The sequence below is a fragment of the Burkholderia sp. Ap-955 genome (assembly GCF_011753045.1).
GTDB lineage: Bacteria > Pseudomonadota > Gammaproteobacteria > Burkholderiales > Burkholderiaceae > Burkholderia > Burkholderia lata_D.
This window is the reverse complement of record NZ_VWWH01000001.1, coordinates 1-115343: the sequence shown is the minus strand read 5'-3', so window position 1 is coordinate 115343 and position 115343 is coordinate 1. Positions and strand designations below refer to the sequence as shown.

Genomic DNA, 115343 nt, shown 5'->3' with positions numbered 1-115343 from the left:
TTCTGCAATTGCACGCTCACCGACGGCTGCGACATGTTCAGTTTTTCGGCCGCGCGCGTGACGTTGTGCTCGGCGAGCAGCACGTCCAGCGTGACGAGCAGATTGAGATCGAGTCGTCTGAGATTATTCATGGATATACCTGGAATATCAGGAATTCATTTCAAATATACCGTTGGCGGCGGCATCCTGCTGTCATTCAATCAACGGAGTACCGAACATGAATGTGCTGATCGTCTATGCCCATCCCGAACCGCGTTCGCTGAACGGCGCATTGCGCGACTTTTCCGTTGCGCATCTCGAAGCGGCCGGCCACTCGGTGCAGGTGACCGATCTGTATGCGATGAACTGGAAAGCGGCATTCGACGCGGACGACGTGACCGATCGTGTGCCCGATGCGCGGTTCGATCCGTCGCTCGACTCGAAGCGCGCGTTCGCGGCGGGCACACAAAGCGAAGACATCGCACGCGAGCAGGAGAAGCTGAAGTGGGCCGACGCGGTGATCCTGCAGTTTCCGCTGTGGTGGTTCTCGATGCCGGCGATCATGAAGGGCTGGTTCGAGCGCGTGTATGCCTACGGTTTTGCGTATGGTGTCGGCGAGCATTCCGATACGCACTGGGGCAATCGCTATGGTGAAGGTTCGTTTGCCGGCAAGCGCGCGATGGTCATCGTTACGGCAGGCGGGTGGGAGTCGCATTACAGCCCGCGCGGCATCAACGGGCCGATCGACGATGTGCTGTTCCCGATCCAGCACGGCGTGTTGTACTACCCGGGCTTCGACGTGCTGCCGCCGTTCGTGATCTACCGGACGGGGAAGATGAACGAAGCGCGCTTCGACGAAACGCGCGCGGCGCTCGGCAAGCGCCTGGACGAACTGTGGACGACGCAGCCGATTCCGTTCCGCCGGCAGAACGCGGGCGATTACGAGATTCCGGCGTTGACGCTGAAGGACGAAATCGTGCCGGGGAAGGTGGGATTTGCGGCGCATCTGGCGCACGAGGGCTGATCGCGCGTGATCATGAGCGGGCGACGTACCGTTCGATGCGCAGGCGACCGGGCGGCTCGAAGTAAGTGCCGAAACGCACGAGCCCGGCATTCTTCAGGTGGCAGGTCATCTCGAAGCTGACGAGGATGCCGGGATCGCGGTTATCGACGATTCCGACGTCGATCGAGCGGATGCGCGGCTCATACTTCAGCAGCGTCGCTTCCATTTGCTGCTTGAGCAAGTGCGCCGACGCGGGCAGAGCTTTGTAGATGTTCGTCAGGTCGGGTAGGCCATAGTCGGGCAGGTGTTTCAGCGCGCCTGCCCGCGTGTTGAGAATGCGGCGCACGTTCTGCTGAACGCTCAGGCATTCGAGTGTGCGGTCGTCGTAAGCGCCGATCGATTCGCCGCCGATCTGGCCGAGCAGCATGTCATAGAGGGACGGGCCGGCGGTCATCGATGGCTCCGTTGGCCTGTGCCTTCATTGACGGCCGACGGTACGTCGATGAAATCGATTGTCATCGTGCCGTCGGGAGCTGCCGACAGCAGGACTTCACTCGGCGTGACACCTTCGGCCATCCGGGCAAGCAGTTCGTGCGAGACAACCGGCAGCACGCGTTGATTGAGGAACGCGTCGACGCTGCGTGCGCCGGATTCCCGCGACACGCAGCGTTGCGCGATCGATTCGATCAGGTCGTCGGCATACGTCAGTGTCACGGCATGTTGCCGATGGAGGCGCCGGGCAATCTTGTCCAGCTTGATGCGCACGATCGACGCGAGCGCGGCGGCGTCGAGCGGCCGGTAGACGAGTGTCTGGAAGCGTGCGAGCAGCGCCGGCTGGAAGTGCGCGACCAGTTGCGAGTGAATGGCCTCTCGCAGGCCTGCCTGCGTAATCGACGCGCCGTCGGCTGTCGCGTCGTCGATTTCCGCACTGCCGAGATTGGACGTCATCACGATCACGCAGTTGCGGAAATCGATCTCGCGCCCTTCGCCGTCGCGCATCGTGCCGCGGTCGAACACCTGATAGAAGATGTCGAGCACATCGCGATGCGCCTTCTCGACTTCGTCCAGCAGGACGACGCAGTACGGGCGCTGGCGTACCGCTTCGGTCAGCACGCCGCCGCGTCCATAGCCGACGTAACCGGGCGGCGAACCTTTGAGCTGCGACACCGTGTGCGCTTCCTGATACTCGGACAGGTTGATCGTCGTCAGTGCGGCTTCGCCGCCGAACAGCAGGTCGGCGAGCGCCAGCGCGGTTTCAGTCTTGCCGACGCCGGACGGCCCTGCCAGCAGGAACACGCCGAGTGGCGCGTGTTCGCTCTTCAGGCCCGCCTTGGCCGTGCGCAGGCTCTCGGCCAGTGCTGCGATCGCGTCGTCTTGTGCTACGACGCGGGCAGCGAGCGTCGCTTCCAGCGCGAGCAGGCTTCGCAGTTCGTCCTCGACGAGATTGCCGACCGGTATGCCCGTCCATTCGGCGACGACCCGCGCGATGGATTGTGCGTCGACGTCGGGCGAGATCATCGGCGCTTTACCCTGAACGCTCGATAACGCATCGATCGTGTTGGAGACGGCGACCGGATCGGGCGCCCGCTCGGACGCGCTGCGCAGCGTGCGCAAGATCCCGACGAGCTTGCGTTCCCGCGTGTACTGGCCGAGCAGCGCATCGGCGGTGTCGCGCAGGGTGTTGTGATCGATGTCGATGGCGGCGCGCCGTCCCGCGATGTCGGTAATCCCGGCGCGGGTGTCCGCATCGAGCGCGTCGCGCTCCAGTTCGAGCGCCGCCAGCGTTGCGCGAGCCTGTTGCAGTTCCGTCGGCGGGACGTCGAGCGCCATCCGCACGCGTGCCGCTGCCGTGTCGATCAGGTCGACCGCCTTGTCCGGGAGCAGCCGGGCCGGGATGTAGCGGCGCGACAGTCGCACGGCCGCGACGATCGCTTCGTCGCGAATGTGGACGTCGTGATGCTTCGCGTATCGGCTCGCGAGCCCGCGCAGCATCACGCAGGCCGTATCGTCGTCCGGTTCGTCGACCTTGATCACCTGGAAACGTCGTTCGAGCGCGGCATCGCGTTCGAAGTATTCCTTGTATTCGGCCCACGTGGTGGCCGCGATCGTGCGCAATTCGCCGCGCGCGAGCGCCGGCTTCAGCAGGTTGGCCGCGTCGGCGCCGCCCGCGGCGTTGCCTGCGCCGATCAACGTGTGCGCTTCGTCGATGAACAGCAGGATCGGCGTGGCCGAAGCCCGCACTTCGTCGATGACGTTCTTCAGCCGTTGTTCGAATTCGCCTTTCACGCCCGCACCGGCTTGCAGCAAGCCGAGATCGAGCGTCAGGATGCACGTATCCCGGATCGTTTCCGGCACGCTGCCTTCGACCACGCGCAATGCGAGCCCTTCGACCAGCGCGGTCTTGCCTACCCCCGGCTCGCCGACGAGGATCGGATTGTTCTTGCGGCGCCGTGCGAGCACGTCGATCATCTGCCTGATCTCCCGGTCGCGGCCGAAGACAGGATCGATCTCGCCACGACGCGCTTTTTCGGTCAGGTCGAGTGCGAAGCGAGCGAGTGCGTCAGGTTCGATCGTGCGCGCAGGTGTGTGTTGCGGGGAGGTGGCCGACGGCGTCGTGCCGTCGGCGGGCAGATCACCGGCCGAGTCGGTTTCGCGCGCGGGTATGGGGCCGTCGCCGGCGTTTTCGCACGATCGTCGTCCAAGCCGCGGCAGCACACGCCGGATTTGCGCGCTGGAGACCGACAGCAGTGGCCACGCACGCTGCGTTCGCAGCACGTGCGGCGCATCGACGATGGCCTGCAACAGATGTCCGGAGCGAATGGTGCCGTCGCGATCGTCGGCCATCGCATGCACCCACGCATCCTCGATCACCGTGGCGAGCTGTCGCGACAGCGCCGGCATGCCGCGCAATGTGCGTGGCATGCGGTCGATCACCTCGATCATTGCCTCCCAGACGGCATCGATGTCGAGATCGTAGTGACGCAGCAGCGCGGGAATGTCGCCGTCGTCTGCCTCGATCAGCTTCAGTACCCAGTGTTCGACCGCGATTTCGTCCGCGAGCCGGGTCTGGCAAAGACTCGCGGCGGCTTCGAGCGCACGAGTGCAGTGGGGATTGAGGCGGCGAATGAGATGGGAAGCGTCCCGGAGCGGCGGCGTCATGTGGGTAGCGGGTCAGGAAGGGTGGAGGGCGGGTGCCGGGAGCGGCGGAATTCCCGCCGCGCGAGCGACGGAATCCGCCAGCCGTTCAGTCCATCAGGAACGTTCGTTCCAGGTGTCCTTGTGGATGATGTTGCCGTCCTTGTAGGACCACGTGATCGTCTCGTAGCGCAGTTCGACGTCTTCGAGATGGTTGTGCTTCTCGTAATCGGGGTTCTTGATGTCGAGCATCTTCGGCTTCACCGCGACGATCTTCACGTTGTCGAGTTTCGTGTTGAAGTATTCCTTCTCCTTGCCTGCGTCGTCGATCCGGTACCACTTGATCTCGACCGACTTCAGCGTCTGGCCACTCGTCACAGCCTTGTACAGATAGGGCGTCGATGCGTCCGTCTCCTTCGTCAGCGTGATCGGCTTGTGCACGCGCGTGCCGGTCAGCTTGCCCGTATTGCCGTCGGTTGGAATGTGCACGCCATGGTCGAACGCGACCAGTTCGACGCTGCCCTCGCGATCCTGGACGGTCACCGAACCCTTGATGTCCGCACCGCCGTCGTCCTTGAGCCACATATAGGCCGGAATTGCCATTTGTTCACTCCTTCTTCTTCGTACTACGAATCGCCGGAACCGGATTCCGGCGTTGACAAACCCGAGGCGACTGCCTCGGGAACCCAAACGCGTGTTATTTCGCGGCACCGGTCGGGACGGCAGGCACCGGCGTATCGGGAACGAGCGTGATCTCGACCCGACGATTCCTTGCGCGTCCTTCCGGCGTGGCGTTATCCGCGACCGGCCGTGTATCACCGTAGCCCTGGATCGCGAACTGTGTCGGCGGGATGCCGGATGCGTCGACGAGCCAGTCGCGCACGGCCGACGCTCGCTCGATCGACAGCTTCAGGTTGCGATCGGGCCGGCCCTGATCGTCGGCATAGCCGGCGACGAGTACGCGCTTGCCGGGATGGGCTTTGATCAGGTCGAGCGCATCGACCATCGCGCGCGTGGTGCCCGTCTTGAGCCGCGCTTTGCCGCTGTCGAACAGGGACATGCTGTCCAGCGTGACGACAGTGGGCGGCGGCGGGGGCGGTTCGTAGGAGGCGATCGCCTCATTGAGAACCGGCAGCAGTGGTGCGCCGTGATAGGTGCCGAACGACAGCCGAAGCGGAACGCCGACACGCGCATACCGGTCGAGCTGATCGCGGTCCGATGCAAGGGACCGGAGGGCGTCGCGCTTCGCGGCATCCTGCGTGGCGGGGATACGGTTGTAGCGGTCGAGGTGCTCGCCGATGCGGGTCATCAACATATCGTTGTTCTTCGCGGCTGCGCAGATGGCGGCGATTGCCGCGCAGGCAACGATCGCAATGATGTGTGCGAGGGCGGTGATGCGCGGCGATCGCCACGATCGGCGCGGCGTCGCGTCGATCAGCGGCTGCGGCAATGGCCACGGCAGCGGCGACGCAGATAGTGCGGCCGGGGCGATACCCGTCAGGCCGCGGACTTCACGTTCCCACGGTTTGCCGGGTCCAGTCGCCGGGCCATGGTCGATCCAGCCGGCGCCGAACAACGGCCACGGTGAAGCAGGCTGGCGGCGGTCCGTCAGCGTGTCGAACACGATCCGGCGGGTCCACCCGATAATCGACGCGAGCCCGGCGGCGCGTGCCGCGGCCTGCGGACTTCCGTCGGCATGGAGGGCATCCGTTTCGGCTGCATCGATTGCTGTGTCGAAGCGGTGCATTTTCGTGATCGGCGAGCCAGCCGACAGGCCATACCACGGGGAGACCGATTCGCCGGTCGCCGGTACCGCGGCAAGCTTTGTGCCCGAGAGTCGTTGATAGATCGCAACGTAGCCTGGCAACGACACGCCAAGCATGCGCGACGTATCGGCGACGGCCTGCCGGATCACGCGCAGCGTCTGCGACAGCGTGTCGTCGTTCGCGTGGAGGGAGGGGGCGACCGACAGCACGACACAATCGGGGGCGTGGCCGTCGCGCCACTGACGGACCGCGACGGCGAGACGGGGAAGATCCTGGGGCCGGTCGGCTCGCAACCAGATTGCGCCGTCACCGACGTGGACGAAACGCGATTGAGCCATATCGCGATCGAACAGGGCGGACAAACCGTCGCCAACGACGAGCGTGAGCGGCATCTTGGTACGCAATGCGACCGGCAGGTCGGCGGTCGCAGCGCCGAGTTGCGCGATCACGTGCACATTTCGTTCGCGGGTGCGAGCCATGCTGCGCGAATGCAGCCAGACGACCAGCATGGCGAACACGATGACCGTCGCGATCAGTCCGCACATGACGCCGTGGTCGACGGGGAGAACCCATCCGATGATGGCCAGCGCCAGTGAGGCCGAAACCGTCACGACCGTGCGCAACGGATAGCCGAGGCCGTCCAGGGCTGCGCGTGCGGCGTCGGAATCGGCTGGCGTCGTTGCCGGCGGAAGAGCGGTATCCGACTTCACGGTCGTTTCGCTTTCTGAACGAGTTGTGCGAGTTCCGCATCGAGGATGCGGTCCCATGCGAACCACACGAGTAGCGCGATGACGCATGCCGTACCCGCGATCGCCCATGGCGAAAGACGCCTGAACCGGTCGAGCAGGCGCGTGTTCGTGCGATCGGTGACGAATCCCGGCATGGCGGTCGGGCGCAACTGATCGATCCGTGCCACTAGCGCCGCGATCAATGCCTGGCGCTTCGCTTCGCCGGCGTGGGTGTCCGCAGACGAACCCGAGCGGGCGGCGTAGCAGCCGCGGAATCTCAGGCCGAGAACGGCCGCGTAGCATTCGAGCAGATCGACGTTCGGTGCGGGTTCCCGCATCCGGTATTCGATCCGTTCGTAAATGCGCGTGCCCGCGTCGTGAATGCCGAATCGGTCGACCTGCAGCGGCTTCTGCTCCCAGCTTGCCTTGTCGGAGGCCGACAGATATCGCAGTGCGGCTTCGTCGACCAGTCCGCACTGCGCGATGACGGCGTCGTCCCGTATGTCGGCGGCGACCCCTTGCGCGTCGAGCGCGGTCGCGAATTGCGCGACGAGCCTCATGCACTGCTGGCGCAGGCTTTCAAGGTTGTCGATCTGGCCGCCATTCGACAGATGGGTGACCAGTAGCGCCGTATCGCGCAGCAATGCACGCATCGACGGTTGAGGCGAGTGACCGGACGACGGCTCCCGCGCGAGCAGCGCGGATTCGTGACGCGTGGAGACGATGGCATTCATCAGCGCAGCACCGCATAGAGTTCGATCGACGCGTCGGGAATCGACGCGGGCAGATAGATCTGGCACGCGCGAGCGGCGAGCATTCTTGCATGCGCGGCGTCATGCGCGTCGAGCGCGAAATAGTGGTTGTCCAACCGGACGGGAATGGCGCCAGGCACTCGCTGTACCGCCTTGAGCGGAATGCCAGCCACGGCGGAATTGACGATGTGTTCGACGTCGTCCGGCGCGCCGATCTTGCACAGGCGCTGAAACTGTTCGATGAGTTCGAACGCCGGCAGCGCGGCGTTGACGGACAGATACCAATCAGCCGCGCCCTCGACGATGCGCTCGTCGAGGAACTGTCCGACCCAGGTGGTCGGTGTCGTATGCGAAAGCCCGATCGAGACGACACGCGAAGGGATGATCGTGTCGAGCAGGCCGCGAATCAGCGATTCGAGCGTCGCGAAAACATCATGAGCACCCGTGTGGTCGTAGGGCGGAATGTCGGTCAGTGCGACGCGCGTCGAGAACGTGGTCAACGAACCGGCCAACTGGGCGAGCACCTGGTACAGGCGATCGGTCGGTTGCCCAGGATGCGACGCGAGGAAGCGCAGTTGCGGCCAAGCCTGATGGAGGCAGTGCAGGAGCCAGAACAGCTGGACGTCGGCCACGCCATATTCGGCCACCTGCTCGATGCGCTCGCTGCGCCGTGCGCCGAGCAGGGCGCTCTTGGCTGCGAGGATATCGGCGAGACGCCGGATGCGTTCGATATGCAGCGTGTGGCCGGACAACGTCAGGCACGGTGGAACGAAGTCGCGATCGACCTGGAAGCGGCCGCTCGTCGTGCGATTCAGGCGCGCGATCGCGCACACGGTGTCGTCCGCATGCGATTCGAAGCCGAACAACAGCCGCACGGCGTGGCGCTCGGCGGCGATTTCGGCTTCTCCTGCGCCACTCAGATCCGTCACCTTGACGAACTCGCGATACGCGCGACGCGGGCGGGCCAGCGCCGTTTCGTCGAAGCGGCAGTTGTTGCCGTTCGCATCGGGTAACGCGAGCGCGGCGAGCACGTCGATCGTCTGGGCATCGGCAGGAATTTCGCCGACGAGATCGCGCGCGGGCGGCAACGCATCGGCGACGGTCGAGTCGATCGGCGTGCCGTCGGGGAAACGCAATTGCAGCCGCGTGAGCTTCAGGCGACCGGTGGACAGCGCCTCCTCGTCGACGTCGACGCCCAGTGTTCCCCATGGCGCAACGGCGATTGCTGATGCCAGTTGTTGCATAGCGAACCCGTTCCAGCGTTCCTGCTGCTGGAAATGCTGCTGCGTAAGAATCAGCCCTTCGTGCCAGAGCGGTTTGTCGATCCGCATGGTGTGGTCGTAATGATCCAGGAATTATGAGGCGCCGATTCTATACATCGTTTTCCGATTTCGTATACCCCGGGTAATTGGAATTTGTTGAAAATCGTGTCGATTAATTTGGGATAAGTGGGGTGTGTATTTTGAGATTGTTGGGGTTGATTTTGATTTTCGGTGTGTGGGCTACGTGGCGTGGATTTTTATCAAGATTTTTCTTCCTCGGCGTTGTCTTGTTTTTTTATGAAAATCAATTGCTTGAGTGAGGGTTTGCAATTTTATTAGATAGCGGAGGATGGCGGTGTGTAGGTGACGCGGATCGCGTCGCGGGGTCGCGCAAAAAAATAGGACGAATCTCATTATAAAAAATCATCTCGTCGTTAATTTTCGATTTTTTGAATTCCGGGTTTACTCGTCGATAAAGGACGTGATATTTTCTGCCGCCTGAGTCGGATATCGGGCCGCGAATATTCGACTCGGTCGTTCGTCGGTGCACGTTGCGGGGTTCGGCATGGGCGGTGCGGACGACGGAGCACCCGTGAGTCGTGGGTGCGTGTCGCGGAGTCTTCAAGCTTCCTGAGATAAGGAGAACGAATTGGATAGCTTTCAACGAGAGATCCCGAAGAGCCGGGTGTCGATCACCCTCGATCTGCATACGGGCGGGGCGCAGAAGAAGGTCGAGCTCCCCCTGAAGCTGCTGGTTGCCGGCGACTTCAGTGCCGGTCGTGAGCAGGCGCCGCTCGCCGAGCGCAAGAAGGTGAACATCGACAAGAACAACTTCGATGCTGTCCTGGCCGACTATGCGCCGGATCTGAAGATCGCCGCGGACAACACGCTGGCCGGCGACGGTTCGGAACTGCCCGTCAACTTGTCGTTCCGGTCGATCAAGGACTTCGAGCCCGAGCAGGTCGCTCGCCAGATTCCCGAACTCCAGGCGCTCCTCGCGATGCGCAATCTGCTGCGCGACCTCAAATCCAACCTGCTCGACAACGGCACGTTCCGTCGCGAGTTCGAGAAGGTGCTGAAGGACGATCGCTTGTCCGCAAAGCTGCGCGGTGAACTCGCACAGATCGCGACCGCCGCGACGCAGCCCGAAGGGCATGCGTGAACGCCGCTGGGCAAAACGCGCGTTCAGCGCATTCCGCAACATCGTAGCGATTCGATCGCAGACAGGACCCGAGATGAAATCCACTGAAACCCAGCAGACCGGCGCGACTGAAACTGTCGTGCTGGATGCCCCGCACGGGGATATCGACAGCGTCTATGCATCGCTGTGCAGCAAGATCAACTTGAAGCCGATCAGTGAAGCGCGACCGCTCGAGGCGTTCCGCGACAACGACATGCTGTCCGAGGCGTCGGCCGACGAGCGGATCGCGCGCGGGATGGGCGCGTTCCTCGAACTCGTCGCGAAGGCGAGCCAGCCGGTGGATCGCCTCGACAAATCGCTGCTCGACTTCCACATCGGCCAGATCGACCGGCAGATCGGCCGTCAGCTCGACGCGGTGATGCATACGGATGAATTCCAGGCGCTCGAAGCGCGCTGGCGTGGCCTGAAGATGCTCGTGAGCCGCACCGATTTCCGTAAGAACGCGCGCATCGAAGTGCTGGACGTGTCGAAGGATGCGCTGCAGCGCGACTTCGAGGATACGCCGGAACTGATCCAGAGCGGCTTGTACCGCTTGACGTACATCGAGGAATACGACACGCCGGGCGGCCAGCCGATCAGCGCAATGATCAGCGACTTCGAGTTCGCGAATTCGCCGATGGACGTCGCACTGCTGCGCAACATCTCGAAGGTGGCGGCCGCCGCGCACATGCCGTTCATCGGCTCGGTCGGGCCGGCGTTCTTCGGCAAGCAGTCGATGGAGGAAGTCGCGGCGATCCAGGACATCGGCAACTACTTCGATCGCGCCGAATACATCAAGTGGAAGAGCTTCCGCGATACCGACGATGCGCGTTACGTGGGTCTGACGATGCCGCGCGTGCTCGGCCGTCTGCCGTACGGCAAGGACACGGCGCCGGTGCGGGCGTTCAATTACGAGGAGGCCGTCAAGGGCCCCGATCACGACAAGTACCTTTGGATGAATGCGTCGTTCGCGTTCGGGGCGAACATGGTGCGCAGCTTCGTGAACAACGGCTGGTGCGTGCAGATCCGCGGGCCGCAGGCGGGCGGCAAGGTCGAGGATCTGCCGGTCCACCTGTACGACCTCGGCACCGGCTACCAGCCGAAGATCCCGACCGAAGTGCTGATCCCGGAAACCCGTGAATTCGAGTTCGCGAATCTCGGTTTCATCCCGCTGTCGTTCTACAAAAACCACGACTTTGCGTGTTTCTTCTCCGCGAACTCGGCGCAGAAGCCTGCGCTGTACGAGACCAAGGAAGCGACCGCGAACAGCCGCATCAACGCCCGGCTGCCGTATATCTTCCTGCTGTCGCGCATCGCGCACTACCTGAAACTGATTCAGCGCGAAAACATCGGCACAACCAAGGATCGCCGTCTGCTCGAACTCGAGTTGAACAGCTGGATCAAGGGGCTCGTGACCGAGATGAAGGATCCGGGCGACGAGTTGCAGGCGTCGCATCCGCTGCGCGAGGCGAAGGTCACGGTCGAGGATATCGAGGATAACCCGGGCTTCTTCCGGATCAAGTTGTTCATCATCCCGCACTTCCAGGTCGAAGGGATGGATATCGGGCTGTCGCTCGTGTCGCAGATGCCGAAGGCCAAGAACTGATCCGACGTTTGTCTGCGAGCCGCCGGGGTGTGGAGGGGTACCCCGGCGGTGCCGTGTGTTTGCACAACCGAGAGAGTCGATGTCGATGATTTTGCCTACGCAGGCTTATGAATTGAAGCTGTCGCCGCATCCGGCGCCGGTGTCCGTGCTCCGCTTCACGGGGCGGGACGCCGTGAGCGAGTTGTATCGCTACGACATCGAATTTACGAGCCCGGTGGCTGGTATTCCGATGGAGCTGGTGGTCGGCCGCCCGGCAAAATTCATCGCCGCGCCAGTCGATCCGAACATGGACTATCTACGCAGAATGTTTGGCGAGGGCGCAGAGCAATTCAGCAAGATGCCGTGGGCCTATACGATCCACGGCGTCATCACGGAGTTCGACGAACTCGACACCTCAGCCGATCAGACACACTATCGGGTCCGTCTGGAGCCCAAGCTCGCCGATCTGAACCGAGGCGTGACGAGCCGACTGTTCCAGAAGCAGTCGATCGAAGAGATCCTGACCGACACGCTGCGCCATTACGGCTACCGGGTCGGGGTCGATTTCCAGTTCCAGTTGCGCGGTCAGTACAAGCGCCGTGAGTACGTGACGCAGTATCACGAAACGACGTTTTCGTTCATTCAGCGGATCTGCGCCGAAGAAGGACTCTGGTTTCGCTGGGAGCAGCAGAAGGATTATGCGGTGCTCGTGTTTGGCGACGATCTGGACGCCTATGCACGCAAGCAGCGCACCGTGTCATACCGGCGTGATTCGGGGCTCGAGAGTTCGGGCATGGACGCGATCAAGACGCTCGAGAAGCGGACCCGGCGCGTGCCGGAAGCCGTCCGCCTGCACGATTACAACCACCGTGAGGCGGGTGTGTTGCTGCTGGTCGAGGAAGATGCCGCGCGCGACGACAAGACGACGAGCGGCATCGATTACCAGTGGGGCGAGCACTACGAGACACCCGAAGAGGGCAAGAGCGTCGCCCGTCGGCGCCACGAGGGATACCTGGCGAATCAGATCACCTTCAGGGGTACCGGCAATCCGTTCTGGCTCGAAGCGGGCGAAGTCATGCGGCTGGCACCGCATCCGGCGGACGCGAAGCACGGGATCTTCGTGACGGCGGTGGAGTCGCAAGGCGGGCGCGACCAGTCGTACTGGGTAACCTTCGAGGGGATTCCGTCAGACCGCGTATGGCGCACGCCGGTCGCCTCGATCGACCAACCAGTCATCGACGGCATCCTGCCGGCCCGGATTACGTCACCTGGAGATTACAAATACGCGTACCTGACCGAGCAGGGTTGGTACGTGATCAAGCTCCCGTTCGATCTCGACGAATGGAGCCCGGGCGGCACCAGCCGGCCGGTGCGGTTCGCGAAACCGTATAGCGGCGACAACTACGGGCATCACTTCCCGCTGATCGACGGGGTGGAAGTGGCGGTCGTCTTCACGCAGGGTCATCCCGACCGCCCCGTGATCATCGGGGCCATGCACGACAGCCTGCATCCAGATCTTGTCACCAGCCAGAACCATACCCGGAATCTGATTCGCACCGCAGCTCAAAACGAGCTGCGAATGGAGGACAAGGAAGGTGTCGAACACGTCCATCTGACGACGCCGTTCCAGGTGAGTGAGCTGAACCTCGGCCACATGGTCGACGGTGATCGCAAGGATCGCGGGCGGGGTGCCGAGTTGCGTACCGACGGGCCGGCGGCGATTCGAGGATCGAAGGGGGTGTTGGTGACTGCGGAAGGGCAGCCTGGCGCCGCAGGCCAGCAGCTCGCTATGCAAGATGCCGCCACGACGCTCGAGCAGGCCGAACAAATCCTGAATGCGCTTAACGACTCGGCAACCGCGGCGAAAGCCCTCCAGGCCGACATCGATCAGCAGCGCGTACTGATCCAGCAAAAGCTCCAGCGGCTGCAGAAGCCCGTCCTTGTCGCAACGGCCCCCGACGGCGTCGGGCTCACCAGCGGACAGCAAATGCAACTTGCTGCACGCAAGCAAATGTTTGTGACCGCAGGCGATGGACTTGACATCGGCGTGATGAAGCGAATCGCGGTGGCGGCAGGCGAGGCAATCTCACTTTTTGCGGCGAAGCTCGGGATTCGAATCTTTGCAGCGAAGGGCAAGGTCCAGCTTCAGGCGCAGTCCGACGCAATGGAGCTGATGTCGATGCAGGACATGACGGTCAGTTCGTCGGATGGCGAAGTAATCATCACCGGCCGCAAAGGTGTGACGCTCGGCGATGGATCAGGTGCCTACATCAAGCTGTCGGGCGGCAAGATCATTATCGGCAGTCCGGCTGGAGAGGTCGAGGTTAAGGGCAATCTGACAATCCACGCCCCCGACGGAGGTAATTTAAAATTCCCGACGTGGGCTGCGGTGCCTGTCAACGACGTGCGGAGTGCAACGAACTTCGGATTTTCTGAGTAACGGACAACCATGGCAAATCCACCCGCACCGAAGAAGCCGCAATCCCCCGCGCCGGCACCCGCCAAGCTGAAGCCATTGCCGTTCGCCTTTCCGTTCCTGCGGAAGGGAAGGGGAAAGAATGAGGCTTCCGCACAATTCACGGATGAGCACGAAATCTACCGCCTGCTTGCCGAGCGTGAGCCGTCAGGGACGTATCTCGTCAGTCGCAAGGGGATGTGGCATGGCGGCATTCATGTCACGGAGGCGGGCGCTGGACAATCTCTGGATCTTGACGCGGGCTTGCGTTGCATCGCCGACGGCGTGCTGATCGCATTTCGCGCCAACAAAACCTATCCGATCAGCGAAGTCGGAGAGGCGGGAAGCGAATCACTGGTTCAGGCACCGTACAGTACGGGCTTTGCTCTGGTGCAGCACACGATGGAGTTCCCGCGGGGCGCGAAGCTGACGTTCTATAGCCTGTACATGCACTTGATGTCGCTGGAGGACTACGCCAATTTCCCGAAGCGGAGCAAGCCGGCGTATTGGTTGCGACAGTGGCGGGTTACTCAGTATGCGCAGGACAAACCGTCGCCGGGCCGCAACGGTCAGGTCCCGGATTCCTCACAGCAAGGGTTGCGGGTCCGCAAAAGCCACCCGCGCGGCGAAATCCTTGGCATCCTGCCGCAGGGCGCGAGCGTTAGCATCGGCAAGCGGGAGAAGAACTGGGGGCAAGTGACGGATCTGCATGGCGCGTCATTGTTTGCGCCAGAGGCTGGCGGCTATGCTGAGCCGAGCAGTGTTGTCGGCGGCTGGGTTTTTCTGGGCAAGGAAAACGGCGGCCCGCTCGTCGAGGAGGTCTTCCCGGATTCAATGTTCGACCGGGTGATCGTCATGACCGAACAAGCAGGTCAGTCGGGAGACTCGCGAGGAATCAGAGGTGGGATCCCGATCAAAGCGGGTGACCCGATCGGGCACCTCGGTCGCTACGATTCGCTGAACGAATGCACGTCCGGCACGAGGATGGCGCACATCGAGGTGTTCTGTGACGACAGTATTCAGTCGTTCCTCGAGCAAGGTCGAGCGTGGGTCAATCAACACGGCCCGCACAAGGAAGACTGGTCGGCATTGGGCCTGCCCTCCGAACCGACGATTCTTCGGATTGCACCGGGCACGGTGTTATATCAACGTCAGGACAAGAAATTTGTCCCCGGCGCTGACCCGCAGTCGAGGAAAACGGACACCGTTCAGGTGTACTCACTCGCCGAGCTGGCGCGTGATCAGAAACGGCGCGTTGCCGAGCCGCACCCGAATCCCAAACCCAATCCGGATTACCCGGTGAGCTGGTGGCACGTTGAAGGCGTGAATGCGCAAGGTCAATCGATCGACGGCTGGGTGTGCGACTTCAACCACCCGAGCGGCCGGGTGACGCGGGAGTTCGCGCAGAAGTGGATCGACTTCGAGTGCGTGGCCGATACGCATGATCCGGCACATACGATTTTCGCGACGACTCAGAAGTGGGTCGATTATGCCAGCGGAGCGAATGTTGCCGACCATGCTTCGCGTTCGAATCTCAGCCCGTTGATGAGCAAGGTGTACGACGCCCTGTTCACGAAGGGCGATGGCAAGCAGGCGGCTGACGAGCTATGCACGCTGTCGCAGACCGAGCGTGGTGGGTATCCGTGGCTGACGCAAGCGGCGTCGCGGCTGATCGTCAAGCACGAAAGCGAATGGGCCAACCCGTCGAAGTGGAAACAGTTGATTGCCGAACTGGAGAAGAAGACAGGTCCCAAGCCGCATCACGAGGAAGAGCAGAAGCGAATCGATAAGCTCGCGTGGTGGGATGAAGTGACGGCAGGAGTGGCCGGCTTTCCCGAGGCAGATGTTAACCACATCAACCCAATTGGATTCGTTGCAAACTTCGCACTTGAATGTGACTGTAAAGCTCGCTTTGAAAAAGTATCGAAGATAGTTCTGTTCAACGAGGGTGGATTTGTCAACGATCCAGACGATTCTGGAGGCCCCACCAACAAGGGTATTGCATGGGCCACGTGGCAAGCATATGCAAAGGAAGATGTCGGCGTGGAGCCAACATTGGATAATCTAAAATCTTTGACGGATGATCAGGCAAAAACAATATACCTGAAGAGGTACTGGGAGCCCCGTGGTTTCTGCGGAATAAAAAATGAAAAGACCGCCCTAAACATATACGATTGGACAATAACGTCTGGGAAGGCGATCAGGAAGATTCAGGAATTGCTAACCTCGGATTACTGTGTGGAAATTTCGCACAACAACCAAATGTCGACGGATTTTGTCAACAAAATAAACTCAATCGATGATCAAGAGGACGTCGCTCAAAGGATCGGAGCGATACGGAAGCAATATTACACATCGCTCGCATACGATAAAATGGGGAGGCCAAATAAGAATTATAAGTTTTTGGATGGATGGACAAAGAGAGTCGACCGATGTCTGAACTACAATGGATCAGCGCCGTGAATAAAATGGAAAATATATTTTTCGGCTGCATGTTCGCCGCAATTTCAATGAGTGGATGCGCATCGCCCGCCGACCAGTTATCTGGGGAGTGGGACTGGGATAACGCGCCGAGTACGATGACGTTCTCGATAGATCTAAAACAACAGGGCGGAAAGCTTAAAGGTCAGTATTGTGCCGTGGCACAGAATGGCAAAAAAACCGACTGCGACGATGAAAGTAATCCTAATATTTATGGAATCGTAGATGGCGTCGGAAAATCAGCGGTCGTCAACTTCTCTTCGTTCTTTGGCGCTAAAAATGGGAAGGCAACTCTGAAGATAATTGATGGGCACCTAGTTTGGCACATCATTAAATCCCCATTTGGAGGGGAATTCTACGCCCCTAAAGACGCGGTCCTGACGCCTCATTAATTCACGAAAATGGCATCAAATGAAAAATCTCGTATATGAAGGCGACGCAACAAGTCACGGCGGCAAGATTCTGACCGGCTCCGATCGCATCAAGGTAAAGGGGCGTCGGGCGGCCCGCGGTGGCGACAAGGTTTCATGCCCGATTCACGGCGACAACGAAATCGTCGAAGGCAGCGGCAGAATGAAGGATGGTCCGACGCCGCTGTCGCGCGACGGCGATCACACGCGATGTGGGGCTGAACTCATTGCCTCGTCCAGCGGAGCCCGGGGTCGGTAAGCGATGCCTGTTGATTTCAAGCGCGTGCCGCCGCGGGTCGATGTCCCACCTCCGCCTCAAGTCTCGATCATCGTCTGGACGGTTCTGCTCGTGCTCGTCATGGCCGTGGGGGCGGGACTGGCTATCATGCTCTGGCCGACCGGCCGTCCGACGAACACGCTGTGGTTTTGGTTTTGCGTCGCTGGTTATCCCTTCCTGGCTTGGGCTTTCCTGGTGTTCACGTGGCTGGGGTATGGCTACGTCCGGCGCAATCAGGCGATTGCGACGAACCGCGTCAGCGTTGAGGCGGAAAACGCGCGCCATGCGTTAGCGAGCAGACCATTGGCGATACTGGGCCATGCGTGGTGTTTTTCTATGGACGATTCGGAGAACTCACTCAGCGGCATTTTGAACGGCACCGAACTTTCGACACGGCCGAGCGGTGCAGTCGCGGATAGTGAAGTTCATGCACGTTGGCTCGACATCCCCGATCAGCCATTTCACCCCGGCAACGAACTAGCGGAGCATGCTCGCCATCACGCGGTATGTTCATGGTTGACTGCAGGCTTGATCGACGCTGTCCTGCCGCAACTCAGCGCTCTTCCGCAGCGAGCGAAGCTCCAGGTCGAACTCCATCATCAATCCAGGCTGAAATCCGAGGCGGTCGAAGCCCGCATACGGGAATTGATTGCCGAACGGGTACCGGCTTTAAAGGTTGACCTCAAGGCGGGCGAGCATGCGTCCTCGCTCTTTAGAACGGACGCGTGGCTTGATAAGTCGGACGCCAATACGGCTCACTTGCTCATTGCCGTTGAACTTCGTGACGCCATTAGTGCCGTCCTGTCAGGTGGTGTTGCAGAGGCGGGCGTAGCCCTGCTCGTGGGGCAACCACGACTTGCTTCACAGGTAAATTCCACCGGACTGTGGTTGCATCGTCCTGCCAAAGACTCGTTCGACGCCGCCGCCCGGACGCTCGGGCTGGCTGCCCGTTGGGGGCGTGCTTCGCGCGACCGTTTGCGCACAGTGTGGGCACACGGTCTGACCGACGAAAGTGTGGGTGTGATTCGGCAAGTCGCATTACTTTCGGAAGCGACGCGTTGGAATGTACTCGAAACGTTAGTGGGCGATTGTTCGGGCGCGGGACCGTGGCTGGCCGTCGCCCTTGCCGCAGAAAGTGCTTGTGCAACGGGTGAGACGCAAATGGTGCTGTGTGGTGAAGGTAAGGATCTGATCGCTCTCGTGTGCAGAAAACAGACATGAACGACAACAAGAACGACAACAAGACACGACCGGCAGGTCTCTTCATTGGCATTGCTGCCGTCGTCGTGTTCCTCGCGCTCGGTATCGCGGTATGGGTGGAGGGTCCTCGTTACGGGTGGTCTCGCGATACCCGGATCATCGTCGAGCTTTCGCTGTGTGTGGCCATGCTCGTGGTGATCCTGCTGGTCAAGTACTTGGAGGGAGTGTTGCTCTGGATTGCATCGTTGAGAGCTTCTCGTTGGCTTGCCCGATACGACGCCGGCCGGCACGCAGCGTCTGTAGGCCGCGGCGATCAAGACACACTACCGGAACAAGCCGACCGCGCTGCTGCGCTCCGCAATGCTCTGCAGGATCGCCACGGTTGGCGCTGGCGATACCGCGAACGTTGGGTGCTGATCGCCGGCGACGAACCGCTCGTGAAACGCCTGGCGCCGGGCCTGGTCGACGCCGGCTTTGCGATCACCGGCGATACGGTCCTGCTGTACGCGAAGCAAACGAGCAGTACCCTCGATGCCGACTGGCTCGACCAGATTCGCCGCTTGCGCCGCCGGCGCCATGTCGACGCGGTAGTCGCGGTAACGCGTAACCGCAGTTCGTCCAATGCGCCATTCGACACCGACAATCTGTCGCAACGGCTCGCGCGCCACGCGCGCGCGCTGCGCTGGGCCGCGCCCGTCTATCTGCTCAATGTGACGGATTTCGGCAGCGACGCGTCGAGTGCCGACGAGGCGATCGGCTTCACCTGGTCCAACGCGCGTCTCAGCACGGAAGAAATTGACGCGTCGTTGCAGAACCTCACCGACAACCTGGCCGATGCCGGTGTCGCGCGCCTGACGAGGGATACCGGCGACCGCTATCCCGCAGAGCTGTCCAAGCACATATCGAATCTTCGCAACGCACTGGCGGGCCTGGGACTGCAAACCTCGCAGTCGCGTACTTGGCGGCACGCGGTCCACGGTCTCCTGTTTGCGCCGCTGTTCACGGAACGGGAGCTGGCACCTCCAGTTCCCGTCGACGCGAACGATGACGAGCAACCGGTCGATCCGTCACACCGCACGATCTGGCAAATCGTCGCCGAGCACAGCCGCAAGATTCACGGTCGCCGCGTTGGCTTCTCGCTGTCGACGGTGGCCGCTTGGCTGACAGCCGGTCTGATCGGCTGCTGGATCGTCGGCACGATGCTGTCCGGATTTGCCAATCGCGCGACTTTCCGGAACGTCGCAGACACGGTCATGGAGCTCTCCTCCGTGCGGGACGGCGCGCAGGCCCTGCAAGCCCTGAACGGCCTCGGCCGCCAGATCGATACGCTCGAAGTCCGTCAGCGCGACGGCGCTCCCTGGAGCGCCCGTTTTGGCCTGAACCGCAACCACGCGCTGCTCGATGCCCTTTGGCCTTACTACGCCGATGCCGCCAGCCGCATCCTCGTCAGCCCGATCCGCCAGAAGCTCGAAGCGAGGCTGCATCAGCTGGCGTCGCTGTCCGACGCGGAAATCGCCAGCGGCGGCGATGCTCAGGTACAGGCCGCGTACGACACGCTCAAGACCTACATGATGCTCGCCAAACCGGAGCGCGCTGTGGCCACGTTCCTGATACCGCAACTCGTCGCAACTTCTGCCCCCGAACGCCCGACCCATTCGCAACTGTCGAAAGGCGGTTGGGAAGACCTGCGTCAGCAAGCGATCGCATTCTTCGCCAATCATGTTGGCCGTGGCGCCGCATCCAGTCAAGCTGCGCTGGCGATTGTCCCAGATAGCAACCTGATCGCGTCGACCCGCCAGACGATCGTCGGTGTCCGAGGCATCCAGAACTCAGGAGACGCGATCTACCAGCAGATCATCGACGAAGCGACACCGAAATACCCGTCGCTCTCACTCGCGACGCTGCTCGGCGACGCGGCGTCGCAATCCTCCGCCGGCAGCGCAACGAGCCGTGGCCTGTTCGGCACGACCGCGACCGTACCCGGTGTATTCACACGTGCTGCGTGGGAAGAGCGGATCTCGAAGGCCATCGACGAAGCCGGCGAGCAACGCGATGTGGCAAGCGACTGGGTGCTTTCCGACACCAAGGTTGCCAACGCGTCACCCTCGACATTGAAAGCCGAACTGCGCCAGCGCTATTTCGACGACTACGCGCGGGCATGGGCACTCTTCCTCAACAGCCTGCGCTGGCAATCTGCACCGACGCTGTCGGCCACTGCCGACCAGTTGACGCTGCTCGGCGATCCGCAACGCTCGCCGCTCGTCGCGTTGATGAATGCGATCGTGTATCAGGCTGGAACGGGAGCCAGCGCACAGTCGCTGTCCGATACGCTGATCAGCAAGGCACAGCAACTGGTCGGCGCGGACGAAAAGGATCCGTCGAAGCAGGCCAAGCCTCAGCTGGCGCCACTTGCCACCGCATTCGGCCCGATCCTGCGTTTGACCGGTAGCGATCTCGCTTCCGGAGCGCCATCCGGCGGCAAGGGGAACACACCGCCGGCAGCCACCGGCGACCTGAGCCTGGCACGCTATCTGGAGCGGATCACGGCGATGCGCCTGAAGACATCGCAGATCGTCTCCAGTCCGGACCCGGACGCGATCGCACGTCTGGCCGCGCAATCCGTGCTGCAGGGCAAGACGTCCGATATCGCCGACAGCCGCGATTACGCGAGCCGTGTCGCCGCGAGCCTCGGTGAGCAGTGGTCCGGATTCGGCGCACTGTTCCGCGCACCGTTCGACCAGTCCTGGCAAGTCATCGTGCAGCCGGCCGCTTCCAGTCTGAACGAAATCTGGCGTACCGCGATCCTCGCCGACTGGAACAAGACATTCGGCGGCCGCTATCCGTTCGCGGATTCCGACAACGACGCATCGCTGCCCGAGATGGCGCGCTTCATGCGTCCGGATAGCGGCGTGATCGCGCAGTTCGTGACGTCGCAGCTGGCCGGTGTCGTCGAACGGCAGGGCGACCGATGGGTCGCTTCGCAAGGTACCGATTCCGGGGCATTGACGATCGATCCGGCGTTCCTCAACGGGTTGAACAAGCTCACGCGCACGTCGACGGTCCTGTTCCCGTCCGGCGATGCACGCGTGCGTTACGAACTGCGGGCCGAGCCGACGCCGGGCGTCACCGATATGAGATTCGTACTGTCCGGCCGCGAACTGCATTACTTCAACCAGAAGCAGGAGTGGACACCGTTCGAATGGCCGGGACAATCGCTCGAGAACCTGTCGCATATCGAATGGCAGACGGAGCAGGGCGGGTTGCGCACCGCACTCGATTCGCAGGGGCGCTTCGGTCTCGTTCGGTTGCTGGAGCGCGCGAAGGTCGTACAGCAGGACAACGCGCGCTATTTGCTGACCTGGACGCCAGACACGAGTCAGGGTATCCCGCTCAAGGTGCAATTGCGCAGCGAAGCCGGCGGCGGTCCGCTCGACGTTCTCCAGTTGCGGAACTTCGTGTTGCCAGCACGTATTTTCGTGACGGGATCGGCAAATGCCGGGGTTCGGGTATCGACAAGCGGCCCGCCGCCGCTGCCGATGTCGGCGATCGAGGCCGCGAAGCATGCGGCCGTGCCATTGCCACCGGGGCTGCCGGGCGGAGGCGCCTTGCCGGACGCCGTCATGCAGGCGACGACGGAGCAGGCATCCGGTCAGCGTACCACGCTCGAACTTGATCAGGCGAAAACGCGAACCGCTGAACCTGGGTCGGCGAAACAGACGGCCGCGCCGAAGGCTGCGATTTCGCCATTGGCGACCACGTCGGGACTTGCCGATTCCCCCTCCAGTCCGTTCGGACACGCCCTCCGCCTGCTGGGCGACGCATTCGTTTTTTGAGATCTGCCATGACGCTTGCCAATTTTGTGAAGACACTCGTCGGCGGCTCCCGTATCGATTCGCTTCAGCGGGCACGCACGGATACCTGGGCCACATGGGTTGCACCGATACCGGGCGAGCATGCATACGGACGCGATCCCGGCTACGAAGACGCATTCTTCGAACTGAAGGACGAAGCCGGCAAGCTGTCGGGAATCGATGACGGGTTGATTGTCCGCGCATGCGAACACCTGCTCAAGGAGACCGGCAAGGATTTGCGGCTCGCCGGCTACTACGCGTTCGCACGCCTGCGGCAGGACGGCCCGGCCGGGTTCGCCGACGGACTTGAGCTGGCCGCTGCACTCGTCGACCGGTTTGGCGAAGCGGCTTTGCCCGTCCGTCACGAAGCCAAGAAGGCCGCGCTTGAAATGCTGGCGACTGCGCGTGTGATCGAGACGCTGGATAGTCGTGGCGACTTTGTGCCCGCTGATCTCGAACGCACGTTGGCCGCGCTCGACGTGCTCGTGACGCATACGGCCGCGTGGCCCGATGCGGCTCGTCCAAATTTGCAGCCGCTCGTTTCCCGGTTCGAGAAACAGGAGGCGCCGGCGCGCAGCGTCGATTCCGGCAAGGCGATGCCGGCAGCGGCTGCGCCGGGAAAAACGTCGGCGGGGTCGATTGCGTCCACACGCGATTTGCTCGATCAGGCCCGCGCGATGTCGGCGTGGCTCCGCGATCAGGAAAACGGCTACTTGTCGTCGGTACGCCTCGTGCGAAGCGTTCGGTGGGATACCTTGCACGACGTTCCGCCAGCCGATACGGCGTCGCACACGCGTCTGGCGCCGCCACGCGCCGAGTTGCGGCAGCAGATGAAGCGTCTCGTGCTGCAGAAGCACTGGCACGAGTTGCTGGAGCGCGTCGAGGGGGCATTCATGGAGGGCGTGAATCACCTGTGGTTCGATCTCCAGTACTTCCAGCATGTGGCGCTCGATCACGTCGGTACGCCATACAACGCATGGCGGGAGTTGCTGCGTGCCGACTTCGCGCTGTTTCTCGAACGATTGCCGGGTATCGAACGGCTGACGTTCAACGACGGTACGCCATTTGCCGACGACACGACACGCGAATGGATTGCTCGCCATGCGGTCGTACGCGACCTGGAAGCAGGCGAGACGATTGCGCCACTGCCGGTCTCGGCGGATAGCGAGAGCGATTCAACCGGCGACTGGCCGGAGATCGAAGTCCAGGCTCGCGAACTGGCTACCCGTGAGGGCATTGAGACGGCTTTCGCATGGCTTGAAGCGCTGCCCGGCATGAAAACCGATCGACATCGCTACTTGCAGCGGCTCGTGATGGCCCGGTTGGCCGATCATGCCGGCCGTCACGATGCGGCGCTCGCACTGCTCGCCGAACTCGACGGAGCGTCCCGCTCGTTGCCGCTGATGCGCTGGGAGCCGGCGCTGACGTTCGAGGTCAAGCATCAACTGGTCAAGGCATTGAAAGCGATGAGCAGCCGCAAGGATGCCGACAAGCCGGCACTCGCCCGCCGTATCGGCGAACTGCATGCGGAACTCACGGTACTCGATCCCGCGCGCGCACTGACCCTTTCGTAACGGATTCCCATGGACAACAACGATCCCATCCTGCGCTACTACGAAGCGGAAATGTGTTACCTGCGCGAGTCCGGCAAGGAATTCGCGAAGGCACACCCCGACCGGGCACGTCTGCTCAATCTGGACCGCGTCGGCGATCGCGATCCGTATGTCGAACGTCTTTTCGAGGGCTTTGCTTTCCTGACGGGTCGCCTCAGGCAGAAACTCGACGACGAATTGCCTGAACTGACCGAAGGGCTCGTCAGCCTGTTGTGGCCGCACTACCTGCGGATGATTCCGTCGTTGTCGATCGTCGAGCTGACACCGTTCGCGGAGAGACTGCAGAAGACCGAAGTCGTGCCGGCCGGCGTACCCGTGCGGTCCGCACCAATCAACGTGCCGTCGTCGGGCGGGGCAGAGGGCGTGACGCCGCGCACGGTGCAATGCCTGTACCGGACGACGCAGGCCGTTGCGCTGCAGCCGGTGTCGATCACGCATGCCGGACCGGCCGTGCGCCACGACGGTCGCTCGGTGATTCGTCTCGGTTTCTTGCTGCACGGTTCCGCGCTGCGCAGCGAAACGGACCTGTCGCGGCTTCGGTTGCATTTGAACGCGGATCTGCCGACCGCATTCGCGATGCATCTTGCGCTGACGCGTCAGGTCGATGCGATCGACTGGCGCGTTCCGGAAGTCCGTGACGGCGAACCCGTGCCGCTCACCGGCGTGACAATCGAACCGGCGGGGTTTTCGACGGAAGAACGACTGTGGCCCAAGGCCGATGCGGCGTTCTCGGGATATCAACTGCTGCTCGAATACTTCACGTTTCGCGAGAAATTCCTGTTCGTCGATCTGTGCGGGCTGGACCTCTCGGCGCTTCCCGAAAAATCGACCCGCTTCGAGCTGGAGATTCTCCTGAAGAACGCGTATCCGTCGGATCAGCGTTTCAACGCGGAGAACGTCCGGTTGTTCTGTTCGCCGGTCATCAACCTGTTCGAACTGGATGCCGAGCCGATCGAAATCGACCATCACGAAACCGAATATCGCGTGGTGCCGGCCGGCCATCAGGGCGAGCATGTCGAGACGTATTCGGTCGACGCGATCGCGACGTTCGATCACGATACAGCCGAGCGGTACGAATACGTGCCGTTCGCGACGTTCCGGCACCGCGGCGGCATGCTGCGGCACGAGGCGCCGGAGCGCTATTTCCACACGCGCGTGCGTTCGGGTGTGTCGGGGCTGCACGAAATGTGGGTGATTCTCGGCGGCCACGCGTGGGAAACGATGGACACGCTGCCTGAGGAAAGCCTGTCGCTGCGTGTGACGGGCACGAACGGGTTGCTGCCGCGCAAGGGGTTGCGCGAAGCGAGTCTAGACGAGTTGGCGGCCAGCACGCCGAACGTTGCAAGCGTGCGCAATCTCGTGTCGCCGACATTGCCGCTGTATCCGCCAACAGAAGACCGCTTCCAGTGGCGCGTGCTGTCGCATCTCGCGCCGAACTTCCTGTCGATGATGAACGCGGAGGTGTTGCGCGGCGCTTTGGCGCTGTACGACTGGACGAACGAAGAGCTGAACCGGCGGCGGCTCGCCGGCATCCTGCACGTGTCGCAGGAAATGATCGAGGAGGTGTCGGGCGGGGCAGTCGAGCGCGGCGTGCTCATTGAGGTCACGCTCGATGCGCATGCGTTTTCTGGTGAAGGCGACGTGATGCTGTTCGGCGAACTGCTGCACCGGTTCTTCGGCGCATACGCGGAGATCAATCTATTCACGAAGCTGGCGATCGTCAGCCTGCCATCCCGTGCGCGGACGGAGTGGCCGCGCAGCAAGGCTCAGCGGGCGCCGCTATGAGTCTTTCGATCGATCGGATGAGTGCTGAAGCCGGTGAGCTGAAAAGCCTGCCAGCGGTGGCCGTGAAGTTGTTCGAGCGGGCGCCGAGGATGACATTCATGCAGTTCTGTCGTCTGCTGGAGGCATGTGCGCCCGAACGCCCCGGCCTCGGCACATGTGATACGCCGGAGCATGAGCCGGTGCGGTTCCGGCCGCGTCCCCGGTTGGGTTTTCCGGCGGGCGAGGTGGCCGCAGTGGAGTTCGACGACGAGCACCTCGATGCGCCGCCGACCGTGCGCACGACCTTCATGGGTCTCTATGGCGTCGATGCGGCCATGCCGTCGCACATGATCGACGAGATCGTGTTGCGGGAGGAGGGGCATGAAGCAGTCGAGGCGTTTCTCGATCCGTTCAACCACCGGATGGTGACGCTGCTTTATCGCGCGTGGAAGAAATATCGTTATCCGGAGCGCTTCCGGGCCGGCGGTGTCGACGATTATTCGCAGAGCCTGTTGTGTCTGGCGGGATTCGGGTGGGGCGACAAGCCTTCGCGGGCAGGCTTGCCGAACTCGCGGATGCTTGCGTTGCTGGGGCTGTTGATTCAGCGTACGCGCACGTCGGAAGGGCTGGCCGGTGTGGTGGCGCTCATCGCGCCGGGGGCCGACATTCGTGTCGACGAGTTCTGGGCAGTGACGACGAGTAGCGGGCGACCGACACCGTTGACGTCGGCGAAGACGGATAAGAATGGGCTGTCGGACGGGAAACGCAGCGGGCTCGGTGGTGGTTACGTGCTCGGCAGGCGTCTCGCGTATCGCAGCCGGGCGGTGCGCTTGACGTTGCGGCCAGTTGACGCGAAGCAGGCCCTGGATCTGTTACCGGGCGCATGGTTGCATCGGGAGGTGATGGCATTCATCCAGCTGTATGTCGGTATCAAGGCTGACGTGCATTTGCGGATGAAAGTGTCGACACGATTCGTGCCGAAGCCGGCTGTCGGGAGCGAGCGTGCCAGCCCGGCACCGCGTCTCGGCTGGACGACGGTGTTGCCGTCAACCGCTGAACGGTTGATTGATATCGCGTTGGGTGTCTACCAGGCGTTGCCTGCGCCGCCACCCAACCCGCATCTCGTGCCGCTCACGATCTGAGTCTGGAGTCTTCATGTTCTATCGAATGAGTGCGGCCGCGGCTGCCGCCGTGTTGCTGCTGTCGGGGTGTGGTGCGTGGCAGTCGGTGTCGGATGCATCGTCGAATGCGTATCGTGCCGTGTTTTTCAAGCAGGTGAAGGTGCTTGATGTCGATCTGACTGCGCGTGCCGCATTGAATCCGGACGACGTAGGACGGCCCACGTCGGTTGCCGTGCGCGTCTATCAACTGAAGGATCGCAAGGCGTTCGACGGAGTGTCGTACGACGATCTGCTGAAGAACGACAAGATAGTGCTTGCACAGGATATCCGTGCCGCGATGGCGGTCGTGCTGAATCCCGCAGCGTCAGCAAGTCTATCGCAGCCAATGCAGGCCGATACGAAATACGTCGCGGTAGTTGCGTTCTTTCGTAATCCAGGAAATGGTGACGTATGGAAATACGTAATTGAAAAGACGAGATTAAGCCCGGATAGACCGTTGAGCATCGACTTGACCGATCAACTTCTGCTTGGCGGTGAGAATGCGTCAAAAAAGAGGGAAAGGTGACGAGAGACGATATCTCGTCGACGTGATTGAACTGCTGTAAATGAGGTTGTGTTGAGTGAACGAAAAAGAAAGAACTCCGAAATACTGGGTGTACGCATTTGGTATTGAATTGTTCGTAGTCGTTGCTGCGCTTTTATGGAACCACACTGCAGTGCACCAAGGTGGATGGAATGATTTGGCAGTCGGAATAGGAGACATTTTCATAATTTTTGGTGCTTTCTTTTATTCTTTTGTGTGGGCCATTGCTGCGCTAGTTCGACTTGTCAGACGCCGGAGGACATTCAGTCTTGCGGTTGCTGTCCAAGGATTGGCGCTTCATTGTTTGGCAATGATAGCGCTTGCGATCTCGGCGATGTATCTGTTAGCTTGACAACACAAGCGGTGTGCCGTCGATGCCGCAGTTGAAGGATGTTTTCACGTTCGTCATGGACGGTAGCGGCAGAAAGGACATCGACGATCTTGGCGAGACGCTGATGTAGGCGACCGTCGCACGACGCATCGCGAAGGTGTGCAGCTACCAAGTTATCGACAGGGTGAGTACGCAGAAGTCGCGGAATGGTGTGGGGCAACGGGCGAGCGCTGCGATACGCTCCGCACCTGTGAATCACAGCATGAAGCGGGCGACCCCGGATGAAACTGCGGGTAGCCCGTTTAGCGTGTAGCTGAGGCTGCGATGCGGCTACCTGCGCTGGCAGCTCCGCTTACCGATCATCTTCCCGCACCGAAGAAGGATGCCGGCACAGCGCCCGCACTTCCATCTCCATATACGGAAACAACGGCAGCTGACTCAGCAGGTCATGCAGCTGCTGCACGCTTTCCACATCGAAAATACTGACGTTCGCATACTGCCCGGCGATCCGCCACAGATGCCGCCAGGTCCCTTCGTTCATCAGCCGCTGGCACATCGCCTTTTCTTCCGCCTTCAGCGTGGCCGCCTTGACCGGATCCATGTCCGTCGGCAGACGGACGGTCATTTCCACATGAAACAGCATCCTGCACTCCTTGCGTTATCGGTTCGTCGAATCGGAAGGCCACTCACGCCTGGGCGCGGGCCCGCTCGACTTCGCTGCCCGGCACGTCCGGCTTTTCCTTGAGCAGCGAGAAATCGAAGTCGATCAGCGCGAACTGCCCGTCGACGCCATACGGTTTGCCTTCCGCGCCTTCGGCCTGCTTCACCGGCGGGATCAACCCGTCGCGCGTCGCGAACGCGAAGTCGTCCCACAGATGCGGATCGCCATCGATGTTGATCTGCGTCGTCAGCTTACGATAACCGTCCGCCGAAACGAAGAAGTGAATGTGCGCCGGACGATGGCCGTGGCGGCCGAGCTGGTCGAGCAGTTGCTCGGTCTTGCTGCCCGGCGGCACGCTGTAACCGACCGGCAGCACGCTGCGGAAGCTGTAGCGGCCTTCGGCGTCGGTGCGGATCGAGCGGCGCAGGTTGAACGCGGGCTGCGACTGATCGAAGTACGAGTAGTTGCCAAGATGGTTCGCGTGCCATACCTCGACCAGTGCGTTCGCGATCGGCGCGCCATCCTGGCCGAGCACCTGGCCGCGCATGATCAGCGTCTGGCCCGGATCGGTGCCGTCGTCGAGACGCGCATGGCCGACCGATTCCGGCGCACCGGCGACATACAGCGGACCTTCGATCGTGCGCGGCGTGCCGCCCTGGATGCCGGCCTTTTCCTCGGCTTCGTCCATGCGCACGTCGAGGAAGCGCTCGAGGCCGAGGCCTGCCGCGATCAGCCCGAATTCGCGGCCGGCCTCGTTCAGGTAGTTCAGCGCCGTCCAGAATTCGCTCGGCTGCACGTCGAAGTCCTCGATCGTGTAGCAGATGTCCTTCACGATCCGGTTGACGATCGCGCGCACGCGCGGGTTGCCCGGCTTCTCGGCGGCGTCGTCGAAGGTCTTCAGCAGTGCGTCGATGGCTTGCTTGTTCATCTGTGTCTCCGGTTTCGGTTGTCGTGTGGGGTCAGCGGGCGTCGCGTCGCATCCGTTCGATGCGGGCCCAGTCGAAGGTGATGCCGAGGCCGGGCGTCGCCGGCAGGTGCAGCTTGAAATCCGCGTAGCGCAACGGCTCGACGAGGATTTCCTCGGTGAGCAGCAGCGGGCCGAACAGTTCGGTGCCCCATTGCAGCGAGTCGAACGTGCTGAACAGTTGCGCGGAAGCCATCGTGCCGGCCGCGCCCTCGAGCATCGTGCCGCCGTAAAGCTCGATGCCGGCTGCCGCCGCGATCGACGCGACGCTCGCCGCACCCTGCAGGCCACCCGATTGTGCGATCTTCACCGCGAACACGTCGGCCGCGCGATCCTGCGCGAGCGCGAATGCATCGACGGGGCCGTGCAGCGCCTCGTCGGCCATGATCGGCACCTGCGCCAGTTGCGTGAGGCGTTTAAGCCCCGCGCGGTTGGTCGCGGCGATCGGTTGCTCGACCAGGCTCACGCCGGCTTCGGCGAATCGTGCGCCGGCCCAGATCGCGTCGGTTTCGCTCCACGCCTGGTTCACGTCGACGCGCACGTCGCCGCGTTCGCCGAGCGCGCGCTTGATCGCGATCACGTGCGCGACGTCGTCGGCCACCGCGTTCGAGCCGATCTTCAGCTTGAACGCGCGGTGGCGGCGCGCGTCGAGCATCGCCTCGGCTTCCGCGATGTCGCGCTGCGTATCGCCGCTCGCGAGCGTCCATGCGACATCGACCGCATCGGTCCGACGGCCGCCGAACAGTTCCGACAACGGCACGCCGAGGCGGCGCGCCTGCGCGTCGAACAGCGCGGTCTCGATCGCGCACTTCGCGAAGCGGTTGCCCTGGAACAGCTTGCGGGCGCGCGCCAGCGCGGCGCCCGGGCGGGTCGCATCCATGCCCTGCAGCAGCGGTGCGAAGTAGGTGTCGATGTTGACCTTGATGCTTTCGGGGCTCTCCTCGCCGTACGCGAGACCGCCGATGGTCGTCGCCTCGCCGACGCCTTCGATACCGTCCGTGCATCGAACACGCACCAGCACGAGGGTCTGGCAATTCATCGTGGCGACCGACAATTTGTGGGGCCTGATCGTCGGCACGTCGACCAGCAGCGTCTCGATGCGTTCGATGGTGGCGGCAGTTGCTATCATGCGATTCCTCCTGTTGGTGCACATGGTAGGAATTCCCGCCCCGCGTCGTCCAACACTCTTTCCGACTACTTCCATACCTTTGAGGCATGAAATGGAATTGCGTCAGCTCCGCTACTTCATCGCCGTCGCCGAGGAAATGAACATCACGCGGGCGGCCGAGCGGCTGCACATGACGCAGCCGCCGCTCAGCCGCCAGCTCCAGGCGATCGAGGACGAGATCGGGCTGCCGCTGTTCGAGCGCGGCGCGCGGCCGCTGAAACTGACGGATGCGGGGCGCGTGTTCTATGCGCAGGCGAAGCGCCTCGTCGACCAGGCCGACGAGCTCGGCCCGCTGACGCGGCGGCTCGCACAACTGTCGGAGCGGATCGTGATCGGCTTCGTACCGTCGACGCTGTACGGCGCGCTGCCGGACGTGATCCGCGCGTTTCGCGAGGCGCAGCCGGACGTCGAGTTGTCGCTGATCGAAATGTTCACGCTCGAACAGCTCGGCGCGCTGAAGGGCGGGCGGATCGACGTGGGGTTCGGCCGGCTGCGCTTCGACGACGACCAACTGGTGCGCGAGGCGCTGATCGAGGAAAAGCTGATCGCGGCGCTGCCGGTCGGGCATCCGCTTGCCGATCCGGCCCGGCCGCTGACGCTCGCGGATATCGCGAACGAGACGCTGATCGTCTATCCGAGCACGCCGCGGCCGAGCTTCGCCGATCAGCAGCTGTCCGCGCTGCGCGATGGCGCGCTGGTGCCGGTGGCCGTTCACGAGGTGCGCGAGCTGCAGACGGCGCTCGGGCTCGTGGCCGCGCAGGTCGGCGTGTCACTGGTGCCGGAGAGCGTGGAGGGCGTGCGCGTGAAGGGCGTGGTCTACCGGCGGTTGCCGGAGCCGGCCGCGACGTCGCCGATCATCATGAGCCGCCGGCTGCACGGCGAAAGCGCGTTGACGGCTGCGTTTTGCGCGATTGCGCGGGAGATGATCGTGCCGACAGGGTGACGATCGTCATCGTCCCTATAAATCGCAACTAACGGTCTGTTTCGGCAGGCACCTGCAGATGCGGGGAGGGCGCCGCGATGTCATGCGCTGTCGTGTGAGCGCTTGGGCCGTTACGCAAGCCGCCGGGCGCGCGAGCATGCGCGACGACGTTACCGCTTGCCGTCGAGCGTTTCCGACGGCGATTCGCCAAACTTCTCCCGATACGCGATCGCGAACCGCCCCAGGTGCGTAAACCCGCAATCGAGCGCGACGTCGGCGATCCGTCGGTCGGACACCGCGCCGCGCAGCAGTTCGCGCGCGTGGTCGAGCCGCGTCGCGCGCAGGTATTGCATCGGGCTCATCCCGCGGAACTGCAGGAACGCGTCGCGCAGCGTCCGTTCCGGCACGTTGGCGGCCTGGACGATATCGGCGAGCTGCAGCGGCTGCGCGTAGTGCGCGTTCACGAATTCCTGCGCGCGCCGCACGAAGCCCGGCGCCGGGTCGCGGTGCGACGCCTGCAGCACGGACGGCGGGTGGCCTTCGATCAGCAGGTCGATCAGCAGGTGCTCGAGCTGGGAGGCGACGCGCGGGTTCGCGTTTGCGCGTTCGAGCAGTTCGGGCGAGCGCGCGACGAGCATCAGCTGCTGGCGCCACGCGGCGAGCGCGGCGTCGCTGACATGCAGCACGGGATCGAGCGTCGCGCGCGGGTCGCCGGTTAGCGAGCCGACGGTCGCCGCGTCGATGCGCAGCACGAACTGCTCGCAATCGGCGGACAGCACTGCGTCGAAACGCTCGCCGGGCGCACACAGCACGCCGGTCTGGCCGTCGACGCCGAGCTGCCGTCCCATCGCGCGCACCTCGGCCTGGCCGGACAGGCAGAACATCAGCAGGTAATAGCCGTCGACTGCATCGACCTGCACGCGCATCGCGTCGCCGAACGCGATCGTGCCGATTCCGAGCCCGCCGAGCCTGACGAAATCCATGTGCGACGCACCGCGCGTGCGGCCGTTCGGGAGCAGCGCATGCGGCTGCATCACGCGCGAGATCCGCTCGCGCGTCTCGTCGAGGTCGCGGGATTCGAACAGCCGGTGCGCGCGCAGCGCGAGCGGCTCGAACGACGTTGGGGACATGGGCATCAGCCTTGGTGTTGACGGCGTGCGCTTCGATCCGATCAATGGGGCGCGATCGTGCGCCGGGTCGTGTGTGCCGTCATGCTAGCGCAGAAATCCGCCGAAAGTGGATATTGCACTGCCGCAATCGCACTTTCCGGATAGACGGCGAATATTAGCTTTTCAAAAATCGGCTCCATGCATTCAACGCAACGGATCGACAAGGAGTCCGACATGGAGCAGACAGAATCGCCCGTCGTTTTCGCCGCGCGCGGCGACGCGTCCGACGTGAGTTTTCCGCACGACGACGGCTCGCGCGTGCCGTACAAGGTGTTCAGCTCGCGCGCGGTCTACGATCGCGAGCAGGAACGCATCTTCCGCGGCCCGACGTGGAACTTCGTCGCGCTCGAAGCCGAAATCCCGAACGCCGGCGACTTCAAGAGCACGTTCGTCGGCGACACGCCGGTGGTCGTCACGCGTACCGAGGACGGCGCGCTGTCCGCGTGGGTGAACCGCTGCGCGCACCGCGGCGCGCAGGTGTGCCGCAAGTCGCGCGGCAACGCGAGCTCGCACACGTGCGTCTATCACCAATGGAGCTTCGACAACTCGGGCAACCTGCTCGGCGTGCCGTTCCGGCGCGGCCAGAAGGGGATGTCCGGGATGCCGGCCGACTTCGACCCGAAGCAGCACGGGCTGCGCAAGCTGCGCGTCGACAGCTATCGCGGGCTCGTGTTCGCGACCTTCAGCGACGACGTGATGCCGCTGCCCGACTATCTCGGCGAGCAGATGCGGCCGTGGATCGACCGGATCTTCCACAAGCCGATCGAGTATCTCGGCTGCACGCGCCAGTACTCGAAGTCGAACTGGAAGCTGTACATGGAGAACGTGAAGGACCCGTATCACGCGAGCATGCTGCACCTGTTCCATACGACCTTCAACATCTTCCGCGTCGGGATGAAGGCGCGCTCGATTCCGGATGCGAACCACGGGCTGCACAGCATCATCACGGTGACGAAGACGGGCGACGATACGTCGGCCGCGTACAAGCAGCAGAACATTCGCTCGTTCGACGAAGGCTTTCATCTGGAAGACGAATCGATTCTCGACCTCGTATCGGAATACGACGAGGACTGCACGAACCATATCCAGCCGATCTTTCCGCAGCTCGTGATCCAGCAGATCCACAACACGCTGGTCGCACGGCAGATCCTGCCGAAAGGCCCCGACAACTTCGAACTGATCTTCCACTTCTTCGGCTACACGGACGATACGCCCGAGTTGCGCGCGCTGCGCATCAAGCAGGCGAACCTCGTCGGGCCGGCCGGCTACATCTCGATGGAGGACACGGAGGCGACCGAGCTCGTGCAGCGCGGCACGGTGCGCGACGGCGACGCGACGTCGGTGATCGAGATGTCGCGCGGCAATCCGGACCAGCAGGACACGGTGATCACCGAAAGCCTGATCCGCAAGTTCTGGGTCGGCTACCAGAAGCTGATGGGCTATTGAAGCGGGAGCGCGGAATGATGGAAAACCTGACGGAAGACATGAAGACGTGGTTCGAGATTTACATGCTCCAGAACCGCTATATCGGGCACCTCGACAACAACCGGCTCGAAGCGTGGCCGACGATGTTCACCGAGGACTGCACGTACGAAATCGTGCCGAAGGAGAACGCCGACCTCGGGCTGCCGGTCGGGATCGTCCACTGCACGAACCAGCGGATGCTGCGCGACCGCGTAGTGTCGCTGCGGCACGCGAACATCTACGAAGAGCACACGTACCGGCACATGACGTCGGGCCTGACGATCGTCGCGGAACGTGACGGCGAGATCGACACGGAGAGCAACTACGTGGTCGTGCAGACGCGCAGCAACGGCGAGTCGAACGTGTACCAGGCCGGCAAGTACTACGACACGGTCGTGCGTACGCCGGACGGGCTGCGCTACAAGACCAAGCGGGTGATCTACGACACGTCGCGCGTGCAGACGCTGCTCGCCACCCCGATCTGATACGGAAGCAAGGAACAGACATGACCGAAGCAACGCTCGCCGAGTGGCATCCGCTCGGCGCTTTCGACGAATTCTCCGAAGACGAACCGGCGGCACGCGTCGCCGGCCAGAAGCCGATCGCGGTGTTCCGGATCGGCGACGAACTGTTCGCGATGCACGACCTCTGCACGCATGGCCACGCGCGGCTGTCCGAAGGCTATGTGGAGGACGGCTGCGTCGAATGCCCGCTGCACCAGGGGCTGATCGACATCCGCACCGGCGCGCCGAAATGCGCGCCGATCACGGAGCCGGTGCGGACCTATCCGATCCGGATCGTCGACGGGCAGGTGGAAGTCAATGTCGGCTGATCCGTTCGTGATCGTCGGCGCCGGGCATGCCGCGCGGCGCACGGCCGAAGCGCTGCGCGAGCGCGATGCCGCGGCGCGCATCGTGATGATCGGCGCGGAACGTGAGCTGCCGTACGACCGGCCCGCGCTGTCGAAGGATGCGCTGTTGACGGACGGCGGTGAGCAGCGCGCGTTCGTGCGCGACGCGGCGTGGTACGACACGCAGCGCATCGAACTGCGGCTCGGCACGCGCGTCGATGCGATCGAGCGCGATGCGCAGCGCGTGCGGCTCGACGACGGCGCGACGCTTCCGTATGCGCGGCTCGTGCTCGCAACGGGTTCGCGGGTGCGCATGTTCGGTGGCACGATCGACGAAGGCGTCACGCCGCATTACGTCCGCACGGTCGACGATGCGCGTGCGTTGCGCGCGCAGCTTGCGCCGGGCCGTCGCGTGGCGGTGCTCGGCGGCGGGTTCATCGGGCTGGAGGTCGCGGCGGCGGCGCGCCAGCTCGGGTGCGACGTGACGGTGATCGATCCGGCGCCGCGCCTGCTGCAGCGTGCGTTGCCGGAAGTGGTCGGTGCGTATGCGCGGCAGATGCACGATGCACGTGGCGTGGTCTTTCAGATGGCGACGCTGCCGCGCGCGATCCGTCGCGCACCGGGCGGCGGTGCGATCGTCGAGACCGATCGCGGCGACGTGCCGGCCGACCTCGTCGTGGTCGGCATCGGTGTGGTGCCGAATGTCGAGCTGGCGCAGGCGGCGGGGCTCGATGTCGACAACGGGATACGCGTCGATGCGGGCTGCCGCACGGTCGATCCCGCGATCTTCGCGGCGGGCGAGGTGACGATGCACTTCAATCCGCTGCTCGGGCGTCACGTGCGGATCGAATCGTGGCAGGTGGCCGAAAACCAGCCGGCCGTCGCGGCCGCGAACCTGCTCGGCGCCGACGAGACCTACGCCGAGCTGCCGTGGCTCTGGTCGGATCAGTACGACTGCAACCTGCAGATGCTCGGGCTGTTCGGCAGCGAGCGCACGATCGTCGTGCGCGGCGATCCGGCGAACGGGTCGTTCACGGTGTTCGGGCTGGGGGATGACGGCAGGATCGTCGCGGTGGCCGCGGCGAACCTGGGGCGCGACATCGGCGCATCGCGCCGGTTGATCGCGGCGGGGGCGGTGCCGGACCCGGTGAAGCTTGCGGACCCGGCGGTGAACCTGAAGACGTTCATGTAGCAGGCGCTCGGTCGTCCGGCCCGGCATGCGGTGACGATGCCGGCCGGCGCCGTGTGCAATCCGCCGGTCCGATCCGGCGGCGTCCGACACGCTCGACGCGTGTCGCAATGTTTGTCGGCAGCACCGCAACCGGTGCATATTAGCGGCATCGTTCGCCCGACCCGTTGCCCATGACGCCAGACAAAGCCCTCGAACTGAAACGCAGCAAGCGCCGTGCGCTGTGGCTGCTGCTGGCCGCCGTCGCGGTGTTCGTCACGACGATCCTGCTGCCGCGCGGCCCGTGGGTCGACGGCTTCAAGGCCGTGGCCGAAGCCGCGATGGTCGGCGCGCTCGCCGACTGGTTCGCGGTCGTCGCGCTGTTCCGCCGCGTGCCGATCCCGTTCGTGTCGCGCCACACCGAGATCATTCCGAAGAACAAGGACAAGATCGCCGACAACCTCGCGGTGTTCGTGCGCGAGAAATTCCTCGGTCCCGATGCGCTCGCCGCGCAGATCCGCCAGCACGATCCCGCGCAGAAGCTCGGCGCGTGGCTCGGCGAGCCGGCGAACACCGACGCGCTCGGCGGCTATGTGACGAAGCTGATGAGTTTCGCGCTCGACATGACCGACGACGCGCGGATCCAGTCGTTCGTCCATGACGCGTTTCGCGCGGTGATCGACCGGATCGACCTGTCGCAATCGGCCGGCGCGATCCTCGACACGCTGACGAAGGACGGCCGCCACCAGGCGCTGCTCGACGATGCGATCGAACAGGTGGTCGACGTGCTCGACAAGGAGGAGAACCGCGAGGTGATCGCGGGTTTCATCGTCGAATGGCTGAAGACGCAGTACCCGAAGGTCGAGAAGATCATGCCGACGCAGTGGTTCGGCGAGAACGGCGCGCGAATGCTCGCGAATGCGGTGAGCCGCGTGCTGGAAGGCGTGGCGGCCGATCCCGAGCACGAACTGCGGCAACGTTTCGACCGGACGGTCGTGCGGCTGACCGAGCGGTTGAAGCACGATCCCGCTTTCATCGAGAAGGGCGAGGAGATCAAGCGCTATATCCGCGACGGCGCCGCGTTCAACGAGTATGTGCGCGACCTGTGGGATCAGTTGCGCGCGTGGCTGAAGGCCGATCTCGCGCGCCCCGATTCGGCGCTGCACCGGCAGGCCGTGATGCTCGGCGGCTGGCTCGGTTCGCGGCTCGCGGAGAGCCCGGCATTGCGTGCGTCGTTGAACGAGCACGTCGAGAAGGCCGTGCACGAGATGGCGCCGGATTTCGCGGATTTCCTGATGCGTCACATCCGCGACACGGTGCGCAACTGGGATGCGCGCGAGATGTCGCGGCAGATCGAGCTGAACATCGGCAAGGATCTGCAATACATCCGCATCAACGGCACGCTGGTCGGCGGGCTGATCGGGCTCGGGTTGTATCTGGTGTCGCTGGTGCCGCGCTGGGCGGCCGGCTGGCTGCACTGACACGGCCACAGGTCTCGCGCGGCGGGCGGGACGGGCCGCGCCCGCGCATCATGCGTGCGCTTTCGAGCCGTGCAGTTGCAGGCCGAGCGCCTTGATGACCTTCAGGATCGTACCGAAGCTGGGGTTGCCGTCGTGCGACAGCGCCTTGTACAGCCCTTCGCGCGACAGGCCCGCATCGCGCGCGACCTGCGACATGCCGCGTGCCCGTGCGATCACGCCGAGCGCATGTGCGATGAAGGCCGGATCGTCGCCGCCTTCCTGCAGGCACGCTTCGAAGTAGTCGGCCATGTCGTCTTCGGTTTTCAGATGATCGGCCGAATCCCACGGCCGCGTGCTGATCTTGTCCATCGGTTACTCCATGTCGAGATGCGCGAGCATCGCGTGCGCGGCGCGGATGTCGGCCTGTTGCGTCGATTTATCGCCGCCGCAGAGCAGGATGACCCAGATCGTTCCGCGCCGGACGTAGTAGACGCGATAGCCCGGGCCGTGGTCGATCCGCATCTCGACGACCGGCGAGCCGGCGGACTTCCAGTCGCCCGGATTGCCCATCGAGAGGCGGTCGATGCGTGCCTGGATGCGGCGCTTCGCGACGCGATCCGGCAGGCCGGCAAACCAGGCGTCGAAGACGTCGGTGGTCCGGATGCTGAACGTAGGCGCACTGTAGGGCATGGATTGCAGTATGTCAACCATGGTTCACATGTCTGAGGTGTCGAGTGTCATTGCCGCTACAGTAGGGCGGTGCGCTTCGCTTGTGTGCCAAATGGCCGTTCGGCCGAAGTCGGGATCTTCCGAATCCGTCTACAATCAAAAACGTCCTTGCCGCCCGTGCGTGCTTGCCGCGCGCGGGCGGATCCGTTCGTCCTCCGGTATCCGGAGGCGCCGCCGTGCAGCGCGTGTTGCGCGGCGGGCAGTGCCGTGGTTTGTGTCCAGTAGGTAAAGCGTCCGCGTGCCGTAGGCCGGCGCGCGTTCTGAACGCTGCGTGTCCGTAGGCCGGGCAGGCGGCATCAACCGAGAGTCCCCATGAAAGCATCGGATCTGTTCGTGAAGGCGCTGGAAGCCGAAGGCGTCGAGTACGTATTCGGCATTCCCGGCGAGGAAAACCTCGATCTGCTCGAATCGCTGCGGCGATCGAAGATCAAGCTCGTGCTGACCCGGCACGAGCAGGCGGCCGGGTTCATGGCCGCCACCTACGGCCGCCTGACGGGCCGCACCGGCGTGTGTATCGCCACGCTCGGGCCCGGCGCGACGAACTTCGTGACGGCCGCCGCGTATGCGCAGCTCGGCGGCATGCCGATGCTGATGATCACCGGGCAGAAGCCGATCAAGTCCAGCAAGCAGGGCCACTTCCAGATCGTCGACGTGGTCGACATGATGCAGCCGCTCACGAAGTTCACGCGGCAGATCGTGTCGATCGGCAACATCCCGTCGGCCGTGCGCGAGGCGTTCCGTCGCGCGGAGGAAGAGCGCCCGGGCGCCGCGCACCTCGAGCTGCCGGAAGACATCGCGCACGAGGAGGGCGACGGCAAGCCGATCCCGCGCAGCTACAGCCGGCGGCCGGTGGCCGAGGAGAAGGCGGTCGCGCACGCGGTCGACGCGATCCAGGCCGCGCGCCATCCGCTCCTGATGATCGGCGCGGGCGGCAACCGCAAGACCACCTGCAAGATGTTGCTCGAATTCGTCGACAAGACGGGCATCCCGTTCTTCACGACGCAGATGGGCAAGGGCGTGATCGACGAGACGCACCCGCTGTGGCTCGGCAACGCGACGCTGTCCGACGGCGATTTCGTGCACCGTGCGATCGAGCACGCGGACTGCATCATCAACGTCGGCCACGACGTGATCGAGAAGCCGCCGTTCTTCATGCGTACCGACGACAAGACTGTGATCCATGTGAACTTCCTCGGCGCGCAGGTCGATCCTGTTTATTTCCCGCAGATCGAGGTGGTCGGCGACATCGCGAACGCGGTGTGGCAGATGAAGGAAGCGGTGACGCCGCAATCGCACTGGGATTTCGAGCGCTTCCGGATGATCAAGGAGCATTTCGACGCCCATCTGGAGAAGGGCCAGCACGATCCGCGCTTCCCGATGTACCCGGTGCGGATCGTCAACGATCTGTACAACGCGATGCCGGTCGACGGCATCGTCTGTCTCGACAACGGGATGTACAAGATCTGGTTCGCGCGTTACTGGCGCGCGCACGAGCCGAATTCGTTGCTGCTCGACAACGCGCTCGCGTCGATGGGGGCGGGGCTACCGTCGGCGATCGCGACGAAGATCGTGCATCCGCAGCGCAAGGTGATCGCCGTGTGCGGCGACGGCGGTTTCATGATGAATTCGCAGGAGCTCGAAACGGCCGTGCGGCTGAAGCTCGACCTCGTCGTGATGATCCTGCGCGACGACGCGTTCGGGATGATCCGCTGGAAGCAGGAGAACATGAATTTCCCCGATTTCGCGATGACGCTGCAGAACCCCGATTTCGTCGCGTATGCGCAAAGCTACGGCGCGCACGGGCATCGCGTCGAATCGGCCGACGATCTCGAGCCGCTGCTGCGCGAGTGTTTCTCGTCGCCGGGCGTGCACGTGATCGACGTGCCGATCGACTACTCGGACAACGAGCGCGTGCTGAATCGCGAGATCAAGCGCCTGTCGGCGCAACTCTGAATGTCCCGTTCACAGGAAGGAGTCGTTCCATGTTGAAGGAAACCTATCCGTACTACCTCGCCAACGAAGCCGTCTACGCGAACACCGATCTGGACGTGACGGACAAGTTCAGCGGCAAGGTCGCGACACGCGTCGCGCTGGCCGACGCGAAGGCCATCGACGCGGCGATCGGCGCGGCCGTCGACGCCACGAAGCCGATGCGCGAGCTGCCGGCCTACAAGCGGCAGGCCGTGCTCGATCATTGCGTCGCGCGCTTTCGCGAGCGCTTCGACGAACTGGCCGAGGCGCTGTGCATCGAGGCCGGCAAGCCGATCAACGATTCGAAGGGCGAAGTGACGCGGCTGATCGACACGTTCCGCGTGGCGTCCGAGGAATCGGTGCGTATCGACGGCGAAATCATCAACCTCGAGATCTCCGCGCGTGCGCAGGGCTACACGGGCTATACGAAGCGCGTGCCGGTCGGCCCGTGCTCGTTCATCTCGCCGTTCAACTTCCCGCTGAATCTCGCCGCGCACAAGGTCGCGCCCGCGCTCGCGGCCGGCTGTCCGTTCGTGCTGAAGCCGGCGAGCCGCACGCCGATCGGCGCGCTGATCATCGGCGAGGTGCTCGCGGAAACCGATTTGCCGAAGGGCGCATTCTCGGTGCTGCCCGCGCATCGCGACGGCGCCGACCTGTTCACGACCGACGAGCGTTTCAAGCTGCTGTCGTTCACGGGTTCGCCGGCCGTCGGCTGGGCGCTGAAGGAGAAGGCCGGCAAGAAGAAAGTCGTGCTGGAGCTCGGCGGCAACGCGGCCGCGATCGTCGATGCGGACCAGCGCGACCAGCTCGACTACGTGGTCGAGCGTCTTGCGTTCGGCGCGTATTACCAGTCGGGCCAGAGCTGTATCGGCGTGCAGCGGATCCTCGTGCATGCCGACCTGTATGACGCGCTGCGCGACAAGCTGATCGCGAAGACGCGTTCGCTGAAGATGGGCGACCCGAAGGATCCGTCGACGTTCGTCGGCCCGATGATCTCCGAGTCCGAATCGCGCCGGCTGTCGGGCTGGATGGACGCGGCCGTCGCGGCGGGCGCGAAGATCGTCGCGGGCGGCAAGGTCGATGGCTCGATGTTCGAGGCGACGCTGCTGGAAAACGTCGGGCACGAGCAGGACCTGTACCGGAAGGAGGCATTCGGCCCTGTCGCGATCCTCGAGAAGTTCGACCGGTTCGACGATGCGCTCGCGCGCGTGAACGACAGCGACTTCGGGCTGCAGGCCGGCGTGTTCACCGATTCGCTCGCGCATGCGCAGCGCGCGTGGGACGAGCTGGAGGTCGGCGGCGTCGTGATCAACGACGTGCCGTCGTTCCGCGTCGACAACATGCCGTACGGCGGTGTGAAGGATTCGGGCCTCGGCCGCGAAGGGATCCGCTACGCGATCGAGGACATGACCGAGCCGCGGCTGATGGTCGTGCGGCGCCGGTAACGCGCGGGCGGGCGGCGCATTACCGCGACGGCACGCAGGCGGGCGATCGGGCCGGCCCGCGTGCCGTTTTTCATGGCGCCGCGCACATCGGGCCGGCGCCGGGCCCGCACCGTGACCGCCGCGAACGGCCGGCGGCCCGAACGCGCTCGACTGCGGGCCTCGCCTCGTGATGTAATCGCGCGAAACTGCCGACCGGGGTACGACGCCGGAAAGCGCGAATTCATTCTTCACGAGGTCGATTCATGTCCCCCGTCTCGGCATTCAAGCTGGTTTTGTTGTCGTTTCTCGCGATCGTCGCGCTCGAATGCATCGCCAAGCGGCTGCGGTTGCCGCCCGCAGCCGCGCTGCTGATCGGCGGCATCGGCATCGCGTTCATTCCCGGCCTGCCGCCGATCAATCTCGATCCGGAACTGGTGTTGCTGGTGTTCCTGCCGCCGCTGCTGATGGACGGCGCGTACTTCTCGGTGTGGGAGGAATTCAAGCGCAATGTCGGCGGCATCCTGCTGCTTGCGATCGGCGCGGTCGTGTTCACGACGTTCGCGGTCGGCTTCGCCGTGCACTGGGCGGCGCCGTCGCTGCCGTGGGCCGCGTGCTTCGCACTCGGCGCGATCGTGTCGCCGCCCGACGCCGTGGCAGCGAAGGCCGTGCTCGAGCGCGTCGCGCTGCCGCGCCGGCTGATGGTGCTGCTCGAAGGCGAGAGCCTGCTGAACGATGCGGCCGGCCTCGTGCTGTTCCGCTTCGCGGTCGTCGCGGCGCTGTCGGGCACCTTCAGCCTCGGCCACGCGGTCGTGGGTTTCGCGGAACTCGGGCTCGGCGGCGTGGTGGTCGGCTTCGCGGTCGGCAAGCTCGTCGTGTGGTTCCTGAAGCTGCTCGACGACGACTATCTCGTGATCACCGTCGCGGTGATCGCCGGCTGGATCGCGTACATCGCGGGGGAAATGGTCGAAGTGTCCGGCGTGATCGCTACCGTCACGGCCGGCATGATCGTCGGCTGGCATCAGCACGAGGTGTTCTCAGCGGCCGTGCGCACGCGCGGCACCGCGTTCTGGCAGGTCATCGTGTTCCTGCTCGAAGCGATGGTGTTCGTGCTGATCGGGCTGTCGCTGCGCGGCGCGATCCACCGGCTCGGCGGTTTCGAGCAGGTGCTTGCCACGATGGTGCCGCCGATGCTCGCGGTGCTGGCGGCGGTGATCGTGTCGCGCTTCGTGTGGATCTACGCGGTCGAGGCGCTGAAGTGGCCGGTGCGCGGGATCGTGCGGCGCGGCGAAGCGCCCGACTGGAAGGCCGCGACGATCATGAGCTGGGCCGGGATGCGCGGCGTCGTCACGCTGGCGATCGCGTTGTCGCTGCCCGAGGCGATGCCCGGCCGCGACGTGATCCTGGTCGCGTCGTTTGCGGTGATCCTCGTCACCGTGCTGCTGCAGGGCACGACGATCGGGCCGTTGATTCGGTTGCTGCGCCTGCCGCAGCGCGAAGAACGCGCGTCGCACCACCTGACCGAGCCGCAGACGTGGGCGTACGTCGAGGCGGCGCAGCTCGCGGCGATCCAGCCGCTCGTGCGCGACGAGAACGGGGTCGTGATCCATCCGCGCCTGCTCGAGCAGTACACGTATCGCGCGGAATTGACGGAAAAGGCGAAGAACGAGCCGACGTATCCGGCTGAAGTGCGTGCCGCGCACTACGACGTCGTGCTGGCCGCGATCCGGGCCGGTCGCGCGGAACTGTTGCGCCTGCACCGTTCGGGGCGCATCCACGACGAGATGCTGCATGCGCTCGAGCGCGACCTCGACCTGCAGGAAGTGTCCGCGCAGCACGCGCGCGGGTAAGGCCGCCCACTTCGTCACCTCGCCATCGAGCGGCCGGCGTCAGCCGGCCCGAAGCGCGCCCGGGCCGAACGTTGCCCGGCGCGCTTTTTTTCTTTCGAGCGCCCGCCGATTGGGCGGATATTCATCCGGCCCTCAAATGCGACGGCAGCGAGCCTTGCAGCGCATGCAAACCTTATCGCGCCGGTCTCGCAAACGTTATCGTCTTTCGAATCCGGAAATGATCCGATTTAACTGTTTCCGTCTCTTTCTACATATTTGGCAAAACTAAACCGGATTGAGATAGATGCTGTGTTCTAATTTCATTTAGAATCAGCCGGTTATGTTTATTGAGAGAAAGGATGCGGAGGTAATACGGTCGCCAACGGGGAGAAATCGGCGTCCAAAACCCTGCAAGGCGGTGCCGACAGGCCAATTCGGCGGAATCAGGCGGTTTTTTTCAACCGCTGGAATAAGATAGCGTCCCAAGTCTGATAAACAACTCCTATGAAAGAATCGATTGGAGAATCGGCGTTTGAAACTGTATTTATGAAAGAATCGAGCGGTGATAATGCCTCGGATTGTCTTGAATCGGGGTTATCGGTCCTTCTCGTCGACGATCAACCGTTCGTCGGCGAGGTGATCCGCCGCGCGCTGCGCAGCGAACATGACATCGACCTGCATGTGTGCACCGACGCGCACCGGGCGATGGCGGTCGCGCGCGACGTGAAGCCGACTGTCATCCTGCAGGATCTCGTGATGCCGGAGATCGACGGCCTCGATCTGGTCCGCGCGTGGCGCGCGGACGCCGGCACCGCTCGCGTGCCGATCATCGTGCTGTCCGCGAAGGAGGAGCCGATCGTCAAGCGCGAGGCGTTCATCGCCGGCGCGAACGACTATCTGGTGAAGCTCCCCGACGCGATGGAGCTGGCTGCCCGCATCCGCTATCACTCGAATTCTTACCTGATGTCCCGGCAGCGCGACGAGGCGCTCGATTTCCTGTCGCATGACATGCGTTCGCCGCAGACGTCGATCCTGGCGCTGCTCGACGTCTACCGGACCGAGCACGGCGAGATGCCGGCGATCATGGAGCGCATTGCCGGCCATGCGCGGCGCGCGCTCGCGCTGGCCGACGGCTTCATCCACCTGACCCGCGCGCAGTCCGAGCGCCGCGCGCACGAGGTCGTGAGTCTCAACGAGATCGTGCTCGACGCCGTCGACCAGCTGTGGGAGAAGGCGGCCGGGCTCGGCAGCCGGGTTGCCGCGCACGTGCCCGATACCGAATGCGTGACGATGGGCGACCGCATGATGCTGACGCGCGCGGTCGCGAACCTGATCGACAACGGGCTGAAGTACGGCCCGGCCGGCACGGACGTGCACTGCACGCTGGGCAGCGAGGACGGCGCCTGGCTGATCGGTGTCGAGGACACCGGCGCGGGAATCGCGCCGGAGCAGCGCACGGCCGCGACCGAATCGTTCGTGCAGCTCGAATCCGCGCATGGCGCGGCGCGCGGCGGCTTCGGCCTCGGGCTCGCGTTCGTCCGCGCGACGGCGGCGCGGCATCGCGGCCAGATCCTGATGCGCAATACGGCGCGCGGCTTCATGGTCGCGCTTCGGCTGCCGGCGCAAGCGGAGCGGTGATGTCGCGGCGCGGCCTGCCGGCGCCGCGCTGCCCGAGAGACCCTGATGTGCTCGTGGCGCGCCGTCCGGCGCGCAGGCGGGCGTGGATTTTTTCAACGCTGATTTTATAAAGCCCATAACGAACATGGCCACCGTGACGCCCCGCGCGACCAATGAAAGCCTGCATCCGACGATCGGCGCTGCCCGGCTGACGCTCGGCAATCGCATCCTGCTCAGCTTCGGCGTGCTGTTCGTGCTGATGCTGGTGACAGCCGGCGTGTCGTACGAGCGACTGCGCGCGATCAACGCCGAAGCCGTCAGTATCGAGCGCGACTCGCTGCCCGGCGTCTACCTCGCGTCGTCGCTGCGCGGTTCGGTCAACGAATCGTTCATGCTGCTGCAACGCGCGATCTTCGTCGACACCGGGCCCGACGCCACGCAGCACGATCTCGCGACGATCGCCGACGCGCTGAAGGAAGTCGAGTCGCTGTCGGTGGACTACCAGAACACGACGTTCCGCGACGACGACCGGCAGCGCTTCATGGCGTTCCGCGGTGCCTACGATCACTACGTGCCGTTGCTGAACGAAGCGGTGCAGAAGAGCCGCGCATCGCGCGACGAGGCCGTGGCCGCGTACGCGAAAGTGCAGCCCGCGTGGACCGAGGTCGTGCGCAACGCGAACGTGCTGGTTCAGGAGAACCGCAAGTTCGCGGAGCAGTCCGCGAAGCTGATCCGCGAATCCGTGCAGGACACCGAGGTCGTGCTCGTCGGCGCGCTGACGATCATGCTGCTGTCCGCGCTCGGGCTCGGCTACCTGCTGTACCGTTCGGTCACCGTCCCGATGGCGCGGCTCGTCGAGGTGCACGACGTGATGCGCACCGGCAACCTGACGCGCCGCCTCGACCTGCGCCGCCGCGACGAATTCGGCACGCTCGAGACGGGTTTCAACCGGATGGCCGACGAGCTGACCGAGCTCGTCGCCCGCGCGCAGCAATCGTCGCTGCAGGTGACGACGTCGGTAGCCGAGATCGCGGCGACGTCGCGCGAGCAGCAGGCGACCGCGAACGAAACCGCGGCGACGACGACCGAGATCGGCGCGACCTCGCGCGAGATCTTCGCGACATCGCGCGACCTGCTGCGCACGATGAACGAGGTGGCCGGCGTGGCCGAGCAGTCGGCGACGCTCGCGGGCGTGAGCCAGAGCGGGCTCACGCGGATGGGCGAGACGATGCGCAGCGTGATGGACGCGGCCGGTTCGGTGAACGCGAAGCTCGCGATCCTCAACGAGAAGGCGCTGAACATCAACCAGGTGGTCGCGACGATCACCAAGGTGGCCGACCAGACCAACCTGCTGTCGCTGAATGCGGCGATCGAGGCCGAGAAGGCCGGCGAATACGGCCGCGGCTTCGCGGTCGTCGCGACCGAGATCCGCCGCCTCGCCGACCAGACGGCGGTGGCGACCTACGATATCGAGCAGACGGTGAAGGAAATCCAGTCGGCGGTGTCGGCGGGCGTGATGGGGATGGACAAGTTCTCCGAGGAAGTGCGCCGCGGAATGCTCGACGTCCAGCAGGTCGGCGGGCAGCTGTCGCAGATCATCGCCGAGGTGCAGACGCTCGCGCCGCGCTTCCAGATGGTCAACGAAGGGATGCAGACGCAGGCGAACGGCGCCGAGCAGATCACGCAGGCGCTGTCGCAACTGTCGGAGGCCGCGCAGCAGACGGCCGAGTCGCTGCGCCAGTCGTCGCAGGCGATCGACGACCTGACGCTCGTCGCGAACCAGTTGCGCACCAGCGTGTCGCGCTTCAAGGTCGACGCGTGACGCGCGCCGACCCGCAGAACGGCGCCCACGCGCTGTTCCTGATGTTCGAGCTCGACGGCGGGCGCTATGCGCTCGACGCAGCCGGCATCGACGAGGTGCTGCCGCTCGCGGTCACGAAGGCCGTGCCCGGCGCACCCGAATGGATCGCCGGGCTGCTGATGCGCGGCGGCCAGCCGGTGCCGGTGATCGACGTGCCGATGCTGGCGCTCGGGCGCCGCGCGCATGCGCTGCGCTCGACGCGGCTCGTGATGGTGCGCTACGGCGCGGACGAAGCGGGCGGCGAGCGCACGATCGGGCTGATCGTCGAGCGTGCGACGCAGACGATGCGGATCGACCGCGCGGCGTTCCGGTCGAGCGGCATCTCGACCGCGCGCACGCGCTGGCTCGGGCCCGTCGCGAATACGCCCGATGGCGTCGTGCAGCAGGTATCGGTGTCCGACCTGGTCGACGACGTCGCGCGCCTGTATCTGTTCGACGGCCTGCCGGGCCACGGGGGAGAGTCCGCATGAAAGAGTTCGAATCGCGATTTCGCGGCTGGCTGCTGCGCGAGACCGGCATCGACCCCGATTCGCTCGGCAACGATTTCCTGACCCGCGCGCTGACGGAACGCGTGCACGCGCTGCAGGCGGACGGCGAGCGCCTGCCGTCGGCGGCGCGGCCGCCCGTCACGCAGGACGCGCTCGACGCCTATTGGCAGCAGCTCAACGCATCGGCCGACGAGCGGCGTGCGCTGATCGAGCTGTTCGTCGTGCCCGAGACCTGGTTCTTCCGCGACCGCGAGGCCTTCGCGACGCTCGCGCGGCTCGCGACGGAGCGGCTCGCCGCGCTGCCCGGCCGGGTGATCCGCGTGCTGAGCGCGCCGTGCTCGACGGGCGAGGAGCCGTATTCGGCGGCGATGGCGCTGCTCGACGCGGGGCTCGACCCGGCCAGCTTCTCGATCGACGCGATCGACCTCAGCACGCGCGCGATCGAGCACGCGCGGCTCGGCTGCTACGGGCGCAATGCGTTCCGCGGCACCGCGACGGAGTTTCGCGCGCGGCACTTCACGCCGATCCGCGACGGCTGGCTGCTCGACGAGCGCGTGCGTGCGTGCGTGCAGTTCAGTCAGGCGAACCTCGTCGAACCGGCCGTGGATACCGGCATTCGCTACGATTTCGTGTTCTGCCGCAACGTGCTGATCTACTTCGATCGCGACGCGCAGGATCGCGTGATCCGCTCGCTCGACGCGCGTCTGGCCGACGACGGCATGCTGTTCGTCGGGCCGGCCGAAACGGGCGTCGCGATGCGGCACGGGATGCGCTCGGCGCGCGTGCCGCTGGCGTTCGCGTTTCATCGCGAGCCTGCCGGTGCGGCGACCGACGTATTCGCGGCCCGGCCGGCGGCGCCGCTGTCGGCGGCAGCGCCGTATCGGCGCGCGGACCGCTTCACGGTCGCGCCGCTCGCGGCGACGCGCTCGGTGCTGGCGGTCGCGCCGCCGGCGTGGCTCGGCGACACGCGTCAGCCGTTCGCGGCGCCGCCGCCGGCCATGAGTGCGGCCGCGTTCGACGCACGGCGCGACTTGCCGGTGACGGCGGCTGAACCCGCCGCGTCGCTCGCACCGGTTGCGGAGAGCGCTGCGCCGACGCTGGAAGATGCGCAGGCGCTGGCGAATGCCGGCGCGTTCGACGAAGCCGAGCGCGTGCTCGCGCAGTTCTCGGCGCGCGTTGGGCCGCATGCCGATGCGTTCTACCTGAACGGGCTGATCGCGGATGCGCGCGGACGCGCCGCGGAAGCCGGCGACTTCTACCGGAAGGCGCTGTACCTGCGGCCCACGCACCACGAAGCGCTGACCCATCTCGCGACGCTGCTCGACGTCGGCGGCGATCGTGCGGGCGCGCAATGGCTGCTCGAGCGCGCACGGCGCTCGGCCGGCTGACAAGACGATGGGTTGGGACCGACACCGCGATGACCAGAGGACTTCATGAACCGCGCCGCCGCTGCCATTGACGAGACGACGATCGACGTCGACGATTGCTGGAACCGGATCGGCACGCGCGGCGACCGCTCGTGCGAGCGGCTGAACGACTGCCTGCGCTGCCTGAACTGCCCGGTGTACGCGTATCACGCGGCGAAGCTGCTCGAGCGCCCGCTCGACGGCGCCGAGATGGCCGACACCACGCGCCGGATGAGCGCACCCGGCGCGCCGCACGTGCACGACGCCGATGCCGATACGCACCACGCGGCGCTGGCGTTCCGCGTGGCCGACGAATGGCTCGCGTTGCCGATCGGCGTGCTGCGCGAGATCGCCGGCACGCGCCCGATTCATTCGCTGCCGCATCGCCGCCATTCGGCCGTGCGCGGCGTCGTCAACATCCGCGGCACGTTGCGCATCGCGATCTCGATTGGCGCGCTGCTCGGCCTCGATGCCGGCAAGGGCGGCAAGGGCGGCAAGGGCGGCAAGGGCGGCAACGGCGGCAACGGCGGCAACGGCGGTGCCGATGGCCGCTTCACGCGGCTGCTGGTGGCGGCGCACCAGGGCGAGCCGGTCGTGTTTCCGGTCGACGAAGTCGAGGGCGTGCTGCGCTTCGGCGCCTCCGACTGGGTGCCCGTGCCGGCGACGGTCGGGCGCGCGAGCGCCGGCCTGTCGCGCGGCGTGCTGTCGTGGCGCGGCAAGTCGGTGGGCCTGCTCGACGACGACCGCCTGTTCGACGCAGTCACACGGAGCATGCGATGAGCGGCGATGACGACCTGAGCCACCTGTCGCTGCTCGAGCTGTATCGCGAGGAGACGCGCACGCAGACCCAGGCGCTGTCCGAGCGGCTGCTCGCGCTCGAATCGGGCGAACCCGATTCCGTCGCGCTCGAGGCGTGCATGCGCGCCGCGCATTCGCTGAAGGGCGCCGCGCGCATCGTCGGCGTGCCGCTCGGCGTCGACATCGCGGGGCGGATGGAAGAGTGCTTCGTCGCCGCGCAGGCCGGCACGATCGCGCTGACGGCCACGCACGTCGACGTGCTGCTGGCGGGCGTCGATCTGCTGGTACGCGTCGGCGATCCGCAGGGGCAGCCCGTCACGCAGACGGAGATCGACGTGTTCGCGGCGGCGCTGACCGGCGCCGACGGCGCACAGACGATGCAGGCGGTGGCCGCGGTCCCGCCGCCCGTGCCGCCGTCGGCCGTGCCGTATCGGGAGCACGACGGCGCCGCGAACGAACCCGTCGGGGCCAGCGCCGCGGTGCCGCCGCTTGCCGTCTCGGGCGGCGTGCCCGATCCGGCCCAGGCCGGCCGCGTGGCCGGCGCCGGCGCGATGCGGCGCGTGCGTGCGGATACGCTGAACCGGCTGCTGAGCCTGTCCGGCGAATCGCTGGTCGAATCGCGCTGGCTCAAGCCGTTCGCCGAATCGATGCTGCGCGTGAAGCGCGCCCAGCGCGACGCGGCCCGGTCGCTCGATTTGATGTACGAACAATTCGCCGACGATCTCGACGCGGGCATGCTCGCGTCGATGAACGAAGTGCGGCACATGCTCAACGACCTGCAGCGTTCGCTCGCCGAGCGCATGGACGAATTCGACCGCTTCGAGCGGCGCAGCACGCATATCGCCGAGCAGTTGTACGACGAAGCGCTGCAGTGCCGGATGCGGCCGTTCGGCGACGCGACACGCGCGTATCCGCGTATCGTCCGCGATCTCGCGCGCTCGCTCGGCAAGCAGGTGCGTTTCTCGATCGTCGGCGAGGGCACGCAGGTCGACCGCGACATCCTCGACCTGCTCGACGCGCCGCTCGGCCACCTGCTGCGCAACGCGATCGATCACGGTGTCGATTCGCCGGACGCACGGCGTGCGCGCGGCAAGCCGGCCGAGGCGAGCGTGACGCTGGAGGCGCGCCACAGCGCCGGCTCGCTGCTGGTCAGCGTGATCGACGACGGGCCCGGCGTCGACATGGACGCGCTGCGCGCGGCCGTCGTGCGCCAGCGCCTGACCGACGACGAGACGGCCGCGCGGCTGTCCGATCCCGAGCTGCTCGAATTCCTGCTGCTGCCGGGCTTCTCGATGCGCGATGCGGTGACCGACGTGTCGGGCCGCGGCGTCGGGCTCGACGCGGTGCAGGAGATGGTGCGCGGCGTACGCGGCGCGGTGCGGATCTTCAACGAGCCGGGCGCGGGCATGCGCTTCGTGCTGCAGTTGCCGCTCACACTGTCGGTGATCCGCAGCCTGCTCGTCGAAGTGGGCGGCGAGCCGTATGCGTTTCCGCTCGCGCACGTGCGCCGCACGCTCGAACTCGCGCACTTCGACATCGACGTGCTCGAAGGGCAGCCGCATTTCCCGTTCGACGGCCGGCGCGCGGGCCTCGTCGCCGCGCACCAGCTGCTCGACGCGGGCGAGCCCGACGTCGCGCGCACGAGCACGGCGGTCGTGGTCGTCGGTGCCGAGCCCGAGCTGTACGGCGTCGCGGTCGACCGCTTCCTCGGCGAGCGGATGCTCGTCGTGCAGCCGCTCGACAGCCGCCTGCACAAGATCCAGAACATCGCGGCCGGCGCGCTGCTCGAGAACGGCGACCCGGTGCTGATCGTCGACGTCGAGGACCTGATCCGCTCCGTCGACAAGCTCGTGCGCGGCGGGCAGCTCGCGCGGCTCACACGTGATCCGCAACTCGCGCTCGCCGACCGGCGCCGCCGCGTGCTCGTCGTCGACGATTCGCTGACGGTGCGCGAGCTCGAACGCAAGCTGCTGGAAAAGCGCGGCTACGACGTGACGGTCGCGGTCGACGGGATGGAAGGCTGGAACGCGGTGCGCAGCGATGCGTTCGATCTCGTCGTCACGGACGTCGACATGCCGCGCATGGACGGCATCGAACTCGTCACGCTGATCAAGGGCGATCCGATGCTCAAGCGCTTGCCGGTGATGATCGTGTCGTACAAGGATCGCGACGAGGATCGCCGTCGCGGGCTCGACGCCGGCGCCGATTACTACCTCGCGAAGAGCAGCTTTCACGACGAAGCGCTGCTCGATGCCGTGCACGACCTGATCGGGGACGCGCGCGTATGAACATCGGCATCGTCAACGACCTGCCGCTGGCCGTGGAGGCGCTGCGCCGCGTGATCGCGCTGCGCGCGGACCATCGCGTGCTGTGGGTCGCGACCGACGGCGACGAGGCGGTGGATTTCTGCGTCGCGCATCCGCCCGACGTGGTGCTGATGGATCTCGTGATGCCGAAGGTCGACGGCGTCGCCGCGACGCGCCGGATCATGGCGCGCGCGCCGTGCGCGATCCTGATCGTGACGGCGAGCGTCAGCGCGAACACGTCGTCGGTGTACGAGGCGATGGGCGCCGGTGCGCTCGATGCGGTCGACACGCCGACGCTCGCGCTCGGGCTGTCGACGGACGCGTCGCCGCAGGCGCTGCTCGCGAAGATCGACCAGATCGGCCGGCTGCTCGAAAGCCGCACCGCGGCGCTCGTGCCGCCGGGGCCGGCGCCCGAGCGCGGCCAGCCGACGCTCGTCGCGATCGGTGCGTCGGCGGGCGGGCCGACCGCGCTGACCGCGCTGCTGCGGGCGCTGCCGGCCGACTTCCCGGCGGCCATCGTGATCATCCAGCACGTCGACCAGGCGTTCGCGCTCGGGATGGCCGAGTGGCTCGACGGCTATACGCGGCTGCCGGTGCGCGTCGCGCGGCAGGGCAGCATGCCGCAGGCAGGCGAAGTGCTGCTCGCCGCGACCAACGATCACCTGGCCCTGTCGCCGCGCGGGGTGCTCGGCTATACGCGGTATCCGGTCGAGACGCCGTACCGGCCGTCGATCGACGTGTTCTTCAACAGCGTCGCCGACGGCTGGCAGGGCGAGGCGTTCGGCGTGCTGCTGACGGGCATGGGGCGTGACGGCGCCCTCGGCCTGAAGGCGATGCGCGCGAAGGGCTGCTACACGATCGCGCAGGACGAGGCGACCAGCGCCGTCTACGGGATGCCGAAGGCGGCCGCGGCGATCGGTGCGGCGTCGGCGATCCTGCCGCTCGAGCGGATCGCGCCCCAGCTGATCTCGCGCGTCACGCGCCCGCTGCGCGACTGACGGCGTCGTGGGGGCGAGCGATGCCGTCCCGTGGCCGCATTGCGGGCGGTGAGCAGCGTCGCGTACAATGGCGGCCAGCGGAGATGGCATGCCTCCCAGCGGTCGTATTCGGCGCGTTGTTGCGCACGGTGCGGCCCTCAACCGCCGGTCAGCCCGGCTGATGATGCCTGCGTGTTCCTGGGTCGTCAGGAGGTCGCAGGCCGTCCATGCGGGTTTCTGCCGCCCAGGTTTTGATGTTCCGTCGAATCTGGAAATCATGTTTTTCACCACTTCTGCCGATCTTCTCGCGACCGTGCGCTATGTATGCCGCTGGCTCGCGCTCTCGGCCCTGCTCGGCACGCTGGCCGGCACGGCTTCCGCCCTGTTCCTGATCGCGCTCGACTGGGCGACCGGCACGCGCGTCGCGCATCCGTGGCTGCTGTGGGGGCTGCCGGCCGCCGGTTTCGCGACCGGCTGGATCTACCATCGCTTCGGCCAGTCCGTCGCGCGCGGCAACAACCTGCTGATCGACGAGATTCACGATCCGAAGGCGCTGGTGCCGAAGCGGATGGCGCCGCTCGTGCTCGTCGCGACCGTCGTCACGCACCTGTTCGGCGGCTCGGCCGGCCGCGAGGGCACGGCCGTGCAGATGGGCGGCGCGCTCGCCGATCGCGTCACGCAGGTGTTCCGTCTCGATCGCGAACATCGCCGCGTGCTGCTGATGGGCGGCATCGCGGCCGGTTTCGCATCGGTGTTCGGCACGCCGCTCGCGGGCGCCGTGTTCGGGCTCGAGGTGCTCGCGATCGGGCGCGTGCGGTACGACGCGCTGCTGACCTGCGTTGCATCGGCGATCGTCGCGGACGTCGTCTGCCGCGCGTGGGGTGTGCATCACACGGCTTATGCGATTCCGTTCGTGCCGGCCGTGTCGGCGACGGGGCTGGCCGTGACGGTCGTCGCGGGCATGGCGTTCGGCGTGGTCGGGCGCTTGTTCGCGTTTGCGACGCATGCGTTGACCGCGTGGTTCAGGCGAGCCGTCCGCTATGCGCCGCTGCAGCCGGTGCTCGGCGGCCTGCTGGTCGCCGCGGCCGCGACCGCGCTGAACGTGCCGCAGTATCTCGGCCTCGGCATCCCGACGATCGAGGCTGCGTTTCATGGCCCGCTGCCGCTCTACGATTTCGCGGGCAAGTTCGCGTTCACCGTCGTCACGCTCGCGTCGGGGTTCAAGGGCGGCGAAGTGACGCCGCTGTTCTATATCGGCGCGACGCTCGGCAACGCGCTCGGCCAGGTGCTGGCATTGCCGGTGCCCGTGCTCGCGGGGCTCGGCTTCGTCGCGGTGTTCGCCGGTGCGGCCAATACGCCGATCGCATCGACGATCATGGCGATCGAACTGTTCGGCGCGGATATCGGCGTGTATGCGATCGTCGCGTGTGTCGTCGCGTATCTGTTTTCAGGGCATGCGGGGATTTATCGCGCGCAGCGGGTGGCGGTGGGGAAGGGCGCGCAGGTGGAGGCGGAGTGATGCGGGCGCAGAAGGCAGGTTCGTCGCGGTTCCTCCGGGAATGTGACGCATGCGATGTCGGAGGGAGAGCGTGTCGTTGCTGATACATCTGATCGGGCCGGGCGGCGCCGGCAAGACCACGGTCGGGGCGATCGTCGCGGCACGCCTGAACTGGCGGTTCGTCGACGTGGATCAATGCTTCCTGGCCGCGCACGGGAACATCGCCGACTTCATCCGGGACCGCGGCTATGTCGAGTACGTTTCGCACAACATCCGGCTGTACGAGCACCTCAAGCGCGACATGTCGGCGCCCACGATCTGCGCGGTTTCGTCCGGTTTCATGCTGTATCCGGCCGATGTTGCGCCGGCCTATCCCGCGCTTCGCCATTGCATCGAGGAGGACCGGTTCACCGCGCTCCTGTTGCCTTCGTTCGATCTCGAACGCTGCGCGAAACTGATCGTGGGCCGGCAAATGTCCCGGCCGTATCTGAATGCGAATGAAGCCGACGAGATGCGCAAGATCCGCGATCGGTTCCCCGCGTTCATGCGCTTGAACTGCAGGCGGTTTGCGAGCGACGGCCCACCCGAACACGTGGCGGCCGACATCGAACGCTTTATCGTGGCGTCGATGCCATCGAGTGAAGGCCGTCCGGATCCGGTCGCGGGCGGGCGGCCAATCCCGAGGCTTCGGCGACGGACCTGAAACCCCCGCTTCGTTACTGCTTCGGCAGCCGCGCGACATGCCGCGCCAGCAGCTCCTCGATATCGATGCCTTTTTCCGCCAGCAACGCGGTGACGACGCCGTTCAGTTCGCCGAGCGTTTCCTTGACCGCTTCCCGGATCGTATCGACGACCACCTGCGTGCTGCGCTCGATCTCGATGTTGACCGTGTCGTTGACGCCCTTTGCGTCGAAGGTCGTCGCGCGGCGCGTTTCGGGAATCAGCCAGACATCGAACCAGCCTTCGTCGCGGTTGACGTCGGACACCGTCAGGCTGCAGCCATTGATCGCGATATAGCCCTTCGCGAACACGTAGCGCTTGAACGCCTCCGGCACGCCGATGCGCACCATCCGGTTGTGTTCGGACATTGCGATGTGCCGGATGGTCCCGGTGAAATCCACGTGGCCGGACAGCGGATGACCGCCGATCTCCGCGCCGTCCTTCGCGGCGCGCTCCACGTTGATCCGGGCGCCGGTCGTCAGGTCGGCCAGCGTGGTGATGCGCAGGCTCGGCAGCATCACGTCGAAGTCGATCAGCTCCGGGGAGTGGATGGTCGTCACCGTCAGGCAGACGCCGTCGACCGACACGCTGGCGCCGATCTCGATATCGTCGGTGAACCGCTCGGGGAATTCGATGCTGAAAGTTCTCAGTTCCCCGTGATCGGCGATGCGCTTGATGCTGGCAACGCCCTGGACAATTCCTGTAAACATGGTCGATCCCTAGTCGCAAATTTCCTGGTCGACATGATAAGGGATACCGGAAAAGGGCACTCCTCGGCACGCGGCGCCGGGGCGGCAGGCCTGACGCGCGGACGCAAAAAAGGCCGCGCACCTGGCACGGCCTCGATCCGGATCCGTTTACTGACGCGCGCCGGCGGCGATGACCGCACCGCCGGCGCGCATTGCGACACGCTTGCGTCACACCTCGGCCGGCTCGCCCAGCGGCCCGGCATCGTCGTCCGCCGTGCGCCGCGGCGAATCGGCGAGCCCCTTCGCGAGCTCCAGCGCCTGCCGCTCGAACAGCCGGCGATAGATGCCGCCGTCGATCCGGATCAGCGCGTCGTGGCTGCCTTCCTCGATCACCTTGCCGCGATCGAGCACCAGCAGCCGGTCGAGCGCACGCACGGTCGACAGCCGGTGCGCGACCACGAGCGTCGTGCGACCGACCATCAGCCGCTCCATCGCCTGCTGAATCAGCAGCTCGCTTTCGCTGTCGAGGCTCGACGTCGCTTCGTCGAGAATCAGGATCGGCGCATCGGCGAGGAACGCACGTGCAATCGCGACCCGCTGGCGCTCGCCGCCCGACAGCTTGATCCCGCGTTCGCCGACGAGCGTGTCATAGCCGTCCGGCAGCGCGGCGATGAAGTCGTGCGCGCTGGCGAGCCGCGCGGCGCGCTCGATGTCGGCCCGGCTCGCGTCGGGCCGCGCATACGCGATGTTCTCCGCGAGCGTGCGGTGGAACAGCACGGGCTCCTGCTGGACGATCGCGATCTGGCTGCGCAGCGAATCCTGCCTTACCTGCGCGATGTCCTGGCCGTCGATCGTGATGCGGCCGCCCGACACGTCGTACAGGCGCTGGATCAGCTTGATGAACGTCGTCTTGCCCGATCCCGAGTGGCCGACGAGGCCCACGCGCTCGCCCGGCGCGATGCGCATCGAGAAGTCGTCGTACAGCGGCACCGGATGGTTGCCGTAGCGGAACGTCACGTGCTCGAAGCGGATCTCGCCTTGCCCGATCCGGATCGCCGGCGCGTTGGGGCGATCGTCGATGCCGAGCGGCTGGCGTTCGAGCGCGACGAGTTCCTCCATGTCGTTCACCGAGCGCTGCAGGTTGCGGATGTGCATGCCGACGTCGCGCAGGTAGCCCTGCAGCATGAAGAACATCGTCAGCGCGAACGCGATGTCGCCGACGCTCGCCTCGTCGTTCACCCACAGCCGCAGCGCGACGCCGATCATCGCGGCCTGCATCGCAACGAGCATGGCGCCCTGCAACCCGCCGTTCAACGTGCCGCGCACCCACGTGCGGCGCGTGCGTTGCCGCCACTTGCCGATCACGCGTGCGAGCCGCGCTTCCTCGCGCGTTTCCGCGCCGAACGCCTTCACGACGGCGTTGCAGCTCACGGCATCGGCGAGCGCGCCGCCCATGCGCGTGTCCCACAGGTTGCCGAGCCGCGCGGCCGGCGCGACGATGCCGAGCGACACCGCCACCGTCACCGTGATGTACAGCAGCGAACCCGCGCCGACGACGAGCCCCATCACGGGCCAGTGCGTGCCGAGCAGCACGGTGGCGCCGACGAGCATCGTGACCGACGGCAGCAGCGCGATCAGCACGGTGTCGTTCAGCAGGTCGAGCGCCCAGATCCCGCGCGTGATCTTGCGCACGGTCGAGCCCGCGAAGCTGTTCGCATGCCAGTCGGTCGAGAAGCGCTGCACGCGGTGGAACGACGCGGCCGCGATCTCGCTCATCATCTTCAAGGTGAGCGTGATGATGTTCAGGTAGACGCCTTGGCGCAGCACCGTCGCGCCGAGCCCGAGCGCGGCGAGCGTGCCGAACGCGACGAGAGCCGCATGCCACGCGGCGGCGCGGTCGGTCAGGCCGGTCGACAGCGCGTCGACGAGGCGGCCGGCGAACAGTGGCGTGAGCACGTCGGCGAGCGCGGCGAGCAGCGCAAGGCTCGCGACCGTGGCGGTGCGCGCGGGCTGCTTGCGCCAGTAACGGAAGGTGAAGCCGAAGACGGCCTGGAATGCCTGGCCGCCCAGATGGGAGGTTTTTCTGGTCATTTATCGTTGCCCGGCGCATCGCGCGACGGGACTTTCCGGTTCGGAGAACATCGAAAACGCAACAGCCGGCCCGCGCGAAACTCGCGGGCGGAAACGAAACGGGCTGTCGGGAAACGGCGCGGCTGACGGGTCAGCGAAAAACTCGGGAGCCGGCGCGGACGGCGGGCTGGATCAGCTACGCCGTGGGACCACGTTCGGGAAGGTTGCTGGCATTCGGAACATCTGCACCTCCCCTGAAGTGAACGGTTGAAAGGACGCCGAAAAGACGTGAAAAGATTCTATCAGCAGTGTCGGGCACGCCGCAACGTCTGACGAATGCGGCGTTGCAGCGTCGATACGGTTAGTATTCGGGTTTTTGGCCCTTCTTTTGCGGGCCAGCCACAATGCGGCAGCGCAAGGGCCGGCACGCGCATCGATTACACTTCGGCGTTTGCGGCGCATGGCGCCGCGGCCCTCGCAGATTCACCACGATACATTCCTGAGGAAACGATGAGCGACGTTCAGCAAGGCATCCTGACCCCGATCGATACGGCGGCCCGATACCTCACTTTCACGATTTCGAATGACGGCAGTGTGGCAGCGGCGCTGGCCGCGCTGCGCGAGATCGTCGACGGACGCGACACGGTGGTCGGGTTCGGGCATGCGCTGGCGGCGTACCTCGGGCACCCGGTGCCGGGCCTGACCGATTACCCGGCGTTCGCTGTGAAGGACCGCACGCTGCCGGCGACGCCGGCCGACGTGTGGGTCTGGCTGCGCGGCGACGACCGCGGCGAGATCGTGCTGCGCGCGCGGGCGATCGAACGCGCGCTGGCGCCGGCGTTTGCGTTGCAGGATGCGGTGGACGGTTTCCGCTATTCGAACGATCGCGACCTGTCCGGCTACGAGGACGGCACGGAGAACCCGGAAGGCGACGAAGCGGTGGCCGCGGCGATCGTGACGGGGCAGGGTGCGGGGCTCGACGGGGCGAGCTTCGTCGCGGTCCAGCAATGGCTGCACGACTTCGACCAGATGGAGCGCATTCCGTCGGGCGACATGGACAACATCATCGGGCGCCGCCGCTCGGACAACGAAGAACTCGACGACGCACCCGAGTTCGCGCACGTGAAGCGCACCGCGCAGGAAAGCTTCGAGCCCGAGGCGTTCATGCTGCGCCGCTCGTCGCCGTGGTCGGACGCGCGTCGCGCGGGCCTCTATTTCGTCGCGTTCGGCTGCTCGTTCCGCGCGTTCGACGTGCAGATGCGCCGGATGAGCGGCGCGGAAGACGGGATCGTCGACGGCCTGTTCCGCTTCACGCGGCCGCTGACGGGCGCGTATTTCTGGTGCCCGCCGCTGAAGGACGGCAAGCTCGACCTGTCCGCGCTCGGGCTGTAAGCGCCTGACGGGTTCGACGAAACGGGGGGCCGCGCATCGTGCGCGGCCCCCCGTTTCTTTTTGCGCGGCGATCGTGTGCCGTGTGCTTTCTGTGCGTGACGTGTCAGTTCAACGTCGTGTCGATCCGCGTGCCGCGCTTGATGAACTGCGTGACCGGCGTTTTCTCGCAGATTTCGGCGAGGCGCTGGCGTTGCGCATCGTCGAGCGGGCCGTCGAGCGTCACGACGCGGCGCACGTATTGCGTGCCGTCGCGATCGGCATGCAGCTCGGTGCGCACGTCGATGCGCGTGGCCGGCCACGTCTTGCGCTGCATGTACATGCGCAGCGTCGCGGCCGTGCATTGCGCGAGGCCGGCCAGCACGAACTCGTACGGCGCCGGCCCGCGATCCTGGCCGCCTTCGCGGGGCGCTTCGTCGCCGGTCAACGCGTGCGTGCCGGCCTGCAGCTGGACGACGTAGTCGGGCGCATCGGCGTCGAGGACGGCGGCGGCATGGATGAGCGACATGGCAAGTCTCCGGTCAGCGGAAAGTGGGAATAGGGAAGAGGGTGACGCGCAGCCGTCAGCATACCGCCCCGATCGGGGCGGCGTGCGCCGCGCGGCTATGCGTCGGTGACGCTGGCGCTGCTGCGCACGAGCGCGGCGATACGTTCGCGCACCCACTGGTGCGCGCGATCGGCGTCGCGCGATTCGTGCCAGTACGCGAGGAGCGGGAACGGCTTGAGCCGCAACGGCAGCGGCCGCACGACGATCGGCAGCAGCGCGGCCATCCGCAACGCATAGGTGTGCGGCAGCGTGACCAGCAGGTTGCCGGTCGCGGCGATCTGGCACGCGGCGAAATAGTGCTGGCAGGTGAGCCGGATGTCGCGGAAGCGGCCGTCGTTGCCGAGCAGCACGTCGAGCGATTGCGGCTCGCCGAGCGACGACACCGCGACGTGCTGCGCCGCGAAATAGTCGCCGCGCCGCAGCGGTTCGTGCGCAAGCGGATGATCGCCGCGCAGCGCGACGACGAGCGAATCGTCGAGCAGGTGTTCGGTGGCGATGCGCGGGCCGGTCGGCACGCGGCGATCGACGGCGAGATCGAGATTGCCCGATGCGAGTTCGCGCTCGATGTCGGCCACCGCGATGCGGCGGCTCACGAGCCGCAGGCCGGGCGCTTCGTCGGCGAACGCGGCGACGATCCGCGGCAGCGCGATCGATTCGAGCACGTCGCGAATGCCGACCGCGATGCTCAGGTCGAGCGTCGCGGGATCGAATGCCGACGGTGCGCGCGCGGTGCCTTGCAGGCCCTTCAGGTGCAGCTGCACGTCCGCGATGATCGTACGCGTGCGTTCGGTTGCGACGACGCGGTTGCCCTGCCGCACGAACAGCGGATCGTCGAAATGCGCGCGCAGCCGGTTGAGCGCATGCGTGACAGCCGGCTGCGTGAGGTGCAGCGCGCGGGCGGCCGCGCCGATGCCGCCATGGACGTAGACGGCGTCGAGCACGCGAAACAGGTTCAGGTCGAGACGGTGATCGGCGGGCACGGGGCGCGGGGGGGCGTGGTGAAGGGTGGACCGATTCTAAAGGATGCGCAGGCATTGGATAGGCGGGCTTTCCTCCGTGGCGATCGATGGCACGGGATAAGAATCAATATCGTTTGAGCCGATATTCGGTTGTGCATTTATCCGGATATCCGACGCAATAAGTCGTAATGAAATGCGCGGATTGCGACATACACAATCGCAATAATGGGCGATATCGGCCCGGGTAATTCCACATCGGGCCGCCAGCAAACCGCGACAGCCTGTAGTAATCCGCCATCATGCTGTCCACGTCGGCCATTTCGCGCCAAAGGCGCGACCCGTTCGGCTAAGATGCCGTCGCTTCATATTTCGGGATAGCCGTCCTGTCGCACGCATTCAAACCAAATATAAGCCTGACAGTTCGACGGTATTAGAAGAAGTCGAACAAGTCGGGGGCTTGGCCAGTGAATGCAGCAGATCAGAGATGGGTCGTTATCTATTTGAGTACGGGATTTTCGTTGGCCCAGGCCGCGCGTCTTGGCGAGGCTTTCAACCTGGCGAATCGCCTGCACCCACACAGTGCTGACTACCAGTTGAAGTACGTATCCGAAAGCGGGGGGCTGTTGCAGTCGTCCTCCGGCGTGAGCATCGCGACCGATCCGCTCGGTGACGAGCACGGCCGCCGCGCGCTCGCGTTCTTTCATCTTCACGGTGACCGCGCGACCGTCAACTGGGACGACGCATTGCAGCGTCGCCTCTCCGACATTCGCCGTCATGCGCGCTGGATCGTCGACGGGATGGACCTGCCCACGCTCGCGGCCATGCAGCGTCCGTCGGCGGCGATCGAAGGGCGGCCCGGCCGGGGCGGGCGACGGGTCGCCACGACGGTCGAGCTGCAGGCCGGCGAAACCGACGTGTTCGCCGCCGTGCTCGACATGTTCCGCGCCGAGCTCGGCGACATCGCCGCGCAGGAGATCGCCAGCAACCTGCTGCGGCCGGTCGAGCAGCGCTATACGCAGTCGATGTGGGCCTTTCGCGAGCTGAGCGCGAGCCCGTCGATCCGGATGTCGGCGCAGCGGCTGCGCGCGCAGAGCGTGAACCGCATCTCGATCGCGAGCGCGGCCCAGGCCGCCGCGATGAGCGAGCGCAACTTCCTGCGGCGCTTCAAGAAGGAAATCGGCGTGACACCGACCGAGTTCGTCCAGCACGTGCGGCTCGAGCGCGCCTGCCACATGCTGGTCCACACGACGCTGCCGGCGGATAAAGTCGCGCGCCGCACCGGGTTCGGCAGCGGCGAGCGGCTCGCGAAGCTGTTTCGCCAGCGCATGCTGATGTCGCCGACCGAATTCCGCGTCACCGAGCGCGAAAGGATCCTCACCCGTGGCGTGAGGCCGGCCGAGGCGGGCGAGGGGGCCGGCGACGGCACCGAGGGGCATCGCGCCGCGTGAGAGGCCACGCGCGAGAAAATCGGGCGGATACCCGTAGAATCGTCCTGTCCCGATCTCGAGCCCCGGTTTCCATGTCCTTCCTCCCCACCACCGCCACCGCCCCTTTTTGCCCGTCGGAAGTAAAGGGCAGCATCACGATCGATGCCGGCGCGCCGCGCTGGCAGAAGCTCAAGCGCTTCTTCGGCCCCGGCCTGCTGGTCGCGATCGGCTACATGGATCCCGGCAACTGGGCGACCGACATCCAGGCTGGCTCGCAGTTCGGCTATTCGCTGCTGTGGGTCGTCGCGTTCTCGAGCCTCGCGGCGATCTTCCTGCAGATGCTCGCGGCGCGGCTCGGCCTCGTCGCCGGCCGGGATCTCGCGCAGGCCAGCTACGACCGCTACGGCCGGTTCGGCCGCATCGTGCAGTGGGTGACCGCCGAAGTGTCGATCATCGCGTGCGACATCGCGGAAGTCCTCGGCTGCGCGCTCGCGTTCAAGCTGCTGCTCGGCGTGCCGCTCGCGTGGGGGATCGTGCTGACCGCGCTCGACACGGTGATCGTGCTCGGCCTGCAGGGCAAGGGGTTCCGGCAGATCGAGGCGATCGTGCTCGCGCTGATTGCGACGATGGCGTTCTGCTTCGTCGCGCAGGTCGCGATCACGCCGCCCGACTGGCACGCGGTGGTCGGCGGGCTGGTGCCGGGCGATCCGGGCCACGACCGCAAGGACGCGATCGTGCTCGCGCTCGGCATCGTCGGCGCGACGATCATGCCGCACAACCTGTACCTGCATTCGTCGGTCGTGCAGACGCGGCACGTGGTCGGCGGCACGCGCGGGATGATCCGCGACACGCTCGCGCTGGTGCGCATCGATACCTGCGTGTCGCTGTTCGTCGCGATGCTTGTCAACGCGGCGATCCTGGTCGTCGCGGGCGCGGCCTTCCATGCGACGGGCCTGCACAACGTGACCGACATCGAGCAGGCCTACAAGCTGATTACGCCGATCGCGGGCGGCGCGGCCGCGCTGTTGTTCGGCATCGCGCTGCTCGCGTCGGGGCAGAGCTCGACGCTGACCGGCACGATCGCCGGCCAGGTGATCATGGACGGCTTCCTGCGCACGAAGATCCCGTGCTACCAGCGCCGGCTGATCACGCGCGGGCTCGCACTCGTGCCGGCGCTGATCGGCGTGCTGTGGCTTGGCGACAGCTCGGTGGGGCAGCTGCTGGTGTGGAGCCAGGTGCTGCTGAGCCTGCAGCTGCCGTTCGCGATGTGGCCGCTGATCCGCTCGGTCAGCGATCGCAACACGATGGGCGAGCACACGATCGGGCGCGGGATGCAGATTGCCGCGTGGGCGTTGTTCGCCGTCATCACCGGCACGAACCTGCTGCTGATTACCGGTGTCGCGGGCTGATACAGCCTGTCACAGGCTGACACAGCCGCGCGGCGCGCATGCGGTAAACTGCGGCCTTTCGATCGTCGTCCGAAGTCCGTTATGTGGAGTGAAATCAGCAACATCGGCGATGCCGCGCTGACCTTGCCGATCGCGCTGACATGCGCGGCGTGGCTCGCGCTGACCGACTGGCGCCTCGCCGTCCGCTGGGGCGTGCTGCTCGCCGCAGGCATGGGCCTCGTCGGCGCCACCAAGATCCTGTATGCCGGGTGCGGCATCGAGCTGCCGCAATTCGATTTCCGCGTGATCAGCGGCCATACGATGCTGTCGACGTCCGTATGGACCGTCGCGCTGTCGATGCTGTGGCAGGCGTTCCGGCCGGGCAAGGCGCCCGGCATCGCGGCCGGGCTGGCCGTCGGCGCGGTCACGGCCGTCGCGCGCGTGTTCGATCATTCGCACACCGTTCCGGAAGTGATCGTCGGCTGGATGCTCGGCGCGCTGGTCGCGCTGGTGTTCCTGCGCGGCTACGACAGCGCGCGGCAGCGTGCATTCTCGCCGCGCGTCGCGGCCGTCTGCCTGCTGCTCGTGTCGGGCATCGCGTACGGGCACCGTGCGCCGTTCCAGCAGATGATCGACACCCATTCGCCGCAACTCTGCGCGTTCGTGCACGCGCCGTCGGGCGACGGATTCTGACGGTAGCCGGTCGCGGCGCCCCGGCGCCGCTTTCTTGCCGCCGGCATTCGCCCGGCGGTTGCACGATTCCACACCGTTCCTCTTCCCGACTGCTTTCGCGTCTGCGCGGAACGCCGCGCTTCGTCATTCCCTGAATCAACGACCCGGCCGGTCTGCATGATCCGCGGGTGCAGCCGGCCCGTACCTGCGCGCCGACACGCGAAGGTCATGAGCAGCACCTATGACCGGGCATAACGATTATTCATTTCATCGATTGGCGGCATTCGCGTACGCTGGCTGTCGTTCAACCGGGGCAGGCTGCCCGGCGCGTCCGGCACGCGTCAGGTTCATCTCGATATACTCGCGGAAACCGTGCGGCGCGTCGTCATGTCGGCGTACCGGCCACCGGTGCACGTCGACCGGCAGCGGCCCTGAAGGCGCGGAAAGCACGGGACACCCCGTCGCGTCAGCGTTCCGCGACGACGATTCAAGACAGGAGCAGGCCACATGACAATCGTTTCTCCGCGCCTTGCCGGCAAGTGCGCATACATCACGGGCGCCGCGGGCGGCCTCGGCCGCGCGATCGCGCGCCGGATGGTCGAGCAGGGCGCACGCGTGTTCGTGACCGACATCGCCGACGCGGCGGTGCTCGACGCGTTCGCGCAGGAGCTCAACGCGGGCCACGCGACGCCGGTCGCGTTCGCCGCGACGCAGGACGTGCGCGACGAAGCGCGCTGGCAGGCGCTGCTCGCGCAGGCGGTCGATGCGATGGGCGGGCTGTCGGTGCTCGTCAACAACGCGGGCGTCGGTTCGATCGGCTCGCCCGCGCAGATCGAGCTGGACGAATGGCGGCGCGTGATGGCAATCAACGTCGAGAGCATCGTGCTCGGCTGCAAGCATGCGCTGTCGTATCTGGCCGAAAGCCATCCCGCATCGATCATCAACATCTCGTCGGTCGCCGCGTTCAAGGTCGAGCCGGATTTCACCGCGTACAACGCGTCGAAGGCGGCGGTCGCGTCGCTGACGAAGTCGGTCGCGATCGACTGCGCGCGCCGCGAGATCGACGTGCGCTGCAACTCGATTCACCCGGCGTTCATCCGCACGGGGATCGTCGAGCCGCTGTTCCAGTCGCTCGGCGAACGCGACGCGACGCGCAAGCTCGCGCGCGGCATTCCGCTGCGCCGGCTCGGCGAGCCGGACGACGTCGCGCATGCGGCCGTGTATCTCGCGTCCGACGAGAGCCGCTTCGTGACGGCCGCCGAACTCGTGATCGACGGCGGCATGTGCGCGGTCTGACGCGCATCCCGAACAACTACGACCGGAGGAGAACATCGTGTCCACACCCGTGAACCGCCAACTGCTGCTGAAGACGCGCCCGGAAGGGCGGGTCGGCCGCGAACACTTTTCGCTCGTCGAGACACCGGTGCCGGCGCTTGCCGACGGTGAGGTGCTCGTGCGCGTGCTGTACCTGTCGATGGACCCGACCAACCGCGTGTGGATGAGCGACGTCCCGCAGTACCTGCCGCCCGTCGCGATCGGCGAGGTGATGCGCGCGCTCGGCATCGGGCGCGTGGTGGCGTCGCGTCATGCGGGGTTCGCGGAAGGCGATCTCGTGCAGGGGCTCGTCGGCTGGCAGGACTACGCGGTCGTGCCGGCCGACCAGGCCGCGCAGCTCGTGAAGCTGCCCGCGGAGTCGGGCCTGCCGCTGCCGACGCTGCTCGGCGCGTGCGGAATGAGCGGGCTGACCGCGTACTACGGGCTGACGGACATCGCGCCGGTGCAGCCGGGCGAGACGCTCGTGGTATCGGCGGCGGCCGGCTCGGTCGGCTCGATCGCGGGGCAGATCGGCAAGATCCACGGCGCACGCGTGGTCGGCATCGCGGGCGGCGCGGACAAGTGCCGCTACCTGACCGAGACGCTCGGTTTCGACGCGGCCGTCGACTACAAGGCCGACGATTTCCGTCAGCAACTGAAGGCGGCGACGCCGGACGGCGTGCACGTGAACTTCGAAAATGTCGGCGGCGAGGTGATGCGCGCGGTGCTGTCGCGGATGGTGATCGGCGGGCGCGTCGCGCTGTGCGGCGTGATCTCGAACTACAACAGCGGGCGCGCGGCGGACGACGTCGGCGTGCTGATCTCGAAGCGGCTGACGATGCGCGGCTTCCTGATCCTCGACTATCGCAAGAGCCGTGAAGCCGTGCAGACGCTCGCGGGCTGGTTGCGCGACGGCCGGCTCAAGGCCGAGGAGACGGTTGCGGACGGTCTCGAAAACGCGCCCGACGTGCTGAATCGCTTGTTCGACGGCGACCATCGCGGCAAGCTCGTGCTGCGCGTCGATCCCAGCGCGTGACCGGCCCGCGGCGCAGCGTGCGACGCCGTTCATACGCTGTTGCGAGCGGGTGTCGAACGCGGTGCGTTCGAACGACCGGGCTTTAGTTTCGGACTAGTCCCATATCTTGTCCGGACGTCTCTCCCTAAAGTGATTGCCAGCAGACAGGCGGCGTGACCGACGCGTCACGCCGCCTTTTTTTCTGGTCACGGCAGAGGAGAGGGAACATGCGAAACGACGCGAAGCGGGCGGCATCGGTGGCGATGCGCAATCGAACGGTGCGGTGGGCCGGTGCCGTGCGGAAGACCGCGATCGGGCTGGGCGTGGCGTTCGCGATGTCGAATGCGGTGGCGGCCGGGCATGTCGCGTCGGACGGCATCGTGCGGTTCGCGGGTGCGCTCGTCGATCTCTACGACGTGACGCTCGACGCGCGCTCGGGCGTGGTGGTCGAAGGACGAGCGGTGGCGAACGGCGGGACGGCGGCAACGCTGCGGTTCGATGCCCATGGCCGGCGTTTGCCGGGCGCCCATGTGGCGCTGGTCGGGCCCGACGGTGCGCCGTTCTCGCCCGATGTCGCTTCGCGTGTGCGTGCAACGTGGCGCGATGCGCACGACGATCGAAGCGTGCCGCTGGTATCGGGCCGCACGTATCGCGTGGGCCCGTATGGCGGCGTGATGACGCTGGCGGCGGATGAAGAAACGGGCGCCGAGGCGCCCGTCGTGATCCGCATTCGCCATCCGTGACGGCGCGTGCTGGCAGGTGCGTGGCACGCGGCCACACGATGCGTCATTCGCCTTGTTCGGAGCGCGCGTAGATGTCCCAGCTCGCCATGAACAGCGCGGCGACGAGCGGCCCGATCACGAAGCCGTTGATGCCGAACAGCGCCATCCCGCCGAGCGTCGAAATCAGCACGACCCAGTCGGGCATCTTCGTGTCCTTGCCGACGAGGATCGGGCGCAGCAGGTTGTCGACGAGGCCGATCACGCCCACGCAGAATGCGACGAGGATCACGCACTTCCAGACCGCGCCGATCATCAGGAAGTAGAGCGCGGCCGGCACCCATACGAGGCTCGCGCCGATCGCGGGCAGCAGCGACAGGAACGCCATCAGCGCGCCCCACAGCACCACGCCCTCGATCCCGAGGATCCAGAAGATCAGCCCGCCGAGCGCGCCCTGCACGAGCGCGACCGCGATGTTGCCCTTCACCGTTGCGCGCACGACGGTCGTGAACTTCGCGAGCAGCAGGTTCTTGTGCTCCTCGTCGAGCGGCAGCGCGCGGCGCACGCGGCGGCCGATCTCGCCGCCGTCGCGCAGCAGGAAGAACACCATGTACAGCATCACGCCGAAGCTCACGACGAACTGGAACGTGTTCTGGCCGATGCTGAGCGCCTGGGTGGCCGCGAACTGGCTGATTTGCGCGGCGCCGTCGGTCAGCTTCTTCTGGATGCCCGGGATGTTGGTCAGCCCGTATTTCTGCAGCAGGTTCTGGATCGACCTCGGCAGCGCGTGAATGATGTCGTGGAAATACTGCGAATAGTTCGGCTGGGCGTCCTTGAGCTCCTGGTACACGTACGCGATTTCCTGCACGAGCGTGGCCGTGACGAACACGAGCGGCAGGATCACGATCAGGACGATCAGCGACAGCGTCACGAGTGCGGCGAGGTTGCGCCGCTTGCCGAAGCGCGCGGCGAGCCAGCGCTGCACGGGCTGGAACAGGATCGCGAGAATGGTGCCCCAGAACACGGCTCCGGAAAACGGCGCGAGGATCCAGCAGAGTCCGACGGTGACCGCGGCGAGCAGGAAATAGAAGAATTTTTGGTGGTCGTGTCCGCTTTCCATGGATGACGTTCGCGCAGATTGATGCGTGGTTTGATTGAATCTCGTTGCCCCGCGCGCGATCGGTTCTCGATCGTCACGGGTTCGCGGCGAAATGCGACGCAGGGCGGCCCGAAGCGGAGTATGCCCGCAAAGGCGCCGCCATCATAGCCGCTGCGCGCGGCACATGCGAAAACGCCGCGGCCGGGGCCGCGGCGCTGCCGGGAAGCAAACGCGGCGCGACGCCGCGTGCCGCATCGTCAGATGTTGAGCTTCGTGACCTTGGTGCCGTTCACCGACAGGTCGCCCATCAGGCCCGCGTTGGTCAGGACCAGCACCTCGACCGGGGCGGTGGCGGTGTTGGAGTCGACCGCGCCGTTCGCGCCGACCTTCACGACCGCGACCGAGGCGTCGGCGCCCGCGGACCAGCCTTCGGACTTGCGGAACGAGTCGAGCGCATCCTGCGTCATGAACAGGAACACGATCGCCTTCGACTGTGCGCCGGCCTGCAGGCCGACCGACAGCGACGACGTGTTGTAGTAGCCGACCGTGCTGCCGCCGACGCGCAGCGCGCCGTTGCCGGACTGGCCGCCGACGATGAAGCCGGCTTGCAGCACGTTCGGGAACACGAGCACGCCGCGCGATTTCGCGACGAGTTCACGCGAACCCGGCACCGTCGAATAGAGGCGCGACAGCGTCGCGTTGACGCTAGCGTCGATCGACTGGCGCTTCGACGCACTGGCCGCGGCGCCTTCCGGTTTGTCCGGGGTGGTCGTGCAACCGGCGAGCGCGAGGCTGCCGAGCAGGACGGCGGCGGCGGCTTTCATGGCAAAGGTCTTCTGCATGGCGTTTCTCCTTCGTTTGTCTGATTGAGGACGGACGGGGCGGGCGCGCGGCGGCCGGCTCCGGTCAACGGCGGGCAAGGAGCAGGCCCGCAACGAACGCGAGGCCGGCGACGACGCCGGCGGTTTGCCACGGGTTGTCTTGCACGACCTGCGACACGCGTTCGGCCGATTCGCGCAGCCGGGCGGCCGCGCTGCCCGATGCATGGTCGAGCGCGCTGCGCGCTTCATCGAGCCTGGATTGCACGCGCTTGCGCAGCGCGGCGATATCGCCGTCGCCATCGTTTTTCAGCAGATCTTCCAGTTCGTCGACCAGCCCGCGCAGATCGTCGGTGACGTCGGCATGCAGGTCGCGGGCGGCCGAGCGCGTCGTGCGCCCCACGCGCCGGCCCGTGCGACGAATGTCGGACAGGCCGCGGTCCAGCTTGTGTTCGATCGAGTCGGTGAGCGCCATGGTGTTTATCCTCCTTCGATTCAAGGCAAATTTGAAGATACGGCGAATCCCAGCAACCTGTGTGATTCACTTGGCCCGATTTTGTTTCGAGACAAATTTTCAATTCGTCGGCAGGATTTCCGCACAGCCCCGCCGCACGGGGCGGCGCGGCGATTGAAAAAATTCGCATTCCGGGCGAAGCGGCGTACCGGGCTGCGGTACGCGGTGAAAGTGCGGTAAATATCGCGTCGCCAGCGCCATCAGGTAAATAGTGCCGTTGCAGGCATTGTGCTGATGCAAATGCACTAATCGACGCTTAGTCGACGAGCACGGTTCGTGCCCGGGGGTGCCGACGTGCCGCCATCGCCAAGCGCGACGTCGATCACGACGGGATCGTGATCCGATGACCGGTACGCGTCGGGTGCGTAATAAATCGACCGTTGCGCGGACGTTTTGTAATCAGGCACGGGTTGCAGGGCGACCGGTTCGTCGGCGTTGATGTGCCAGACGTGTACGGCCCTCACACGCGCGGCGAGCGCCGGCGTGGCCAGCGCGTGGTCGAGGCTGCCCGCTTCGCCGCGAAATACGTAGCTGTACGCAGCATCGCCGACGAAGCGGGGCACCAGGTTCTCGTAGCCGCGCGACTCGAGCGCGCGCACCGGGTCTTCCTTCGCGTAGCTGTTCAGGTCGCCGATCAGCAGTACGCCATCGGCCGGGGTGCCGGTCGGCGACGCGGCGAGCCAGTCGGCGACGCGCGCGGCGGCTCGCGTGCGCGCCGCATTCCAGCAGCCCTGGCCGTCCGACTGGTCGCGATCGGCGCCGGTCGCGTTCGGGCAGTTCTTCGATTTCAGGTGATTGACAGCGACCGTGAAGGCGCGCGTGCCGCCGATGCGCCGGAATGTCTGCGCGAGCGGCGGGCGATGCCGGCCGCCGAGTGCGACGGTCATGGCGCGCCCGGCCGGCTCGACGGTGCGGCTGTCGTACAGCAGCGCGACTGCGATCGCATCGCGGCCGAGGCGCGCGGTGCCGGGCTCGACGGCGCGCCAGCCGTCGCCAAGTTGCGCGGCGAGACGGCGTACGGCGCTTGTTTCACCGTGGCCGTTGTTCGCGATTTCCATCAGCCCGATCACGTCGGCATTCAGCGCGCGCAACGCCGCGACGATCTTCGCCTCCTGCCGCGCGAACGCGGCGGGCGTTTTCGCGCCGCGGTTGGCCGGGGCATCGAATCCGCCGCCACGCCCGTCGCCGTTGAAATAATTGAATACGTTGAACGACACGATGCGCAGGTCGGCATCCGGGTGCCGGGCCGGCGCCTCGGTGCGCGGGTTCGCGGCGGCATCGAACACCGGCGCCGCACCGGCCACCGGTTGCAGCCGCCATGCGCCGTAGCGCAGTTCGAGCACGCCTTCGACGCCGCGTACCGTGTAGCCCGCGCGCAGCGTGTTGGCGGCACTCAGCGCGGGCGGCGGATAGCGCACGGTCGCGGGATCGCGGCGGGTCGAGCCGTCGTCGAGCACGATACGGTTGCGTGCGTTGGCGGTCGCGATCGCGGCGGCCTCGGCCGGCGGTGCGACGTGGGTCGGGATGCGCAGCCGGCCGTTGCTGAGGACGACGCTGCCGTAGCGGCCGAGTTCGTGGGTATCGCTGACCGTCAGTGTCTGTGGCAGGCGCACCCGCATGCCTTCAAGCGCGGCCAGCACCGCCTGGGTGGCGACCGGCAGCGTGAGCGTGGCAGGCGTGACCTTTTGCCCGCGGGCGCAGACGGTTACGCCGCCCGACAGCGTGAATTGCGTCCGGCCGTAGCGCTCGTCGACGCGGCCCGTGAGATGCACGAGATCGCCGGCCTTCGCGCGTGCGTTCGGCGCGTACACGAACACGCCTTCCGGGACGCCCGGCCGGTGCCGTCGCTGCGCGTCGGCTTGCTGGACGAAGAAGCCGCCGAGGCCGTCGGCGCCGCCGAACGCCGCGGTGACGACCGCTTCGATCGAGGTCGTTTGCCCGGCCAGCGGCGACGGGCCGCCGGCGCCGCGAAAGTCGGCAATCGGCGTGGTTGCGCCGCCGCAGCCGGCACTCACCGGCGGCGCGGCCATGGCCGGCCGGGCACAGAGGGCGGCGAGCGCGGCGAGGGCGATGAACGGTGCAACGGCAAGCGGCACAAGCAGGCGTGACATGGGGCGGTCCACAGGAAGAAAATCCGACGGTTCGGGAAGGCATCTTGACGGCAAAATGTCAGGAAGCGGCCGAATTGGCCGTCCGGCCAGTTGCCGATCGGCCGACGATGCAAGCCGCACGGCGGCTGCTACGCTTTTGCATCGGCCGGCGCATCCCGATCGCGCAGCGAACGCCGCCACGCCCCGTTCCCACAGGAGAAATCCATGTCTTACATGCTGTTGATTGTCGAGCCGACCGAGCAGCGCGCCGAACGCACACTGGACGAAGGTCAGGCGCTGTACGCGCGGATGGTCGATTTCGCCGAGACGCTGAAGGCGCGCGGCGTGCTGCGCGGCGTCGAGTCGCTGGAGCGCTCCGAGCGCGGGACGCGCGTGCAGGTGCGCGACGGCGAGACGCGCCTGCTCGACGGCCCGTTCGCGGAGGCGAAGGAGATGGTCGGCGGCTTCTTCATCGTCGACGTCGACACGCGCGAGGAAGCGATCGAGATCGCGCGCCAGTGCCCGGCCGCGCAATGGTGCACGGTCGAGGTGCGGGCGGTCGGCCCGTGCTTCCTGTGAAGGTCGAGACTCGGTATTTACCCTGATATGTCGCGGAATATGTCGATCCGGCGGTCGTCCGGCCGTCGTCCGGATAAGGCGCCGATGAATGGGCGCTGCCTTCCACCGACGACAAGGAGTGAACGATGCGATTCATGATCATGATCCGGGCGAACGCCGTCAGCGAGTCCGACGCGTTGCCGGACAACCGGCTGGTCGAAGCCATGACCGTCTATCACGAGGAACTGGCCAAGGCCGGCGTGCTGCTCGACGCGAACGGGCTGCGGCCGAGCGCGAGCGGCTGGCGCGTGCGCTACGCGGGCGGCAAGGGCACCGTGGTCGACGGCCCGTTCGCCGAAACGAAGGAACTGATTGCCGGCTATACGCTGATCCAGGTGCGTTCGCGCGACGAAGCACTCGAATGGACGCGCCGGTTTCCCGCGCCATTCGGCGCCGAGATGGATTGCGAGATCGAGGTGCGGCCGCTGTTCGAGCTCGACGACCTCACGCCGAGCGACGCGGTCGAGCGGTTCCGCGAACTCCACGTCGGCCGTACCGGCGCCTGATTGATTGCCCACCTGAATCCAACCTCACCGGGAGTATCCGACATGCACAAGATGGTCTTCATCAACCTGCCCGTGGCCGACCTGCCGCGCTCGAAGGCGTTCTACCAGGCGCTTGGCTTCGAGGTCGTGCCGGCCTATACCAACGACCAGGCCGCCTGCATCAAGATCAGCGACACGATCTTCGCGATGCTGCTCGTGCGGCCGTTCTTCCAGACGTTCACCGGCAAAACCATCATCGATCCGGCAACGCAGGTGCAGGTCCTGTCGTGCCTGTCATGCGACAGCCGCGCCGAGGTCGACGCGATCGTCGCGAAGGCGCTGGCGGCCGGCGGGTCCGCGCCGCAGGCGCCGCGCGAGTACCCGAACATGTACGGCCACGGGTTCGACGATCCGGACGGCCATGCATGGGAGCTGATGGCCATGCCGCTGGACGCGTCCGCCGAGGGGCAGGCGTCGTGACGCGTGAGGCGACTCACCGTGCGATCGAAGCGGTCTGGCGGATCGAGGCGCCCAAGATCATCGCGCGCGCCGCGCGCGTGGTGCGCGACGTCGGCGTGGCCGAGGAACTGGCGCAGGACACGCTCGTCGCGGCGCTCGAGCACTGGCCCGTCGACGGCGTGCCCGACAACCCGGCCGCATGGCTGATGACGGCCGTGAAGCGTCGCGCACTCGATCGTGTCCGGCAGGAGTCGCTCCACGCGGCGAAGCGCGACCAGCTCGGCCACGAGATGGACGCGCTCGAAGCGCATGTCGTCCCCGACATCGCGGAGGCGCTCGCCGACGCGCGCGACGACGACATCGGCGACGACCTGCTGCGGCTGATCTTCACGTCGTGCCATCCGGTGCTGTCGACCGATGCGCGCGTCGCGCTCACGCTGCGGCTGCTCGGCGGGCTGACGACAAGCGAGATCGCGCGCGCGTTCCTGACGCCCGAGCCGACGATCGCGCAACGGATCGTGCGCGCGAAGCGCACGCTCGCGGCGGCGCACGTGCCGTTCGAGGTGCCGGCCGCCGATGCACGGCCCGCGCGGCTCGCGTCGGTGCTCGAGGTGATCTATCTCGTGTTCAACGAAGGCCATGCGGCGACCTCGGGCGACGACTGGACGCGCCCGGCGCTGTGCGACGAGGCGTTGCGGCTCGGCCGCGTGCTGGCCGGGCTGGCGCCGGACGAGAGCGAGGTGCTCGGGCTCGTCGCGCTGATGGAGCTGCAGGCGTCGCGCATGCATGCGCGCACCGACGCGCAGGGCCGGCCCGTGCTGCTGCTCGACCAGGACCGCAGCCGCTGGGATCCGCTGCTGATCCGGCGCGGCCTCGCGGCGCTCGAACGCGCGACGAAGCTCGGTGGCGTGCGCGGGCCGTATGCGCTGCAGGCCGCGCTGGCGGCCTGCCATGCGCGCGCGCGGCAGGCGTCGGATACGGACTGGGCGCAGATCGTCGCGCTGTATGACGCGCTCGCCGAAGTCGCACCGTCGCCCGTCGTCGAGCTGAATCGCGCGGTGGCCGTCGGGATGGCGTTCGGGCCGGCTGCGGCGCTCGAACTCGTCGACGCGCTGCGTGACGATCCCGCGCTCGTGCGCTATCACTGGTTGCCGAGCGTGCGCGGCGACCTGCTGGCGAAGCTGGGCCGTGCCGACGAGGCGAAGGCCGAGTTCCGCCGCGCGGCGGAACTGACGCGCAACGAACGTGAACGCGAATTGCTGCTCAGGCGCGCGATGGACGCGTGACCCACGCAGCACGCGCGAATGCCGCGCACCGTGCACCGTACGCGCCGGCAGCGCCCCACGTCCCGCCAAGCACTATCGCCCGGATTGAAAAAGCCTATTGGGGGATGCGAACGCGAGCGCCTAGATTGAAGAGCACGATGCGCGCGCCTCGGCACACGCATCGTTCCCCACATACCTGATCGGCCCGGCGTCGCACGCGGCCGCGCCGACTCGAACGGAGGCGCAAATGGCTCAACTCAAGGGCAGCAAAACCGAAGAGAACCTGAAGGCCGCATTCGCGGGCGAATCGCAGGCGAACCGGCGTTATCTGTATTTCGCTTCGAAGGCTGACGTCGAAGGCCAGAACGACATCGCCGCGCTGTTCCGCTCGACCGCCGAAGGCGAAACCGGCCATGCGCACGGCCACCTCGAATACCTGGAAGCCGTCGGCGATCCGGCCACGGGCTTGCCGTTCGGTTCGTCGCGGCAGAATCTCGAATCGGCGATCGCCGGCGAAACGCACGAATACACCGACATGTATCCGGGCATGGCGAAGGCGGCGCGCGACGAAGGCTTCGACGAAATCGCGAACTGGTTCGAGACGCTCGCGAAGGCTGAACGCAGCCACGCGAACCGCTACACGAAGGCGCTGGACAGTCTCGTCGACTGACGGGCCGCCGCGGGCCGCACGGCAGGCCGTGCGACCGGCAAGCGGCCGCCTGTTCGTTCATCGCTGCCCGCATCGCGCGGGCGGCGCTGGCGCGCATGCGCGCCACGCTGGATGGAGCGCCCCATGCCCCACAAGGAAGGCAGTCTCGAAGCCCCGACCCGGCATCCGCTCGACTGGCAGTCCGATGCGTTCTACGACCAGGCCGCGATCGATGCGGAAATGACGCGCGTGTTCGACATCTGCGCCGGGTGCCGGCGCTGCGTGTCGTTGTGCGGCGCGTTTCCGACGCTGTTCGATCTGGTCGACGACACGCCGATGGGCGATATCGAGGAGGTGCCGAAGGCGGCATTCGGCAAGGTCGTCGACCAGTGCTACCTGTGCGACCTCTGCTACATGACGAAATGCCCGTACGTGCCGCCGCACGCATGGAACGTCGACTTTCCGCACCTGATGCTGCGCGGCAAGGCCGCGCGCTACAAGCGCGGCGAAGCGACGCTGCGCGACAAGGTGCTGTCGAACACCGACGCGCTGGGCCACTTCGCCGGCATTCCGATCGTCACGCAGGCGGTGAACGCGGTGAACCGCACGCCGCCCGCGCGCCATGCGCTCGAAGCGACGCTCGGCGTCGATCGCAACGCATGGCTGCCGGAATTCGCGCCGCGCAAGTTCCGGCGCACGGCGAAGCCGTCGGACGGCTTGCCCGTGCGCGACGGCGAACGCACGCCCGGCAAGGTCGCGATCTATGCAACCTGCTACGTGAATTTCAACGAGCCCGGCATCGGCCACGACCTGCTCGCGATCCTCGCGCACAACGAGATCCCGTACGAACTCGTCACGCGCGAAGCCTGCTGCGGGATGCCGCTGCTCGAGCAGGGCAATCTCGCCGGCGTGGCCGCGAAGAAGGACGTGAACCTGCCCGTGCTCGAACGCTATGCGCGCGAAGGCTATGCGCTGATCGGCGCGATCCCGAGCTGCGTGCTGATGTACAAGAGCGAGCTGCCGCTGATGTTCCCCGGCGACGAAGCGGTGCGCGCGGTGGCCGAAGCGTTCTGGGATCCGTTCGAATACGTGATCGCGCGGCATCGCGACGGACTGCTGAAGACCGATTTCAAGACCGGCCTCGGCACCGTGTCGTATCACGTGCCGTGCCATGCGCGCGTGCAGAACATCGGCCGCAAGACGGCCGACGCGCTGTCGCTCGTGCCCGACACGCGCGTGAACGTCGTCGAGCGCTGCTCGGGCCATGCGGGCACGTTCGGCGTGAAGAAGGGATTTCACGCGGACGCGATGCGGATCGGCGGGCCCGTGTTCAAGGCGATGGCCGAGCCGCAGCCGGATGTCGTGTCGTCGGACTGCGCGCTGGCCGGCCATCACATCGTGCAGGGCATCGACGACAAGGGGCTGCCGTCCGCGCCGCTCGCGCATCCGCTTACGCTGCTGCGCCGCGCGTACGGCATCTGAGCCGCCGCCGGCCGACCCACGAGGACCTCCCATGACGTTGACCCGCGATTCCCTGCTGACGCTCGAGGCGTACGCGAAGATCCGCAAGGCCGAACACGCGCGGCTCGTCGCGTACAAGCGCCGCCGCGCGGTGGCGCTAGGCAACCACCTGCGCTTCCTGTTCGAGGACGAAACGACGATCCGCTATCAGATCCAGGAGATGCTGCACATCGAGAAGATCTTCGACCAGGCGGGCATCGAAGGGGAGCTGGACGCGTATCTGCCGCTCGTGCCCGACGGCACGAACCTGAAGGCGACGATGCAGATCGAGTACGAGCACGAGATCGAACGGCGCGCGGCGCTCGCGCGACTGATCGGTGTCGAGGATCGCGTGTACCTGCAGGTCGACGGGCACGCGCGCGTCTACGCGATCGCAGACGAGGATCTCGACCGCGACAACGCCGAGAAGACGTCGGCCGTGCACTTCGTGCGCTTCGAGCTCGACGCGCCGATGCGCGCGGCGCTCAGGGGCGGGGCGGCGCTGTCGATCGGTTGCGATCACCCGGCCTACACGATGCCGCCGCAGCGCGTGGATGCGGACGTGACCGCGTCGCTGGCCGTCGATCTGCGCTGACGCGTCCGCTGCAACGTCCGGCACCGCCTGCCCACCGGTTTCCCTTTTTCCGTTCCGACCCGAAACGCAATGACCGCCCCCGCGGCGGCGCGATCGCCCGCCCGCCGCCCCGAAGATGTAACAGACGTCACGAGTTTGCGCGTGGCGAAAGATGTGCATCACACGTCACAGTGCTTTCATCACTCGCAGAGAAACAATTAAAAGATTGTGCACGGAGATAATTAAAATCGGTCGAATTTGAATGATTTACCGATTCGTGAATATCTTGTTACGCTTTTTTCCCTGATTTACCGATGTCCGGCAGCAATGCGCGGGATTGTTGCCGGCAGGGGTCGGAACAGCCCGAAAATGCCCATGAAAAGGCCTGCTTCATACGCTTCAGAGCCCCGCCAGGCGGGCCTTTGCAGCGACGGGCATAAAGATCCCGCAAAAAAATTCAAGCGTAAATACATTACTCATCCGTGGCAGGTTGTTTCAGTGCGTAACATTAAGTCATTGTCATATTGAGATAAACCCTAGGGATGGTATGCTTCGTGCACAAAAATTCCCACATTGGAGTGAGACCGTGATTTGTGCGTCATTGCCGGGAATGTCGGCACCGTGAAAGTGCGGTGCCGAACCGGCATGCACAACACCGGATAAACATAATGTGCAACCTGGCCGCCCCGCGACGCGATGTGTCGCGACGGCGCCGCCAATCGCAGCCCCGGCCTGGCTGCGTGGAGAGATCTACTATGTTCTTCGATGAGCTTACCGATGAAGAGTGGTTTCGTCTTTCAACGCTGATCGCCGATGAACCCATCCGGCTGAACCGCCGTGGGCGTCCACGAGCCGAACCGCGCGTCGTTGCCAACGCGGTGCTCTGGATCCTGACGACCGGTGAAGCCTGGTCGAAGCTGCCCGGCCGCTATCCGTCCGGGCCGACGTGCCGTCGCCGCTACGAGGAGTGGCTCGCGTCCGGCACGCTGCTGAAGATGATCGACGTGCTGACGCAGTTCAGCGGGCGCACGTTCGCGTATATCCCGCCGCCACCGGTGCCGGTCGTGCCCGCGCGCCGTGCCGAGCCCGTGCCCGATAACGATCGCTTGCGCGGCGTGTTCTGGCAGAACCCTGAGTCGTGGCAATTGCCGGTCGCTCAGGCAAACGTTTGGGAGGGCGAGGGCGCGTCGATGAGCGCGCGGCCGGTCGACGAAGTCGTCGATCCGTCGGCCGTGTCGTTCGCGGTGCCCGGTGCTTCGTCGACGGCGCTGCGCCATGCGCATGCGTCGTCGGCGAGCTTCGCCGCGGCCGAACCGCAAGTCGACAGATATCGCGGCTATACGATCTGCGGCATCGCGCAGCCCGTGCAGAACCTGATGTATCGCGCGTGGGCCGAGATTACGCAGGACGACCGGCGTGTCGAACGCTCGGGCCTGATCGGCCCGCGCTTCACCGATGCCGAGGAAGCCGAGCAGTTCGCGCTCGACTGGGCGCGCCAGTGGATCGATCGCCATGGCGCGAGCGACGAACCGGCGCGCGAGCCGCAAGGCGAGGTGCTGGCCGGCCTGTCCGCGCTTGCGCGTGCCGAGTCGGACATCCAGCGCTTCATCGCCGAGCGCCATGCGGGCGCGCTGTCCGAAAGCCGCAACGATCCGGTGCAGCCGGAGCGCCGCGAGTACGGGTACCGCGTCGGCTGATCGCCGACCCGCTGAAACGCGCGGGCCGTCGTGTGCCACGACGCCCGCGCGGAAGTCTCGTCTTTCCATGCCTGCGTTGCCCGGGGCGCCGCTGTCGAAGCGGCGCCTCCCTGTGCACGTGCGTTACTGCCGGCCGTAGGTATCGTCGAAGCGGACGATGTCGTCCTCACCGAGATACGCGCCCGACTGCACTTCGATCAGCTCGAGCGGCATCTTGCCCGGGTTCTCCAGGCGGTGCGACACGCCGAGCGGAATGTACGTTGATTCGTTTTCGGACAGCAGGAACGTTTCGTCGCCGCGCGTGATGCGCGCGGTGCCGCGCACGACGATCCAGTGCTCGGCGCGGTGGTGGTGCATCTGCAGCGACAATTGCGCGCCCGGCTTCACGACGATGCGTTTCACCTGGAAGCGCTCGCCGGTGTCGACCGAGTCGTAGTGGCCCCACGGACGATGCACCTTGCGGTGATCGGTCGCTTCCGCGCCGCGTTGCGCCTTGATGCGCCCAACGATTTTCTTCACGTCCTGCACGCGCGACTTGTCCGCGACGAGCACGGCGTCCGGCGTTTCGACGACGACGAGGTTCTGCGTGCCGACGCAGGCAACGAGCCGGCTTTCCGAATGCGCGAACGTCGATTCCGCGCCTTCGAACAGCACGTGGCCGCGGCCGACGTTCTCGGCGTCGTCCTTCGGCGAGATCTGCCAGATCGCGTCCCACGAGCCGACGTCCGACCAGCCCGCGTCGAGCGGTACGACGACGCTTTCGCACAGTTGCGGCAGGTTCGCGAGCGGCTCCATCACCGCATAGTCGATCGAGTTCGACGGCGACGCGGCGAACGCTTCGCGATCGATGCGGAAGAAATCGCCATCGGCCTTGCCCTGGGCGACGGCCTGTTCGCAGGCCGCGTAGATTGCCGGTTCGAGCTGGCGGATCGCCTTCAGCCAGACCGAGGCGCGAACGATGAAGATGCCGCTGTTCCACCAGTATTCGCCCGATGCGACGTACTGCTGAGCGAGTTCGAGATGCGGTTTCTCGACGAAACGGTCGAGGCGGCGCACGTCGAGTTTGCCCGTGGCGGCGTCGCCGAGCGGCGCGCCGACGCGGATGTAGCCGTAGCCGGTTTCCGCGTGCTTCGGCACGATGCCCATCGTCGCGATCTTGCCTTGCATCGCGCAGTGCACGCCGGCCGCGACGGCCGCATGGAAGCGCGGCAGGTCGGCGACCGCATGGTCGGCCGGCATCACGGTCATCACCGCATCGTTGCCGCCGGCGACCAGCCGAAACGCGGCGAGCGTCAGCGCGGGCGCGGTGTCGCGGCCGATCGGCTCGAGCATGATCGACGCCGATTTACCGGTCAGGCGCAGCTGTTCGGCCGTGGTGAAGCGGTGATCCTCGCCGCATACGATCAGCACGTCGTCGTTCAGCGGATGGTCGGCCGTCAGGCCGTCGAGGCGCAGCGCGGTGGATTGCAGCAGCGAATGTTCGCCGAGCAGGCCGATCAGCTGTTTCGGAAAACGTTCGCGCGACATCGGCCACAGGCGCGTGCCGGACCCGCCGGCGAGGATCACCGGTTGCACGGCGACGCGCGTGCCGGCGGCGGGCGCGGTGGAAGAAGAATGGCGCGTTTCGGCAGCCACGGCCGGAGCATTCATGAGGACACTCTCCACGGTTGAAGTCAATGCCTGTCGTTGTAGCATGAAGTAAATCGACAATAAAACCGGGTCCATTGCCGGATATTCGCCACGCATTCATCGGGAAGAATTTTCCGCGCCGGCATCCGACGCAAATAAAAAAATAAAAAATAAATCGATGGATCGGCTGGCCTTGACCGCCCGCAAAGGGTGAGCGGAAATCGTAAAGCTTCCGAAATATTCCCGGTTTCCGGGCGTTTCGGGAAAACGTGCCGAATTAATTCAAAAACTTAGCGGCAATAATTTCCGATTATTTTTCGAAATACTTGTACGCTTGAGGCGAAAATTTCTTACCGCTTCAATAACGTCATGCAACGTTTGAATCGAATGTGCGGCACGGGTCGCACAAGGAGCTGTTCGGCAAACGCCTGTTCAAAGAGGAAGCAGACATGTTGAGCGTGCTGGCGAGAGTCATCGATATCGCGATGGTCGTGACGGGGGCGCTGATCGCCGCCGCGCTGCACGGTGGCAGCATCTGGCTCAACGACCTGCAGCGCACGATGATGCTGTTCGATTGCCTGCTCGTCGTCGTGTGCTTTCCCGCCTTCGGCATTTACCAGTCGTGGCGCGGCAAGCGTCTCGTCGGGCTGGTGGGGCGGGTCGCGTTCGCGTGGCTGGTGGTCGAGCTCGCGGGCATCCTGCTGAGCTTCAGCTTTCATCAGTCGGGCGACCTGTCGCGGCTGTGGCTGGGTTACTGGGCGCTCGTGACGATGGCGCTGCTCGCCGGCTCGAAGGCCTGCGTGCACGTCGTGCTGCGGCAACTGCGCCGCGGCGGCTACAACCTGAAGGCGGTCGCGATCGTCGGCGGGACGCCGGCGGCGCGGCGGCTGATCGCCCAGATGCGGGCGCGGCCGGAAGCCGGTTTCAACCCGGTGTGCGTGTACGACGAAAGCGAAGCGCCGGGCGAAGTCGCGCTCGACGACGTGCGCATCGAGCGGCAGTTCGAATCGCTGGTGTGGCTGGTGCGCAGCCGCGCGATCAGCGAGCTGTGGCTCACGCTGCCGATCACGGAAGAGCGCCGGATTCACCAGATCGTGACGGTGTTCCGCCACGACTTCGTGAATATCCGCTTCATCCCGGACGTGCGCACGCTGTCGTTCTTCAACCAGGAAGTGGTCGAGGTGCTCGGCGTGCCGGCGATCAACCTCGCGGCGTCGCCGATCACCGACGTGCGGATCCTGCCGAAGTTCGTGTTCGACCGGGCGTTCGCGCTGGTGGCGCTCACGGGCCTCGCACCGGTGATGCTGGTGATCGCGTGCCTGATCAAGCTGACGTCGCGCGGGCCCGTGTTCTTCCGCCAGAAGCGCAAGGGCATCGACGGGCACGAGTTCGAGATCTACAAGTTCCGCTCGATGAAGGTGCACGAGGAAGTGGCGGGGCAGGTCACGCAGGCGAAGAAGAACGATTCGCGCGTGACGCCGGTCGGCCGGTTCCTGCGCCGCACGAGCCTCGACGAGCTGCCGCAGTTCATCAACGTGCTGAAGGGCGAGATGTCGGTCGTCGGCCCGCGCCCGCATGCGCTCGCGCACGACGACATCTACAAGGATCTGGTCAAGGGCTACATGTTCCGCTACCGGATCAAACCGGGCATCACCGGGTGGGCGCAGATCAACGGCTTTCGCGGCGAGACCGACCAGATCGAGAAGATGATGGGCCGCGTGAAGCTCGACCTGTACTACATGCAGAACTGGTCGTTCTGGCTCGACATCAAGATCGTCGTGCTGACGCTCTGGAAAGGCTTCACCGGCAGCAACGCGTACTGAGCACCGAGATCGCGCCACGCAGGCATTCCGGTTTTACGAATTTCGAATCATTGGTCAAGGGGTCCGACACATCATGAATCTGACTATCATCGGCAGCGGTTACGTAGGGCTCGTCACCGGCGCATGTCTGGCCGACATCGGGCACGACGTGTTCTGTCTCGACGTCGACCAGGCAAAGATCGACATCCTGAACAACGGCGGCGTGCCGATCCACGAGCCGGGCCTCAAGGAAGTGATCGCGCGCAACCGCTCGGCGGGCCGCCTGCGATTCTCGACCGATATCGAGGCCGCGGTCGCGCACGGCGACGTGCAGTTCATCGCGGTCGGCACGCCGCCCGACGAGGACGGGTCGGCCGACCTGCAATACGTGCTTGCAGCCGCGCGCAACATCGGCCGCTACATGACGGGCTTCAAGGTGATCGTCGACAAGTCGACGGTGCCGGTCGGCACGGCCGAGCGCGTGCGCGCGGCGGTGGCGGAAGAACTCGCGAAGCGCGGCGGCGACCAGATGTTCTCGGTCGTGTCGAATCCGGAATTCCTGAAGGAAGGCGCGGCGGTCGACGATTTCACGCGGCCGGATCGCATCGTGATCGGCTGCGACGACGACGTGCCGGGCGAGCGCGCCCGCGAGCTGATGAAGAAGCTCTACGCGCCGTTCAACCGCAACCACGAACGCACGCTGTATATGGACGTGCGTTCGGCCGAGTTCACGAAATACGCGGCTAACGCGATGCTCGCGACCCGCATCTCGTTCATGAACGAGCTGGCGAACCTCGCCGACCGCTTCGGCGCGGACATCGAGGCCGTGCGCCGCGGGATCGGCTCCGATCCGCGCATCGGCTATCACTTCCTGTACGCCGGCTGCGGCTACGGCGGCTCGTGCTTCCCGAAGGACGTCGAGGCGCTGATCCGCACGGCCGACGAGCACGGGCAGGCACTGCAGATCCTGAAGGCGGTGTCGTCGGTCAATGCCACGCAAAAGCGCGTGCTCGCCGAGAAGATCGTCGCGCGCTTCGGCGAGGACCTGACCGGCCGCACGTTCGCCATCTGGGGCCTCGCGTTCAAGCCGAACACCGACGACATGCGCGAAGCGCCGAGCCGCGAGCTGATCGCCGAGCTGCTGTCGCGCGGGGCGCGCATCGCCGCGTACGACCCGGTCGCGCAGGAGGAAGCGCGCCGCGTGATCGCGCTCGATCTCGCCGATCACCCGAGCTGGCTCGAGCGCCTGAGCTTCGTCGACGACGAGGCGCAGGCTGCGCGCGATGCCGACGCGCTCGTGATCGTCACCGAATGGAAGATCTTCAAGAGCCCTGATTTCGTCGCGCTCGGCCGCCTGTGGAAATCGCCGGTGATCTTCGATGGCCGCAACCTGTACGAGCCGGAGACGATGAGCGAGCAAGGCATCGAATACCACCCGATCGGCCGGCCGGGCTCGCGCCAGGCCGTCGCCGCCCGTGTGCCGGGCACCGCGCCCGCGAGCGCGTAACCCGTTTCCCGTCACTCGTTACGAGACGCCATGTTCCGGAACATCCTGATCGTCTGCCACGCGAACGTCTGCCGCAGCCCGGCAGCGGAAATGCTGTTCAAGTCGCACGCCGCGTCGCGCGGCGGCCCGCGCCCGACGTTCCACTCGGCGGGCGTGCATGCGAACGACGGCGACGGCATCGATCCGATGATGCGTCAGCTGCTCGCCGAGCGGGGCGTCGATGCGACGACCCACCGCTCGCGGCGGCTGTCGCGCCGGATCGTGCGCGACGCCGACCTGATTCTCGTCAGCGAGCGCGAACAGATCAAGGCCGTCGAATCGGTCGATCCGTTCGCGCGCGGCAAGGTCCACCTGCTCGGCAAGTGGGAAGGGGCCGAGATTGCCGATCCGCACGGCGGCCCCGAGGCCGATTACCGCGAGAGCTACTCACTGATCGAACGTCTGGTTCAAGGATGGCTACAGAAACTATGCTGAAACGCCCGATGCGCCCGGTGGCGCTTGCCGTCGCGCTGACGACTTTCCTGTCAGCCTGTGCAACCGCGCCCGGCAACTACCTCGACTCGTCGAACCTGAAGGACGAAGGCCGGCAGCAAGCGGCCGAAACCTATCCGGTTCATTACATCGACGCCAAAGTGGTGATGGACCAGCTGCAGAAAGCGCAGGTGGACCATCCGCTGCCGCCCGGACGTTATACCGATCCGTCGGAGTACGTGTACCGCGTCGGCCCGCAGGACATCCTCGGCGTCACCGTGTGGGACCACCCCGAGCTGACGACGCCGCAGGGCCAGTCGTTCTCGAGCGGCGGCAACACGACGCAGTCGGTCGCGGGTGCGTTGCAGCAGCCGTATACGACCGCGCTGCCGGGCCAGGCCGATCCGTACGGCCAGACGGTGGCCTCGGACGGCACGATCTTCTTCCCGTTCGTCGGCCGCATCAAGGTGGCCGGCAAGACGGTCGCGCAGATCCGCGAGCAGATGGCCACCACGCTGTCGCGCTACGTGAAGAATCCGCAGCTCGACGTGCGCGTGCTGTCGTTCCGCAGCCAGAAGGTGCAGGTGACGGGCGAGGTGAAGCAGCCGGGCCCGCTCGCCGTGAGCGACGTGCCGCTGACGCTCGTCGACGCGATCTCGCGCTCGGGCGGCTCGACCAACGAGGCCGACCTGCAGCGCGTGCGCCTGACGCGCGACGGCAAGCTCTACACGCTCGACGCGAACGGCGTGCTCGATCGCGGCGAGGTGAAGCAGAACGTGATGCTGCAGCCGGGCGACATCGTCAACGTGCCGGACCGCAGCGACAGCCGCGTATTCATCATGGGCGAGGTCAAGACGCCGGTCACGGTGCCGATGCTCAAGGGCAAGTTGACCATCGCCGACGCGCTGACCGCGGGCGGCGGCATCCTCGACACCGACGCGAACCCGCGCAAGATCTACGTGATGCGCGGGATGCGCGACAACCCGACGAAGCCTGAAGTGTTCCGCCTCGACATGACGCAGCCGGATGCGCTGATGCTGTCGAGCCGCTTCCCGCTTCAACCGCTCGACGTCGTCTACGTCAGCACGGCCAGCTCGGTGCAGTTCAACCGTGTGCTGCAGCAGGTGCTGCCGACGATCCAGACGATCTTCTACATGCGGCAAATCACGCGCTGATAGCCCGCCGGGGCGGCGCCTCCGCCCCGGCACCACTCAAGCGGGAACGAATGGTGAACACGCAAGCGAAACACTCCTACGCGGATCTGTCCGTGAAAACCGAGGAAGAGGACGTCGTCCTCGGCCAGCTGCTCCAGGTGATCATGGACGACATCTGGCTGCTGCTCGGCATCGCGGTCACGGTCGTCGCGCTCGCCGGCCTCTACTGCTATATCGCGAAGCCGGTCTACCAGGCCGACGTGCACGTGCGGGTCGAGGGCAACGACAACACGTCGCAGGCGCTCACGCAGACGCAGACGGGCGCGATGATCAACAGCGGCCCGCAGCAGGCGCCGACCGACGCGGAAATCGAGATCATCAAGAGCCGCGGCGTGGTCGCGCCGGTGGTCGAGCAGTTCAAGCTGAATTTCTCGGTCGTGCCGAAGACGCTGCCGGTGATCGGCAGCCTCGCCGCGCGCATCGCGACGCCGGGCGAACCGGCGCGGCCGTGGCTCGGCCTGAAGTCGTACGCATGGGGCGGTGAAGTGGCCGACGTCGATTCGATCAACGTCGTGCCCGCGCTCGAAGGCAAGAAGCTGACGCTGACGGCAGGCCCGAACGGCACCTATTCGATCGTCGACCAGAACGGCATGCGGCTGCTGTCGGGCCATGTCGGCGAATCGGCGCAAGGCGGCGGCGTGACGCTGCTCGTGTCGAAGCTCGTCGCGCGCCCCGGCACGCAGTTCACGGTGGTCCGCTACAACGATCTCGACGCGATCAGCGGCTTCCAGACCGGCATCCAGGTGACCGAGCAGGGCAAGCAGACGGGCGTCGTGCAGATCTCGCTCGAAGGCAAGGACCCGGACCAGACCGCCGCGATCGCGAACGCACTTGCTCACTCGTACCTGAACCAGCACGTGGTCGCGAAGCAGGCCGAAGCGACCAAGATGCTCGACTTCCTGAAGGGCGAGGAGCCGCGCCTGAAGGCCGACCTCGAACGCGCGGAAGCCGCGCTGACGCAGTACCAGCGCACGTCGGGCTCGATCAACGCGAGCGACGAGGCGAAGGTCTACCTCGAGGGCAGCGTGCAGTACGAGCAGCAGATCGCCGCGCAGCGCCTGCAGCTCGCGTCGCTCGCGCAGCGCTTCACCGATTCGCACCCGATGGTGATCGCCGCGAAGCAGCAGCTCGCGGAGCTGCAGGGCGAGAAGGACAAGTTCAGCAACCGCTTCCGCAGCCTGCCGGCCACCGAGGTGAAGGCCGTCCAGCTGCAGCGCGACGCGAAGGTCGCCGAGGACATCTACGTGCTGCTGCTGAACCGCGTGCAGGAGCTGTCGGTGCAGAAGGCCGGCACGGGCGGCAACATCCACCTCATCGATTCGGCGCTGCGTCCGGGCGACCCGGTCAAGCCGAAGAAGGTGCTGATCCTGTCGGCTGCCGTGTTCCTCGGGCTCATCCTCGGCACGGGCATCGTGTTCCTGCGCCGCAACCTGTTCCAGGGCATCGAGGATCCCGATCGCATCGAGCGCACGTTCAACCTGCCGCTGTACGGGCTGGTGCCGCAAAGCGCCGAGCAGGTGAAGCTCGACGCCGCGGCCGAGAAGGGCGGCGGCCGCGCGCGGCCGATCCTCGCGAGCCTGCGTCCGAAGGATCTCAGCGTCGAGAGCCTGCGCAGCCTGCGCACCGCGATGCAGTTCGCGATGATGGACGCGAAGAACCGCGTGATCGTGCTGACCGGCCCGACGCCCGGCATCGGCAAGAGCTTCCTGACGGTCAACCTCGCGGTGCTGCTCGCGCATTCGGGCAAGCGCGTGCTGCTGATCGACGCCGACATGCGCCGCGGCCTGCTCGACCGCTATTTCGGTCTCACCTCGCAGCCTGGCCTGTCCGAGCTGCTGAGCGACCAGTCGGCGCTCGAGGACGCCGTGCGCGAGACGCCGGTGCAGGGCCTGTCGTTCATCTCGGCCGGCACGCGCCCGCCGAACCCGTCGGAGCTGCTGATGTCGACGCGCCTGCCGCAATACCTCGAAGGGCTCGGCAAGCGCTACGACGTCGTGCTGATCGATTCGCCGCCGGTGCTGGCGGTGACCGACGCGACCATCATCGGCCGCATGGCCGGCTCGACGTTCCTCGTGCTGCGCTCGGGCATGCATACCGAAGGCGAGATCGCCGACGCGATCAAGCGCCTGCGCACCGCGGGTGTCGATCTGGAAGGCGGGATCTTCAACGGCGTGCCGCCGGTGCGCGGCTACGGCCGCGGCTATGCGGCCGTGCATGAATACCTGAGCGCCTGATCCGCATCGCACGTAACCGGGCGGGCAGCGCGTGTTGCCCGCCCGGCCGACAGGAGAATCAACGATGAAAATTTCCGTGCTCGTTCCGACCTATCGGCGTCCCGCCGACCTCGCGCGCTGCCTGCTGGCGCTGCAGCGGCAGCATCGGCTGCCCGACGAGGTGATCGTCGTCGCGCGCCCGGAGGATGATGCCACGCACGAACGGCTCGCCGATCCGGCGGTCGGCGGCGCGCTGCCGCTGCGCATCGTGCCGGTCGAGGTGCCGGGCCAGGTCGCCGCGCTGAACAAGGGGCTCGACTCGGCGAACGGCGACATCGTCGCGATCACCGACGACGACGCGGCGCCGCATCCCGACTGGCTCGCGCGCGTCGAGTCGGTGTTCGAGGCCGATCCGCGCGTGGGCGCGGTCGGCGGGCGCGACTGGGTGCACGAGAAGGGCCGCGTGCTCGACGAATCGCGCGAACGCGTCGGCCAGCTCACGCTGTCCGGCAAGATCGTCGGCAACCATCATCTCGGCGTCGGCGGCCTGCGCGAAGTCGACATGCTGAAAGGCGCGAACATGAGCTACCGCCGCGCCGCGATCGAGCGGTTGCGCTTCGACACGCGGCTGCGCGGCGCCGGCGCGCAGGTGCACAACGACATGGGTTTCAGCATGCGCGTGCAGCGCGACGGCTGGAAGCTCGTCTACGACCCGGCGATCGCGGTCGATCATTTCCCGGCCGAGCGCTTCGACGACGACCGGCGCGATGCCGCGTCGCTGAATGCGATCAGCAACGGCGCGTACAACATGCACCTGATCCTGCGCGAGCATCTGCCGCCGGTCCGGCGCGAGCTCGCGTGGTGGTGGTGGACGCTGGTCGGCACGCGCGTCTACCCGGGCCTCGCGCACGTGCTGCTGTCGCTGCATACGGCGCAGCGCGAGCGGATCCGCGAGCACTGGCGCGCGGTGCGCCGCGGTGCGCGCGATGCCCGCCGCGCGAACCTTGCCCCCCATCGTGCGGCGATGCCGCCGGTGACGTCTTGAACGGCCTGCGCGCCTCGCGCGCGGCCACCCACGGAGGGCTCGCATGACTGCAACGAAAGCTGCAACGAACGTCCACGTTCACCTGTTTTACGGCGCCGATCCGCGTACCTACCGGAAAGGCGAGAACATCGGCTGCCTGTACGGCTATCACCATGCCGAATCCGACGAATTCCGGCTGACCTATTCGCAGGACGGCGGCGAGAACCGCGTTGCCAGCCTCGCGCGCCGCGCGCTGAAGACGGCGCTCGGCTTCGACGTCGTGCATGCGTGGCGCAATCGCGCCGCGCTGCTGAACACCGACGTGATCTGGACGCACACGGAGCAGGAGCATCTTGCGGCCGCGCTGATCCTGAAGCTCGCCGGCGCGCAGGGCAAGCGCCCGCTGCTGCTCGCGCAGAGCGTATGGCTGTTCGACAAGTGGGGCAGCTTCGGCGGCCCGCGCCGCTGGCTGTACCGCAAGCTGATCGCGCGCGCCGACGCGCTGACCACGCTGGCCCGCGACAACGCCGACCTGTGCCGTCGCTATCTCGGCCGCGACGCCGAGTTCGTCTACTACGGGCTGAACACGCAGGACTTCCCGATCACCGAGCCGCGGCAATGGCAACCTAACCGGCCGCTGCGGATCGCGGCGATCGGCAACGACCGCGACCGCGACTGGCGCACGTTCCTCGCCGCGTTCGGCGGCGACGAGCGCTACGACGTGCGGCTCGCGACGCGCCGCCGCGTGCCGCGCGAGTGGCATGCGCCGAACGTGAAGATCGGCTCGGCGTCGGGGCTCGCGAAGCAGCACGAGCTGTACGCGTGGGCCGACGTGATCGTCGTGCCGCTGCGGCCGAACTTCCATGCGTCGGGCATCACGGTGATGCTCGAGGCGGCCGCCGTCGGTAAGCCGATGATCGTGTCCGACGTCGGCGGGCTCAGCGACTACTTCCCGCACGATACGGCCGCCTATGTGCCGGCGTTCGACGCGCAGGCGATGCGCCAGGCCGCCGATCGCTTCGTGGCCGATCCGGTCGCGGCGCTCGCCTGCGCGCAGGCCGCCGCCGCGTGCCTGCGCGACCGCGACCTGACCACGCAGGCGTTCGCCGAGCAGCACGTGCGGATCACGCGCGACATGCTGCGCCGGCGCCGCACGCCGGCCGCCGCGGGCGTGGCGATGCCGCTCGCGGATTCGCGCCCGTCGTCGCGGTGAGAGCGGATCGATGAGTACGATTGCCGCCGAACGCGCACCGTCGCGCAAACGCAACTGGCTTCCCGAACCGAAGCACTGGGTCGGGCAGGCCGGGCTGTGGACGTTCACGGCCGCGCTGATCGCCATTCACCAGGGCAAGGTGCTGACGCTCGCGTTTCCGGTGCTGGCCATCGCGGTCGGCCTCTGGCTGTATTTCAAGAGTCCGGCGCGCTACGTCGGCTTCATGTGGTGGGTGTGGTTCCTGAGCCCGGAAGTGCGGCGTCTCGCCGACTGGTCGAAGGGCGCGTTCACGCCGACGAGCCTGATCCAGGTCGCGCCGCTCGCGGTGACGATGATCGCCGGCCTCGGGCTGATCCGGCATTACCGCGTGCTCGCGCAGCGGCGCGGGATTCCGATCCTGCTGATGCTGTTCGGGCTCGCGTACGCCTACCTCGTCGGGATCGTGTCGAGCGGCGTGATGGCCGCGACCTACGACCTCGCGAACTGGGTGTACCCGGTGCTGATCGGCTTTCACATCATGGTCAACGCGCGCGACTACCCCGAGTACCGCGACGTGCTGCTGTCCACGTTCATGTGGGGCATGCTCGTGATGGGCCTGTACGGCGTCGTGCAGTATTTCGTGATGCCGCAGTGGGACGTGCTGTGGATGATCGGCTCCGACATGGGCTCGCAGGGCGAGCCGGTGCCGTACGGCGTGCGCGTGTTCAGCACGATGAACTCGTCGGGGCCGTTCGCGTTCGCGATCATGGGCGCGCTGGTGTTCGTGTTCGCCGCGCCGCAGAAGATCCGCTGGTTCGCCGGGGCGGCCGGCTTCGTGTCGTTCGCGCTGTGTCTCGTGCGTTCGACGTGGGGCGGCTGGGTGATCGCGCTCGCGATCCAGCTCGCGCAGTCGAACAACCGCGTGCGGATGCGGATCCTGATCAGCGGCGTCGTGCTGGTCGGCCTGTGCGTGCCGCTGCTGACCGTCGGGCCGGTGGCCGACCGTCTCGGCGCGCGTCTGCAGTCGATCACGAACCTGAAGGACGACCGCAGCTACGACGACCGCAACAAGTTCTACGCCACCTTCGCGCAGACGGCGTTCACCGACGTCGCCGGCGAAGGGATGGGCGCGACGGGTGCATCCACGAAGCTGTCGAGCGACAGCGGCGAGCTCGGCAAGTACGGCAGCTTCGACAGCGGCGTGATGAACGTGCCGTTCGTGCTCGGCTGGCCCGGCACGCTGCTGTACCTCTCGGGCGTCGTGATGCTGTTCGCCCGCACGCTGCGCGCGGCGTTCAAGCTGCGCAAGGACAAGTTCGTCGGCGCGTGCCTGAGCCTGTGCCTGTCGACCTTCGCGATGCTCGTGTTCACGAACTCGCTGATCGGCACGGGCGGCCTGCTGATGTTCACAGCCATTTTTTCGATTCTTTCCGCGGCGCACTGGCAAAAGGCACAACGCCTGCTGGCCGCCGCGCGTTTACGGGGAGGCGACCATTGAGAATCGCGATCGTCACGCACGTCGTGCGACATAACGACGGGCAAGGCCGCGTCAATTACGAAATCGCGCGCGCGGCGCTGGCCGAGAACTACGAGGTCACGCTCGTCGCGTCGCATGTCGCGCCCGAGCTGCTGGCCGACCCGCGCGTGCGCTGGGTGCCCGTGAAGGTCGGCGGCTTCTGGCCGTCGAACCTCGTCAAACAGCAGGTGTTCGCGCTGAAGAGCGCGGCCTGGCTGCGCGCGCACCGCAGCGAGTACGACGTGCTGCACGTGAACGGCTTCATTTCGTGGATCAAGGCCGACGTGAATACCGCGCACTTCGTGCACGGCGGCTGGTTCAAGAGTCCGTACTACCCGTTCGGGCCGACGAAGGGGCTGTGGTCGGCCTACCAGTACGTCTATACGCGCGTGAACACCACGCTCGAGCGCTGGGCGTACCGGCGTTCGCGCGCGATCACGGCCGTGTCGCAGAAGGTGGCCGACGAGATCGCCGGGCTCGGCATCGACAGCCGCAAGATCAGCGTGATCTACAACGGTGTCGACGCCGGCGCGTTCGCGGGTGCGCAGGCCGACCGCGCGGCGTTCAAGCTGCCGGACGATGCGTTCCTGCTGCTGTTCGTCGGCGACCTGCGCACGCCGCGCAAGAACCTCGGCACCGTGCTGAAGGCGCTGACGAAGCTGCCGGCGAACGTGCACCTGGCGGTGGCCGGCTATCTGCCCGGCAGCCCGTATCCGGAGGAGGCGCGCGCGCTCGGCATCGATTCGCGCGTGCATTTCCTCGGCCTGGTTAAGAACATGCCGACGCTGATGCGCTCGGTCGACGCGTACGTGTTCCCGTCGCGCTACGAAGCGATGAGCCTGTCGCTGCTCGAGGCGATGGCGGCCGGGCTGCCGGTCGTCACCGCGCGCACGGCGGGCGGCGCGGAAATCATCACGCGCGAATGCGGGATCGTGCTGGAGGATCCGGACGATCCGGCGGCGCTCGCGCAGGCGATCGGCTCGCTCGCGGCGTCGCGCGACACCTGTCGCGCGATGGGCGAAGCGGCCCGCGAACTGATGTCCCGTTTCGGCTGGGCGCACATGGGCGCCCAGTATGTCGCGCTTTACCGGCGCATCGGCCAACCCACGCAGCCGTCCGCATTCGAGCGGGCCGAGCATGCAGTCACGCAGGAGCAAACGTGATGTCCCAATCTTCCCGGCCGATCAAATCGTTGCAGATCGGCATGCACTGGTTCCCCGAGCGCGCGGGCGGCCTCGACCGGATGTACTACTCGCTCGTCGGCGCGCTGCCGGGCGCGGGCGTCGAGGTGCGCGGGCTCGTCGCCGGCTCGCCGAAAGTCGCCGACGACACGGATGGTGCGATCCAGGGCTTCGGCCCCGCAACGGAATCGCTTGCGCGCCGGATGCTCGCCGCGCGGCGCGCGCTGCGCGAGGAGATCCGCAGCGAGCGGCCGGACGTGATCTCGTCGCACTTCGCGCTGTACACGTTCCCGGGCCTCGACGTCACGCGCGGGATTCCGCAGGTGTCGCATTTCCAGGGGCCGTGGGCCGACGAAAGCCAGGTCGAGGGCGCCGCGTCGCTCGGCCAGCGCGCGAAGCGCTATCTCGAACAGGCCGTCTATACGCGCTCGTCGCGGCTGATCGTGCTGTCGCAGGCGTTCGGCCAGATCCTGACGAACCGCTACGGGATCGATCCGTCGCGCGTGCGCGTGATTCCCGGCTGCGTCGATACCGCGCAGTTCGACACGCCGCTCACGCCGGCCGAGGCGCGGCACAAGCTGCAACTGCCGCAGGACCGGCCGATCGTCCTGGCCGTGCGCCGGCTCGTGCGACGCATGGGGCTGGAGGACCTGATCGACGCGATCGGCCTCCTCAAGCACCGTCACCCGGACGTGCTGCTGCTGATCGCCGGCAAGGGCAAGATCGGCGAGGAACTGCAGCAGCGCATCGATGCGGCCGGGTTGCAGGACAACGTGAAGCTGCTCGGCTTCGTGCCCGACAACCATCTGGCGGCGCTGTACCGCGCGGCGACGGTCAGCGTCGTGCCGACGGTCGCGCTCGAAGGCTTCGGGCTGATCACCGTCGAATCGCTCGCGTCCGGCACGCCCGTGCTGGTCACGCCAGTGGGCGGGCTGCCGGAGGCGGTGGCCGGGCTGTCCGACGATCTCGTGCTGCCGTCCACGGGCGCGGATGCGATCGCGGAAGGGCTCGGCGCCGCGTTGTCGGGCGCGATCACGCTGCCCGACGAGGCCGCGTGCAAGCGCTATGCACGTGACCATTTCGACAACGCGGTGATCGCGCGGCGTGTGGCCGGCGTGTACGAAGAGGCGATCCAGGCGGCAGGTTGAGTGCGCCGCGGCACGCTACCTGCGTGCCGAACCGAAAGCCTCACCGGCGCGCGTTCGTGGCCGGTTCGCAAGCCGGCCGCCCGCGAAGGGCTGGCCGGCCTTTCCCATCCGATACGCGGTGCCGGCACGCGTCACGCGCGCCTGAGCGTCGCGCCCCAGACGCCGAGCGCCGCCACGCTCACGACCGCGCCGAGCACGCAGACGCCCGTCCATCCGGCGCGCGCATACATCATCGTCGACGCAATCGCGCCGAGTCCGCTGCCGGCTGAATAGAACAGCATGTAGCAGCCGACGAGGCGCGCATGCGCATCGGGCCGCGCGCCGAGAATCATGCTCTGGTTGACGACGTGGACGGCCTGCCCGCCGACATCGAGCAGCACGATGCCGACGATCAGCCAAGCAATCGACGTATCGCCGAACGCGAGCGGCAGCCACGAGCACGCGAGCAGCGCGAGCGCGGCGCCAGTCGTTGCTTCGCCGCGCCCGCGATCCGCGAGCCGCCCCGCGCGGGCGGCCGCCGCCGCGCCCAGTGCGCCGACGAGGCCGAACGCGCCGATCTGCGTATGCGACATCGCGTGCGGCGGCGCGCTCAGCGGCAGCACCAGTGCGCTCCAGAAGATGCTGAAGGCCGCGAACATCAGCAGCGCGATCGCGCCGCGCACGCGCAGCACGCGTTCATCGCGCAGCAGCGACACCATCGATCGCAGCAGCGCCGCGTAGCCGATGCGCTCGCGCGGGCCGTTCTCGTCCGGCAATAGCCGCGACAGCACGACGAGCATCGCGATCGCGAGCGCGCCCGACACCAGATAGACGGCCCGCCAGCCCGCGATGTCGGTGACGACGCCCGCCAGCGAGCGCGCGGCCAGCAACCCGACCACGACGCCGCCCTGCGCGGCGCCCACCACGCGCCCGCGTTCGCCGGCACCCGCGAGCGCGGCCGAGCATGCGATCAGCCCTTGCGTCATCGCGGTGCCGAGCAGCCCGACCGCGATCATCCCCGCCAGCAGCGCGACGCGCGTCGACGAGGCGGCGACCCCGATGCAGGCCGCCGTCAGCAGCAGGAGCTGCACGGTGATCAGGCGCTTGCGGTTCAGCAGGTCGCCGAGCGGCACGACGAACAGCAGTGCGAGCGCGCAGCCGAGCTGCGTCGCGGTGATGACACCGCCGACGGCCGCCTGCGACAAGCCGAAATCGCGCGCGATCGAATCGAGCAGCGGCTGCGCGTAGTAGACGTTCGCGACGCTGGCCGCGCAGCAGACGGCCAGCAACGCGACGCGCGCCGCGGACAGGCGGCCGCCGTCGGCCGGATGCGCGGCATGTGTCGGCACGTTCGATGCAACGGTGCCGGATTGACAGGAAGACTCCATGGGTTCCCTCGTGCAAAGTAGTTGCAAATTGAAACTGGTGTGGAGTGTAGGAAAAGTAGTTTTAAAATGCAACCTGTTGGGCGGCGGGCGAGAGGTCCGCGCATGGATGGCCGGCGTTGCCGCGGAGGCGGCCGGCAAGATTGCGGAGAGGAACATGGCTAGGCAGAAAAGTCTTGCGGATTCGCCGTGCCCGGTGGCGCGGGCGACCGATATCGTCGGTGATCGCTGGGCGTTGCTGATCGTGCGCGATGCGTTCGACGGCGTGCGCCGGTTCGGCGATTTCCGCGCGAGCCTCGGTGTCGCGAGCAACATCCTGTCCGACCGGCTGAAGATGCTGGTGGACGCCGGCGTGTTCGACGTCGTGCCGGCATCCGACGGCACCGCGTATCAGGAATACGCGCTCACCAAAAAGGGCGAAGGGCTGTTTCCGGTGATCGTGATGTTGCGGCAGTGGGGCGAGGCGAACCTCTTCGCGCGCGGCGAGCCGCATTCGGTGCTGGTCGACCGCGGCACGGGGCGCGCGGTCCGCAAGCTCGTGCTGCGGCATGACGACGGCCGGCCTTTGAAGGCGGCCGAGACGGTCGTGAGGAAGGTCGGCGACGCGTGACCGCGCCCGTTGTTCAATCGGCCGTCGTCACGACCTGACGACCTGACGCGCGGACGACGCGCCGCGATGCGCATCGGGCCGCACCCGCGTCGCGAGCAGCGCGGCGGTGATGAGCAGCGCGACCGACACGGCCGTTTCGATCCGCAACCCGTCCACGACCTGCTCCGCGCCGCCACCGCCGGCGAGCGCGCCGAATGCAGCCACGCCCATCGCGCCGCCGGCCTGCCGCGCGGTATTCAGCACGGCCGACGCGATGCCGGCCCGCTCGGGTGCGACCGATGCGAGCACGGCCGTCGTCATCGCGGGCACCGCGAAGCCCATGCCGGCCGGAATCAGCAGGAACGGCACGAGCAGGACGCCGAGCGGCGTCGATGCGTCGATGAAATGCAGCGACCCGTAGCCGAGCGCGGCGACGAGCGCGCCGGCTACCATCGGCACGCGCGGGCCGTGGCGGGCGACGGCGCGTCCGCTCGCGAGATTCGACAGCAGGAAGCCGCCCGTGAGCGGCAGGAACGCGAGCCCGGCCTGCAACGCCGACTCGCCGCGTGCGCGTTGCAGGTACAGCGCGAGCACGAACACGGTGCCGTAGTACGTGAGGTTCACGCAGATCCCGAACAGCACGGCCGCGCTGAACGTAGGGCGGCGGAACAGCGCCAGCGGCAGCATCGGCGTGGCCGTGCGCGACTCGACCGCGACGAACGCGAGCGCGGCCAGCGCCGCCAGCACGAAGCCGCCGGCCACGACCGGATGCGTGAAGCCGAGCGGCCGCCATTCAATCACGGCGCCGGTCAGCGCGGTCAGCATCGCGATTGCGATGAACTGGCCGCGCAGATCGAGCGAACCGGGTGAGCGGGCCGGCGCGGCCTGCTCGCGGCGCGCAGGCACCCATGCGAGCGTCGCGGCGAGTCCGGCCGCACACAGCGGCAGGTTCACGAGGAAGATCCCGCGCCAGCCCCACGCGGCGATCAGCAGCCCGCCGACGACCGGGCCGGCCGCGATCGAGATCGACCCGGCCGCCGTCCACCCGCTGACCGCGCGGGCCCGCAGGCGCGGATCGTGCCGGCACGCGTCGTTGAGCAGCGCGAGCGAATTGGGCAGCATCGCCGCGGCGCCGACACCTTGCAGCGCGCGGGCCGCGATCAGCATGGCGGGCGCGACGGCGGCGCCGCACGCGAGCGACGCGAGCGCGAACAACAGCAGGCCCGCGATATACAGGCGGCGTGCGCCGAAGCGGTCGCCGAGCGCGCCACCCGACAGCATCAGCACCGCGAACGCGAGCGTGTACGCATCGACGACCCATTGCAGGCCGGCGACCGGCAGGTGCAGGTCGCCGGCAAGATGCGCGAGCGCGATGTTGACGATCGTCACGTCGAGCTGCGTCACGACGAAGCCGACGCTGACGGTGGCGACGACGCGCGCGAGTGCGGGCGGGAAAGCGAGGGGCGGTGGGGTCGTATCCATGCGTCCATCGTAGGCGCGACGGACATGCAATGTTTCAGCGGAACGTGAAGCGTCGATACGTGCCCGTGCGCGGCGACTAACATGGCACGGCGGCGGCTCATGCCTGCCACCGCACACATCGACTTTCGACAGGCCCGTCCGGATGACTTCCTCGAACCTGATGACGCGCGACGCGCAGATCGCCGATCACGCCGACATCGCAAGATTGATGCACCAGCTTGGCTACGATGCGACCCCCGCGATGATCCGCGACAAGCTGGCAACCCTGCTGCCGAGCGCGGTCGACCGCATCCTGGTCGCGACGGTCGCGGGCAGCGTGGTGGGCTGCATCAGCCTGCATGCACTCGCGCTATTTCACGCGCACGGCAATCTCGGGCGCATCACCAGTCTGGTCGTCGACGAAGGCTGTCGCGGGCAGGGTGTCGGCGGCGCGCTGATCGCGGCGGCGCACATCTGGTTCGAGTCGACGGGGTGCGTGAAACTGGAGGTGACGAGCGGCGACCTTCGGCTCGATGCGCACCGCTTTTACGCGCGGCACGGCTTCGTGCGGGACGGACAACGGTTGTCGAAGCTCGTCCGGCCGTAATGCCACCGCGCGAGCGCGCGGCGTAGCTGCTGTCGCGAAAAAGCCGGCGACGCGTGGCGTTCAGTGCCGCTCACCGCGCCAGCGTCCCGGCGCCACGCCGAAGCGCTTCGTGAACGCATGCGTGAACGTGCTTTGATCCGCGAAGCCGACGCTGCCCGCGATGTCGACGAGCGAATGCCGGCCGTCGGCGAGCAGCACGACCGCTGCGTCGAGCCGCAGCCGCTGCAGGTAGCGATGCGGCGTTTCGCCAAATGCGTCGACGAACAGTTGATGAAAGCGGCGCATCCCGTAGCCGCAGTGCGCGGCGAGATCGGCGATGCGCAGCGGCTCCTCGAGCCGTGCGCGCAGCCAGCGGTCGATGCGCGCGAAATCGAGGCCCGAGGCGGGCGCGGCGATGGCGCGTTCGTCGAGCAGCGCGCCACACAGCCGCGCGGCGGCCTGCCACTGGAAACGGTGCGCGGCCGCGTGCCGCGCGTCGTCGGCGGGGGCTTCGAGTTGCGTGGCGGCGGCCGCGATCTGCGCGACCAGCGACGTCAGTGCCGGATCGATCGCCACGGCGCGCGCGCTGTCGAACAGCCGCTGCGGCACAGCGAGTGACGCGAGGGGAAGATTGAGCACGAGCTGGCGGTTCTCGCCGAGGCCCGCGTAATCGTGGCGCGCGCCGGCCGGAACCAGCCACGCGCCGTGCCGGTCGAGCCGCCGGCTGACGCCGTCCACCGCCATCACCATCGCACCGTCGATGCCGAGCACGATCTGGTGAAAGTCGTGCACGTCCGATGCTTCGAGCGTGTCGTAGCGTTGCAGTGCGATGGTGGGGGACGAAAGGTGGGCCATGGGGCAGGGCGTCGGCCGGCGGCTCGCGTGCGGTATCAGACGTCGAGCAGTTCGACTTCGAACACGAGCGTGGCATTCGGCGGAATCACGCCGCCTGCGCCGCGCGGGCCGTAGCCGAGTTGCGGCGGGATCGTCAGGCGACGCACGCCGCCGACCTTCATGCCCTGCACGCCTTCGTCCCAGCCCTTGATGACCATGCCGCCGCCGAGCACGAATGCGAACGGGTCGTTGCGATCCTTGCTCGAATCGAATTTCTGACCATCGGTCAGCCAGCCCGTGTAGTGGACGCTGACGGTCTTGCCGGCTTGCGCTTCCGCGCCGGTGCCTTCGGTCAGGTCTTCGTACTTGAGGCCCGATTCGGTCGTGATGACAGACATGACTTCTCCTGAAAAAGGATGGGTAAAACCGTTATTGTAGGCGAGCGCGCAACGGGCCGCCGCTCGTGGCTGTCGGCCGCTCGCACGTGTGTCGCGGGCGGCGGCAGGCCGCCGTGGCCGCGGTCGTCCGACACGCAAATGGAACGCGCGTTTGAATTTCTCGCACGCCCCGCGACCGCGGTTGCACCGCGCGAGTGCGACGGGTGTATGAATCGGTGCCACCGGCGCGCGCCGCAGCGTACCGCGTGGCGCCGCCGATTTCCGTGAAACGCCCGCCGCACGAGGCTTTCAGGCCGTCTGCGCGATACGGCACGACGCAGCGCGTATCGCTCGCGAGCGACAGCGCGCGTTCGAATCCCGCCCCGTCCGGACGCTGTTCGAGCGCCGCTTTTTCCGCCTTTTCGACCGTGCCCTGTTTGGAAGCGCGCATCTACCGTGCGGCTTGCGTGCGCCGCCACGGGCGGCCTATCTTTACAGCTGTCGATGTCAAGATTTTGGCGGTGCGCGCCGCGCCGCGCCGCCCGGGCCCGCGCCGGCTGCGTCGGACGACGCGCCGGGCCGCTCCGGAACCAGGAGAACGATGAACATGAAGTCAGCCGCTTCCGCCACCGCAGCCGGGATCATGCCGGTGCGCCGCGACCTGCGCTTCGACCTGCCGGTCGAACGCGCGAAGGACTGGCATGGCCTCGGGTCGCACGTGACCCATTTCTTCAACGCGCTGTCGCTGCTGTTCCCGGCGGGCGAGCGCTTCTTCATGGATTCGGTGCGCAACTACCGCGACCGGATCGACGATCCCGTGCTGAAGCAGCAGGTGCTCGGCTTCATCGGCCAGGAGGCGATGCACACGCGCGAGCACATCGAGTACAACGAGCTGATGCAGGCGAACCACCTGCCCGCGCGCAAGCTCGACAAGCGCGTCTGGACGGTGCTCGGCTACATGAAGCGCAAGCTGCCGCATTCGGTGCAGCTCGCGCATACGGTCGCGGCGGAGCACTACACGGCGATGCTCGCCGACTGGCTGCTGCGCGACCCGACGCGCCTCGACGGCTCGGTCGAGGGCTACCGCCAGATGTGGATCTGGCACGCGCTCGAGGAAACCGAGCACAAGGCCGTGTCGTTCGACGTATGGAACGCCGCGATGGAACCGGGGCTGCGCCGTTACGTGATCCGCATCGGCGTGTATCTGCTGACGACGCTGACGTTCTGGCCGACCGTATTCCTGATGCACGCGACGCTGCTGTGGCGCGATCGCGGCGCCGGCCATCACGTGCGCGGCATGCTGCGGATGATCGCGTTCCTGTACGGGCCGCGCCGGGGGCTGTTCCCGCGCATCGCCGGCGAATGGCTGAGCTTCTTCCGGCCGGGCTTCCATCCGTGGGATCACGACAATCGCCACCATCTGGCGCGGGTCGATGCGCTCGCCGCCGCCTACGGCGAACAGGGCGGCACACCGGCCGGCCGTGGCCGCGCCAACGCGCCGGCGCCGCTCGCGTCGGGCCGCTGAGACCGCCGCTGCGCCGGCATGCGCGGCATCGGGCCGCACCTGTTGCGTTCGTGCATCAGCCGCCCACCTCTGACGATTGACTGAAATCAATTCGAACCGGCAGCACGGGCGCCCTGCGGTCCCGTCGACCGGTTGTGCACGCATGCATGGGCGAGGCGATCCGGCGTGCGCGGCATCGCCCGGGAACGCCATGCGCCAGCACCGGCGCGGCTTTGCGCGCCGCGCAGCCGCCCGTTCAGGGGTCCCGCCGCGTATGCCACCGGGATAACACCCATCTAGCCGCGCGTCGGCCGCATCGATATACCGTTCATGACAATGTCCACCTCACGCGCGATTCCTGCACGGGGGGATTTTATTCGGACGGAAATGCGGCCAATATGTCGGTTCGATCGAGGTCCGTCGCGCGTGACGGCGAGCCAGCGCGATACCAACGCCAAGCGGGGAACAACGATGGTTGCTAGGTCACCTGACGCAAACGGGCATGCGGTGCCCGAGATGTCGCATGTGTCCGTCACCGCGCCCGAGGACGGACGCAAGCTGTTCGTGATCATGCGCTCGCCCGATGAGCCGTTGCTTGCGCAACTGCGCGGGCTCGGCTGGGAAGTCTCCGTCGCGAAGACGGCCGGCGCCGCGCAGAACATGACCTCCGGCGTGAGCGTCGCCGCCGGTCTGGTCGATTTCACCGGATTCACGTCGCGCGACTATCCCGCGCTGAAGGCGTGCCTGAGCCAGCCGTCGATCGGCTGGATTTCCATCGCGCAGGCCGGCATCACGATCAGCCCCGCGGTGCGCGAACTGATCCGCAGCTATTGTTTCGATTACGTGACCCTTCCGTTGCCCTACGAATGGATTTCGCACGTGCTCGGCCATGCGCGCGGGATGGCCGCGCTCGATCGCGTCGATGGCGCGGCCTATGCGGCGTCGATCGGCGAACACGGGATGATCGGCAACTGCGAGGCGATGCAGCAGCTGTTCAGCACGATCCGCAAGGTCGCGAAGACCGACGCGAGCGTGTTCATCTCGGGCGAGTCGGGCACCGGCAAGGAGCTGACGGCGCTGGCGATTCACGAGCGCTCCGGCCGCGGCAAGGGGCCGTTCATCGCGATCAATTGCGGCGCGATTCCGCATCACCTGCTGCAGTCGGAACTGTTCGGCTACGAGCGAGGCGCGTTTACTGGCGCGAACCAGCGGCGTGCGGGCCGGATCGAATCGGCGAACGGCGGCACGCTGTTTCTCGACGAAATCGGCGACATGCCGGTTGAAAGCCAGGCGAGCCTGCTGCGTTTCCTGCAGGAAGGGAAGATCGAGCGGCTCGGCGGGCAGGAGTCGATTCCGGTCGACGTACGGATCATCTCGGCTACCCACGTCGATCTCGACGGCGCGGTCGAGGCCGGGCGCTTCCGCGCGGACCTTTATCACCGCCTGTGCGTGCTGCGCATCCACGAGCCGCCGCTGCGCGCGCGCGGCAAGGATATCGACATCCTCGCGCACTACGTGCTGCAGAAATTCAAGTCCGACAGCGGCCGCAAGATCAGTGGCTTCACGTCGGCCGCACTCGATGCGATGCGCCGCTACGAGTGGCCGGGCAACGTGCGCGAGCTGATCAACCGCGTGCGGCGCGCGATCGTGATGGCCGAGAGCCGGCTGCTGACGCCGCACGATCTCGGGCTCGAGACGCCGGGCGAAACCGAACCCGTGACGCTCGAACAGGCGCGGGCGCTCGCCGAGCGCACCGCGATTGAGAATGCGCTGCTGCGCAACGATCACCGCATCAACAAGGCCGCGGCCGAACTCGGCATTTCACGCGTGACGCTCTACCGGATGATGATCGAGCACGGGCTGAACGATCACGACAACAACGGCGGGAACGACAGCACGCCGTCCGGCGACGCGGGGCATCAGCGGGTCGGCTGAGCGGCGCACGCGTGACGCGTGAGCCGGTTCAGCGATAGGTCCAGAGCCGGTGCAGCACGAACGTGACCGGCGGCACGCACAGCACGACCGCGACGATGCTCCACGCGCGGGCGAGGCCGAGCGTCTCGGTGCCGTGCGCCAGCGGCATCGTCATGCCGAGGCCGGCCATCGCGACGGCGAGAAAGCGCACGAAGTTGCCCCACGTCACCGGCGACGAAAAACTCCACAGCGTATTGGCGAGATACGAGAACGCGGTCGAGCACGCGAACGCGACCGCGTTCGCGCTCACCGGCGTCGCGTCGAACAGCGCGAACATCGCCGCCGCGATCAACGCATGCAGCGCGGTCGAACCGACGCCCGACACCCCGAAGCGAATCAGCCTGGCGCGTTCGGCGGTATAGAGGGTGCGGATCATCGGTGCGGTCGTTCGGGTGATGTGGCGGCGTGTGGAGCGGTGTCGAGGGGGGGGCACTCGCCGGCGAAGGGCGCCGACGCAAACATGACGCGCACCGGTTTCGCAGTATAGCGATGCCGCCGGCCGATGGATGCGGGGACAACCTGCGGCTTCCGCGCCGCCTGCGCCATGTAAAGCGCATGAAACATTTTCGCGTCGGCGGCCACGCAAATTTGCGCGGCAAATCGGGGTGAACGGCCGGCTACCCGTCGGTAAGAATGTCGCGCTGCATTGTTCAGCCTTATCCGGCAAGGCAAGGCGGCGACGCGGCCGGCGCATGCCGCGCGCCGTGTGTTTCAGATTCGTAACTTCCCGTCTTCCGCACCCGTTCCGGCCACCACGCTGCCCGGCCAACCCCTTGTCCGGAAGGGCTCGCGCGACGCTGGCCCGCTCCTTGCGAGAGTGGACGTGCGAAAGTCGACGATGCACGGTCCGCCCGGTTCGGCAGCGAACCCTGTCAGTACCGGCCAGGACACAGTCCGCGGGGATGCGGCGGCGGCGCGCGGCACGACAGCCGCGTTCCGGCGAGCACGGAGTGTCGTCGCCTGATCGTCGGAGCACCGGTCTCGTCCGGTTGCCGGAACAACCATCAGATTGATACGGGGAAGAAAAATGATCGATCGCCATACGCCGCGGCCGGCAGGCCGCGATCGCAGTGATTCGGGGCATCGCCGGTCGAACGTCGTTCTCGCAGCCGGCCGGCATGCATCGACAGGCCATCTCTGCGCGCCCGGTGCGAGGCGGATCCGGCTGATTGCCGGTCATCCGCGCCGGGTCGGCACTTTCCTGCACGCGAACCCGATTCGCAAGGGCATGTGCACACGGGCGCCGGTACCTCGACGCCCGGTCTTCGCCTACTGACTGAAGCCGTACGATATCCGTTCGCGCGAGGCATCGTCCCCGTGAACGATCAATCTGCAATCCGAATGAAATGCGAAGTGTCGTGCCATATGCGCGACGGATGAAGCATTCGATGCGACGGCAAACGGCGTGACGCCGGTGCCGTCCGGTGGTGAGGGGAGGGGCGGTCGGACGCGCGCGACGGGTGTGGCGCCCGTACGCGCGCGACGCCGTTTCAGCCGCCGTAGATGTCGAAGTCGAAGTACTTGGACGCGAGCCGCTTGTAGGTGCCGTCCTTGACCATATCGAGGATGGCGCCGTCGATCTTCGCCTTCAGATCGGTGTCCTCCTTGCGCAGCCCGATGCCGGCGCCGATACCGAGCACCTTCTCGTCGACGAGTTCCGGGCCGACGAACGTGTAGTTCGCGCCGCTCGGCGATTTCAGGAACCCGATGGCCGCCTGCACTTCATCCTGCAGTGCCGCGTCGAGGCGGCCCGAGGTCAGGTCCGCGTACACGCCGTCCTGGTTCTGGTACGACACGACGTTCGCGCCTTGCTTGCCCCAGTACGCCTTCGCATACGTTTCCTGCGTCGTGCCCTGTTCGACGCCGATCGATTTGCCCTTCAGCGATTCGGCCGTCGGCAGCAGCGGCGAGCCCTTCTTCACGACGAGCCGCGTCGGCTGGTTGTAGATCTTCGTCGTGAAGCCGATCTGCTGCGCGCGTTGCGGCGTGATCGACATCGACGACAGCACCGCGTCGAACTTCTTCGCCTTCAGCGCCGGAATCATCCCGTCGAAATCGTTCTCGAGCCACACGCACTTCGCCTTCAGGCGCGCGCAGATCTCGTTGCCGAGGTCGATGTCGAAGCCGACGAGCTTGCCGTCGGGCGCCTTCGACTCGAACGGCGCGTAGCTGGCATCGGTGCCGAAGCGGATCGTGGTCCAGTCCTTCGCGACGGCGGGGCCTGCGGATACCGCCAGCAGGGCGATCGAAACAGCGGCAATCAGTCTCTTCATGGTGCGTTCCTTGGCGGGGTGCTTCCGGGTTCTGTGCGACACGGTTTCACGGATACGAACCGCGTCTGCGCGCGGTGTCCGCACGGCCATTAACGCAGAAAATAAAATAAGAGTCCAGAATGGACAAAAAATGTCGTTTTGTCGGATGGGCGAATCGGTCTGCGGGTCTCGACCCTTGCAAAAATACGAAAATGGACTAATCTTGTTAGTAAATTCGCTTCGAGACTAACGATCATGTCACGGCCCGCCTATGAATCGCATTCCCCCCCGCCGCAGGCCTCGGTCGCGCAGATGTCGGCGGCCGGCCTGCGTGCGTTTTTCAACATCGCACGCGACTGGGAACTGACGATCGACGAGCAGATCGTGCTGCTCGGGTCGCCCGGCCGTTCGACGTTCTTCAAGTGGAAGGCCACGCCGGAATCGGCGCGGCTGCCGCGCGATACGCTTGAGCGGCTATCGCTGTTGCTCGGCATCTACAAGGCGCTGCAGATTCTGCTGCCGCAGCCGGCCGCGGCCGATGCGTGGGTCAAGCGGCCCAACGACGCGGCGCCGTTCGGCGGCAAGCGCGCACTCGACCGGATGCTCGCCGGCAACGTCGGCGATCTGGTCGCCGTCCGGCAATATCTCGACGCGATGCGAGGTGGCTGGGCGTGACCATGCCGATCCAAGCACAACAATGGCCCACGACCGCGGTCGAGTGGGCGCCAGCCTATCGCGTGATCCCCACCCGTTTCCCGGCGATCAACCTGTTCGACCGCGTGGCCTCGGCGGACGATTTCGACGCGCTTTACGCACTCGAATCGCTGACCAACGACCGCATCCGCAACGAAGTCGGCGCACTCGATCTCGTGCCGCCCGCCGAGCGCCGCTACGGGCAGGGCTGGGGGCCGATCATGGCCGCGTTCACGCACCTGAATCCGCAGGGCAGCCGCTTTTCCGACGGCAGCTATGGCGTGTTCTACTGCGCGCGTTCGCGCGATACGGCGATCGCTGAAACGCGGTATCACAGCGCGTTGTTCCTGGAAGCGACGAAGGAGCCGCCGATGCGCCAGCAGATGCGGCTCTACACGGTGATCGCGCAGGGCGAAGTGGCCGACCTGCGCGTGTGGCCGAAACGCGATCCGGCGCTGCTGCACCCGCTCGATTACAGCGCCGGGCAGGCGCTCGGTCGTGCGGTGCGCAATGCGGGTGGCGCGGGCATCGTTTATCCGTCGGTGCGCGACCCGCGCGGCGAGTGCCTGGCGGCGTTCCGCACCGCGCTGCTGCGCGACTGCCATCACGCGGCCTACCTCGAATACAACTGGAACGGCTCGGCCGTCGATGCGGTGTTCGAACTGAACCAGGTCGGCTAGCGCCTGCTTGCGGGCGCAGGGCATGTCAACGCCTCAAGGCAGCGGCCAGTCGCCTGCGTGGCGTTCGCGCGCTTCGGCCTGCGTCATCGACCAGGTGCGCCCGGTGCGCGGCTCGGCGAGCGTGAGCCGCCCGGCCGGCGCGAATGCGCCCGTGTCGATGAACCACTGCGCGCCGATCCGCTGCGGCGCGCGCACCGGTGTGTGCCCGGTGCAGGTCAGCGACAGCCCGGCCTGTCGCGCGGGATCGGCGAGCCCCTGGACGAGATCGCGGCCCCAGATCAGCCGCTCACGCACGTCGTGCGCATAGCTGCCCGTGTCGAGATCGGCGTCCGAGCCGAAGAATTCCGCATGCAGCACGTTGAAGCGCTCGGGGCCGTCGCCGATCACGCGCACCAGCGGCAGCGCGTCGACACGTGCCGCATGCGCGTGCAGCCGTTCCGGCGGCAGGTCGGCACCCCAGTCGCCGCCGATCCCACGCCACGCGTCGGGCGACAGCTTGCCGCGCGCCACGAGGCTCAGCACTTCCTCGTGATTGCCGCGCACGACGTGGCACCACGGGCGGTCGAGCAGGTCGAGCGTGGCTTCGGAGGCCGGGCCGCGGTCGACGAGGTCGCCCACCGAGAACAGCCGGTCGCGGGCCGGATCGAAGCGGATGTCGTGCAGCAGCGCGCGCAGCACATCCACGCAGCCGTGCAGGTCGCCGACGACGAAGTCGCGGCCGACCGTGTTCGCCGGATGGCGGCAGAGGGGGGCGGTGGCAGTCATCCCAATATCTTAGGCGCTCGCGCCCCCATCGCCACGTCACGATGGAATGACGATAATCGGGGCAATACCCGCCGGTACGGCGCGGCGGTCTGTCCCGCGCGCCGGCCGAATTCTTTCCATTTGCTTTCGGAATCACATGATGACGCTTTATCCGCAGGTATTACGCAACCGGCCGCGCATGGTCGCGGCGTTCGTCGCCGGCTTGCTGTGCGCGTTGCTGCTGCCGTTTTCGCTGCGTCCGACCGTGCGTGCGCTGATCGGCTGGGACTGCGCGATCTGGCTGTATCTCGTGCTGATGTGGGTGCGCATGATCACCGCGCATCATCATCAGGTGCGCGAAATCGCGATTCGCGAGGATGAAAACGCGACGACCGTACTGACCGTCGTGTGCCTTGCGACCGTCGCGAGCGTTGCCGCGATCGCGATCGAACTCGCGACTGCGAAGAGCGTCGGCTTCAGCGCGGGGCTCAGCCACTACGCGATCACGGGCGCGACGCTGTTCGGCGCGTGGTTCCTGATCCCGACGATCTTCACGCTGCACTATGCGCGGCTCTATTACGGCTCGCCGACCAAGGATCGAGCGCTGCGCTTCCCGGACCAGAACCCCGAGCCAGATTACTGGGATTTCCTGTATTTCGCGTTCACGATCGCGGTCGCGTCGCAGACGGCCGACGTGTCGCTGGCGAACCGCTCCGCGCGACGCTCGGTGCTCGCGCAGTCGATCCTGTCGTTCTACTTCAACATGGCCGTGCTCGGGCTATCGATCAACGTCGCGGCGGGCCTGCTGAGCTGACGCGGGCCACGGTCATTCGCAGCGTTACTTGAGCAGGTCGTACGGGCCGCCGCGCTCCAGCGCCCGCTGGTACGCGGGCCGTGCGTGGATCGCGTCGAGAAAGCGCGCGATCGCGGGATAGCGGCTGCCGCCCCCGCGCGCGGTCGCGGCTTCGAGCGGAAAGCTCATCTGGATGTCGGCTGCGCTGAAACCGTCGCCGACGAACCAGCCAGTGCGGCTCAACGTGTCGTCGACATAGCCGAGATGCAGGGCGATCTGCGGATCGACGAAGCTCGACTGCAGCGTGTCGGCGATCTTGCGCGCGATCGGCCGGGCGAAGAACGGCATCGGCGCGTGTGCAATTCGCAGCGCGACGAGCTTGAGCAGCAGCGGCGGCATCGCCGACCCTTCCGCGTAGTGCAGCCAGTACGTATAGTCGTGCCGCTCCGGCGTGCCGGGCGACGGCGCCAGGCGTCCGTTGCCGTAGCGTTCGACCAGGTATTCGATGATCGCGCCCGATTCGGCGTACGTGCGGCCGTCGTCGGTGACCACCGGCGACTTGCCGAGCGGATGGATCGCGCGCAACGCGGGCGGCGCGAGCATCGTCTTCGGATCACGCGCGTAGCGCACGATCTCGTACGGCACATCCAGTTCTTCGAGCAGCCAGAGCACGCGCTGCGAGCGCGAGTTGTTCAGGTGATGGACGGTGAGCATGTCGACGCCGGAAGTGGGGGCGGGAACGACATCATACCCAGCGCGTAGGGCGCGTACGCGAAACGCGTTGCGCGCCGTGAGGAGCCGCGTCTGGCCGACCGCGTCTGGCCGACCGCGTCTGGCCGACCGCGTCTGGCCGACCGCGTCTGGCCGACCGCGTCTGGCCGACCGCGTCTGGCCGACCGCGTCTAGCCGACCGCGTCTGGCCGTCCGCGCCGCTCCATCACGCGCGCCGCACCGCGATCCACGCACCCCAGAACAGGCTCGCGAAAAAGCGCAGCGGCGCATCGCAGCCGGCATCGCGCAGCAGGCCGAACACGGCTTCCTCGGACGCGGGCGGATCGGCGCCCTGCAGGATCTTCGCGAGTTGCGCGCGCACCGCGTCGGGTGTCGCGCCTTTCATGCGCCAGCGCTGCTGCCATGCGTCGAGCAGGCGAGGATGGTCCGCGTAGCGGCGATGATTGCCGGCGAGCACGAGCGGCGCGCCGGGTTTCAGGCGCCGCGCGATCGCATGCAGCAACGCCGCCTTCGCTTCGTCGCCGGGGACGTGGTGCAGTACGCCGATCAACGTCGCGCCGTCGAACGCGGGCGTGTCGGGCAACGCATCGACACCGTCTCCGACGAATGCCGTGCGTGCGGCGAAACCCGCGGCCTCGACGTTCGAGCGCGCGAGCGCGAGCATCGGTTCGGACGGGTCGACAGCCGTGAACCGCCAGCCCGGCTCGAGCGCGGCCGCCACGCAGATTTCCTGCCCGGTGCCGCCCGCGCCCGCGACGAGGATCCGCGCCTCGCGCGCAGCGATCGCCGACCCGAGCATGCACGCGGTGAGTTCGTGGCAGGCATCGTAGCCGGCGAGCGCGATGCGGGATTGCTCGGCGTATTCGTGGGCGCGTGCCGGATCGAATTTGGCGGCGCTGGCGGGAAGCGACATGGCGGGTTCCTCGGGTCGGGCGCGGACGACGTGTCCGCGAGCATGGCGCAGAGCGTAAGCGTGCGCGGCCGGTGCAACAAGGCGAGCAGCCATTCCGGTATGGCTGCTACCCGACTCGCCGGCGCCTGCCGGAATGCGGGTTTTCCTGGGGTCGATTCGTATTTAATAATGTCCGGGAACGATGTATCGCGGTAGCGAATCCGGCGCATACTCGTTTCTCTCCCCCCGCCTGGCCGTCGCATGCCGGGCCCCGATGTGCCGCGCCCCGCTGGCGCGGCCATGCCGCTCGGTACGCACGAGGAGCGCATGATGTCCGATTGTCCGCACGATCCGTATGCGCAGCACCACATTCACTGCTTGCCGTTCGGCGCCCAGCCCTGTGGCGCGCTCTGCGCGACGCCGCGCACGCATTTTCGCGTGTGGGCGCCGGGCAGCACGCAGGTCCAACTCGAACTCGATACCGGCTTTGGCCCGTCGCTCGTGCCGATGGCCGCCGCCGGCACGAACTGGTTCGAAGTCTTTACCGATTGCGGCGCGGGTGCGCGTTACCGCTATCGCCTCGACGATGCGGTATCGATTCCCGATCCTGCGTCGCGTTCGCAACCCGAAGGGCTCAACGGTCCGAGCGAGGTCATCGATCCGCGCGCGTTCACGTGGCGCAACACGTTCTGGCGCGGGCGCGCGTGGGAAGACATCGCGCTCTATGCGATCCGCCCGCACGCGGTAGGCGGCTTCGACGCCGTGCGCCGGCGCCTGCCGCAACTCGCGCGACTCGGCGTGACCGCGCTGGAGCTGCTCGCATCGCCGCACGACAGCCTGCCGTTCGCGCCGCTCGCGGCCGAAGGCGGCCCCGACGCGCTGAAGGCGCTGATCGATGCCGCGCATGGCTACGGTCTCGCGGTGCTGCTGGAACTCGACTACGCGCGCTTCGGCAGCGGCACCGAGGCGCTGCGTCACTACGCGGCACCGTTCTTCCATACGCGCGACGATCCGCTGCAGGCGTCGCCGCTCGCGCTCGATCATCCGGAAGTCTGCGATTTCTTCTGCGACAACGCGTTGTACTGGATCGACGAGTACCGTTGCGACGGGCTGCGCCTGCGCGAAGCCGACCGGATCGGCGTGTCGTGGCTGCGCGAGATCGCCGATCGCGTGCGCGCGGCCGTGCCGGCCGACCGGCTGATCCATCTCGTCCTCGGCAGCGAGCGGCATCCGGCGCATCTTGCCGATACCCATTTCGATGCGCAGTGGAACGGGTGCGGCGAACGCGCGCTGCACCGGCTGACGGGGCGCGATACGTCGGGCCACGAAGGCATTTCCACGCACCAGTCGATCCATACGCTCGCCCGCGCGCTGACCGCGGCCGGGGCCGCATTCCAGCCGGCCGGGTCGGGAGACGGCATGGCTGCCGACGGCGGGCTGTCGTTGACGTCGCTGGTGCTGTCCGATGGCGCGTGGCGCGACAGCAGGCAGGGTGACCACGGGCAGGAGGCCGGTCTGGCCGCGCTTGCGCTGTCGCTGCTCACGCCGCAGATCCCGTTGATCTTCGACGAAACCGCGCGCGATATCGATCGCGCGCATTTCGTGCAGTCGGCGCTCGCGGTGCGCGCGAAGCTGATCTCGCCGCGATTGTCCGATTGCCGGCCGCAGGAGGCGCGTGCGCTGAAGTCGGACGGCGACGGCGATGCCGACGCGCTGCTCGCATCATGGTGGCTCGCCGACGACGAGACGCTGACGATCGCGTTGAACCTGTCGCCCGACGCGGTGCCGTTCGATGCGCCGAGAGGGCGAGTCGTGTTCGAGACGCCGGCGCGTGCGCGCGACCGGGTCGATGAAGGGGTGTTACCGCCGTATGCGCTCGTCGCGTGGCTGACGGGTGACGTCAACCGGTATGCGCTCACGCACGATGCGCGTCGCATCGATGACGGTGCCTGGCGCGGAGTGCGTCCGAACCTGAACGCATGACGACGTGAGCGGGTATGCGTTTGAGAGGCCGGGCGCATCTGCGCCCGGCTGCACCGCAGCAAGCTCCGAACTACCAGAACCCGCGAATGCCCGCGATGCCGTAGGCGCCGTGGCGGCGTGCATCGTCGATGTGGGTACGTGTCATGCCGCCGAGCGCGAAGACGGGCATGGCGGCCTCGGCGGCCAGCGCGCCGAACTGTGCCCAGCCGAGCGTCGGCGCACCGGGATGGCTGAGCGTCGGCAACACGGGCGACAGCGTGACGAAATCCGCGCCGGCGCGCGCGGCCAGCAGCAGGTCGTCGCGCGTGTGACAGGCGGCGGACACCCAGCGTCCGGCCGGCAACGGCCGCTGCGTGGCGGCGCGCAAGGCAGGGCCGTCGAGATGCCAGCCGGCGCCGTCGAGCCGCATCACGCCAGCTGCATCGATCGGCCCGTTCAGCATCAGGTGCGCGCCGGCCGCGTCGCAGCGTGCGAGCGCTTCGGCGGCGAGTCGCGCGAACGCGGTTGCGTCGAGCGATTTCACACGCAGTTGCACGAGCGTCTCGCCGCGCGCGAGCACGGCCGACAGCCGGTCGAGGAACGCCGCGCAATCGGCCGCCGACGCGGACGCCGGCTCCGGCGTGATCACGCAGCAGCGCGGCAGCGTGGCGTTCATCGGGTGCGACGAAGCGCGGCCGTCATTCGTCGGCCTCTTTCGAGATCTTCGGATAGACGCGCACGAGCACGATGCGCGGCCCGTTCATCTTCTTCACGACGACGTCGAAGCGGTCGAACGACACGCGCTGCCCTTCGGTCGGCAGGTCGCTGAGCGCCTGGATCACGAGGCCGCCGACCGATTCCGCGCGGCCTTCGTCGATGTCGATGCCGAGCGCCTGTTCGAGCGACACGACGGGCAGGCTGCCCTTGCCCATCAGCGTGCCGTCGTCGAGGCGGCTCCAGTCGGCGTCGCCCTGGCGGAACTCGTCGTGGATCTGGCCGACCAGCGCGCCGAGCAGGTTGTCGAGCGTCAGGAAGCCGATCGGTTTCTCGCCCTTGTTGCCGACCAGCGCGAAGTGCGGCGCACCCTTGCGGAAGCGGCGGAACAGGTCGAGCGCCGGCGTGTCGGGCCTCACGTACTGCACGGGGCGGACGTAGTCCGACAGATCTTCCAGCGCCGCGCCCGCGTGACGCGCGAGCAGCAGGTCCTTCAGGTGAATCAGCCCGCTCACCTGTTCGCGCGACGCATCCTCGAACAGCGGATAGCGGCTGAAGCGGTGCCGCGCGACGATCTCCATGTTGTCCGGCAGCGGCAGGTCGCGGCGCAGGCCGATCATTTCGTGGGCCGGCCGCATCAGGTCCGACACGGTCATCGACGAAAAATCGAGCGAATGCGCGAGCGTGTTCCACTCGTCGTTGCTGTACGTGCCGCGCGCCGGCTGGGCCGGATTGCCGGCCGTGCTGCGGCGGCTGCGCAGGATCAGCTTCAGCTCGTCGGTCGAGTAGTGGGCGTCGCCGCCGTGGTCGGCGGAGAGCCCCGCGAGCCGCAGTACCGCGTTGGCGCTGTTGTTGAGCACCCAGATCGCCGGATACATCGCCCAGTAGAACGCATAGAGCGGCAGCGCGACCCACAGGCCGACCTTCTCCGACTGGCGGATCGCCATCGATTTCGGCGCCAGCTCGCCGACGACGATGTGCAGGAACGAGATCAGCGAGAACGCGAACACCAGCGAGATCAGGTGCACGACGCGTTCGGATTCCACGCCGATCAGGTCGAGCAGCGGGCCGAGCAGTTGCGCGAAGGCCGGTTCGCCGACCCAGCCGAGGCCGAGCGACGCAAGCGTGATGCCGAGCTGGCACGCGGAAAGATACGCGTCGAGTCGGCCGTGCACGATGCCGAGGATGCGGCCGCGCAGGCCGTGCTTGCGGGCGAGTGTCTTGACGCGCGTGGCGCGCAGTTTGACGAGGCCGAATTCGGCCGCAACGAAGAACCCGTTCAGGGCCACCAGGAACAACGCGCCGATGAGCGCGAAGATCTGTAACAAAGAAACACTCCGGTTATGACAGGCCCATCAGTATAGAGCCAGAAAGGAATCTGTAATGTGTCGGGCGGCCGATTGCTTACACCGGCACCTCACCGGGAACGGAGAGCGTGATGGTGGCCGTGGCGCCATCGGCGAACGCGTCGTGCGAGAACGTGCCGCCGTGTGCGAGCGCGACGCGCTGGCATAGCGCGAGCGTCCAGGCGACCCGCTTGGCGTCGCGCTCGCGCAGCATCTCGCGTCGTGCGAACGATTCGAATGCATGCGGTTGCGCGGGATCGGCGAGCGCGTCCGCGTTGACGGTACACGTGGCGCGCGCGGTGAACTGCATGCCGTCGCGAGCGCACGCAAACGTCACGCGGCTGCCGGCGGCGCTGGCTTCGACCGCGGCCGTCAGCATCGTCCAGAGCGCCTGCGCGATGCGTTCGCGGTCGATGGTCAACGACGGGTCGCCGTCCGGCGGCGTCGCGTCGAGCGTGACCTGCCGTGCGTCGGCGAGCGCGAAACGCGCGAGCGCGATCGTTTCGTCGAACAGCGCGCGCAGCGCGAACGGCCGCGGCTTGAGGGCGAGCGTGCGCGTTTCGGCGCGCGGCGCGTCGAGCACGTCGTCGATCAGCGCGACCTGCTGGTCGATGCCCGTGCGGATGCCCGCGAGCGCGCGCTGCAGGTTCGGATCGGCGTTGGCGAGCTGGCGTTCGAGCACGTACGCCCAGCTATGCATGGCGTTCAGCGGGCTGCGCAGGTCGTGCGACGCGGTGGAGAGCGCCTGGTCGCGCAGGAACAGCGCCGCCTGGGTGGCGTAATGCGCTGCGCGTTCGCGCAGCACGTCGGCGGCGGGATCGACGGGAGTGGACGTCACGGAGCTGGCCTGTCGGAAGCGGTTGGCGTGAAAGTCACGCGAACCGCCATTATAGGGACGGTGCTTGTCACGCCGGGAGCGCGTCTTCGTCCTTTTTCCGGGCGTCGCCGTTCGGCAGCAGCTGGCACGCGAGCAGGCCGGCCAGCATCAGCGCGCAGCCGACGAGCGCGCGCAGCGTCAGCGTTTCGCCGAGCGCGGCCCAGCCGGCGATCGCCGCGAACACGCCTTCCATGCTGAAGATCACGGCCGCGTGCGCGGGCGCCGCGTCGCGTTGCGCGACGACCTGCATCGTATAGCCGACTCCGACCGACAGCAGGCCGCCGTACAGCAGCGTCGGCAGCGCGTTGCGCAGCATCGCGCCGCTGACCGGCTCGATGACGAGGCCGACCGCGAGGCACGCCACGCCGCACACGACGAACTGCATGAACGCGAGCACGAGCGGATTGTGGCGCTTCGCGAAATGGCCGACGGCCATCACGTGCGCGGCGATGATCACGGCGCCGGCGAGCTGGAACCAGTCGCCGTACAGCACCGAGAATTGCTCGTTGATGCTGAGGAAATACAGGCCGATTGCCGCGAGCAGCGCGCCGAACCACGTGCCCGGGCCGATCCGGTGACGGGCGAACACGCCCATCAGCGGCACGATCACGACGTACAGCGAGCTGATGAAGCCCGCGTTGGCGATGCGCGTGTACTGCAGGCCGATCTGCTGCAGCGAAATCGATACCGCCAGCAGCCCGCCGAGCGCGAGGCCCGGCAACAGCAGCGTCGGCTCACGGCGGATCGCCGCGAGTTGCGTGCGCGACGCCGTGTTCAGCATCAGCAGCGGCACCAGCACCAGCGCGCCGAGCAGGAAACGGAGCCCCGTGAACAGGAACGGCCCGATCACGTCGAGGCTCAGTCGCTGGGCGACGAAAGCCGAACCCCAGATCGCGGCGGCGGCGAGCATCAGCAGGTTGGCACGGAGGTGCTTGCGGGCTTCGGGCTTCATCGGAATTCTTCTGGAGATTGCGGGCGGCGAAACCCGTAAGTTTACGCCGAGATTGCAAGGCTGTCGGCAAACCTGCGCAACGCGGCGCCGGCACGTGCGTCGCGTACGCGCGAATACAGCACGACCTGCGACAGCGGCAGCGGCGGCAGCCCGAATTTCGCGCCGACGTCGACCAGCGTGCGCGGCGCGACCCGCCGCGCCAGCGGACAGACGGCGAGCCCCGCGGCGGCGGCGGCCGTG

General features: G+C 66.4%; 99 protein-coding genes, 2 pseudogenes and 1 riboswitch (1 of these 102 running past the window's edge). Of the genes and pseudogenes, 65 read left to right on the top strand and 36 right to left on the bottom strand.

Annotation, left to right across the window (positions count from 1 at the left end):
- Positions 1-131: the 5' portion of a LysR family transcriptional regulator gene (locus F3J15_RS00505; protein WP_069250997.1), read on the bottom strand. The gene continues 763 nt to the left of window position 1, outside the view; the window shows 131 of its 894 coding nt (coding positions 1-131); it begins with the start codon at positions 129-131; the stop codon falls past the left edge of the window.
- 86 nt (positions 132-217) lie between these two features.
- On the opposite strand from F3J15_RS00505, the gene F3J15_RS00500 reads away from it, so the two are divergent.
- Positions 218-1003: an NAD(P)H-dependent oxidoreductase gene (locus tag F3J15_RS00500; protein ID WP_166886408.1), complete on the top strand. Its 786-nt coding sequence runs from the start codon at positions 218-220 to the stop codon at positions 1001-1003.
- 10 nt (positions 1004-1013) lie between these two features.
- On the opposite strand, the gene tssE is transcribed toward F3J15_RS00500, so the two are convergent.
- From tssE to tssK, 6 genes are all read right to left on the bottom strand, one after another.
- Positions 1014-1436, bottom strand: coding sequence for a type VI secretion system baseplate subunit TssE (tssE, locus tag F3J15_RS00495; protein WP_166886407.1), 423 nt, complete (start codon positions 1434-1436; stop codon positions 1014-1016).
- Positions 1433-4141 carry a type VI secretion system ATPase TssH gene (tssH, locus tag F3J15_RS00490; RefSeq protein ID WP_166886404.1) on the bottom strand — a complete coding sequence of 903 codons (2709 nt, stop codon included), beginning with the start codon at positions 4139-4141 and terminating at the stop codon, positions 1433-1435. The genes tssE and tssH overlap by 4 nt, the downstream gene beginning before the upstream one ends.
- Before the next feature lie 93 nt (positions 4142-4234).
- Positions 4235-4720, bottom strand: a complete 486-nt coding sequence (locus tag F3J15_RS00485; protein WP_006750272.1) for an Hcp family type VI secretion system effector — start codon at positions 4718-4720, stop codon at positions 4235-4237.
- Between the two features lie 94 nt (positions 4721-4814).
- Positions 4815-6593: an OmpA family protein gene (locus tag F3J15_RS00480; RefSeq protein WP_345891468.1), complete on the bottom strand. Its 1779-nt coding sequence runs from the start codon at positions 6591-6593 to the stop codon at positions 4815-4817.
- The gene (locus F3J15_RS00475) at positions 6590-7345 is read right to left on the bottom strand and encodes a DotU family type IV/VI secretion system protein (RefSeq protein WP_166886399.1); all 756 of its coding nucleotides are present in this window, start codon (positions 7343-7345) and stop codon (positions 6590-6592) included. The genes F3J15_RS00480 and F3J15_RS00475 overlap by 4 nt, the downstream gene beginning before the upstream one ends.
- Positions 7345-8694: a type VI secretion system baseplate subunit TssK gene (gene tssK, locus F3J15_RS00470; protein WP_166886396.1), complete on the bottom strand. Its 1350-nt coding sequence runs from the start codon at positions 8692-8694 to the stop codon at positions 7345-7347. Before tssK ends, F3J15_RS00475 begins: the two co-directional genes overlap by 1 nt.
- 580 nt (positions 8695-9274) lie before the next feature.
- Here tssK and tssB point away from each other — a divergent pair.
- From tssB to F3J15_RS00405, 13 genes are all read left to right on the top strand, one after another.
- Positions 9275-9787, top strand: coding sequence for a type VI secretion system contractile sheath small subunit (gene tssB / locus F3J15_RS00465; RefSeq protein WP_034185094.1), 513 nt, complete (start codon positions 9275-9277; stop codon positions 9785-9787).
- Between the two features lie 73 nt (positions 9788-9860).
- Entirely contained in the window at positions 9861-11411 is a 1551-nt protein-coding gene (gene tssC, locus F3J15_RS00460) for a type VI secretion system contractile sheath large subunit (RefSeq protein ID WP_166886379.1), read from the top strand.
- Between the two features lie 79 nt (positions 11412-11490).
- Positions 11491-13830 carry a type VI secretion system Vgr family protein gene (vgrG, locus tag F3J15_RS00455; RefSeq protein ID WP_166886376.1) on the top strand — a complete coding sequence of 780 codons (2340 nt, stop codon included), beginning with the start codon at positions 11491-11493 and terminating at the stop codon, positions 13828-13830.
- 9 nt (positions 13831-13839) lie between these two features.
- The gene (locus tag F3J15_RS00450) at positions 13840-16308 is read left to right on the top strand and encodes a glycosyl hydrolase 108 family protein (protein ID WP_166886373.1); all 2469 of its coding nucleotides are present in this window, start codon (positions 13840-13842) and stop codon (positions 16306-16308) included.
- A complete protein-coding gene (locus tag F3J15_RS00445) occupies positions 16278-16718 on the top strand; it encodes a hypothetical protein (RefSeq protein ID WP_166886370.1) in 441 nt (146 codons plus the stop codon). Before F3J15_RS00450 ends, F3J15_RS00445 begins: the two co-directional genes overlap by 31 nt.
- A 19-nt stretch (positions 16719-16737) precedes the next feature.
- Positions 16738-16995, top strand: coding sequence for a PAAR domain-containing protein (locus F3J15_RS00440; protein WP_166886367.1), 258 nt, complete (start codon positions 16738-16740; stop codon positions 16993-16995).
- A gap of 3 nt (positions 16996-16998) precedes the next feature.
- Positions 16999-18234 carry a hypothetical protein gene (locus tag F3J15_RS00435; RefSeq protein WP_166886364.1) on the top strand — a complete coding sequence of 412 codons (1236 nt, stop codon included), beginning with the start codon at positions 16999-17001 and terminating at the stop codon, positions 18232-18234.
- The gene (locus tag F3J15_RS00430; protein WP_166886362.1) at positions 18231-22046 is read left to right on the top strand and encodes an ImcF-related family protein; all 3816 of its coding nucleotides are present in this window, start codon (positions 18231-18233) and stop codon (positions 22044-22046) included. The genes F3J15_RS00435 and F3J15_RS00430 overlap by 4 nt, the downstream gene beginning before the upstream one ends.
- 8 nt (positions 22047-22054) lie before the next feature.
- Positions 22055-23638: a type VI secretion system protein TssA gene (tssA, locus tag F3J15_RS00425; protein WP_166886360.1), complete on the top strand. Its 1584-nt coding sequence runs from the start codon at positions 22055-22057 to the stop codon at positions 23636-23638.
- 9 nt (positions 23639-23647) lie between these two features.
- Positions 23648-25462 carry a type VI secretion system baseplate subunit TssF gene (tssF, locus tag F3J15_RS00420; RefSeq protein ID WP_166886342.1) on the top strand — a complete coding sequence of 605 codons (1815 nt, stop codon included), beginning with the start codon at positions 23648-23650 and terminating at the stop codon, positions 25460-25462.
- A 17-nt stretch (positions 25463-25479) separates the two neighbouring features.
- Positions 25480-26583, top strand: a complete 1104-nt coding sequence (gene tssG / locus F3J15_RS00415) for a type VI secretion system baseplate subunit TssG (RefSeq protein WP_240158662.1) — start codon at positions 25480-25482, stop codon at positions 26581-26583.
- A 13-nt stretch (positions 26584-26596) separates the two neighbouring features.
- Positions 26597-27127: a type VI secretion system lipoprotein TssJ gene (gene tssJ / locus F3J15_RS00410; protein ID WP_166886335.1), complete on the top strand. Its 531-nt coding sequence runs from the start codon at positions 26597-26599 to the stop codon at positions 27125-27127.
- A gap of 55 nt (positions 27128-27182) precedes the next feature.
- On the top strand, positions 27183-27497 hold the full coding sequence (locus F3J15_RS00405) for a hypothetical protein (protein ID WP_166886331.1): 315 nt from the start codon (positions 27183-27185) through the stop codon (positions 27495-27497).
- Between the two features lie 331 nt (positions 27498-27828).
- Here the strand turns inward: F3J15_RS00405 and catC are convergent, their stop codons facing one another.
- Genes catC through F3J15_RS00390 form a run of 3 tightly spaced genes read right to left on the bottom strand, consistent with a single transcriptional unit; the run spans position 27829 to position 30230 of the window.
- Positions 27829-28119: a muconolactone Delta-isomerase gene (gene catC, locus F3J15_RS00400; protein ID WP_011355923.1), complete on the bottom strand. Its 291-nt coding sequence runs from the start codon at positions 28117-28119 to the stop codon at positions 27829-27831.
- A gap of 43 nt (positions 28120-28162) precedes the next feature.
- Positions 28163-29065 carry a catechol 1,2-dioxygenase gene (catA, locus tag F3J15_RS00395; protein ID WP_089443064.1) on the bottom strand — a complete coding sequence of 301 codons (903 nt, stop codon included), beginning with the start codon at positions 29063-29065 and terminating at the stop codon, positions 28163-28165.
- A 31-nt stretch (positions 29066-29096) separates the two neighbouring features.
- A complete protein-coding gene (locus F3J15_RS00390; protein WP_166886328.1) occupies positions 29097-30230 on the bottom strand; it encodes a muconate/chloromuconate family cycloisomerase in 1134 nt (377 codons plus the stop codon).
- Between the two features lie 91 nt (positions 30231-30321).
- Between F3J15_RS00390 and F3J15_RS00385 the strand changes: the two genes are divergently transcribed.
- On the top strand, positions 30322-31212 hold the full coding sequence (locus tag F3J15_RS00385; protein WP_166886325.1) for a LysR family transcriptional regulator: 891 nt from the start codon (positions 30322-30324) through the stop codon (positions 31210-31212).
- A gap of 149 nt (positions 31213-31361) precedes the next feature.
- Here the strand turns inward: F3J15_RS00385 and andR are convergent, their stop codons facing one another.
- A complete protein-coding gene (gene andR, locus F3J15_RS00380; protein WP_069251003.1) occupies positions 31362-32321 on the bottom strand; it encodes an anthranilate 1,2-dioxygenase regulatory protein AndR in 960 nt (319 codons plus the stop codon).
- A gap of 213 nt (positions 32322-32534) precedes the next feature.
- On the opposite strand from andR, the gene andAc reads away from it, so the two are divergent.
- The 5 genes from andAc (at position 32535) to F3J15_RS00355 (ending at position 37323) form a co-directional block, all read left to right on the top strand.
- Positions 32535-33806 carry an anthranilate 1,2-dioxygenase large subunit AndAc gene (gene andAc, locus F3J15_RS00375; protein ID WP_166886322.1) on the top strand — a complete coding sequence of 424 codons (1272 nt, stop codon included), beginning with the start codon at positions 32535-32537 and terminating at the stop codon, positions 33804-33806.
- A 14-nt stretch (positions 33807-33820) separates the two neighbouring features.
- Positions 33821-34309 carry an anthranilate 1,2-dioxygenase small subunit AndAd gene (gene andAd, locus F3J15_RS00370; RefSeq protein ID WP_011355917.1) on the top strand — a complete coding sequence of 163 codons (489 nt, stop codon included), beginning with the start codon at positions 33821-33823 and terminating at the stop codon, positions 34307-34309.
- Positions 34310-34329: 20 nt separating this feature from the next.
- Positions 34330-34656: an anthranilate 1,2-dioxygenase ferredoxin subunit AndAb gene (andAb, locus tag F3J15_RS00365; protein WP_006479527.1), complete on the top strand. Its 327-nt coding sequence runs from the start codon at positions 34330-34332 to the stop codon at positions 34654-34656.
- On the top strand, positions 34646-35866 hold the full coding sequence (gene andAa, locus F3J15_RS00360) for an anthranilate 1,2-dioxygenase system ferredoxin--NAD(+) reductase (RefSeq protein ID WP_166886319.1): 1221 nt from the start codon (positions 34646-34648) through the stop codon (positions 35864-35866). Before andAb ends, andAa begins: the two co-directional genes overlap by 11 nt.
- Positions 35867-36036: 170 nt before the next feature.
- On the top strand, positions 36037-37323 hold the full coding sequence (locus tag F3J15_RS00355; RefSeq protein ID WP_166886316.1) for a DUF445 domain-containing protein: 1287 nt from the start codon (positions 36037-36039) through the stop codon (positions 37321-37323).
- Between the two features lie 48 nt (positions 37324-37371).
- On the opposite strand, the gene F3J15_RS00350 is transcribed toward F3J15_RS00355, so the two are convergent.
- Positions 37372-37671, bottom strand: a complete 300-nt coding sequence (locus tag F3J15_RS00350) for an addiction module antidote protein (RefSeq protein WP_069251007.1) — start codon at positions 37669-37671, stop codon at positions 37372-37374.
- Between the two features lie 3 nt (positions 37672-37674).
- Complete coding sequence (locus F3J15_RS00345) at positions 37675-37992, bottom strand: type II toxin-antitoxin system RelE/ParE family toxin (RefSeq protein ID WP_166886314.1); 318 nt, start codon at positions 37990-37992, stop codon at positions 37675-37677.
- 351 nt (positions 37993-38343) lie between these two features.
- On the opposite strand from F3J15_RS00345, the gene F3J15_RS00340 reads away from it, so the two are divergent.
- The 12 genes from F3J15_RS00340 (at position 38344) to F3J15_RS00285 (ending at position 54906) form a co-directional block, all read left to right on the top strand.
- Entirely contained in the window at positions 38344-39984 is a 1641-nt protein-coding gene (locus tag F3J15_RS00340) for an acetolactate synthase large subunit (RefSeq protein WP_069251009.1), read from the top strand.
- A 29-nt stretch (positions 39985-40013) separates the two neighbouring features.
- Positions 40014-41447 (top strand): aldehyde dehydrogenase family protein, encoded by a 1434-nt coding sequence (locus F3J15_RS00335; protein WP_166886312.1) that lies wholly within the window; start codon positions 40014-40016, stop codon positions 41445-41447.
- A gap of 242 nt (positions 41448-41689) precedes the next feature.
- Positions 41690-43273 (top strand): Na+/H+ antiporter, encoded by a 1584-nt coding sequence (locus F3J15_RS00330; protein ID WP_166886309.1) that lies wholly within the window; start codon positions 41690-41692, stop codon positions 43271-43273.
- Positions 43274-43756: 483 nt separating this feature from the next.
- Positions 43757-44890: a hybrid sensor histidine kinase/response regulator gene (locus F3J15_RS00325; RefSeq protein WP_069251012.1), complete on the top strand. Its 1134-nt coding sequence runs from the start codon at positions 43757-43759 to the stop codon at positions 44888-44890.
- Positions 44891-45014: 124 nt separating this feature from the next.
- A complete protein-coding gene (locus F3J15_RS00320) occupies positions 45015-46691 on the top strand; it encodes a methyl-accepting chemotaxis protein (protein ID WP_089447290.1) in 1677 nt (558 codons plus the stop codon).
- Positions 46688-47200, top strand: a complete 513-nt coding sequence (locus tag F3J15_RS00315; protein WP_166886306.1) for a chemotaxis protein CheW — start codon at positions 46688-46690, stop codon at positions 47198-47200. The genes F3J15_RS00320 and F3J15_RS00315 overlap by 4 nt, the downstream gene beginning before the upstream one ends.
- Positions 47197-48606 carry a CheR family methyltransferase gene (locus F3J15_RS00310; protein ID WP_166886303.1) on the top strand — a complete coding sequence of 470 codons (1410 nt, stop codon included), beginning with the start codon at positions 47197-47199 and terminating at the stop codon, positions 48604-48606. The genes F3J15_RS00315 and F3J15_RS00310 overlap by 4 nt, the downstream gene beginning before the upstream one ends.
- A 45-nt stretch (positions 48607-48651) precedes the next feature.
- The gene (locus F3J15_RS00305) at positions 48652-49404 is read left to right on the top strand and encodes a chemotaxis protein CheW (RefSeq protein WP_166886300.1); all 753 of its coding nucleotides are present in this window, start codon (positions 48652-48654) and stop codon (positions 49402-49404) included.
- A complete protein-coding gene (locus F3J15_RS00300; RefSeq protein ID WP_166886297.1) occupies positions 49401-51710 on the top strand; it encodes a hybrid sensor histidine kinase/response regulator in 2310 nt (769 codons plus the stop codon). The genes F3J15_RS00305 and F3J15_RS00300 overlap by 4 nt, the downstream gene beginning before the upstream one ends.
- The gene (locus tag F3J15_RS00295) at positions 51707-52726 is read left to right on the top strand and encodes a chemotaxis response regulator protein-glutamate methylesterase (RefSeq protein WP_166886294.1); all 1020 of its coding nucleotides are present in this window, start codon (positions 51707-51709) and stop codon (positions 52724-52726) included. Before F3J15_RS00300 ends, F3J15_RS00295 begins: the two co-directional genes overlap by 4 nt.
- Positions 52727-52796: 70 nt before the next feature.
- Positions 52797-52903: riboswitch (Fluoride riboswitch) on the top strand.
- Between the two features lie 79 nt (positions 52904-52982).
- Positions 52983-54224, top strand: coding sequence for a voltage-gated chloride channel family protein (locus F3J15_RS00290; protein ID WP_166886291.1), 1242 nt, complete (start codon positions 52983-52985; stop codon positions 54222-54224).
- Between the two features lie 70 nt (positions 54225-54294).
- Positions 54295-54906, top strand: coding sequence for a shikimate kinase (locus F3J15_RS00285; protein WP_345891958.1), 612 nt, complete (start codon positions 54295-54297; stop codon positions 54904-54906).
- A gap of 13 nt (positions 54907-54919) precedes the next feature.
- Here F3J15_RS00285 and F3J15_RS00280 read toward each other — a convergent pair whose 3' ends face one another.
- Both F3J15_RS00280 and F3J15_RS00275 read right to left on the bottom strand, forming a co-directional pair.
- Positions 54920-55633, bottom strand: coding sequence for a riboflavin synthase subunit alpha (locus F3J15_RS00280; protein ID WP_166886285.1), 714 nt, complete (start codon positions 55631-55633; stop codon positions 54920-54922).
- 207 nt (positions 55634-55840) lie between these two features.
- Entirely contained in the window at positions 55841-57703 is a 1863-nt protein-coding gene (locus tag F3J15_RS00275) for an ABC transporter ATP-binding protein (RefSeq protein ID WP_166886282.1), read from the bottom strand.
- A gap of 489 nt (positions 57704-58192) precedes the next feature.
- Here F3J15_RS00275 and F3J15_RS00270 point away from each other — a divergent pair, with 489 nt between their 5' ends.
- The gene (locus F3J15_RS00270) at positions 58193-59074 is read left to right on the top strand and encodes a Dyp-type peroxidase (RefSeq protein ID WP_166886278.1); all 882 of its coding nucleotides are present in this window, start codon (positions 58193-58195) and stop codon (positions 59072-59074) included.
- 103 nt (positions 59075-59177) lie between these two features.
- On the opposite strand, the gene F3J15_RS00265 is transcribed toward F3J15_RS00270, so the two are convergent.
- Together F3J15_RS00265 and F3J15_RS00260 are read right to left on the bottom strand one after the other, a co-directional pair.
- Positions 59178-59579 (bottom strand): OsmC family protein, encoded by a 402-nt coding sequence (locus F3J15_RS00265; protein WP_089486274.1) that lies wholly within the window; start codon positions 59577-59579, stop codon positions 59178-59180.
- A gap of 95 nt (positions 59580-59674) precedes the next feature.
- Entirely contained in the window at positions 59675-60598 is a 924-nt protein-coding gene (locus tag F3J15_RS00260; RefSeq protein WP_166886275.1) for a LysR family transcriptional regulator, read from the bottom strand.
- A 497-nt stretch (positions 60599-61095) separates the two neighbouring features.
- Here F3J15_RS00260 and F3J15_RS00255 point away from each other — a divergent pair.
- From F3J15_RS00255 to F3J15_RS00230, 6 genes and pseudogenes are all read left to right on the top strand, one after another.
- Positions 61096-62148 (top strand): annotated as a pseudogene (locus tag F3J15_RS00255) (helix-turn-helix domain-containing protein).
- The gene (locus F3J15_RS00250) at positions 62097-63413 is read left to right on the top strand and encodes an Nramp family divalent metal transporter (RefSeq protein WP_089447304.1); all 1317 of its coding nucleotides are present in this window, start codon (positions 62097-62099) and stop codon (positions 63411-63413) included. Before F3J15_RS00255 ends, F3J15_RS00250 begins: the two are co-directional and overlap by 52 nt.
- An 81-nt stretch (positions 63414-63494) precedes the next feature.
- The gene (locus F3J15_RS00245) at positions 63495-64085 is read left to right on the top strand and encodes a phosphatase PAP2 family protein (protein ID WP_166886272.1); all 591 of its coding nucleotides are present in this window, start codon (positions 63495-63497) and stop codon (positions 64083-64085) included.
- A 486-nt stretch (positions 64086-64571) separates the two neighbouring features.
- Positions 64572-65360 carry an SDR family oxidoreductase gene (locus F3J15_RS00240; RefSeq protein WP_069251028.1) on the top strand — a complete coding sequence of 263 codons (789 nt, stop codon included), beginning with the start codon at positions 64572-64574 and terminating at the stop codon, positions 65358-65360.
- A 37-nt stretch (positions 65361-65397) separates the two neighbouring features.
- A complete protein-coding gene (locus tag F3J15_RS00235) occupies positions 65398-66414 on the top strand; it encodes an NADP-dependent oxidoreductase (RefSeq protein ID WP_166886269.1) in 1017 nt (338 codons plus the stop codon).
- 206 nt (positions 66415-66620) lie between these two features.
- Positions 66621-67136 (top strand): thioesterase, encoded by a 516-nt coding sequence (locus tag F3J15_RS00230; RefSeq protein ID WP_166886266.1) that lies wholly within the window; start codon positions 66621-66623, stop codon positions 67134-67136.
- 43 nt (positions 67137-67179) lie between these two features.
- Here F3J15_RS00230 and F3J15_RS00225 read toward each other — a convergent pair whose 3' ends face one another.
- The 4 genes from F3J15_RS00225 to F3J15_RS00210 all read right to left on the bottom strand — a co-directional run bounded on the left by F3J15_RS00225 (position 67180) and on the right by F3J15_RS00210 (position 71654).
- Positions 67180-68232, bottom strand: a complete 1053-nt coding sequence (locus tag F3J15_RS00225; protein ID WP_069251031.1) for an AI-2E family transporter — start codon at positions 68230-68232, stop codon at positions 67180-67182.
- A gap of 236 nt (positions 68233-68468) precedes the next feature.
- A complete protein-coding gene (locus tag F3J15_RS00220) occupies positions 68469-69053 on the bottom strand; it encodes a YSC84-related protein (RefSeq protein WP_069251032.1) in 585 nt (194 codons plus the stop codon).
- A 64-nt stretch (positions 69054-69117) separates the two neighbouring features.
- The gene (locus tag F3J15_RS00215; protein WP_069251033.1) at positions 69118-69504 is read right to left on the bottom strand and encodes a DUF883 family protein; all 387 of its coding nucleotides are present in this window, start codon (positions 69502-69504) and stop codon (positions 69118-69120) included.
- Positions 69505-69788: 284 nt separating this feature from the next.
- Positions 69789-71654, bottom strand: coding sequence for an ExeM/NucH family extracellular endonuclease (locus F3J15_RS00210; RefSeq protein ID WP_166886263.1), 1866 nt, complete (start codon positions 71652-71654; stop codon positions 69789-69791).
- A 204-nt stretch (positions 71655-71858) separates the two neighbouring features.
- On the opposite strand from F3J15_RS00210, the gene F3J15_RS00205 reads away from it, so the two are divergent.
- The 8 genes from F3J15_RS00205 (at position 71859) to F3J15_RS00170 (ending at position 78880) form a co-directional block, all read left to right on the top strand.
- A complete protein-coding gene (locus F3J15_RS00205; RefSeq protein ID WP_069251035.1) occupies positions 71859-72212 on the top strand; it encodes a YciI family protein in 354 nt (117 codons plus the stop codon).
- Between the two features lie 125 nt (positions 72213-72337).
- The gene (locus F3J15_RS00200) at positions 72338-72757 is read left to right on the top strand and encodes a YciI family protein (protein WP_166886260.1); all 420 of its coding nucleotides are present in this window, start codon (positions 72338-72340) and stop codon (positions 72755-72757) included.
- A gap of 42 nt (positions 72758-72799) precedes the next feature.
- Positions 72800-73216, top strand: coding sequence for a glyoxalase/bleomycin resistance/extradiol dioxygenase family protein (locus tag F3J15_RS00195; protein WP_089447310.1), 417 nt, complete (start codon positions 72800-72802; stop codon positions 73214-73216).
- A complete protein-coding gene (locus F3J15_RS00190; RefSeq protein WP_089447311.1) occupies positions 73213-74481 on the top strand; it encodes a DUF6596 domain-containing protein in 1269 nt (422 codons plus the stop codon). Before F3J15_RS00195 ends, F3J15_RS00190 begins: the two co-directional genes overlap by 4 nt.
- Positions 74482-74707: 226 nt before the next feature.
- Positions 74708-75130, top strand: coding sequence for a rubrerythrin family protein (locus F3J15_RS00185; protein WP_043177896.1), 423 nt, complete (start codon positions 74708-74710; stop codon positions 75128-75130).
- A gap of 123 nt (positions 75131-75253) precedes the next feature.
- Positions 75254-76591, top strand: a complete 1338-nt coding sequence (locus F3J15_RS00180; RefSeq protein WP_166886257.1) for a heterodisulfide reductase-related iron-sulfur binding cluster — start codon at positions 75254-75256, stop codon at positions 76589-76591.
- Positions 76592-76622: 31 nt separating this feature from the next.
- Positions 76623-77204, top strand: a complete 582-nt coding sequence (locus tag F3J15_RS00175; RefSeq protein ID WP_089486260.1) for a DUF3501 family protein — start codon at positions 76623-76625, stop codon at positions 77202-77204.
- 734 nt (positions 77205-77938) lie between these two features.
- Positions 77939-78880: a transposase gene (locus F3J15_RS00170; protein ID WP_166886679.1), complete on the top strand. Its 942-nt coding sequence runs from the start codon at positions 77939-77941 to the stop codon at positions 78878-78880.
- A 123-nt stretch (positions 78881-79003) separates the two neighbouring features.
- Here F3J15_RS00170 and F3J15_RS00165 read toward each other — a convergent pair whose 3' ends face one another.
- Positions 79004-80530: a mannose-1-phosphate guanylyltransferase/mannose-6-phosphate isomerase gene (locus tag F3J15_RS00165; RefSeq protein ID WP_166886254.1), complete on the bottom strand. Its 1527-nt coding sequence runs from the start codon at positions 80528-80530 to the stop codon at positions 79004-79006.
- 428 nt (positions 80531-80958) lie between these two features.
- Between F3J15_RS00165 and F3J15_RS00160 the strand changes: the two genes are divergently transcribed.
- The 10 genes from F3J15_RS00160 (at position 80959) to F3J15_RS00115 (ending at position 93777) form a co-directional block, all read left to right on the top strand.
- Positions 80959-82332, top strand: coding sequence for an undecaprenyl-phosphate glucose phosphotransferase (locus F3J15_RS00160; RefSeq protein WP_069252876.1), 1374 nt, complete (start codon positions 80959-80961; stop codon positions 82330-82332).
- A gap of 73 nt (positions 82333-82405) precedes the next feature.
- Complete coding sequence (locus tag F3J15_RS00155; protein WP_069251043.1) at positions 82406-83818, top strand: UDP-glucose/GDP-mannose dehydrogenase family protein; 1413 nt, start codon at positions 82406-82408, stop codon at positions 83816-83818.
- Between the two features lie 30 nt (positions 83819-83848).
- Complete coding sequence (locus F3J15_RS00150) at positions 83849-84292, top strand: low molecular weight protein-tyrosine-phosphatase (protein ID WP_069251044.1); 444 nt, start codon at positions 83849-83851, stop codon at positions 84290-84292.
- A complete protein-coding gene (locus tag F3J15_RS00145) occupies positions 84286-85464 on the top strand; it encodes a polysaccharide biosynthesis/export family protein (RefSeq protein WP_069251045.1) in 1179 nt (392 codons plus the stop codon). The genes F3J15_RS00150 and F3J15_RS00145 overlap by 7 nt, the downstream gene beginning before the upstream one ends.
- 50 nt (positions 85465-85514) lie before the next feature.
- A complete protein-coding gene (locus tag F3J15_RS00140) occupies positions 85515-87737 on the top strand; it encodes a polysaccharide biosynthesis tyrosine autokinase (RefSeq protein WP_166886251.1) in 2223 nt (740 codons plus the stop codon).
- Positions 87738-87801: 64 nt separating this feature from the next.
- The gene (locus F3J15_RS00135) at positions 87802-88761 is read left to right on the top strand and encodes a glycosyltransferase family 2 protein (RefSeq protein ID WP_166886248.1); all 960 of its coding nucleotides are present in this window, start codon (positions 87802-87804) and stop codon (positions 88759-88761) included.
- Positions 88762-88804: 43 nt separating this feature from the next.
- Positions 88805-89953: a glycosyltransferase family 4 protein gene (locus tag F3J15_RS00130; RefSeq protein ID WP_166886245.1), complete on the top strand. Its 1149-nt coding sequence runs from the start codon at positions 88805-88807 to the stop codon at positions 89951-89953.
- Positions 89954-89963: 10 nt separating this feature from the next.
- Positions 89964-91430 (top strand): glucose-6-phosphate isomerase, encoded by a 1467-nt coding sequence (locus F3J15_RS00125; protein ID WP_069251049.1) that lies wholly within the window; start codon positions 89964-89966, stop codon positions 91428-91430.
- The gene (locus F3J15_RS00120; RefSeq protein WP_166886242.1) at positions 91427-92611 is read left to right on the top strand and encodes a glycosyltransferase family 4 protein; all 1185 of its coding nucleotides are present in this window, start codon (positions 91427-91429) and stop codon (positions 92609-92611) included. Before F3J15_RS00125 ends, F3J15_RS00120 begins: the two co-directional genes overlap by 4 nt.
- Positions 92611-93777, top strand: coding sequence for a glycosyltransferase family 4 protein (locus tag F3J15_RS00115; RefSeq protein ID WP_069252877.1), 1167 nt, complete (start codon positions 92611-92613; stop codon positions 93775-93777). Before F3J15_RS00120 ends, F3J15_RS00115 begins: the two co-directional genes overlap by 1 nt.
- Positions 93778-93908: 131 nt before the next feature.
- Here F3J15_RS00115 and F3J15_RS00110 read toward each other — a convergent pair whose 3' ends face one another.
- Complete coding sequence (locus tag F3J15_RS00110) at positions 93909-95144, bottom strand: MFS transporter (RefSeq protein WP_166886239.1); 1236 nt, start codon at positions 95142-95144, stop codon at positions 93909-93911.
- A 154-nt stretch (positions 95145-95298) separates the two neighbouring features.
- Between F3J15_RS00110 and F3J15_RS00105 the strand changes: the two genes are divergently transcribed.
- Positions 95299-95751, top strand: coding sequence for a helix-turn-helix domain-containing protein (locus F3J15_RS00105; RefSeq protein ID WP_205190629.1), 453 nt, complete (start codon positions 95299-95301; stop codon positions 95749-95751).
- A 27-nt stretch (positions 95752-95778) separates the two neighbouring features.
- Here the strand turns inward: F3J15_RS00105 and F3J15_RS00100 are convergent, their stop codons facing one another.
- The gene (locus F3J15_RS00100) at positions 95779-97212 is read right to left on the bottom strand and encodes an MFS transporter (protein WP_166886236.1); all 1434 of its coding nucleotides are present in this window, start codon (positions 97210-97212) and stop codon (positions 95779-95781) included.
- Positions 97213-97354: 142 nt separating this feature from the next.
- On the opposite strand from F3J15_RS00100, the gene F3J15_RS00095 reads away from it, so the two are divergent.
- Positions 97355-97798 carry a GNAT family N-acetyltransferase gene (locus tag F3J15_RS00095; RefSeq protein WP_069251055.1) on the top strand — a complete coding sequence of 148 codons (444 nt, stop codon included), beginning with the start codon at positions 97355-97357 and terminating at the stop codon, positions 97796-97798.
- A gap of 60 nt (positions 97799-97858) precedes the next feature.
- On the opposite strand, the gene F3J15_RS00090 is transcribed toward F3J15_RS00095, so the two are convergent.
- Both F3J15_RS00090 and F3J15_RS00085 read right to left on the bottom strand, forming a co-directional pair.
- A complete protein-coding gene (locus F3J15_RS00090) occupies positions 97859-98632 on the bottom strand; it encodes an AraC family transcriptional regulator (protein WP_166886233.1) in 774 nt (257 codons plus the stop codon).
- Positions 98633-98667: 35 nt separating this feature from the next.
- Positions 98668-99009 carry an FKBP-type peptidyl-prolyl cis-trans isomerase gene (locus tag F3J15_RS00085; protein ID WP_006479474.1) on the bottom strand — a complete coding sequence of 114 codons (342 nt, stop codon included), beginning with the start codon at positions 99007-99009 and terminating at the stop codon, positions 98668-98670.
- 586 nt (positions 99010-99595) lie between these two features.
- Between F3J15_RS00085 and F3J15_RS00080 the strand changes: the two genes are divergently transcribed.
- Both F3J15_RS00080 and F3J15_RS00075 read left to right on the top strand, forming a co-directional pair.
- A complete protein-coding gene (locus F3J15_RS00080) occupies positions 99596-100513 on the top strand; it encodes a metal-dependent hydrolase (RefSeq protein WP_166886232.1) in 918 nt (305 codons plus the stop codon).
- Positions 100514-100963: 450 nt separating this feature from the next.
- Positions 100964-102427 carry a sigma-54 dependent transcriptional regulator gene (locus tag F3J15_RS00075; protein WP_166886228.1) on the top strand — a complete coding sequence of 488 codons (1464 nt, stop codon included), beginning with the start codon at positions 100964-100966 and terminating at the stop codon, positions 102425-102427.
- A gap of 28 nt (positions 102428-102455) precedes the next feature.
- Here F3J15_RS00075 and F3J15_RS00070 read toward each other — a convergent pair whose 3' ends face one another.
- Together F3J15_RS00070 and F3J15_RS00065 are read right to left on the bottom strand one after the other, a co-directional pair.
- Positions 102456-102842, bottom strand: a complete 387-nt coding sequence (locus F3J15_RS00070) for a GtrA family protein (RefSeq protein ID WP_166886224.1) — start codon at positions 102840-102842, stop codon at positions 102456-102458.
- Positions 102843-103956: 1114 nt separating this feature from the next.
- On the bottom strand, positions 103957-104739 hold the full coding sequence (locus tag F3J15_RS00065; RefSeq protein ID WP_166886222.1) for an ABC transporter substrate-binding protein: 783 nt from the start codon (positions 104737-104739) through the stop codon (positions 103957-103959).
- 234 nt (positions 104740-104973) lie between these two features.
- Here F3J15_RS00065 and F3J15_RS00060 point away from each other — a divergent pair, with 234 nt between their 5' ends.
- Complete coding sequence (locus F3J15_RS00060) at positions 104974-105393, top strand: MbcA/ParS/Xre antitoxin family protein (protein WP_166886220.1); 420 nt, start codon at positions 104974-104976, stop codon at positions 105391-105393.
- A gap of 2 nt (positions 105394-105395) precedes the next feature.
- Positions 105396-106091 (top strand): RES family NAD+ phosphorylase, encoded by a 696-nt coding sequence (locus F3J15_RS00055; protein ID WP_069251061.1) that lies wholly within the window; start codon positions 105396-105398, stop codon positions 106089-106091.
- 33 nt (positions 106092-106124) lie between these two features.
- Here the strand turns inward: F3J15_RS00055 and F3J15_RS00050 are convergent, their stop codons facing one another.
- Positions 106125-106856 carry a metallophosphoesterase gene (locus tag F3J15_RS00050; RefSeq protein WP_166886216.1) on the bottom strand — a complete coding sequence of 244 codons (732 nt, stop codon included), beginning with the start codon at positions 106854-106856 and terminating at the stop codon, positions 106125-106127.
- 139 nt (positions 106857-106995) lie between these two features.
- On the opposite strand from F3J15_RS00050, the gene F3J15_RS00045 reads away from it, so the two are divergent.
- Positions 106996-107649, top strand: coding sequence for a DUF1345 domain-containing protein (locus F3J15_RS00045; RefSeq protein ID WP_069251063.1), 654 nt, complete (start codon positions 106996-106998; stop codon positions 107647-107649).
- Positions 107650-107673: 24 nt separating this feature from the next.
- On the opposite strand, the gene F3J15_RS00040 is transcribed toward F3J15_RS00045, so the two are convergent.
- Positions 107674-108342: a glutathione S-transferase gene (locus F3J15_RS00040; protein WP_166886213.1), complete on the bottom strand. Its 669-nt coding sequence runs from the start codon at positions 108340-108342 to the stop codon at positions 107674-107676.
- A 223-nt stretch (positions 108343-108565) separates the two neighbouring features.
- Positions 108566-109273 (bottom strand): class I SAM-dependent methyltransferase, encoded by a 708-nt coding sequence (locus F3J15_RS00035; RefSeq protein WP_166886209.1) that lies wholly within the window; start codon positions 109271-109273, stop codon positions 108566-108568.
- Between the two features lie 309 nt (positions 109274-109582).
- On the opposite strand from F3J15_RS00035, the gene F3J15_RS00030 reads away from it, so the two are divergent.
- On the top strand, positions 109583-111235 hold the full coding sequence (locus tag F3J15_RS00030; RefSeq protein ID WP_166886673.1) for a DUF3459 domain-containing protein: 1653 nt from the start codon (positions 109583-109585) through the stop codon (positions 111233-111235).
- 70 nt (positions 111236-111305) lie between these two features.
- On the opposite strand, the gene F3J15_RS00025 is transcribed toward F3J15_RS00030, so the two are convergent.
- The 5 genes and pseudogenes from F3J15_RS00025 to F3J15_RS00005 all read right to left on the bottom strand — a co-directional run.
- On the bottom strand, positions 111306-111890 hold the full coding sequence (locus F3J15_RS00025) for a thiamine phosphate synthase (RefSeq protein WP_166886206.1): 585 nt from the start codon (positions 111888-111890) through the stop codon (positions 111306-111308).
- Positions 111891-111912: 22 nt separating this feature from the next.
- Positions 111913-113256 (bottom strand): hemolysin family protein, encoded by a 1344-nt coding sequence (locus tag F3J15_RS00020; protein WP_069251067.1) that lies wholly within the window; start codon positions 113254-113256, stop codon positions 111913-111915.
- A gap of 76 nt (positions 113257-113332) precedes the next feature.
- On the bottom strand, positions 113333-114112 hold the full coding sequence (locus tag F3J15_RS00015) for a HAMP domain-containing sensor histidine kinase (RefSeq protein WP_166886203.1): 780 nt from the start codon (positions 114110-114112) through the stop codon (positions 113333-113335).
- A gap of 67 nt (positions 114113-114179) precedes the next feature.
- Positions 114180-115103, bottom strand: a complete 924-nt coding sequence (locus tag F3J15_RS00010; protein ID WP_069251069.1) for a DMT family transporter — start codon at positions 115101-115103, stop codon at positions 114180-114182.
- Positions 115104-115144: 41 nt separating this feature from the next.
- Positions 115145-115343: pseudogene (locus F3J15_RS00005) on the bottom strand (LysR family transcriptional regulator); the annotation flags it as partial.

What these genes read in the sequence shown, in the direction of transcription:
- F3J15_RS00500 (WP_166886408.1), top strand. Translation starts at nt 218, where the DNA reads ATGAATGTGCTGATCGTCTATGCCCATCCCGAACCGCGTTCGCTGAAC.
- tssE (WP_166886407.1), bottom strand. Translation starts at nt 1,436, where the DNA reads ATGACCGCCGGCCCGTCCCTCTATGACATGCTGCTCGGCCAGATCGGC.
- tssH (WP_166886404.1), bottom strand. Translation starts at nt 4,141, where the DNA reads ATGACGCCGCCGCTCCGGGACGCTTCCCATCTCATTCGCCGCCTCAAT.
- F3J15_RS00485 (WP_006750272.1), bottom strand. Translation starts at nt 4,720, where the DNA reads ATGGCAATTCCGGCCTATATGTGGCTCAAGGACGACGGCGGTGCGGAC.
- F3J15_RS00475 (WP_166886399.1), bottom strand. Translation starts at nt 7,345, where the DNA reads ATGAATGCCATCGTCTCCACGCGTCACGAATCCGCGCTGCTCGCGCGG.
- tssK (WP_166886396.1), bottom strand. Translation starts at nt 8,694, where the DNA reads ATGCGGATCGACAAACCGCTCTGGCACGAAGGGCTGATTCTTACGCAG.
- tssC (WP_166886379.1), top strand. Translation starts at nt 9,861, where the DNA reads ATGAAATCCACTGAAACCCAGCAGACCGGCGCGACTGAAACTGTCGTG.
- vgrG (WP_166886376.1), top strand. Translation starts at nt 11,491, where the DNA reads ATGTCGATGATTTTGCCTACGCAGGCTTATGAATTGAAGCTGTCGCCG.
- F3J15_RS00450 (WP_166886373.1), top strand. Translation starts at nt 13,840, where the DNA reads ATGGCAAATCCACCCGCACCGAAGAAGCCGCAATCCCCCGCGCCGGCA.
- F3J15_RS00445 (WP_166886370.1), top strand. Translation starts at nt 16,278, where the DNA reads ATGTCTGAACTACAATGGATCAGCGCCGTGAATAAAATGGAAAATATA.
- F3J15_RS00440 (WP_166886367.1), top strand. Translation starts at nt 16,738, where the DNA reads ATGAAAAATCTCGTATATGAAGGCGACGCAACAAGTCACGGCGGCAAG.
- F3J15_RS00435 (WP_166886364.1), top strand. Translation starts at nt 16,999, where the DNA reads ATGCCTGTTGATTTCAAGCGCGTGCCGCCGCGGGTCGATGTCCCACCT.
- F3J15_RS00430 (WP_166886362.1), top strand. Translation starts at nt 18,231, where the DNA reads ATGAACGACAACAAGAACGACAACAAGACACGACCGGCAGGTCTCTTC.
- tssA (WP_166886360.1), top strand. Translation starts at nt 22,055, where the DNA reads ATGACGCTTGCCAATTTTGTGAAGACACTCGTCGGCGGCTCCCGTATC.
- tssF (WP_166886342.1), top strand. Translation starts at nt 23,648, where the DNA reads ATGGACAACAACGATCCCATCCTGCGCTACTACGAAGCGGAAATGTGT.
- tssG (WP_240158662.1), top strand. Translation starts at nt 25,480, where the DNA reads ATGAGTGCTGAAGCCGGTGAGCTGAAAAGCCTGCCAGCGGTGGCCGTG.
- tssJ (WP_166886335.1), top strand. Translation starts at nt 26,597, where the DNA reads ATGTTCTATCGAATGAGTGCGGCCGCGGCTGCCGCCGTGTTGCTGCTG.
- catC (WP_011355923.1), bottom strand. Translation starts at nt 28,119, where the DNA reads ATGCTGTTTCATGTGGAAATGACCGTCCGTCTGCCGACGGACATGGAT.
- catA (WP_089443064.1), bottom strand. Translation starts at nt 29,065, where the DNA reads ATGAACAAGCAAGCCATCGACGCACTGCTGAAGACCTTCGACGACGCC.
- F3J15_RS00390 (WP_166886328.1), bottom strand. Translation starts at nt 30,230, where the DNA reads ATGATAGCAACTGCCGCCACCATCGAACGCATCGAGACGCTGCTGGTC.
- F3J15_RS00385 (WP_166886325.1), top strand. Translation starts at nt 30,322, where the DNA reads ATGGAATTGCGTCAGCTCCGCTACTTCATCGCCGTCGCCGAGGAAATG.
- andR (WP_069251003.1), bottom strand. Translation starts at nt 32,321, where the DNA reads ATGTCCCCAACGTCGTTCGAGCCGCTCGCGCTGCGCGCGCACCGGCTG.
- andAc (WP_166886322.1), top strand. Translation starts at nt 32,535, where the DNA reads ATGGAGCAGACAGAATCGCCCGTCGTTTTCGCCGCGCGCGGCGACGCG.
- andAd (WP_011355917.1), top strand. Translation starts at nt 33,821, where the DNA reads ATGATGGAAAACCTGACGGAAGACATGAAGACGTGGTTCGAGATTTAC.
- andAb (WP_006479527.1), top strand. Translation starts at nt 34,330, where the DNA reads ATGACCGAAGCAACGCTCGCCGAGTGGCATCCGCTCGGCGCTTTCGAC.
- andAa (WP_166886319.1), top strand. Translation starts at nt 34,646, where the DNA reads ATGTCGGCTGATCCGTTCGTGATCGTCGGCGCCGGGCATGCCGCGCGG.
- F3J15_RS00355 (WP_166886316.1), top strand. Translation starts at nt 36,037, where the DNA reads ATGACGCCAGACAAAGCCCTCGAACTGAAACGCAGCAAGCGCCGTGCG.
- F3J15_RS00350 (WP_069251007.1), bottom strand. Translation starts at nt 37,671, where the DNA reads ATGGACAAGATCAGCACGCGGCCGTGGGATTCGGCCGATCATCTGAAA.
- F3J15_RS00345 (WP_166886314.1), bottom strand. Translation starts at nt 37,992, where the DNA reads ATGCCCTACAGTGCGCCTACGTTCAGCATCCGGACCACCGACGTCTTC.
- F3J15_RS00340 (WP_069251009.1), top strand. Translation starts at nt 38,344, where the DNA reads ATGAAAGCATCGGATCTGTTCGTGAAGGCGCTGGAAGCCGAAGGCGTC.
- F3J15_RS00335 (WP_166886312.1), top strand. Translation starts at nt 40,014, where the DNA reads ATGTTGAAGGAAACCTATCCGTACTACCTCGCCAACGAAGCCGTCTAC.
- F3J15_RS00330 (WP_166886309.1), top strand. Translation starts at nt 41,690, where the DNA reads ATGTCCCCCGTCTCGGCATTCAAGCTGGTTTTGTTGTCGTTTCTCGCG.
- F3J15_RS00325 (WP_069251012.1), top strand. Translation starts at nt 43,757, where the DNA reads ATGAAAGAATCGATTGGAGAATCGGCGTTTGAAACTGTATTTATGAAA.
- F3J15_RS00320 (WP_089447290.1), top strand. Translation starts at nt 45,015, where the DNA reads ATGGCCACCGTGACGCCCCGCGCGACCAATGAAAGCCTGCATCCGACG.
- F3J15_RS00310 (WP_166886303.1), top strand. Translation starts at nt 47,197, where the DNA reads ATGAAAGAGTTCGAATCGCGATTTCGCGGCTGGCTGCTGCGCGAGACC.
- F3J15_RS00305 (WP_166886300.1), top strand. Translation starts at nt 48,652, where the DNA reads ATGAACCGCGCCGCCGCTGCCATTGACGAGACGACGATCGACGTCGAC.
- F3J15_RS00300 (WP_166886297.1), top strand. Translation starts at nt 49,401, where the DNA reads ATGAGCGGCGATGACGACCTGAGCCACCTGTCGCTGCTCGAGCTGTAT.
- F3J15_RS00295 (WP_166886294.1), top strand. Translation starts at nt 51,707, where the DNA reads ATGAACATCGGCATCGTCAACGACCTGCCGCTGGCCGTGGAGGCGCTG.
- F3J15_RS00290 (WP_166886291.1), top strand. Translation starts at nt 52,983, where the DNA reads ATGTTTTTCACCACTTCTGCCGATCTTCTCGCGACCGTGCGCTATGTA.
- F3J15_RS00280 (WP_166886285.1), bottom strand. Translation starts at nt 55,633, where the DNA reads ATGTTTACAGGAATTGTCCAGGGCGTTGCCAGCATCAAGCGCATCGCC.
- F3J15_RS00275 (WP_166886282.1), bottom strand. Translation starts at nt 57,703, where the DNA reads ATGACCAGAAAAACCTCCCATCTGGGCGGCCAGGCATTCCAGGCCGTC.
- F3J15_RS00270 (WP_166886278.1), top strand. Translation starts at nt 58,193, where the DNA reads ATGAGCGACGTTCAGCAAGGCATCCTGACCCCGATCGATACGGCGGCC.
- F3J15_RS00265 (WP_089486274.1), bottom strand. Translation starts at nt 59,579, where the DNA reads ATGTCGCTCATCCATGCCGCCGCCGTCCTCGACGCCGATGCGCCCGAC.
- F3J15_RS00250 (WP_089447304.1), top strand. Translation starts at nt 62,097, where the DNA reads ATGTCCTTCCTCCCCACCACCGCCACCGCCCCTTTTTGCCCGTCGGAA.
- F3J15_RS00245 (WP_166886272.1), top strand. Translation starts at nt 63,495, where the DNA reads ATGTGGAGTGAAATCAGCAACATCGGCGATGCCGCGCTGACCTTGCCG.
- F3J15_RS00240 (WP_069251028.1), top strand. Translation starts at nt 64,572, where the DNA reads ATGACAATCGTTTCTCCGCGCCTTGCCGGCAAGTGCGCATACATCACG.
- F3J15_RS00230 (WP_166886266.1), top strand. Translation starts at nt 66,621, where the DNA reads ATGCGAAACGACGCGAAGCGGGCGGCATCGGTGGCGATGCGCAATCGA.
- F3J15_RS00225 (WP_069251031.1), bottom strand. Translation starts at nt 68,232, where the DNA reads ATGGAAAGCGGACACGACCACCAAAAATTCTTCTATTTCCTGCTCGCC.
- F3J15_RS00220 (WP_069251032.1), bottom strand. Translation starts at nt 69,053, where the DNA reads ATGCAGAAGACCTTTGCCATGAAAGCCGCCGCCGCCGTCCTGCTCGGC.
- F3J15_RS00215 (WP_069251033.1), bottom strand. Translation starts at nt 69,504, where the DNA reads ATGGCGCTCACCGACTCGATCGAACACAAGCTGGACCGCGGCCTGTCC.
- F3J15_RS00210 (WP_166886263.1), bottom strand. Translation starts at nt 71,654, where the DNA reads ATGTCACGCCTGCTTGTGCCGCTTGCCGTTGCACCGTTCATCGCCCTC.
- F3J15_RS00205 (WP_069251035.1), top strand. Translation starts at nt 71,859, where the DNA reads ATGTCTTACATGCTGTTGATTGTCGAGCCGACCGAGCAGCGCGCCGAA.
- F3J15_RS00200 (WP_166886260.1), top strand. Translation starts at nt 72,338, where the DNA reads ATGCGATTCATGATCATGATCCGGGCGAACGCCGTCAGCGAGTCCGAC.
- F3J15_RS00195 (WP_089447310.1), top strand. Translation starts at nt 72,800, where the DNA reads ATGCACAAGATGGTCTTCATCAACCTGCCCGTGGCCGACCTGCCGCGC.
- F3J15_RS00185 (WP_043177896.1), top strand. Translation starts at nt 74,708, where the DNA reads ATGGCTCAACTCAAGGGCAGCAAAACCGAAGAGAACCTGAAGGCCGCA.
- F3J15_RS00180 (WP_166886257.1), top strand. Translation starts at nt 75,254, where the DNA reads ATGCCCCACAAGGAAGGCAGTCTCGAAGCCCCGACCCGGCATCCGCTC.
- F3J15_RS00175 (WP_089486260.1), top strand. Translation starts at nt 76,623, where the DNA reads ATGACGTTGACCCGCGATTCCCTGCTGACGCTCGAGGCGTACGCGAAG.
- F3J15_RS00170 (WP_166886679.1), top strand. Translation starts at nt 77,939, where the DNA reads ATGTTCTTCGATGAGCTTACCGATGAAGAGTGGTTTCGTCTTTCAACG.
- F3J15_RS00165 (WP_166886254.1), bottom strand. Translation starts at nt 80,530, where the DNA reads ATGAATGCTCCGGCCGTGGCTGCCGAAACGCGCCATTCTTCTTCCACC.
- F3J15_RS00160 (WP_069252876.1), top strand. Translation starts at nt 80,959, where the DNA reads ATGTTGAGCGTGCTGGCGAGAGTCATCGATATCGCGATGGTCGTGACG.
- F3J15_RS00155 (WP_069251043.1), top strand. Translation starts at nt 82,406, where the DNA reads ATGAATCTGACTATCATCGGCAGCGGTTACGTAGGGCTCGTCACCGGC.
- F3J15_RS00150 (WP_069251044.1), top strand. Translation starts at nt 83,849, where the DNA reads ATGTTCCGGAACATCCTGATCGTCTGCCACGCGAACGTCTGCCGCAGC.
- F3J15_RS00145 (WP_069251045.1), top strand. Translation starts at nt 84,286, where the DNA reads ATGCTGAAACGCCCGATGCGCCCGGTGGCGCTTGCCGTCGCGCTGACG.
- F3J15_RS00140 (WP_166886251.1), top strand. Translation starts at nt 85,515, where the DNA reads ATGGTGAACACGCAAGCGAAACACTCCTACGCGGATCTGTCCGTGAAA.
- F3J15_RS00135 (WP_166886248.1), top strand. Translation starts at nt 87,802, where the DNA reads ATGAAAATTTCCGTGCTCGTTCCGACCTATCGGCGTCCCGCCGACCTC.
- F3J15_RS00130 (WP_166886245.1), top strand. Translation starts at nt 88,805, where the DNA reads ATGACTGCAACGAAAGCTGCAACGAACGTCCACGTTCACCTGTTTTAC.
- F3J15_RS00125 (WP_069251049.1), top strand. Translation starts at nt 89,964, where the DNA reads ATGAGTACGATTGCCGCCGAACGCGCACCGTCGCGCAAACGCAACTGG.
- F3J15_RS00115 (WP_069252877.1), top strand. Translation starts at nt 92,611, where the DNA reads ATGTCCCAATCTTCCCGGCCGATCAAATCGTTGCAGATCGGCATGCAC.
- F3J15_RS00110 (WP_166886239.1), bottom strand. Translation starts at nt 95,144, where the DNA reads ATGGAGTCTTCCTGTCAATCCGGCACCGTTGCATCGAACGTGCCGACA.
- F3J15_RS00105 (WP_205190629.1), top strand. Translation starts at nt 95,299, where the DNA reads ATGGCTAGGCAGAAAAGTCTTGCGGATTCGCCGTGCCCGGTGGCGCGG.
- F3J15_RS00100 (WP_166886236.1), bottom strand. Translation starts at nt 97,212, where the DNA reads ATGGATACGACCCCACCGCCCCTCGCTTTCCCGCCCGCACTCGCGCGC.
- F3J15_RS00095 (WP_069251055.1), top strand. Translation starts at nt 97,355, where the DNA reads ATGACTTCCTCGAACCTGATGACGCGCGACGCGCAGATCGCCGATCAC.
- F3J15_RS00090 (WP_166886233.1), bottom strand. Translation starts at nt 98,632, where the DNA reads ATGGCCCACCTTTCGTCCCCCACCATCGCACTGCAACGCTACGACACG.
- F3J15_RS00085 (WP_006479474.1), bottom strand. Translation starts at nt 99,009, where the DNA reads ATGTCTGTCATCACGACCGAATCGGGCCTCAAGTACGAAGACCTGACC.
- F3J15_RS00080 (WP_166886232.1), top strand. Translation starts at nt 99,596, where the DNA reads ATGAAGTCAGCCGCTTCCGCCACCGCAGCCGGGATCATGCCGGTGCGC.
- F3J15_RS00075 (WP_166886228.1), top strand. Translation starts at nt 100,964, where the DNA reads ATGGTTGCTAGGTCACCTGACGCAAACGGGCATGCGGTGCCCGAGATG.
- F3J15_RS00070 (WP_166886224.1), bottom strand. Translation starts at nt 102,842, where the DNA reads ATGATCCGCACCCTCTATACCGCCGAACGCGCCAGGCTGATTCGCTTC.
- F3J15_RS00065 (WP_166886222.1), bottom strand. Translation starts at nt 104,739, where the DNA reads ATGAAGAGACTGATTGCCGCTGTTTCGATCGCCCTGCTGGCGGTATCC.
- F3J15_RS00060 (WP_166886220.1), top strand. Translation starts at nt 104,974, where the DNA reads ATGTCACGGCCCGCCTATGAATCGCATTCCCCCCCGCCGCAGGCCTCG.
- F3J15_RS00055 (WP_069251061.1), top strand. Translation starts at nt 105,396, where the DNA reads ATGCCGATCCAAGCACAACAATGGCCCACGACCGCGGTCGAGTGGGCG.
- F3J15_RS00050 (WP_166886216.1), bottom strand. Translation starts at nt 106,856, where the DNA reads ATGACTGCCACCGCCCCCCTCTGCCGCCATCCGGCGAACACGGTCGGC.
- F3J15_RS00045 (WP_069251063.1), top strand. Translation starts at nt 106,996, where the DNA reads ATGACGCTTTATCCGCAGGTATTACGCAACCGGCCGCGCATGGTCGCG.
- F3J15_RS00040 (WP_166886213.1), bottom strand. Translation starts at nt 108,342, where the DNA reads ATGCTCACCGTCCATCACCTGAACAACTCGCGCTCGCAGCGCGTGCTC.
- F3J15_RS00035 (WP_166886209.1), bottom strand. Translation starts at nt 109,273, where the DNA reads ATGTCGCTTCCCGCCAGCGCCGCCAAATTCGATCCGGCACGCGCCCAC.
- F3J15_RS00030 (WP_166886673.1), top strand. Translation starts at nt 109,583, where the DNA reads ATGTCCGATTGTCCGCACGATCCGTATGCGCAGCACCACATTCACTGC.
- F3J15_RS00025 (WP_166886206.1), bottom strand. Translation starts at nt 111,890, where the DNA reads ATGAACGCCACGCTGCCGCGCTGCTGCGTGATCACGCCGGAGCCGGCG.
- F3J15_RS00010 (WP_069251069.1), bottom strand. Translation starts at nt 115,103, where the DNA reads ATGAAGCCCGAAGCCCGCAAGCACCTCCGTGCCAACCTGCTGATGCTC.